Source organism: Shewanella aquimarina, from assembly GCF_023349185.1.
GTDB lineage: Bacteria > Pseudomonadota > Gammaproteobacteria > Enterobacterales > Shewanellaceae > Shewanella > Shewanella aquimarina.
Map to the genome: position 1 here is coordinate 1 of NZ_JAKIKY010000014.1, position 115,343 is coordinate 115,343.

Below are 115,343 nucleotides of genomic sequence, written 5' to 3' on the forward strand. Positions count from 1 at the left end.
TTACAGTCAGCTGAGACCACATCAATATAACGGTGGGCTGACACCCAATGAGTCAGAGCGAAGATACTGGCTTGAATACAAAACCGTGGCCAATTTTAGTTGACCACTACATACCAGAATCTGGTAGAGGCTCAAATCAAGGCGTGCTTTATTACGCTAAGGCATTAAATTCTACCTTTACGAAGATAACCCCCTAAATTTCGCCAACAAAAAAGGCGTCTCGTTAGACGCCTTTCTCATCGATAACCTAGTTACGCTATCTATTTATGCTTTTTCTGGAATGCGTTCCAGCACGGCGAGGAGCAGCTTCCAGTATTGCTCGACGGTCTCGATTAACACCATCTCGTCTGGGCTGTGTGGGAAGCGGATGGTGGGGCCAATAGAGACCATATCCATCTCTGGGTAGGGCTTCTTGAACAGGCCACACTCCAGACCCGCGTGGATAACCATGATAACCGGTTCCTTGTTGTAGATAGACTCGTAGGTGTCTTTCACAATCGCCATCACAGGAGAACTGCTGTCTGGCTTCCAGCCAGGGTAGGCGCCGCTGAATTCTACTTCGGCACCGGCCAGGTTGCTCAGGGCGGTTAGGTAGCCTTCGACCTCTTCGCGGCCCGAGTCGATCAGCGAGCGGATGAGACAGAGGATGCTTACCGATTCGGCTTCTGTGGTGATCACGCCAACGTTGAGCGAGGTCTCGGTCACGCCTTGGATCTCATCGCTCATGCGCATCACGCCGTTAGGGCAGGCGTTTAGCAGGTCGATCAGTGTCTGCTGGGTGGCTTCGCTCATCACCTGAGTGGCGGCCGGGATCTCGCTGAGGGTCAGCAGCATGTCTGGGTCGGCGATGGCCAGTTCCTGACGCACCAGATCTGTATATTCCTGGATCAGGGTTTCCAGGCGTGGCAGGTTTTCGCTTGGCAGCATGAAGCTGACGCTGGCCTCACGAGGGATGGCGTTACGCAGCGAGCCGCCGCTGAAGTTGGTCAGTTCCAGTGCCAGTTCGTCGGCGTGGTTAAACAGGAAGCGGGCCAACAGCTTGTTGGCGTTGCCGCGGCCCAGGTGAATGTTCACCCCTGAGTGACCGCCCTTAAGTCCTGAGAGTGTTAGGGTGTAGGTCGACAGGCTCGGCTCGGCCGCCTGCCACACCATAGGCACAGTGATTTGGGCATCGACGCCGCCGGCGCAGCCCATGTAGATCTCGCCTTCCTGCTCTGAATCTGTGTTGATCAGGATCTCGGCGTCCAGGTAGCCTGCTTCCAGGCCGAAGGCACCTGTCATGCCTGCTTCTTCATCTATGGTCAGCAAGACTTCCAGCGGGCCGTGTGGAATGTCGTCGCTGCCGAGAATCGCCAGCGCAGAGGCCATGCCGATGCCGTTGTCTGAGCCCAGGGTGGTGCCCTTGGCCTTAACCCACTCGCCGTCTACATAGGCTTCGATAGGATCTTTCTCAAAATCATGCACCTTGTCGGCGTTTTTCTGCGGCACCATGTCGATGTGCGCCTGCAGGGCCACGACCTTGCGGTTTTCCATGCCGGGGGTTGCCGGCTTCTTGATGATCAGGTTACCGACCTTGTCTTCGACAACGTTGAGTTGTTTGTCTTTGGCCCAGTTTTGGATGTATTGGCTTAGCGCCTGCTCATGCTTGGAAGGGTGGGGAATGGCGCAGATCTGTTCAAACCACTGCCAAAGTGCCTGAGGTTGCAATTGACTTAATGTGCTCACGGACAAACTCCTCTGTAATAAAGGTCTTTGAGGTCTAATTTGGCGATAGTCTATCATAGACTCTAGTGGTGCGGGGGCATGAAAGCGGGCGGGGATGCATCAAGTGTCATACTAAGTTGCCACCCGCCAAAAGCCGCCTTAGGGGGCGGCATCATTATTTTCATTTGGCATTGGCGCCAGATAGGAGAATAATGCCAACACTCACGGCGATTTAACCTTGCTGGACATGGCCTTAACCCAACCCTCAAACCTTGGGTAAGCGGCGTTACAGAGATGGCAGGGGTTAGTATTGTCTTTAGTGAGAGGTTGATATTCACGATAGGCAGGCAAAGATCTGCCAAAGCTCAGGGCGCTTGTATGGCTTATATAGGTGCCAATCGATTCGGCTAAGACCGAAAAACCGCTAGATGAAAAGGATGAGGCATGACCGGGGTTCAATTTATAGATGTAACAGATTCAGAAGCCATTTTTGACGATAACCAGTGGGATGCCGTGGTAGTGGTAACCCATGGCCTAGACGCCATTGCCCAGGAGGAGCTGGCCATGCTCGCCAGCCATGGCGCCCAGGTGGATGCCAGGGTAGGGCGCTCCACCACGCTGTTGTTTGCCCCCGGGCTGGCCGGTGGTCGCCTGATTGTGGCGCCGGTGGCAGATGGCGACAGCGATATTCAGGATGTGCGCGGCTATAGCGACGCCGCTCGCCAAGGCATAAAAGTGGCCTTCGATGCCGGCGCCAGACGCCCGCTGCTGATCGTCACGCCCTCGACTCAGGCGAGATATGCGCAGTCCATGGGGGTTGCCGCGCTGGGTTGTGCTCAGGCGTTATGGCAGTCGCTGGAGCGCCGCGAGGCACTGGGTGAGATGGATAACATCTCACAGATCGGCCTGCTGGTGGACGGCAAGGCCGCTGAGCTGCTAAGCGCCATTGAGGCGGGTAAACACCTGGCGCGCGATCTTTGCGGCACAGAGCCGGAGCGTATGTCGGCGCCAGCTTTTGCCCAGTACTGTGTCGATGCACTTAAGGGGCTGGACTTGACCATGTCGGTTGTCGAAGACAGAGACGTGCTGGAGCGTGACTATCCGCTGCTGAGCGCCGTGGGCCGCGCCTCTTTCGCGGTCTCAAGACATCAGCCAAGAGTGGTTAAGCTGGAATATAAGGCCGAGGGGCCTATCGAACGTAGCTACTTCTTTGCCGGTAAGGGCGTGGTGTATGACACGGGCGGGGCCGACCTTAAGGTTGGCGGTGCCATGGCGGGGATGAGCCGCGACAAGGGCGGCGCGGCCGCGGTTGCCGGCCTGATGAAGACCCTGGCCCTGCTGAAACCTAAAGGCGTTCGTGTGGTGGCTGAGCTTGGCCTGGTGCGTAACAGCATAGGCAGCGAGGCCTTCGTGACCGACGAGATCATCACCAGCCACGCCGGTGTGCGGGTACGCATCGGTAATACAGACGCCGAAGGGCGCCTGGTGCTGGCGGATCTGCTGTCGCACCTCAGACTCAAGGCGCAGGACGCGGTGGCGCCGCAGCTCTTCTCGGTAGCTACTCTGACCGGCCATGTGGTGCGCGCCTACGGCGGCTATACCGCCGTGGTCGAAAATGCCGTGGCGCGTCAGCAGCAGGTGGGTGACAGCCTGCAGACGATCAGCGAGGCCTGGGGTGAGCCGATAGAAGTATCGCGCCTGCGCCGCGACGATTATCAGAAGATTGTCGATCCTTCTGGCGCGGCAGATGTGTTGTCGTCCAACAACGCGCCTTCTTCTGTGACGGCCAGGGGTCATCAGTATCCGGCTGCCTTCCTGCTGAAAGCCTCAGGGCTTGAGGCCCATGGCCTGACGAGCGACAAGCCGCTGGCCTATACCCATGTGGATATTGCTGGGAGTGCGACCGAGGGTGATCCCCTGTATGGCACGCCTACCGCGGCGCCACTTGTTAGTTTGTGTCAGCTGATCCGTGGCTGAACCAAGCAGACCCTAGCCTAGCTGGGCGCAAAATTTGACCGGGGCAAGCATAGGCTTGCCCCTTTTTGTTGCCGGATCACAATAGGGTGAAAAGCGTGATCTCTACCCACCTCGTAATGGGGCTTTGATGTAGTAAAATTACAGTTCGAAGGTTTTTTTAAAAAAAATAGAAAAAAAGCTTGTAATAAAACTACATTTAAATATAATGGCTCTCGTTGGTTAGACACAGTGTCTTCCACCTCAAAGTCTATCCAGGATGGATAACTCTCCAAGGAACCGAGCGACAAGTTGACTGCGGCACCAGCCTGAAGATGAAGGCCTGCCAAGTTTCACTAGAGATTAATTTTTCAACTTTGTTAGGAGTTATTGACTATGTCTTATACAGGAATTCAGCACGTTTATTGGCAGAATACTTGGTTTTGTACCGATTCACTACGTGGTGGTCTGTACGCTATGACTTTCAAGGGCTAACTACCCCTAAAGTCGTTTGAACCTGGTTCACTCGACTAAAGTAGTTGCATCATCCATCAACCTTACCCCATTTGGGGATTTTTAGACTCAAGTTGTCTATTGCTCATTGAGCGGTAGGCCAGTGTAACCCGCTAGCGCGGTAACTCTTTCCTTTCGGAACACTTGAAACATGTCTCGCCTGCTCTTTGAGCAGGCTTTTTTTTTGCCTGAAATTTACCATCGACGCCTCGTCATTCGGGCGATAAATCTGGCGTAGATCACCTTTATGTCATCCTCTCGAGTCATGGCTCTAAACTGGCTCGCGTTTGCGCAATTATTGCGTATATAATCGTCGCTTGTTATCAAGTCGTTAACTTGGTTTCAACTTTTACCCTACCTAAATAAACCATAATTAAATCAAGGAACCTCGTTCCATGTTAGAAAAAGTATTTAAGTTAACCGAGCACCAGACAACGTTAAAACAAGAGGTGGTGGCCGGGCTGACCACCTTTTTAACCATGGCCTATATCATCTTCGTCAATCCCATGATGTTGGCCGATGCCGGCATGGACCATGGCGCCGTGTTTGTCGCCACCTGTCTGGCCGCCGCCGTGGGCTGCCTGGTGATGGGCATAGTGGCGAATTACCCTATCGCCCTAGCACCGGGCATGGGGCTTAACGCCTTCTTCACCTATACCGTCGTCGGCGAGATGGGCTATAGCTGGGAAACGGCCCTGGGCGCGGTATTCCTCTCGGGTATCTGCTTTCTGATATTGTCGCTGGTGAAGATCCGAGAATGGATAGTCAACAGCATTCCTATGTCCCTGCGTCTGGGGATCGCCGCCGGTATCGGCTTGTTTCTGGCGCTGATCGGTCTCAAGAGTGCTGGCATAGTGGTGGCCAGCCCAGCGACTCTGGTGACCATGGGCGATGTGACCGCCTTGCCGGCCGTGATGTCTGTGTTGGGCTTCTTCATCATTATCGCCCTGGTACACAGAGGTTATCAGTCGGCGGTGATCATCAGCATTTTGGGGATCACCGCGCTGGGCTTGCTGCTTGGCGACGTGCAGTATAACGGCATGGTCTCGACGCCGCCGTCGATTGCGCCCACCTTCATGAAGATGGATCTCGCCAACGTGCTCGAGGTCAGCATGCTTTCGGTGGTGTTTGCCTTCCTGTTTGTGGATCTGTTTGACACCTCTGGCACCCTGGTGGCCGTAGCTCAGCGCGGCGGTTTCCTCGATGATAGAGGCAGGTTGCCGCGTCTTGGCCGCGCCCTGACCGCCGACAGCAGCGCCACTATCGCGGGGGCCATGTTGGGCACCTCGACGACTACTAGCTATATCGAGAGTACCGCCGGCGTGAGCGCAGGTGGCCGCACCGGACTCACCGCCGTGGTGGTGGGGATCATGTTCCTGCTGTCGCTGTTTATCTCGCCGCTGGCGGGCATGGTGCCGGCCTACGCCACCGCGGGAACCCTCTTCTATGTCGCCATCTTGATGATGTCTGGCCTGGTGCATGTGGACTGGGAAGATCTCACCGAGGCCGCGCCTGTGGTGGTGGTCTGTATCCTGATGCCGCTGACCTTTTCGATCGCGACCGGGATCGCCATGGGCTTTATCGCCTATGCGGGGATCAAGCTGTTCAGCGGCCGCTATAAAGACCTCTCTGTCGGCGTGGTGGTGCTGGCGGCGCTATTCCTGGCTAAGTTTGTTTATGGCTAAGTCTATCTATGGTTAAGCTCATCTATGCTTAGGTTTTTGGCAGGAGCCGAATTTAGCTTAAGTTGAGTGCCAGCCAGCTTAGATTAAAGGTCATACAATGTATGGCCTTTTTTATGGGCTTTTATTGAAGGAAAGTAGACTGGCTCTAATCTTTTATCTTACCCGCTACCATTTGCCCTGGGGATTGGGTATAACTTGGGGTTCGGTTTTTTTCTGTCAATATGTCAATGAACTTAAGTGAGATAGGCTACCGCCGTGTGGTGGTAAAGTTGGGTACCAGTGTGCTCACCTCAGGCTCGCGCCAGCTGGATAAGGCGCATATGGTTGAGCTGGCCAGACAAATGGCCAAGCTGATGAAGTCGGGTGTCGAAGTGGTGCTGTGCACCTCGGGCGCCATCGCCGCTGGGCGCGAACACTTGGGTTATCCCACACTGCCGGACACGGTCGCCAATAAGCAGCTGCTTGCCGCCGTCGGCCAGAGCCAGCTGATCCTCGCCTGGTCACAGCTGTTTAGCATCTATGGGCTGCATGTGGGCCAGCTGCTGCTGACCCGCGCCGACTTGCATGACAGGGAACGTTATCTCAACGCCAGGGACTCGCTCAACGCCCTGCTGGCCAATGGCATCATTCCTATCATCAACGAGAACGATGCGGTGGCCACCAACGAGATCAAGGTGGGCGACAACGATAACCTGTCGGCAAGGGCGGCACTGCTGTGTGATGCCGACCTCTTGATCCTGCTGACGGATCAGAAGGGGCTGTTCGATGCCGACCCAAGGGCCAATCCGGATGCTAAGCTGATCAAGCAGGTGGTCAATATCGACGATAGCCTGCGTAGCCTGGCGGGCGGCGCGGTTTCCGGCCTGGGCACAGGCGGTATGGCGACTAAGCTGCAGGCGGCGGATATTGCCCGCCGCGCCGGGGTCGAGGTGGTGATCGCCTCGGGTCATCATCCTAAGGTGATCTTAGATGCCGTATGTCAGCTGCCGGTGGGGACACATTTTACCGCGCTGGAGAATCCGCTGGAGAGTCGTAAACAGTGGATCTTGGCGGGCCCGGCGACGAAAGGGCGGCTGGTGCTGGACAGCGGTGCTATCAATGCCGTGACCCTGAAGGGACGCAGCCTGTTATCTAAGGGGATCTTGTCGGTGAGCGGCGTCTTTGAACGCGGCGCCACCCTGCAGCTGGTGGACGAGCTGGGGCGGGAGCATGCCAGAGGCATGAGCCGTTACAGCGCCAAAGATCTGCAGAAGATCGCCGGTAAACATTCGGATGAAATTGAGTCGCTGCTGGGTTACGACTATGGTGATGCCATAGTGCATCGCAACGACATGGTGGTCCTGTAAGGTTTTCGGCAGAGTCAATTTGTGCAGATTAAAGATGAGTGGAACAGAAACGATGGACGATAAGCAGCAGTATTTAAACACTCTAGGTGAGCAGGCCAAGGCTGCCAGCTACGCCATGGCGAGCCTCACGGCTTCGCAGAAGCGCGACCTGCTTAGGGCGATAGCCCAGAAGCTTAGCGATAAGAGCGCATCGATTGTCGCGGCTAACCAGCAGGATGTGGCCAAGGCGCGAGAAAATGGCCTGAATGACGCCATGATAGACAGACTGCTGCTGGACGAGTCGCGACTCTCTGGGGTTATCGCCGATATCGAAAATGTGGTGGCGCTGGCCGATCCTATCGGTAGCGAGCTGGAGAGCCAGCTGCTGGACAATGGCCTGCGCCTGTCCCGCCGCCGAGTGCCGCTGGGTGTGCTCGGGGTTATCTATGAGGCACGCCCCAACGTAACCGTGGATATCGCCGTGCTGGCGCTCAAGACCGGCAATGCCGTGATATTGCGCGGTGGCAAGGAGACCCTGGCGTCTAACCTGGCCCTGAGTGAGGCCATCCGGGAGGCCATTGGCGAGCAAGGACTGCCCTGTGATGCGGTGCAGTTGATCCAAGATCCCGACCGCGCCTTAGTCTCTGGCCTGTTGAAGCTCGATAAGTATGTGGACATGATAGTGCCCCGAGGTGGTCAGAACCTGCAGCGCCTGTGCGCCGAACAGGCGACCATTCCGGTGATCCTTGGCGGCATAGGGATCTGCCATCTGTATGTCGACAGTGAGGTGGAGCAGCTAAAAGCCATCGAGGTGATTGCCAATGCCAAGGTGCAGCGCCCGACCGTGTGTAACGCCCTGGATACTGTGCTGGTTCATCAGTCTATCGCCCAAACTTTCCTGCCTAAGCTCTATGCCCACTTAAGTTCACTCGGCGTCAGTTTCTATGCTTGTGAGCAGGCCGAGGCGATAGGCAAGGATGCCGGCACTGTTACTCACAAGGCGAGCGATGAGACCTATGGCACAGAGTGGCTGTCTCTTAATCTTGGGGTTAAGGTGGTCGAGAATATCGATGAGGCGATCGCCCATATCCGTCGTTTCTCCAGTGGTCACTCCGAGGGGATCTTGAGCGATAACATACATGCCACGGCACACTTTATTAATGAGGTGGATGCGGCGGCCGTGTATGTTAACGCCAGTACCCGTTTTACTGACGGTGGCCAGTTTGGTTTGGGCGCCGAGGTAGCGGTATCGACCCAGAAGCTGCACGCCAGAGGGCCTATGGGGCTTGAGGCGCTCACCACCTATAAGTGGATCGGTGTCGGCGACTATACTGCCCGCGGTTAAGTTAAGAGCCATACATTTCGTAAAAAGGAGCCATCAGGCTCCTTTCTTATTTTTAAACCTTCTTCATTTTAAACTGCCTTTGCGCTAATGAATCGGCATCTCTATTCGGCGCCCTTATATGGAAAATATCAGGCTGGCACTTTTACTAGCCAGTCTTACCAGGCATTTTTATCTAGCTCTCTTACCAGGCTTAGCCAGTGAGCAAATTAACTAATCCCCTTGGTGAATTTCACAACTTGTTTGATAAAGTCATCAAGGTTAAAAAGTGAATCTCATTAAAACCCCTTTAACAACAGTGTTTTATCGTTTTGGCATCTTGTTTGCTTTGTCTTGAACAATCTCACAGGGAATCGGTTACGGAGCATAAGATGAAAAACAACATGGTTAAAAAGACATTGGTCGGTTTAAGTCTGGTCGTAGGTTTGATGAGTGCGGGAGCCCAGGCGGCCTCTAGCATCACGCTGAATGATGAATTTGATTATCACGGCCAGAAGGTGACTCTGGACATGGACGTGGGTCAGGCGGAGTTGATTGCCGGCGATCAAGATAAGGTGCGGGTCGAGGTGGTGGTGAAGGCCAACGATTCTAAGTGGTTTGGTTTCTGGCAGAACAGTGATGTGAGTTCGGCCAAGTTCGATATCCTCGACGATGGTGACAAGTTGATATTAAGACTGGCGGATCAGGATGATGTGAACCAGAAGTGGCGTGTCTATCTGCCCAGTAATGCGGCGTTAAAGGTCGATGCAGGTGTCGGTGAGGTATCTGTCGAAGGCCTCAGTGCCAGCATAGAGGTAGAGCTGGGTGTGGGACGCGCCGAGATCAATCATCAGGCGAATTTTGGTGAGGTGTCACTCAAGTCAGGTGTGGGCGAGGTGAGCATTCGTGAGGGCGGTCAGCGCCTGGAGGTGAATCAAAACCTGGTGAGCCAGAGCTATCATCAGCAAGGCGCGGCAAGCGATGATCACCTGTATGTCTCAGTGGGCGTGGGCGAGATAGACGTGCGCAACTAGCCACAGAAAATCGATAAGCGATAAGCGTTAAAAAAACCGACCCTAGGGTCGGTTTTTTTTATGCAACGGCGTCTATCTCGAACAGCTTATGTTAGCCGATGACTTTAGTTCTCTGGCGTCAGCGCAGGGCCGGTTTTGGTTCGTAGGCGCTTAAGCTGAGGCAATAGCTGCTGCAGCGCCAGCGCGGTGAGGATAAGTCCCAGGCCGATAAAGGTCGACGGGGTGATGGTCTCTTGTAAGATCCAGGCGATGAATCCCACCGATAGCACAGGCGTGATAAACACTAGGGTGCTCATGCTGGCCGTGCGATCCGCTTTCTTCAGCGCCACTAACCAGAGGACGAAGGTGACGCCCATCTCGAACAGGCCGACATAGATGCCCGCCCCTAGGGCCTTGAGATCCCAGCTCGGCAGCGATTGGGTCAGCAGCAGGGTGATCACGATAAAAGGCAGTCCCACCATGAAGCTCAGCAGTAGGCTCACCACTGGGTCACCCTCATCCTTAGTGTTTACAATCCAGTAGAGCGACCACAGCAAGGTGCTGGTCAGTGCCAATAGCACGCCGGTGGCACTCTCGAAGCGCACGCTGGCTACCTCACCATTAGTGGCGATGACAAAGACCCCTAGATAGGCGATAAGTGCCGCGGTGAGATCGCTCTTGCGCAGCTTCTGTTTCAATAGTGGCACCGCCAACAGGGGCAGCAATATGGCCCAGGTATAGTTGAGCGATAGCGCCTGCTGGGCGGGCAGCAGGGCATAGGCCTTAAACAACACCAGGTAATAGAGAAAAGGGTTCAGCAGTCCGGTCTGCAGGTAAAACCAGGGGCGATTGACGAATTGGCGCCTAATGAGATGCAGCTTACCCGTGGCGGCCAGGATAACGCCTAAGGCGACGATAGAGGTCGAGACGGCGACAAACACCAGCTGCAGCGGCGTGAAATGGCTCAGCGCCAGCTTAAAGGCGGTGGCAACGGTCGACCAGAGTAGGATGGCCGCTAAGGCATAGAGATAAGCTTGGTTGGATGATTTCACTGAACCTTCTCACTAAACGAGACAACTAAAAAATCCCACTAGCCAGAGGCTCAGAGGGATATCTTCTTCGATTGCATGCATTATACGCTTCTTGTTTGCGGTTCGGCAGCTTTTAAGATCAAAAAAATACTCAATTAAGTTAATTTTTATCTTTGTTGCCCTTGTATTCCCATTTGGAGGCCCAATATAGGGTGTTAAGGAAAGATATTGGCTTGGAAAATTAGGCTTGAAAACGAATTCGCCTATCCCCATATCTGAATCAGATAACAAAGTTAGCGTTAGTTAAAAGTTTTTTGGAGGACTCCATGGGTAAAATTATTGGTATCGATTTAGGTACAACTAACTCTTGTGTAGCTGTACTTGATGGCGATAAAGCACGCGTAATTGAGAACGCGGAAGGCGATCGCACTACCCCGTCGATCATCGCATATACAGGCGAAGAAGTATTAGTTGGTCAGCCTGCGAAGCGCCAAGCTGTAACAAACCCAAAGAATACCTTCTTTGCTATTAAGCGTCTTATCGGTCGTCGTTTCAAAGATGACGAAGTACAGCGTGACGTAGACATCATGCCATTTAAGATCATCGGTGCAGACAACGGTGATGCATGGGTTGAAGCGCACGATAAGAAGATGGCACCGCCACAAGTTTCTGCAGAGATTCTGAAGAAGATGAAGAAGACTGCCGAAGACTACCTGGGCGAGCCAGTAACCGAAGCGGTAATTACCGTACCGGCTTACTTTAACGATTCACAACGTCAGGCGACAAAAGACGCCGGTCGTATCGCTGGCCTTGAAGTTAAGCGTATCATCAACGAGCCTACTGCTGCGGCACTGGCTTATGGTATCGACAAGAAGCAAGGCGACAACATCGTTGCGGTATACGACTTAGGTGGTGGTACCTTCGATATCTCTATCATCGAGATCGATAGTGTCGATGGCGAGCAGACCTTCGAAGTATTGGCAACTAACGGTGACACTCACCTAGGTGGTGAAGACTTCGATAACCGTCTGATCAACTACCTGGCCGACGAGTTCAAGAAAGAGCAATCTTTAGATCTGCGTAACGACCCATTGGCGATGCAGCGTCTGAAAGAAGCTGCCGAGAAGGCGAAGATCGAGCTGTCTAGCACCACACAGACTGAAGTTAACCTGCCATACATCACGGCAGATGCGACAGGTCCTAAGCACTTAGTGGTTAAGATCACTCGCGCCAAGCTTGAGTCTCTGGTTGAAGACCTGATCCAACGTTCACTCGAGCCGCTAAAAGTGGCACTGGCTGACGCAGACCTGTCTGTATCAGACATCAACGAAGTGATTCTGGTGGGTGGTCAAACCCGTATGCCTAAGGTTCGTGAAGAAGTTTCTAGCTTCTTCGGTAAAGAGCTGCGTCAAGACGTTAACCCAGACGAAGCGGTTGCTATCGGTGCTGCGGTTCAGGCGGGTGTACTTGCGGGTGACGTGAAAGACGTTCTGCTACTAGACGTAACGCCTCTGTCTTTGGGTATTGAAACCATGGGCAGCGTGATGACCAAGCTTATCGAGAAGAACACTACTATCCCGACTAAGGCTAGCCAGATCTTCTCAACAGCCGATGACAACCAAAGCGCGGTAACCATCCACGTGCTACAGGGTGAACGTAAGCAATCTAGCGCCAACAAGTCGCTGGGTCAGTTCAACCTGGAAGGTATCGAGCCTGCTCCACGCGGCATGCCACAAATTGAAGTGGCCTTCGATATCGACGCCGATGGTATCTTGCACGTGTCAGCGACCGACAAGAAGACAGGCAAGGCACAAAACATCACCATCAAGGCCTCTTCTGGTCTGAGCGATGAAGAAGTTGAAGCTATGGTACGTGACGCCGAGGCGCACGCCGATGAAGACGCTAAGTTCGAAGAGCTAGTGACTGCACGCAACCAGGCTGACGGCATGGTTCACGCGACCAAGAAGCAGATCGAAGAAGCGGGCGATGAACTGCCAGGCGAAGACAAAGAGAAGATCGAAGCGGCGATGGCTGAAGTTGAAACTGCCACTAAGGGCAAGGACAAAGAAGCTATCGAGAAAGCGACGCAAGCCCTGATGGAAGCGTCTGCCAAGCTGATGGAGATCGCTCAGGCTAAGGCGCAAGCTGGCCAAGGCGAGCAGGCTCAGCAGTCTAACGAAGCTCCTGCTGACGATGTTGTCGATGCCGAGTTTGAAGAAGTTAAAGACGACAAAAAATAATTCAGGCCCAGCCTAAATTATTTCCAGCGGGCGTTATGGGGTAACTCTAACGCCCGTTCGTACAACTCTAGCGCAGAAAGTATGAGACTATGTCAAAGCGAGATTATTACGAAGTATTGGGCGTAGGTCGCGACGCCAGCGAGCGTGAGATTAAGAAGGCCTATAAGCGCCTCGCCATGAAATTTCACCCGGATCGCAACCCAGGTGACAAGGCGGCCGAAACCAGCTTCAAAGAGGTAAAAGAAGCCTACGAGATCCTCACCGACAGCGACAAGAAGGCGGCCTATGATCAGTTTGGTCATGCGGGTGTCGATCCTAACCGCGGCGGTGGTGGATTTGGCGGCGGTGCCGACTTCGGTGATGTATTCGGTGACGTATTTGGTGACATCTTCGGCGGTGGACGCCGTGGTGGCCAGCGCCAGGCGGCGCGTGGCTCAGATTTGCGTTACAACCTGGAACTGTCGCTCGAAGAAGCGGTACGTGGCCTGACCAAAGAGCTACGTATTCCAACCTTAGCCACCTGTGATCTGTGTGACGGTAGCGGCGCCAAGAAAGGCACTTCGCCAACCACATGTGGTACCTGTCACGGCCAGGGCCAGGTGCAGATGCGCCAAGGTTTCTTCGCGGTGCAACAAGCCTGTCCTACCTGTCATGGCCGCGGTAAGATCATCAAAGATCCTTGCAGCAAGTGTCATGGCGAAGGTCGCGTAGAGAAGAGCAAGACGCTGTCGGTGAAAATTCCTGCGGGTGTGGATACCGGCGATCGCATTCGTCTGTCGGGCGAAGGGGAAGCGGGCGAGTTTGGAGCGCCTCCAGGGGATCTCTACGTACAGGTGACGGTACGCGAGCACGCCATCTTCGTGCGTGACGGTAACAACCTCTACTGTGAAGTGCCTATCTCTTTCAGCACGGCTGCACTGGGCGGCGAGATCGAAGTCCCGACACTCGATGGCAAGGTGAACCTGAAGATCCCATCGGAAACTCAGACGGGTCGTATGTTCCGTCTGCGTGGCAAGGGCGTCAAGTCGGTGCGCAGTCATGCGGTCGGCGACCTGCTGTGTAAGGTGGTGATGGAAACGCCGGTGAACCTGAGCGATAAGCAGAAAGAGCTGCTACGTGAATTTGATAACACCCTGACGGGTTCATCAAAAAAGCACAGCCCTAAGGCCGAAGGCTTCTTCGACGGTGTGAAGAAGTTCTTTCAGGACTTGAACAGCTAAGGTGTGCTGATACACAATAAAAAACCTCGCGATGCGAGGTTTTTTTATTGCTATTTTTTACCGCTATTCTTAATAGTCTAATACCAATCACAGTAAGTATTTGATCAGAAATAGCGCAGGAAAAACGCTTGAGAACAAAGCAAAATTTTTAGATAAGTAGTTATTCTACAATTAAAAATATTAATGCAGTTATCGAGCGTTTTAACAAGCTAGAATGATCAATTATTTATTACGATTGGTATAAATGAAGTTTCATGATAGATAAGGGATAAGAGATGAAACAGTTAACCGCGGCGCTGGTAATACTATTATTAGCCGGCTGCGCCACCACACAATCGCCCACCGGGCGTAAACAGACCCTGCTGTTTTCTTCGCAGCAGATGGATCAGATGGGGGCCGAATCTTTTGCCGAGATGAAGAAACAGCAGAAGGTGAGTCAGGATAAGCAGGTCAACCAGTATGTGGCCTGTGTGGCCAACCGCATCACCTCTGTGCTGCCCGGCCGTCAGCCCAGCTGGGAGGTGGTGGTGTTTGAATCGGAGCAGGTTAACGCCTTTGCCTTGCCTGGCGGACATATAGGTGTCTATACCGGCCTATTGAAGGTGGCGAAGAATCAGGATCAGCTGGCGACGGTTATCGGCCATGAGGTGGCCCATGTGCTGGCCAACCACAGCAACGAGCAGGTATCTCGGGCGCAGATGACGGGGGTGGGGATGCAGATTGCCGGCGCCGCCATCGACGTCAGCGGCCTGAGCAACAAAGATCTCTATATGTCGGCGCTGGGGCTAGGTGCCCAGTATGGCTTTATTCTTCCCTATGGCCGCGCCCAGGAGAGCGAGGCTGATGTTATGGGCGTAGAGCTGATGGCCAGAGCCGGGTTCGACCCCAGCCAGAGTATCAGCCTGTGGCAGAACATGGCCAAGGCGGGAGGCAGTCAGGGCCCCGAGCTGTTATCGACCCATCCGTCACACGACCATCGCATCGCCGATCTGCAGCAGATGCTGCCGCAGGTGACGCCTCTGTATCGCACCGCAAGCGCCAGTGGAAAAAATCGCTGCGACTAGGGTCAATTTTTGGGTTTTTTATCACAGTTTGTGATAAAATCCGCCGCGAAATTAATTGAATAAATGAGAGTACAATCATTATGTCTGATAAGTTCACCACAATTGAACAGCACGCCAGCTATGGTGTTGGCCGCCAATTAGGCGAGCAACTCGCAGCTAACTCATTCGAAGGTATCGATATTTCAGCTGTTCAAGTTGGTCTGTCAGATGCGTTTGAAGGTAAAGAGAGCGCCGTCTCTATGCAAGATCTTCAAACTGCATTCACTGAGATTAGTCAGCGTATTCAAAAGGTTCAGGAAGAAGCTGCCGCGGCTGCATCGGCCGAAGGCGAGGCTTTCCTTGCTGAAAACCAACAGCGTGACGGTGTTGTAACCCTGGAATCAGGTCTGCAATACGAGATCATCACCGAAGGTTCAGGCGACAAGCCAAGCTATGATTCAACTGTACGTACTCACTACCATGGTACTTTCATCAGCGGTGACGTATTCGACAGTTCAGTACTGCGTGACCAGCCTGCCGAGTTCCCAGTATCTGGCGTTATCGCCGGTTGGACCGAGGCACTGCAGCTGATGCCTGTAGGTTCTAAGTGGAAGCTATATGTACCGCATCACTTGGCCTATGGCGAGCGTGGCGCCGGTGCCTCAATTCCTCCGTATTCGGCCCTAGTGTTCGAAGTGGAATTGCTCGACATTCTCTAATCGAAAAAGCCTAAGCGTTTGCTTAGGCTTTTTTTTGAAATGATTTGGCGTTAGCCTTGTGCTCAATTAACAGTAGCAAATGTGTAGGAGAGTTAGATGACAGAGCAAGTAAGAGTGGCGATAACCGGTGGCAGTGGTCGCATGGGCCGAACTCTTATTGAATCGGCAAAACTCAGCAGCAATATCTATCTAGGTGCGGCGGTTGAGCGTGCGGGTTCGACTTTGATTGGTGTCGATGCGGGCGAACTCGCCGGTGTGGGTGCCATGAATGTTGCCATCACTGATTCACTGGACAATGCCGTAGACGATTTCGATATCCTTATCGACTTTACCTCGCCCGAGGCCAGCGTGGTGCATACCGACTGGTGTTCGCGTAACGGTAAGGCGATTGTCATCGGCACAACCGGCTTCAATCATGCCCAGAAAGAGCAGATTGCGGCCTACGCTGAGAACACGCCGATTGTGATGGCGCCTAATATGTCTGTGGGCGTTAACCTGATGTGGCGCCTGCTCGAGCTGGCCGCCGAGGTGATGGGTGACTATACCGATATCGAGATCATCGAAGGTCACCACAGACACAAGAAGGATGCGCCATCGGGCACCGCACTCAAGATGGGTGAAGTGATCGCCGAGGTCTTGGGTCGCGATCTGGAAAAGTGTGCCGTCTATGGCCGTGAGGGGATCACAGAAGAGCGTAGCCGTGAAACCATAGGTTTCTCTACCATTCGCGCCGGTGATCTGGTGGGCGAGCATACCGCCATGTTTGCCGACATTGGCGAGCGCCTGGAGATCACCCACAAGGCATCGAGTCGTATGACCTTTGCCAACGGTGCCATGCGTGCCGCATTTTGGCTGGGCGATCAGGGCCCCGGGTTATACGACATGCAACAGGTCTTAGGCCTGAAGGATTAGTATTTAAAAAAAACGCCTATTTGGCGTTTTTTTTTGAAAGAAAGTACCGCTTATCTATAGACGAGTTGCACTATTACCTATAAAATAGTCGGAATTTGTCAAAATTTCGTATTTAAGCGGAAGTTGGTATTTTAAACACAAAATAAAACCTTATTATTCAATGGCTTGGCTCTTTTCGGAGGTCGCGTTGACAAAGTCTGCCTTACTCGTACTCGAAGATGGAACCGTATTCTCTGGCACTGCAATTGGTGCTGATGGACTCGCAGTTGGTGAAGTGGTATTTAACACTTCCATGACGGGTTACCAAGAGATCCTCACGGATCCTTCCTATTCTCGTCAAATTGTTACTCTAACCTACCCGCACATTGGTAACACTGGTACCAATAGTGAAGATACCGAATCTGATGCCGTACATGCTTGTGGTCTGATCATCCGTGATCTTCCGCTACTGGCGAGCAACTTCAGAAATCAGCAATCTCTCAGCGATTACCTAAAAAGCAACAATGTTGTAGGCATTGCCGATATCGACACGCGTAAACTGACACGTATCCTCAGGGAAAAAGGGGCACAAGCAGGTGCCATCTTAGTGGGTGACATGGATGAAGCTAAGGCGCTGGAGGCTGCTAAAGCCTTTCCAGGCTTGAAAGGCATGGACTTGGCCAAAGAGGTGACCACACAGCAGCAATACCAATGGCGCAGTGGTAGCTGGCGTCTGGTGGGCGGCTTGCCGAGCGACACCCCTGAGTCAGAACTGAAATACAAGGTCGTGGCCTATGACTACGGCGTTAAGCGCAACATCCTGCGTATGCTGGTTGACCGCGGCTGTGATGTGACCGTGGTACCGGCGCAAACCCCAGCCTCAGAAGTGCTGGCGATGAATCCCGATGGTATCTTCCTGTCAAACGGCCCTGGTGACCCGGAGCCATGTGACTACGCCATCGAAGCGATTCAGACTTTCCTTGAGACAGATATTCCACTCTTCGGTATCTGCCTTGGCCATCAGCTGTTGGCTCTGGCCTCAGGCGCTAAGACACTGAAGATGAAGTTTGGTCACCATGGTGCCAACCACCCGGTCAGCAACCTGGAGAAGGGCAATGTGATGATCACTAGTCAGAACCATGGTTTTGCCGCCGATGAAGCCAGCCTGCCGGCCAACGTCAAGGTGACTCACAAGTCGCTGTTCGACGGCTCGCTGCAGGGCATCCATCTGACCGACAAGCCAGCGTTTAGCTTCCAGGGTCACCCTGAGGCAAGCCCGGGTCCTCACGACGCCGCGCCGCTGTTCGATCACTTTATCGAGTTGATCGAAGAATATCGTCATAACGCTAAGTAGTCCGGGAGAAAGTTTCAGCAATGCCAAAACGTACAGACATAAAAAGTATTCTTATCCTGGGTGCTGGCCCGATTGTTATCGGTCAGGCATGTGAGTTCGATTACTCGGGTGCCCAGGCGTGTAAGGCGCTTCGTGAAGAGGGCTACCGGGTTATTCTGGTGAACTCTAACCCTGCGACCATCATGACAGACCCAGAGATGGCCGATGCTACCTATATCGAGCCGATTCATTGGGAAGTGGTACGCAACATCATCGCCAAAGAACGTCCCGATGCGATTCTGCCGACCATGGGTGGACAGACGGCGCTGAACTGTGCCCTGCGCCTCGAGGCCGAAGGGGTATTGGCCGAGTTTAACGTCGACATGATAGGTGCGACCGCCGATGCCATCGATAAGGCCGAAGACCGCAGCCGTTTCGATGCGGCGATGAAGAAGATTGGCCTCGAGTGTCCTCGTGCCGGTATCGCACGCAGCATGGAAGATGCCTACGAGGTACTCGAGCAGGTTGGTTTCCCTTGTATTATCCGTCCATCATTTACCATGGGTGGCTCGGGCGGTGGTATCGCCTACAACAAGGAGGAGTTCGAGGAGATCTGTTCTCAGGGTCTCGAGCTGTCACCGACCAACGAACTGCTGATCGATGAGTCGCTCATCGGTTGGAAAGAATATGAGATGGAAGTGGTTCGTGACCGCAACGATAACAGTATCATCGTCTGTTCTATCGAAAACTTCGATCCTATGGGCGTGCACACCGGCGACTCTATTACAGTGGCCCCGGCGCAGACCCTGACAGACAAAGAATATCAGCTGATGCGTAACGCCTCCTTGGCGGTACTGCGCGAGATCGGCGTCGAAACCGGTGGTTCAAACGTTCAGTTTGGTATCAACCCGAAAGATGGTCGTATGGTGATCATCGAGATGAACCCGCGTGTATCACGCTCATCTGCACTGGCCTCTAAGGCGACAGGTTTCCCTATCGCTAAGATTGCCGCTAAGCTTGCCGTGGGCTTTACCCTGGATGAGCTGAGCAACGACATCACTGGCGGTGCGACGCCAGCCTCATTTGAGCCTGCCATCGACTATGTGGTCACTAAGGTTCCACGCTTCAACTTCGAGAAGTTTGCCGGTTCAAATGACCGTCTGACCACTCAGATGAAGTCAGTGGGCGAGGTGATGGCTATCGGTCGTACCTTCCAGGAGTCGCTGCAGAAAGCACTGCGCGGTCTTGAGGTTGGCGTTAATGGCCTAGATCCTATCGTCGATGTAGAAGATAACGATGCCCTGTCACGTATTCGCCACGAGCTGAAAGAGCCGGGCGCCGAGCGTATCTGGTATATCGCCGATGCCTTCCGCGCCGGTCTGAGCATGGATGCCATCTTCAAGCTGACCAATATCGACCCTTGGTTCCTGGTTCAGATTGAAGAGCTGCTATCACTTGAGAACCAAGTGAAAGAAGCTGGCATGGCTAGCATGGACAAAGATTTCCTTTACAAGCTTAAGCGTAAAGGCTTCTCCGATGCGCGTCTGGCGGCCCTGATGGGGGTCAGCGAGTCAGAGATGCGTAAGCTGCGTTACCGTCACGAAGTGTACCCTGTGTACAAGCGTGTCGATACCTGCGCCGCCGAGTTCTCGACCGATACCGCCTACATGTACTCTACCTATGAGGAAGAGTGCGAGGCCAACCCATCTAACCGCGACAAGATCATGGTGCTGGGTGGTGGTCCTAACCGTATCGGCCAGGGCATCGAGTTCGATTACTGCTGTGTGCACGCGGCGCTTGCCCTGCGTGAAGACGGTTACGAGACCATCATGGTTAACTGTAACCCAGAGACAGTCTCTACCGACTACGATACCTCTGACAGACTCTATTTCGAATCTGTAACCCTGGAAGATGTGCTGGAGATCGTCCGTATCGAGCAGCCTAAAGGGGTTATCGTGCAGTACGGTGGCCAGACGCCACTGAAACTGGCTCGTGACCTGGAAGCCGCCGGCGTGCCTATTATCGGTACCAGCCCGGATGCGATCGACCGCGCCGAAGACCGTGAGCGTTTCCAGCAGGCGATTCAACGCCTGGAGATGAAGCAGCCGGAAAACGATACCGTCACCACGGTAGAAGGTGCCGTTATCGCCGCCGAGCGTATCGGTTACCCACTTGTGGTGCGTCCATCTTACGTACTGGGTGGCCGCGCGATGGAGATCGTCTACGACGAGCAAGACCTGCGCCGTTACTTCAACGAAGCGGTTAGCGTCTCTAACGCCTCGCCAGTGCTACTGGACCGCTTCCTCGATAACGCCACCGAGGTGGATATCGATGCGGTATGTGACGGCACGACCGTAGTGGTTGGCGCCATCATGGAGCATATCGAGCAGGCGGGTGTTCACTCGGGTGACTCTGGATGTTCTCTGCCTCCTTACACTCTGAGCCAGGAGATCCAGGATCAGATGCGCGAACAGGTGCGCAAGCTGGCGATGGAACTTGGTGTTGTGGGTCTGATGAACGTGCAGTTCGCTGTGCAGGACAACACCATCTACATGATCGAGGTTAACCCGCGTGCGGCCCGTACCGTACCATTCGTCTCTAAGGCGACGGGTGTCCCTCTGGCTAAGATAGCGGCGCGCGTCATGGCTGGTCAGACTCTTGAGCAGCAGGGCTTTACCAAAGAGGTGATCCCACCTTTCTACTCGGTGAAAGAAGTGGTACTGCCATTTAACAAGTTCCCGGGTGTTGACCCGCTACTTGGCCCTGAGATGCGCTCTACCGGTGAGGTCATGGGCGTGGGGGCTACCTTCGCCGAGGCGTATGCTAAGGCCGAGCTGGGGGCAACCTCTGAGGTGCCTAAGTCGGGCCGTGCGCTGCTCTCTGTACGTAACAGCGATAAGAAGCGTGTTGCCGACCTGGCCGCCAAGCTGATTGAGCTGGGCTATGAGATCGATGCCACCCACGGCACCGCAGTCGTGCTGGGCGAGGCGGGTATCAATCCTCGTCTGGTCAACAAGGTACACGAAGGTCGTCCGCACATTCTTGACCGTATCAAGAATGATGAGTACACCTATATCGTGAACACTACCGAAGGCCGCCAGGCGATCGAAGACTCGCGTCAGCTGCGTCGTGGCGCGCTGCGTTACAAGGTGAACTACACTACGACCTTGAACGCCGCCTTCGCGACCTGTATGGCACACTCTGCCGACAGCCGCACCAATGTGACTTCTGTGCAAGAACTGCATCAGCGCATTAAAGGTTAAGGGTTAACCCTTGATAAAAGGCCGCGCAAGCGGCCTTTTTTATGGGCGCTTTAGGGGGGAGAGATAACCAATGAGGCAATCAACAAGCCGGTTATATGGCGCGAGTTTGTTTGCTTCGGGCGCGCTAAGGAACACACAGTTCTGCGGGCGTACTAACAAACTCTTGGGGAACCGATAGCTTATCCCGTCATCAGGGTATAGAATAGATGGATTCCAAGCGTTCTTTATTCCTAGTCGGTGGCCCAAGTGGTCAGGCTGACTAGGTTGCTTTTGTTTTGAGGAGACGAGTGTTCCTATGAATAAGGTTCCAATGACAGTTGTTGGTGCAAATCAACTGCGTGAAGAGTTAGATTTTTTGAAGTTTGAGAAGCGTCCAAAAATTGCCGAGGCCATTGGGGTGGCGCGTGAGTTGGGCGATCTGAAAGAGAACGCCGAATACCACGCCGCCCGCGAAGAGCAGGGACTGTGCGAGGCTCGTGTACGAGATATCGAAGGTAAGCTGTCTAACGCACAGATCATCGATGTGACTAAGATGGAAAACACGGGTCGAGTGATCTTCGGTACCACTGTTACTATTTTGAACTTGGATACCGAAGAGGAATTTACCTACCGTATCGTGGGTGAAGACGAGGCCGATATCAAGGCTAACCTGCTCTCTGTTTCTTCACCAATTGCTCGCGGTTTAGTGGGTAAATCGGAAGGGGATGAAGTCTCTATTCAGACTCCAGGTGGCATGACAGATTATGAGATCACTGCGGTCGAGTATATCTAACTTGTGCTAGGGTCGGTCGACGACCGCTTCATACCAAGTATGAAAGTAGCAACAAAAAAGCCGCTATCGATAGCGGCTTTTTGTTGAGTCCAGGAGCTATTTGGCTCTTGGTACGGCAATCTTCATCTCTGGAGATTGACGGAATAGGACCAATACGTGACCGATAAGCTGAACCTTTTCAGCTTGAGTTTCGCGTACGATGGCGTCAACGACTGCATTTTTTAGCTCTCTGTCTCCAGAGGCAACTTTCACTTTGATTAATTCATGATGAGAGAGTGCATTATCAATTTCAGCCAGTACACCTTCAGTCAGGCCATTGGCACCAAGCTGCACAACAGGCTTGAGGTTATGTGCTAAGCCTTTTAGATGCTGTTTTTGTTTGGTTGTTAAGTTCATTTCTACCAACTTTATGCTGAGTTACTGTTGAAAAACCGCTATTCTACCCTCATATAGCCTTTGTGTAACTCATATTTGTTGCGGATTTTAAATGTCAGGTAAAAAACGAACGGCCAGTTCCGCCCGATGGATGCAGGAACATTTCGATGATCATTATGTTAAGTTGTCGCAGAAACGGGGATTGCGTTCGCGAGCTGCGTTTAAAATAGAAGAGATACAACAAAAGGATAAGCTGATCCGCCCTGGCATGACTGTGGTGGATCTCGGTGCAGCCCCGGGTGGCTGGTCACAGATCGCCGTGAAGCTGGCGGGAGAGACTGGCAAGGTTATCGCTTGCGATATCCTGCCTATGGATCCCATCGTCGGTGTCGATTTTCTGCAAGGCGATTTTCGTGAAGAAAAGGTGCTCGATGCCTTACTCGAACGAGTTGGCGATGCTAAAGTCGATGTTGTGTTGTCGGATATGGCACCTAATATGAGTGGCACAGGTGGTGTGGATCAGCCTCGCGCCATGTATTTGGTGGAGCTGGCACTGGATATGTGTCATCAGGTGTTGGCACCAAATGGTAGTTTTGCTGTCAAAGTCTTTCAGGGGGAGGGCTTTGATGAGTATATGAAGGCGGTGAGACAGGCATTTACCACCGTTAAAACACGTAAGCCAGACTCGTCGCGACCGCGTTCGCGTGAAGTCTATCTTGTGGCGACGGGTTACAAGTTGTAGTAACCTAACGTCAGTAACCGCAAGACTGTATGAGGTCTAGTAATTTTGAGTGATATGGCAAAAAATTTAATTCTCTGGGTTGTCATCGCCGTCGTGCTGATGTCAGTGTTTCAGGGCTACTCCCCCTCTTCATCGAACTCCATGAAGATGGATTATTCTACTTTCTTGGACGACGTACGCTCCGGGCAGATTAATACTGTCGAGGTGAAGAGCGACCAGCGCACCATCGAGGGTACCAAAAGAACCGGGGAAAAATTTATCACTATCATGCCTATGTACGATCAGGATCTGATCAACGATCTTGACCGCAAGGGTGTGACCATGAAAGGTCAGGAAGCCGAAGAATCAGGTTTCCTCACGCAGATCTTCATCTCTTGGTTCCCTATGCTGTTACTCATCGGGGTGTGGATCTTCTTCATGCGCCAGATGCAGGGCGGTGGCGGTAAAGGCGCCATGTCTTTCGGTAAGAGTAAAGCCAAGCTGATGAGCGAAGATCAGATCAAGACCACCTTCGGTGACGTTGCCGGTTGCGACGAGGCCAAGGAAGATGTCAAAGAGCTGGTCGATTACCTCAAAGAGCCGACTAAGTTCCAGAAACTGGGTGGTCGTATTCCGACTGGCGTACTGCTTGTTGGCCCTCCAGGTACAGGTAAAACTCTGCTTGCTAAGGCGATTGCCGGTGAAGCTAAGGTACCTTTCTTCACGATTTCAGGTTCTGACTTCGTCGAGATGTTTGTCGGTGTTGGTGCCTCTCGTGTGCGTGACATGTTCGAACAGGCAAAGAAGTCAGCGCCTTGTATCATCTTTATCGATGAGATCGACGCCGTTGGTCGCCAGCGTGGTGCCGGTGTCGGTGGTGGTCACGACGAGCGTGAACAGACCCTTAACCAGATGCTGGTTGAGATGGATGGCTTCGAGGGTAACGAAGGTATTATCGTTATCGCCGCGACTAACCGTCCAGACGTATTGGATGCTGCCTTGCTGCGTCCGGGTCGTTTCGACCGTCAAGTGGTGGTTGGCCTGCCAGACGTACGTGGTCGTGAGCAGATCCTTAAGGTGCATATGCGTAAGGTGCCGCTGGCCGATGACGTTAAGGCGAGCGTGATTGCCCGCGGTACGCCAGGTTTCTCTGGTGCCGATCTGGCTAACCTGGTAAACGAGGCGGCGCTGTTTGCTGCCCGTGGTAATCGCCGCGTGGTGGGCATGGAAGAGTTCGAGAGCGCCAAAGACAAGATCATGATGGGGGCCGAGCGCCGCACCATGGTGATGTCTGAAGAAGAGAAAGAGATGACCGCCTATCACGAAGCGGGTCACGCTATCGTCGGTTGTCTGGTGCCTGAGCACGACCCTGTGCATAAGGTCACCATCATTCCGCGTGGTCGTGCCTTGGGGGTAACCTTCTTCTTGCCTGAGGCCGATGCCATCAGTCAGAGTCGTCGTAAGCTCGAGAGTCAGATCTCTGTGGCCTACGGTGGACGTATCGCCGAGGAGCTGATCTACGGCAGCGAGCGCGTTTCTACCGGTGCCTCTCAGGATATCAAGTATGCGACTACCATTGCGCGCAACATGGTCACCCAGTGGGGCTTCTCGGAAAAGCTCGGCCCGGTATTGTATGCCGAAGATGAGGGCGAAGTATTCCTGGGTCGCAGCATGGCTAAGGCGCAGCATATGTCGGATGAGACGGCTGCCATTATCGATGTCGAAGTTAAACAGCTGATCGATAACAACTATGGCCGTGCCCATCAGTTCCTGACAGATAACATGGATATTCTTCATGCGATGAAAGATGCGCTGATGAAGTATGAGACTATCGATGCGACTCAGATTGACGATCTGATGGCCCGTCGTGAGGTACGTGCGCCGGCCGATTGGAACATGGATGAAAATGGTTCTAACGGCAAAGGTAATGGCGGTCGTGGCGAGGCGGTGAAGTCGCCTGAGCCGAGCGAGACCGAAGCCGAGCCTGCGAGTGAGCCAAAAGAAGGTGATGAATCACCTGTAGTTAAGTAATCATCTTTGCGATAGATTAATTGCATTGTCTAAGAAAACCCCTTAACGGGGTTTTCTTGTTTACGTCTTTAGCGTGTGATCGAGGAGCCTCTCTTGCAGCAAGGGTTTCAACTTGTCTGTGGCGATAAATGCCTGGACCTTTCTCAGCCCAGAGTGATGGGCATTCTTAATGTGACACCTGACTCCTTCTCCGATGGGGGGCGTTTCGCAAATCTTGAGCCTGCCTGTCGCCATGCAGATAGTTTGGTTAGCGAAGGCGCCAGCATCATAGATATCGGTGGCGAGTCGACTCGCCCCGGCGCGGCCGAGGTCAGCGTCCAACATGAGCTGGACAGGGTGATTCCTCTGGTGGAATATGTCAGTGCTCATCACGATGTGTGGATCTCGGTCGACACCAGCAAGCCTGAGGTGATGAGTGAGGCGGTTGCCGCCGGCGCCCATCTGATCAACGACGTGCGCGCCCTGCAGGAGCCTGGTGCCTTAGCCGTGGCCGCCAAGCTGAATGTGCCCGTCTGTCTGATGCATATGCAGGGACAGCCGAGAACCATGCAGGATGCGCCCGAGTATCAAGATATCATATCGGACATCAGCGACTTCTTTGAGAAGCGCATTCAGGCCTGTCTGGGGGCGGGGATAGTCAGAGACAACTTGCTGCTTGATCCGGGTTACGGCTTTGGAAAGACACTATCACACAACTATGAATTATTAAATCGTCAGGCTGAACTCAACACATTCGGCTTGCCGCTGCTAATCGGATTGTCGCGTAAGAGTATGATAGGTAACCTGCTTAACGTACCGACCAGCGATCGCCTGGCTGGCAGCCTGAGCGCAGCGCTATTGAGTATTCAGCAGGGCGCACATATTATTCGTGTCCATGACGTAAAACCGACCGTGGATATGATCAAGGTCATGCAGGCTTGCGCCAACTATCAGGCATTATAGGCCTAATGCGCCGCTTATTGGCGATTGCAAACGGATCAAATAGGAAAGACCCCTGGATGGGGCAGAGGTAATAACTAGTGAGAAAATTCTTCGGAACCGATGGTATTAGAGGCAAGGTGGGCGCGGGTAAGATGACCCCGGAATTGGCGCTCAAACTAGGCTGGGCGGCTGGACGTGTATTGTCCCGCGCCGGCACCAAGAAGGTGATCATAGGCAAGGACACGCGAATTTCAGGTTATCTGTTCGAATCGGCGATGGAAGCCGGCCTGTCGGCGGCAGGTTTAAATGTGATGCTGATGGGGCCAATGCCAACACCGGCTGTGGCCTACCTGACCCGTACCTTCAGGGCGGAAGCCGGTGTGGTGATCAGCGCCTCTCACAACCCTTATTATGATAACGGCATCAAGTTCTTCTCGACCGACGGAAGCAAGCTCGATGACGAGGTTGAACTCGAGATCGAGCGTGAGCTGGAAAAGCCGCTGGTGTGCGTCGAGTCTCATCTGCTGGGTAAGGTATCGCGCATCGACGATGCTGCCGGTCGTTATATTGAATACTGTAAGGGCAATTTCCCCGCCGAACACACCCTCAACGGGCTCAAGATAGTGGTGGACTGCGCCCACGGGGCAACCTATCACATCGCGCCGAGTGTGTTTCGCGAGCTAGGCGCCGAGGTGATCACCATAGGCGACAAGCCTGATGGCATCAATATCAACCATGAGGTGGGTGCCACCTCTATGGGTAAGATCCGTGAGACCGTCATTGCCGAGCAGGCAGATCTCGGTATCGCACTGGATGGTGACGGTGATCGCATCATGATGGTGAATCGTCACGGTAAGGTGATCGACGGTGATGAGATCCTCTATATCCTGGCCTGTGACGCGCAAGATCGCGGCGTATTAAAGGGCGGTGTTGTTGGTACCCTGATGTCGAACTTAGGGTTAGACCTGGCACTTAAGGCTCGTGATATCCCGTTCGCCCGCTCGAAAGTGGGTGACCGCTATGTGATGGAGCTGCTGAAAGAGAAAGATTGGCGCATCGGCGGCGAGAACTCCGGACATATTCTGAATTTGGATCACGGCACCACGGGGGATGGTATCGTCGCCGGTATTCTGGTGCTGGCGGCCATGTGTCGTAAGCAGGCGACCCTGGAGGAGCTGACCGAAAGCATTAAGATGTTGCCACAGGTATTGGTTAACGTGCGATTCGAAGGCAGCCATAATCCGTTAGAGGCCGACAGCGTGTTAAGCGCCCAGGCGGAAGTGGAAGCCAAGCTTGGCGAACGTGGCCGCGTGTTGCTGCGTAAATCGGGTACCGAGCCGCTGATCCGTGTCATGGTTGAGGGCGATGTGGCCAGCGATGTAAAAGCGCATGCTAACTATATTGCCGAGGCCATCAAGGCGCTGGTTTAAGGCCGCTGCACAGGATTTAGCCTTGCCAGGTTAAATCCTGTGCTATTTATCCCGCTCGAGGATAAAAAGTAATCGCTTCGACACTTTATCGCAAAAATTCGAGATTTAGGTATTGTAACTTAACAAGTGGTTCGCTATTATTCAGCCCGCTTTCAGAAGGAGACAGTGATGGCACTAAGACGCCCAATGGTCGCTGGTAACTGGAAAATGAACGGTACTGCGCAGTTAGCGCAAGAGTTGTTTACCAAGTTTGCTACCAAGCTTCAAAATGATTCTGCGGAAGTGGTCTTGTGTCCACCGAGTATTTTTCTTGAAAGTGTTCGTCAGCAACTCGATGCTAACAAAGAAGCCCTGAATGGCTGCTTGGTTAGAATGGGTGCCCAAAACCTGAGTCAACACGACTTTGGCGCTTATACAGGCGAAGTATCTGGGCAGATGCTGAAAGATTCTGGATGTCGCTATGTGATTATCGGTCACTCCGAACGCCGTAGAATGTATGGCGAGACAAGCGACATCGTGGCGGAAAAATTTGCCGCCGCACAGAAACATGGTTTGACCCCTATCTTATGTGTAGGTGAGTCGGGTCCGGCACGTGAAGCAAGACGCACCTTCGAGGTGATTGCAGAAGAGCTGGATGTGGTCATCGAGAAGAATGGCACCATGGCTTTTGATAATGCGATTATCGCCTATGAGCCACTTTGGGCAGTAGGGACAGGTAAGAGCGCTACGCCAGAGCAGGCGCAGGAAGTACACGCGTTTATTCGCAAGCGTCTCTCTGAAGTGTCTCCGTATATCGGAGAGAATATCAGGATTTTGTACGGTGGTAGCGTAACGCCGAGTAATGCAGCAGATCTATTTGCTCAGCCTGATGTAGATGGTGGACTGATAGGCGGTGCTAGCTTAAACTCTACCGAGTTTTTAAGTTTATGTTCGATAGCGATGAGCGCATAATATGTACGAAGTTCTAATGGTTATTTACTTGTTGGTTGCGTTAGGCCTGATTGGTTTAATCCTTATCCAGCAAGGTAAGGGAGCTGACATGGGGGCCTCTTTTGGCGCCGGTGCATCAGCAACTCTGTTCGGTTCTTCTGGTTCGGGTAACTTTCTGACTCGTTCCACTGCGATACTGGCGATTGCCTTCTTTGCCCTGAGTCTGACGATTGGCAACTTAAGTGCAAACCATGCCAAGAGCGAAGAATCTTGGAAAGATTTAGGTGCCGATGCCGCCGCAGTAACTGAACAAGTAACTGACGCTGCAAAAGACGCACAAAAGTCAGAAGATAAGATTCCTGACTAATAGCTCGAAAGAGCAAGGCGCAGTTTGAATTTGACCCTGGTTTGATTTAAACGGCGTGACTGGAAAAGATGAGTCTCCTCAATACTCATAAAAAGTCTTAGCCAGTCGAAGTAACGATCACATGCGGATGTGGTGGAATTGGTAGACACGCCATCTTGAGGGGGTGGTGAGCCTAGCTCGTGAGGGTTCAAGTCCCTCCATCCGCACCAAATTTAGATTGAGCCTAGCTTAATCTGAATCGATAAAGTGGCAGAGGTTTCTGCCTTTATCATTGCAAATATTGTTCTCAATCAATATAATTGCAGCAGTTGACGCGGGGTGGAGCAGTTTGGTAGCTCGTCGGGCTCATAACCCGAAGGTCGTCGGTTCAAATCCGGCCCCCGCAACCAGCTTCCCAGTGATGAAGCAAGGCTTCATTTCTGTTACAGGTTCTGAATGATATGACCTCGTGATTACGGGGTTTTTTGTTATCTGGACTTTTGAAATATCGTCATTTGATGATGTCGTACTGGGGCTTTATGCCCTTTTTTGTTTTTCGGGGGGTAACCTTGGCAACTCTAGAAAGTAAGCTGGAACAGATGCTTATCGCACCAGTTGAAGCATTGGGCCATAGTCTGTGGGGATTGGAATATGTACAGGCAGGCAAGCATTCTGTGCTGCGTGTATATATAGATAATGAAAACGGCATTTTTATCGATGATTGTGCCGATGTCAGTCGCCAGATCAGTGCCGTGCTCGATGTCGAGGACCCGATTTCGACCGAATATACGCTAGAAGTTTCCTCACCGGGTGTCGATAGACCATTATTTACTGCAGAGCAGTATGCACAATACCTAGGTGAAACCGTAAAGGTACAACTGACTATGCCTGTCGCTGGTAGTCGTAATTTAAAAGGGACCGTCGCGGGCGTTGAGGGGCAGATGCTGACCCTTACCGTAGATGGCAACGAACTGATTATTGCCTTGGATAATATCCGTAAGGGCAACTTAATCGCTAAGTTTTGATGGATTCGAGCTGAACGAGGCAAGAGAATGAACAAAGAGATTCTGCTAGTCGCTGAGGCGGTTTCAAATGAGAAGGCCGTGCCACGCGAAAAGATTTTTGAAGCGTTGGAGATTGCGTTAGCGACGGCTACCAAGAAAAAATATGAAGGCGATATCGAAGTTCGTGTCGCTATCGACCGTAAGACAGGCGAATACGAAACCTTCCGTCGTTGGATGGTGGTTGAGGATGACGGTCAGGCGCTGGAAAATCCTTTCCGCGAGATCACCCTGGAAGCGGCTCGTTACGAAAACCCAGAGATTCAAGTGGGTGAGTATATCGAAGATGAGATCGAGTCAGTCGTCTTCGACCGTATTACCACTCAAACCGCTAAGCAGGTAATCGTACAGAAGGTACGTGAAGCCGAGCGTGCACAGATCGTCGACCAGTTCTTGGAGAAAGAAGGAGAGCTGATCACTGGTGTGGTGAAGAAGAGCAACCGCGAGAGCGTAGTCGTCGACTTGGGTAACAATGCCGACGCCGTGCTGTTCAAAGAAGATCTTATCTCACGTGAAAGCTTCCGTCCTGGTGACCGTGTTCGTGCGCTGCTATACGCCGTACGTCCAGAAGCCCGCGGTGCGCAGCTGTTCCTGACCCGTACTAAGCCAGACATGCTCATCGAGCTGTTCCGTGTGGAAGTACCGGAGATTGCCGACGAGATGATTGAGATCATGGGCGCGGCCCGTGATCCAGGTTCTCGCGCTAAGATTGCGGTCAAGTCTAATGACCGTCGCATCGATCCTATCGGTGCTTGTGTGGGCATGCGCGGCGCGCGTGTTCAGGCCGTGTCTAATGAGTTAGGCGGTGAGCGTGTTGATATCGTGCTTTGGGATGATAACCCAGCGCAATTTGTGATCAACGCCATGGCGCCGGCCGATGTGGCTTCTATCATAGTCGACGAAGATAACCATTCTATGGATATCGCCGTTGAAGCCGACTCATTGGCACAAGCTATTGGCCGTAACGGTCAAAACGTGCGTTTGGCGACTCAGTTATCGGGCTGGGAACTAAACGTGATGACAGTGGAAGATATGCAGGCTAAGCATCAGGCTGAAAGCGCCAAGATCGTTAATCTGTTTGTGACGTCACTGGATGTCGATGAAGATTTTGCTCAAGTACTGGCAGATGAAGGTTTTACCTCACTTGAAGAAGTTGCCTATGTGCCTGAGTCAGAACTGCTAGAAATCGACGGCTTCGACGAGGAGATCGTTGAGGCACTCAGAGAACGCGCCAAGGCGGCGATCTCTACACGGGCTTTGGCATCCGAGGAAGCACTTGACGGTGCTGAGCCAAGCGAAGATTTACTTGCCCTAGAAGGTTTAGAGCGTCACTTGGCGTATGTGTTGGCAAGTAAAGGCGTGATTACGCTTGAAGATTTAGCCGAACAAGGCATTGATGATTTGATCGAGATTGAAGAATTAACAGAAGAAAAAGCTGGTGAGCTCATCATGGCGGCCCGCAACATCTGTTGGTTTGGCGAAGAAGCTTAAGTCGATCAACAGAGGGGAGTTTACAGATGGCAGATACCACAGTAGCAAAACTGGCCGAGGAAGTAGGGAAGAGTGCTGATCGATTAGTTGAGCAGTTTTCTGAGGCCGGCATTAAGAAGAGTAAAACAGATACTGTTTCAGAAGAAGAAAAGCAGAAGTTGCTTGAGTTTTTGAAGAAGCAACACGGCGGCGATGCCGCGCCAACCAAGATGACACTGCAACGCAAGTCTATCTCGACGCTGAGTGTGTCGGGAAGCGGTGGACAGTCGAAAGACATCAAGGTTGAAGTACGTAAGAAGCGTACTTTCGTTAAGCGTGACCCGGCGGCAGAAGCCGAGGCGGAAGCTAAGGCCAAGGCAGAAGCCGAAGCTAAAGCTGCGGCAGAAGCAGAAGCCAAGGCTAAGGCCGAAGCAGAAGCTAAGGCAAAGGCCGAGGCAGAAGCCAAGGCTAAGGCGAAGGCGAAAGCCGACGCAGAAGCTAAGGCCAAGAAGGTTGCTGAGAGCAAGCCTGCTGTTGAAGAGACAGCCGAAGAAAAAGCTGCTCGTGCCGAAGAGGCCCGTCTGTTGGCGGCTAAAGAGGCTGCTGCTAAGGCTAAGGCCGACGAAGAAGCTAAGGCTGCGGCCGAAGAAGCACGTCGTCTTGCCGAAGAGAACGAGAAGCGTTGGGCAGAAGAAGAGCGTCTGCGTAAAGAATCTGAAAACAGCGCCGATCACCATGTGACCACATCGACTGAAGCGCGCGCCGCCGAAGATACCGCCGATAGAGACGCCGAGCGACGTGGTCGCCGTGCGCGTAAGCCTGCCGGTGGCAAGAAAGAAGCTGCGAATAAGAAGCGCGGCGGAAGAGATGCCCGCGGTGGTCGTAACAACCGCAATCAGCGCAACGCGCCAGAGTCGATGGATCATGGCTTCAACAAGCCTGCTGCCGCCGTTACCCGTGACGTGACCATTGGCGAAACCGTAACGGTTGCCGAGCTGGCACAGAAGATGGCGGTTAAGGCGACCGAGATCATCAAGCAGATGATGAAGATGGGCTCTATGGTTACCATCAACCAGGTACTTGATCAGGAAACTGCTCAGCTGGTTGCCGAGGAGATGGGCCACAAGGTGGTACTGACTCGCGAAAACGAGCTAGAGCATCAAGTGCTTGCTGACCGTGACGGTAACGTTAAGGTTGAGCCTCGTGCACCGGTTGTGACCATCATGGGTCACGTTGACCATGGTAAGACATCGCTACTTGACTATATTCGTCGCGCTAAAGTGGCTTCTGGCGAAGCGGGTGGTATTACCCAGCATATCGGTGCATACCATGTCGAAACCGGCAATGGCATGATCACCTTCTTAGATACCCCAGGTCACGCCGCGTTTACCGCTATGCGTGCTCGTGGTGCTAAGGCGACCGATATCGTTGTGCTAGTGGTTGCGGCCGATGACGGCGTGATGCCACAGACCATCGAGGCTATCCAGCACGCGAAGGCGGGCGGTGTACCGCTTATCGTTGCGGTGAACAAGATAGATAAGCCTGAGGCCGATCCTGATCGCGTTAAGTCTGAGCTTTCTCAGCACGGCGTTATGTCAGAAGATTGGGGCGGCAGCAACATGTTCGTCCACGTATCGGCTAAGTCTGGTGAAGGTATCGACGAGCTGCTGGAAGGCATCTTGCTTGAGGCCGAGGTACTGGAACTTAAGGCGGTACGCGAAGGTATGGCGGCCGGTGTCGTGGTCGAGTCTAAGCTAGATAAGGGCCGTGGTCCTGTTGCGACCATTCTGGTACAAGAAGGTACTCTGAAACAGGGCGATATCGTTCTGTGTGGTCTAGAGTACGGTAAAGTCCGTGCGATGAAGGATGAGAATGGTAAGTCGATCACCGAAGCCGGTCCATCGATTCCAGTTGAGATCTTAGGTCTTTCTGGTGTGCCATCAGCAGGTGACGAAGCGACTGTTGTTCGTGATGAGCGTAAGGCGCGCGAAGTGGCACTCTACCGTCAAGGTAAGTTCCGTGACGTTAAGCTGGCACGTCAGCAGAAGTCTAAGCTTGAGAACATGTTCGCTAACATGACCGAAGGCGAAGTCCAAGAGCTGAACATCGTACTGAAGGCAGACGTACAAGGCTCGCTGGAAGCGATCTCTGACTCGCTCAACAAGCTGTCTACCGACGAAGTTAAGGTGAACATCATCGCTAGCGGTGTAGGTGGATTAACCGAGACAGATGCGACCCTGGCGGCTGCGTCAAACGCTATCATGGTTGGTTTCAACGTTCGCGCCGATGCTCAGGCCCGTAAGACGATTGAAAGCGAAAGCGTTGACCTGCGCTACTACAGCGTTATCTATCATCTGATCGATGAAGTTAAGGCTGCTATGGGCGGCATGTTGGCACCAGAATTCAAGCAAGAGATCATTGGTCTTGCCGAGGTGCGTGACGTGTTCAAGTCACCTAAGATTGGTGCTATCGCTGGTTGTATGGTTACCGAGGGTACCATCAAGCGTAGCGCGCCTATCCGCGTACTGCGTGACAACGTGGTGATCTTCGAAGGTGAGCTGGAATCTCTGCGCCGCTTTAAGGATGACGTTAACGAAGTTCGTAACGGTATGGAGTGTGGTATCGGCGTGAAGAACTATAATGACGTCAAAGTTGGCGATCAGATTGAGGTCTTCGAAACGGTCGAAATCGCTCGAACCTTATAATACCAATTACAGTAAGTTAGTGATTAGGAGTAGCGTAAGAAAAACGTTTGAGAGCTAGGCAGGATTTTTCGATAAGTAGTTCGTCTACAATCAAAAATGCTAGCGCAGTTATCGAACGTTTTAACAAGCTAGGATGATCAGCTATTTACTACGATTGGTATCAGTATCCAAGGGGCGGCGTAAGCCGCCCTTTTTGTTCAGGCATGACCCGAGGCAAGGTGTTACCGACATAGCGTTGGTTGCAGCTTTACCAAACCGGTCACCTGTTTTTGAGATGGCAAAATATTATGGCAAGAGAATTTAGTCGTACTCGTCGCATCGCCCAGCAGCTACAGCAAGAGCTGGCTCAGGTGTTGCAACGTGACATCAAAGATCCGCGTATCGGTATGGTGACGGTTAACGACGTCGATGTATCTCGCGATCTTAACTACGCCAAGGTCTATGTCACCTTCTTCGAGGAAGACAAGGCGGTGGTAGAAGAGAAGCTGGCGGCACTAGAGGCGGCAGCGGGTTATGTACGCTCACTGGTAGCGGGTCGCATGAAGCTAAGGGTTATGCCTGAGATTCGCTTCATCTACGACGCCTCACTGATCGAAGGTATGCGTATGTCTAACCTGGTGAGTCAAGTGATCACCAAGGATAAGGCCAAGGCGCGCGAACACGGTCGTGAAGACGAAGAGCAAGACAGCACCGAGCAGGATGATAACTAATGGCGCGTAAACCTAGAGGTCGCTTGGTCGACGGCATAGTGCTGCTGGACAAAGACACGGGAATGAGCTCCAACTTCGCCTTGCAGAGAGTCAAGCGAATCTATAACGCCGCCAAGGCGGGCCATACCGGCGCGCTGGATCCCTTAGCAACCGGCATGCTGCCGATCTGCCTGGGAGAGGCCACCAAGTTTTCTCAGCATCTGCTCGATGCCGACAAGCGTTACCTGGTGACCGCAAAGCTAGGTGTACGCACCGATACCAGTGATTCAGACGGTGAAGTGGTGCAGACGCGTCCGATTAACTTTACCGAGCAGCAGCTCGAAGAGGCACTGGAGCATTTTCGTGGCGAGACCATGCAGGTGCCCTCTATGTACTCGGCGCTCAAGTATCAGGGCCAGCCCCTATACAAGTACGCCAGAGAAGGCAAAGAGGTGCCTCGTGAGGCGCGCCCTATCAAGGTCTTCGAGCTCAATTTTATCAAGCTCGAGGGTGATGAGCTGACCCTGGACATCCACTGCTCTAAGGGCACCTATATTCGCACCATCACAGACGATCTTGGTGAGATGCTGGGATGCGGCGCCCATGTCATCATGCTGCGCCGCACAGGCGTCGCCGGTTATCCTTACGATAAGATGGTGACCCTGGAACAGCTCGAGGCATTACTCACCCAGGCACAGGCCGAGGAGCGCCCTCCCAAGGAGCTGTTGGATCCTTTGTTGTTGCCTATGGACACAGCGGTAAGCGGCCTTAAGGAGATCAATGTCTCCGATGAGCTGGCCCACTATCTGATGAACGGTAATCCGGTTCAGGTGGCGAATCTGCCGGTCGATGAGCTGGTACGCATCACGCTCGGTGAGGCGAAACAATTTGTCGGCATCGGCCAGATGAACGACGATGGGCTGTTGGCGCCTAAGCGCCTGGTGGTATTGCACGACGAGCAGGCCTGAGGCTTGCTTAATGGTGCTAAAATCGGTACTATAGCGCGCTCTCTTTGGCTGAGTTAGTGATCGGCTGAAGTTTCTATCTATTTTTGGAGAAAAAAATGTCACTAAGTAAAGAAGTAAAAGCACAAATCCTGGCTGATTTCGGCCGTGGTGAAAATGATTCAGGTTCTACTGAAGTTCAGGTTGCCCTGCTAACTGCACAGATCAACCACCTACAAGGTCACTTCAAAGAGCACATCCATGATCATCACTCACGTCGTGGTTTGCTTCGCATGGTTAACTCTCGTCGTAAGCTTCTAGCTTACCTGAAGCGCACTGAAAACGAGCGCTATCAAGAGCTTATCAAGAAGTTAGGTCTACGTCGCTAATCTATCGATTAGTACTGTAGTGAAAAAAGGAGGCTTGGCCTCCTTTTTTATGCCTGATTTTCGGAAATGGCTGTTGCTAATGGCATTGGCTAATCGCTTTGGTGACATTAAAGCGGCGATTAAATCTGGCTGATGCTAGCGTTGTTGGGGGCGATATAGCGTTCCTCAAACTCGCTAATATCCAGCGGCTGACTGTAATAGAAGCCCTGACCTATCTGGCAGTCCATCTGCTTGAGCCAGTTCAGCTGCTGCTCATTCTCAATGCCTTCAGCCACGATATGCAGGTTTAACTGTTTGCCGAGCATCAAGATAGTAGAGGCGATGGCGCTCTCATTGGGGAGATCCGTCACGAAGCAGCGGTCGATCTTCATGGTGGTGATCGGCAGGTGACGCAGGTAAGAGAGCGAGGAGTAGCCGGTGCCGAAGTCGTCCACCGCGATACCAAATCCGGCGCCCTTGAGCTGCTCCAGTTTATGGATGGCGAGCTCGATATCATTCATCAGCGAGGTCTCGGTGATCTCTATCTCAAGCAGGTTAGGATCTATCTGGTAGCGCAGTGCCAGTTGCTTGATATCCGGCACCAGGCTGGCATCGGCAAACTGCTGTGAAGCGACGTTGACCGCGATGGGGATGGCGTAGTTATAGCGCTTACGCCAATGCTTCAGGGTGCGGCAGGCCTCTTCGATAACCCAGCGCCCGAGCGGGATGATGATACCTGTCTCCTCGGCTACGGGGATGAAAGACATAGGGCTGATGAGCCGGCCATCTTTCTTCCAGCGTATCAGCGCCTCACAAGCGATCACCTTACCCGTCTTAATATTAAACTTAGGCTGAAAGTGCAGCAGGAATTCGTTGTTCTTCAATGCGTCATGCAGGGAGGCTTCGGTTCTGAGGCGCACGGCGGCACGCTCAGTCATCTGCTGCTTGAAGAAGGCCCATTGATTCGAGCCTGCGGCCTTGGCGCTGTACATGGCGATGTCTGCATGGCGGATCAGATCTTCGGCGCTCAGGCCATCATCGGGATAGATAGAGATCCCCACCGACGCCGCTGGATGTATGGTGTGTTCGTTAAGCTGCAGCGGCACGTTGAGCTGCATGAGGAGCTTGTCGACAAAATCCGCCGCTTGATCCGGCGTTCTGGCATCTTCGGCCAGGATGACAAACTCGTCGCCGCCCAGGCGGGCCACAGTGCCGCGATCGCCGACGACACGCTCAAGCACCCTGGCGATACGGGCGAGGAATTGATCCCCTAGCGCATGCCCCAGGGAGTCGTTGACGTTCTTGAAACGGTCGAGATCGATAAACAGCATGGTAAATTGATGCTTATGCACCCTAGCGCGTTGAATCGATACCGCTATGGTTTCCAGCAGCAGGGTGCGGTTGGGCAGGCCGGTGAGGGGATCGCGGGTGGCCATGCGGCGCAGTTTGCTCTGGGTCTGACCAAATTGAATTAAGATTTGATTAAATTTTGATGTCACCAGGCCCAGTTCGTCGTCCTGATGGGCAGGAGACATGGGCAGCAGATTCTCGTCCGGTAGCTCTGGATCTATCTTATCTATCGCCTCGCTGATCTGGGCGATAGGTTTGGTCAGGAAGCGGTGGAAGATGATGGACAGCGCCATGGTGACCAGGAGCGCCCGGGCCAGGGTGGCCAGGAAGCTGAAACGTAACTGGGAAAACAGGGAGTCGGTCAGCTCCTGGGTGTTATAGAAGATGGTCAGGGTGCCGATGATCTGTTGTTTCTCCGTACCCTCGAAGAAGGAGGGACGGTAGAGGGTGCGGCTGATCTGTTTCAGGTCGCCAAACAGTTTTTCACTGAGCTTACGCACCAGTGGGTTATCGGTGAAGGGATTGTTCATGGAGACAAACATACTGCCGTCATCGAGTTCGATCACCGCCTCGCCCACATGCTCGACCTTAAGCACCCCTTCCAGGGTCTGGGTGGCCAGGTTGTCGTCCAAGGCCCAGACGGCATTGGCGGCGGGCTGCTCGATAGAGTTGAGGAGCTCTTCCTGGGCGACCATGAGCTGTTGGCGGGCCGAGACCCCGACCAGGGCGACCTCGACAATAAAGATGGCAACGGCAAAAAATAACGCTGAAAAAACGACCAGAGTCGTTTGTTTCCATGTTAAGGATTTAAACCGAGCGCTCATTTGCCACCCCTTGTTACCAGTGACCAATCACATTCTAAATTTCAGAAAAAGCAGCGATAGACAGAAATTTATCTTTATCTAACCACTTTAGAGAAAAGATTCAGCTTTGTCATCTACATGTGCTCTTTATCTATTGATTAGACTTGCAGTATACTTAGCCGCGAAATTAAGGTTATTAAATTAAGGAAAGGTTCACGTGAATCCAATCGTAAAGAGTTTTGAATATGGTCAGCACACAGTCACGCTAGAGACTGGGGTTATTGCACGTCAAGCAGACGCAGCTGTTTTGGCAAGTATGGGCGATACAACGGTATTGGTTACTGTTGTAGGCAAGAAAGCTGAAGAGCCAGGTCGTGACTTTTTCCCGTTAACCGTTAATTACCAGGAAAAAACTTACGCTGCGGGTAAAATCCCTGGTGGATTCTTCAAGCGCGAAGGCCGTCCATCTGAAGGCGAGACCCTCACTGCGCGTCTGATTGACCGTCCTATTCGTCCTCTATTCCCTAATGGTTTTAAGAACGAAGTTCAGGTGATCATCACTGTGGTTTCTGTTGACCCAGAAATCAGCCCTGAAGTGATCTCTATGATAGGTACTTCGGCGGCACTGTCTATTTCAGGCATCCCATTCAACGGTCCACTGGGTTCTGCTCGCGTGGGTTATGTCGATGGCGAATACATCCTCAACCCAACGGTTTCTCAGCTTGCAGACAGCCAGCTAGAACTTTCTGTGGCCGGTACTGAAAATGCAGTACTTATGGTTGAGTCTGAAGCCGATGCGCTGCCAGAAGAAGTGATGCTTGGCGCCGTGGTTTATGGTCACGAGCAACAGCAAGTTGTTATCCAGGCGATCAAAGAGCTAAAAGCAGAAGTTAACAAGCCTGAATGGGACTGGACCGCACCAGTACAAAATGAAGAGCTGGTTGCCAAGATCAAAGAATTGGCTGAAGCGGGTCTAACCGAAGCTTACCAAATTCAAGTTAAGCAAGATCGTTACGCTCAAGTGGGTGTAGTGAAGACTGCCGCCATCGAAGCATTGCTGGCAGAAAACCCAGATGCAGATGTACGTGAAATCGAAGGTCTACTAGGTAGTCTGGAGAAGAAGGTGGTTCGTAGCCGTATCATCGCAGGCAACCCACGTATCGACGGTCGTGAACCAGATATGATCCGTGCCCTGAACGTCATGGCGGGCGTATTGCCACGTACTCACGGTAGCGCACTGTTCACCCGTGGTGAGACTCAGGCGCTGGTTACCTGTACCCTAGGTACCGAGCGTGACGCACAGAAGATCGATAGCATCATGGGTGAGCAGACCAGCCGCTTTATGCTGCACTACAACTTCCCTCCATACTCTGTGGGTGAAACCGGTATGGTTGGTTCGCCTAAGCGTCGTGAAATTGGTCACGGTAAGCTGGCATGGCGTGGTATCAACGCGGTTATGCCGTCAGCGGAAGAGTTCCCATACAGCATCCGTGTGGTATCTGAGATCACCGAATCCAACGGTTCAAGCTCTATGGCGTCAGTTTGTGGTACTTCACTGGCACTGATGGACGCAGGTGTACCGATCAAGACTTCGGTTGCTGGTATCGCCATGGGTCTAGTGAAAGAAGGCGACGACTTCGTCGTACTGTCTGACATTCTGGGTGACGAAGACCACCTGGGTGACATGGACTTCAAAGTGGCCGGTACCCGTGACGGTGTGACTGCGCTGCAGATGGATATCAAGATCGAAGGTATCACCAAAGAGATCATGCAGATCGCGCTGCAACAAGCCTATGGCGCTCGTGTACATATCTTGAACGTGATGGATCAGGCTATTTCTGGCCACCGTGCCGATATTTCTGATCACGCTCCACGTATCACTACTCTTAAGATCAACCCTGAGAAGATCCGTGACGTGATTGGTAAAGGTGGCGCGACTATCCGTGCATTGACCGAAGAGACTGGTACCACCATCGAGCTGGAAGATGACGGTACCGTGAAGATTGCTTCTGCCAACGGCGATGCGACCAAGGAAGCTATCCGTCGTATCCAGGAGATCACTGCCGAGGTTGAAGTGGGTAGTGTCTACAACGGTAAGGTTGTTCGTATCGTCGATTTTGGCGCCTTCGTGACTATTCTACCGGGTAAAGACGGTCTGGTGCATATCTCGCAAATTGCCGAGGAGCGCGTTGCCAACGTCTCTGACTACCTGGAAGTGGGTCAGGAAGTGAAGGTTAAGGTGATGGAAGTCGATCGCCAAGGCCGTGTACGTCTGTCGATGAAAGAAGCTCAGCCAAAAGAAGAAGCGGCAAGCGAATAATCGATAGCGCAAGCGAGTGAAATTTGAAAGGAGACCATTAGGTCTCCTTTTTTATTGGTTTTTTCTCATAGAAGATAGCCGTCACAATTTGGTATTGCTATGATTGAGGCAATTGCAGCGCTGAAAAGGTTAAATGGATGACTCATAAATTACGCTCGGTCTCTTTGGCAGTGATGACCGGCCTAAGTTTGTTACTGACAGGATGTGTATCGACTCAATCGGCGGCGACGGCAGAGCAGGGTAAGCTGATGGTGGCCCCTGTGATGCCTGACTATAAGCTCGAGGTTACCTTAGCCAGATTGAACGATATCCTAGCCTCGGCCGAACTGACTCCTGAGCAGCGTGCGCGTTTTCATTATGACCGTGGGGTGATCTACGACAGTGTCGGACTACGCATCCTGAGTCGCATCGACTTTCACCAGTCGTTGAAGTTGCAGCCTAATCTGGCCGATGCCTATAACTTTATCGGCATCTATTACACCCAGGAAGGGGAATTTGAGAGTGCCTATGAGGCCTTCGATGCCGTACTCGAGCTCTCCCCCGATTATGACTATGCCTATCTCAATCGTGGCATCGCCCTCTATTATGGTCAGCGAGACGAGCTGGCCGTGGCCGACATGCAGTCTTTCTATCGGGCCAACGAGCAGGACGGTTACCGTGCCCTTTGGCTCTATATCACAGAGTCGAAACTGGGCGCCGAGCAGGCTAAGCAGCATTTAGCCGAGAACAGAGCTAAGCTGGACGACTCGCAGTGGTCCACCACATTAGTGGATTTCTATCTTGGTAAGGTGAGTCGTGAGCAGGTCTTTGAGGTGGCTAAGCAGGGGCTGAGTCATCCCAATGAGTATGCCGAGCGCCTATGTGAGGCCTATTTCTATATCGCTAAGATCGCAAAGAGGCAGGGCAACTACAGCGATGCCGCCAATTACTTCCGCCTGGCCTTGGCGACCAACATCTATGATTTCGTCGAGCATAGATATGCCAGGGTCGAACTGGCAAAGATAAACGAACTGATTGCTCAGCCTTAATGCAGAACGTAAGTTATATTATCGTTTGTTGAGGCTCGCCCTATTGGCGGGCCTTTTCGTTTTTATCTGTCGGCGCCACACAAGCGCCCAGTTCCGGGTCGCCAAACTAGCCATAGGATAAGCTTGGCGCTATAATTGCCCGCTTTTAACACTCCATCAAATCGCAGGTAATCATGTCAGGCTATACAGTTGAAGTCGACAAGCGTCGTACTTTCGCCATCATCTCGCACCCGGATGCGGGTAAAACCACCATCACCGAGAAGGTCTTGTTATTCGGACAGGCGCTGCAGAAGGCGGGCACGGTAAAGGGTAAGAAGTCGGGACAGCATGCCAAGTCTGACTGGATGGAGATGGAAAAGGATCGTGGTATCTCGATTACCACCTCTGTGATGCAATTCCCTTACCGCGAGGCCTTGGTGAACCTGCTGGATACTCCGGGCCACGAAGACTTCTCGGAAGATACCTATCGTACGCTGACCGCGGTTGACTCTTGCCTCATGGTGATCGACTCGGCAAAGGGTGTTGAGCAACGCACCATCAAGTTGATGGAAGTCACCCGTCTGCGTGATACGCCGATCGTGACCTTCATGAACAAACTTGACCGTGACATTCGTGATCCTATCGAGTTGATGGACGAGGTAGAGAACGTATTGAACATTGCCTGTGCGCCAATTACCTGGCCTATCGGCGCCGGTAAAGAGTTCAAGGGTGTCTATCATCTGCTCCGCGATGAGGTGATCCTCTATCAGAACGGTATGGGGCACACCATCCAAGACTCGCGCATCATCAAGGGCCTGGATAATCCCGAGCTGGATGAGGCGATTGGTAGCTATGCACAGGATCTGCGTGACGAGATGGAGCTGGTGCTGGGCGCCTCCCATGAATTCGACCTGGATGCCTTCCTCAAGGGCGAGCTGACCCCTGTGTTCTTTGGGACCGCACTGGGTAACTTTGGTGTTGACCATATTCTCGATGGCATCGTCGAGTGGGCGCCGCGTCCCCAGGCCCGTGAATCGGATCTGCGTAATGTCGAGCCCGATGAGCCTAAGTTCAGTGGGTTCGTGTTTAAGATCCAGGCGAACATGGATCCTAAGCACAGGGACCGTGTCGCCTTCATGCGTATCTGCTCCGGTCGTTATGAGCAAGGCATGAAGATGCACCATGTGCGTATTGGTAAAGATGTGAATGTCAGCGACGCTCTAACTTTCATGGCCGGCGATCGTAACCGCGCCGAGGCGGCTTATCCTGGTGATATTATCGGCCTGCATAACCATGGCACCATACGCATCGGCGATACCTTTACCCAAGGTGAGAAGCTTCGCTTTACCGGTGTACCAAACTTCGCACCTGAGATGTTCCGCCGTATCAGGCTCAAGGATCCGCTGAAGCAGAAACAGCTGCTCAAAGGTCTGGTACAGCTGTCTGAAGAAGGTGCGGTGCAGGTGTTCCGTCCGCTGGACTCCAACGACCTGATCGTGGGCGCCGTGGGTGTGCTGCAGTTTGAAGTGGTTGTGCAGCGTCTTAAGAGCGAATATAAGGTCGAGGCTATCTACGAGGCGATCAGCGTGGCGACGGCGCGCTGGGTCTACTGCGAAGATGCCAAGAAGCTTGAAGAGTTTAAGCGAAAGTGCAGCAACAATTTGGCGCTAGATGGCGGCGACAACCTCACCTATGTGGCGCCGACCATGGTGAACCTCAATTTGTCGATAGAACGTTATCCCGACATAGAGTTCGCCAAGACCCGCGAGAACTAAAAAATTGAAAAAGCAGCCTAGGCTGCTTTTTTTGTGCACATTTTTTGAGCCCTTCAGTATAGTGAAACTAAGCGATTGAACTAGGCGCTATTGAAGTTGGGGGCCATTGAAGTGGGGCCTGAGAAGTCAAAAACCATAGAATTAAGGAGCCAAGATGATAGTGAAATGGTGGCGCGCCTATATCGCCTGGTGTGATCGTATGGGGCTAACGCCGGAGAATCAGCGCTGCTGCGCGCCCAAAATAAGTGATCCCGAATTAAATGAGCCTAAATTGAGTGAGTCGGCATTAACCGCTCACCAGGCAGAGAAACCTCAGCAAGCACCACATGATGCCAAGGCGAGAGTTGAAGATGCGCGCCGGTGATTCCCAGGATAGCAAGGCATTCGATAGCAGGCTTGCGGTTATCGACAGTCATGTGCATCTGGATTTTGACGAATTCGATGCTGAGCGTGAGCAGTTAGTCGCCAGGCTCAGGGCCAATGGCCTTAAAGATGCGGTGATCCCAGGCGTCAGCGCCAGTCAATGGCCTAAGCTTCAGGCGATTGCGGCGCGCCATGGCTTTCATTATGGACTCGGGGTTCATCCCTGGTATTGCACTGAAGATTGGCAGCAAGATATTGAAAACTTGTCTAAACTTCTTGAGGAGCGAGGCGACGACCCCAAGCTGGTTGCCATCGGCGAGTGTGGGTTAGATGCCTTACATAAAGCTTCCTGGGAGGCTCAGCTTCCCTGTTTCGAGGCGCAACTGCAGTTGGCCCAGCAACACGAATTGCCGGTGATTCTGCATAGCGTCAAGGCCCACAACGAGGTGCTGGCGTTACTCAAACGCTACCCTTTGGCAAGAGGAGGTGTGATACATGGCTTTTATGGCTCGATGCAGTTGGCTCAGCACTATGTGGATGCGGGGTGTTACCTAGGAATAGGTCATCTGTTGCTGGAGGAAAAGGCGAAAAAATTGCAAGAAACGCTTGTCAAGTTACCGTTAGAACATCTGGTGATCGAGACTGATTTGGCCCTGGTTTACCAGCTGAAAAAGTCGCAATTTGCCGATAAAACCGGCGGATCTGGCTTAATTTTGCATTTGCTAATTGAGAAAATCGCAAATTTGCAAAAAAAATCTAACGTTCTGGTATCAGAACAAGTGTTTCGAAATACGCTGCAACTCTTTGACCTCTAGTTTATTTTTGAAAAAACAGATGTAAATCGCACCAAGTTTTTTTTGTAACGCCTTGAAATAAAACTTCAAAAACTTGATCAAAACGACGATTTTAACCATCCGGTCGGGTATAATCTGTCGGTGAAAAAGGTTGGTTAACAACATAATTAAAAAGTATTAACAATAGGGTGATGGTTAATGGATATTTTAATGAGTTTAGTAGGGGTGGTCGTCCTACTCGCGATAGGTTTTTTGCTTTCTAACAACAAAAAAGCTATCAACATGCGTACCGTATTTGGTGCACTTGCGATTCAGGCATTCTTTGCTGGTTTCGTACTGTACGTACCTATCGGTAAAGACATTCTAAAAAGTGTTTCAGATGGCGTATCTAGCGTTATCGGTTACGCACAAAACGGTATTGGCTTCCTGTTCGGCGATCTGGCTAACTTCAAAGTGGGCTTCATCTTCGCTATCAACGTACTGCCTGTTATCGTCTTCTTCTCATCGCTGATCGCGGTACTTTACTACCTGGGCATCATGCAGTGGATCATCCGTATCATCGGTGGTGGTCTGCAGAAAGCTCTGGGTACTAGCCGTACTGAGTCTATGTCAGCGACTGCTAACATCTTCGTTGGTCAAACTGAAGCGCCACTGGTTGTTCGTCCATTCATCGCGACTATGACTCAATCTGAGCTGTTCGCTATCATGGTGGGTGGTCTAGCCTCTATCGCTGGTTCAGTATTGGCTGGTTACGCGCAGATGGGTGTACCTATCGAGTACCTAGTTGCTGCATCATTCATGGCTGCACCTGGTGGTCTATTGATGGCTAAGCTAATGCATCCTGAAACAGAGAAAACTGTTAACGAAATGGATGAGCTGCCAGAAGATCCAGACAAGCCAGCTAACGTACTTGACGCTGCGGCTGCCGGTGCTTCATCTGGTATGCACCTAGCTCTGAACGTTGGTGCGATGCTGCTAGCCTTCGTTGGTCTGATTGCGATGATCAACGGTATTATCGGTGGCGTAACTGGTCTGTTCGGTGCTGAAGGTATCACGCTTGAGCTGATCCTTGGTTACATCTTCATGCCTCTAGCATTCCTAATCGGTGTGCCTTGGAACGAAGCGCTTATCGCAGGTTCTTTCATCGGTCAGAAGATCGTTGTTAACGAATTCGTTGCTTACCTGAACTTTGCTCCATACCTGAAAGACGTTGCTGACGGTGGTCTGCTAGTTGAAGCGACTAACGCTGTAATGTCCGACAGAACTAAGGCAATCATTTCATTCGCTCTGTGTGGTTTCGCTAACCTGTCTTCTATCGCGATTCTACTGGGTGGTCTAGGTGCTATGGCTCCTACCCGTCGTCACGACCTAGCTAAGCTTGGTATCCGTGCGGTAGTAGCTGGTTCTCTAGCTAACCTAATGAGTGCAACGCTAGCGGGTCTGTTCCTAGCGTTATAAGTCTCAGGAAATTCCTTGGGGGGATGCCCCTGAACGACGACTCTGCCCAGCAGGGCAGAGTCAGCGTTAACTCAACCATTTTTCAACGTATTAGTAACAAGATGGCTATGTATCACTGCTGTTGATGGGTAGCTGTGTGTAAACAAACTTCGGCCTGTTCGGCGATTAGACGCCAATATCAGTGATAAATCAGAAGTTTGTTTTAGTGTTAGAATATTGTGTTCGCATTTTTACATTAATTATATTGTGATTTAATACAATTTGAGTAAAATGCGGCGCCAACAAAGAAAGAAACGCTGACTCGTAAAGAGCAGTAAAACCATAAAATAATGGGGTTGATGATGAAAAACGTTAAAACTTTAGCTTTAGCCGCTACTACCGTAGCAGCAATGTCTACCGGCGCTTTTGCAGCAGATCGTTCAGATCTATACGCTACCGACTACAAGTGGATGCAGTTCAACGCTATGTACTCTGTAGACGAGCTACCAAGTGCTGGCGAGAGCGGACACAACTACCTAGAGATGGAATTCGGTGGCCGTAAGGGTATCGTTGATCTATACGGTTATGTTGATGTGTTCAACCTGGGCAACGAAAGCTCTGGCGACAAAGCTTCTGGCTCTGGCTCTAGCAAAATGTTCATGAAGTTTAACCCACGCTTCTCTCTAGATGCGATCACAGGTAAAGACCTGTCTTTCGGCCCAGTTCAAGAAGTTTACTTCTCAACTCTGTTCAACTGGGGTGGCGGAGCTATCGGTGAAGACGTAAACGCTACTTTCTGGGGTATCGGTGCTGACGTAAACGTGCCTTGGTTAGGTAAGACCGGCATGAACCTGTACGCTCACTATGACCTGAATAAGAAAGAGTGGAACGGTTACCAGTTCTCTGCTAACTGGTTCAAGCCTTTCTACTTCTTCGAGAACAAGAGCTTCCTATCTTTCCAAGGTTATGTTGATTGGCAGTTCGGTGGTGACGAAGATATGGGTAACGAGTTCGTTCCTATGTCTGACAACGGTGGTGCAGCCTTCTTCGGTCTGTACTGGCACTCTGACAAGTATGCACTTGGCTATGGTCTGAAAGGCTACAAAGACGTTTACCTGCTAAAAGATGGCGCTGGTATCGTTGGCCTAGAAACCACTGGTTGGGGTCACTACTTCACCGCGACTTACAAGTTCTAAATTTAGAATTTGTAGGTTTAGGAGCCGCTATCTGGCGGCTCCTAATCTCTCGCTCAGGTTTGTCATCATTGTTTGACCTAAGTGAGTAATCTTTATCTAAGCATGGACTATATTAATAGAGCTTGTTTACATAAAGGTTAGTAGTTTTACGCGCTAAAAAGGATTTTTCGCGGAAAGGCTGGAACACTACTCTACAAAGTATAATTACTTAGTTCCCCCTTCCCGGTCTTCAAGGATTCAAGTCGTGACCCTTGTGTCAGGATCGCCGCTGGTTTCACCAGGGCATTGAATACCTGAATTAGTAAACTTGTTGTGTCGTACCGATAAAACAAATTTACGGCAACGCCTGAAGGCCCGGCCATAAATATAATCAAAAGATGCCAACTCTAGGTGCTGTCATACGTCAATTTCTTATTTCTGAATTAATAATTTACGTTTCGGAGAGCTAATATGAGTGATTTAAAAAAAGCAGCACAGCAAGCCATTGAGTTGATGGATCTGACGACCCTGAACGATGACGATACCGATCAAAAAGTGATTGAGTTATGTCATAAGGCTAAGACTCCTGCAGGTAACACAGCTGCAATCTGTATCTATCCTCGTTTTATTCCTATCGCTCGTAAGACCCTGAATGAGATGGGTTGTGAAGAGATCAAAATTGCTACAGTCACTAACTTCCCCCATGGTAACGATGACATCGCGATCGCCGTGCTAGAGACGCGTGCCGCCGTTGCCTATGGTGCCGATGAGGTTGACGTAGTATTCCCATACCGTGCCCTGATGGCCGGTAACGAAACCGTAGGTTATGAGCTGGTTAAAGCCTGTAAAGAAGCCTGTGGTGACGATGTATTGCTGAAGGTGATCATCGAGTCTGGCGTACTGCAAGACCCTGCGCTTATCCGTAAGGCCTCTGAGTTGTCTATCGACGCCGGTGCTGATTTTATCAAGACCTCTACCGGTAAAGTGGAAGTTAACGCCACCTTAGAAGCCGCCGAGATCATGATGACAGTTATCGCCGAGAAGAACCCTAAGGTTGGTTTTAAGCCAGCCGGTGGTGTGCGTGATGCAGCGGCCGCAGAAGAGTTCTTAGGTGTCGCCGAGCGTCTGCTAGGCAAAGGCTGGGCTACTCCACGTACCTTCCGTTTCGGTGCGTCTAGCCTGCTAAACAACCTGTTACATACCCTGGGACTGGCCGAAGCGCCTAAGGGTCCTCAAGGTTACTAAGCGACGCGGTTAGCTTTATTAGTTAAGTGTGATCTAAATCTATTTGATAACGCCAAAACTTGTATATATTGTTCGTAATTAAATTACGGTTTTGGCGTTAAACAAGAGAATTTGTCACTCGAATACGAATTTTTGTGACAAATTTGGAGGCAGTACCATGTTTCTAGCACAAGAGATTATTCGTAAAAAACGTAATGGCGAAGTGTTGTCGACTCAAGAGATCCAGTTTTTCGTTCAAGGGATCACTAACAACACAGTTTCTGAAGGCCAAATCGCTGCACTGGGTATGGCGGTCTATTTTAAAGACATGAACATGGATGAACGTATTGCGCTGACGACAGCCATGCGTGACTCTGGTACCGTTCTTAACTGGAAAAACCTTGGCTTAGATGGCCCTATCATAGACAAGCACAGCACGGGCGGTGTGGGCGATGTGATCAGCCTGATGCTTGGCCCCATGGCAGCCGCCTGTGGCGGATATGTGCCCATGATTTCCGGCCGTGGCCTTGGCCATACCGGCGGAACCCTGGATAAGTTTGATGCGATTCCAGGGTACCAGACGGAGCCCGACAGCGACCTGTTCAGAAAAGTTGTTAAAGAAGCCGGTGTCGCCATCATAGGTCAAACAGGTGACCTAGTCCCCGCCGATAAGCGCTTCTATTCAATTCGCGATAATACCGCAACCGTTGAATCCATCTCTCTCATCACAGCTTCTATTCTTTCTAAGAAACTCGCCGCCGGTCTCGATGCATTAGCCATGGATGTTAAGGTGGGTAGCGGCGCCTTTATGCCGACCTATGAAGCCTCTGAAGAGCTGGCTCGCAGTATCACAGCCGTGGCAAATGGTGCCGGCACAAAGACAACTGCGCTGCTGACCGACATGAACCAGGTGCTGGCCTCATGTGCGGGTAACGCGGTGGAAGTGAAGGAAGCGGTTGATTTCCTCACGGGTGCATACCGTAACCCACGTCTGTATGAAGTGACCATGGGTCTGTGTGCCGAGATGCTACAGTTAGGCGGCTTGGCCGCTAACGAAGCCGAGGCGCGTGACAAGCTCAATCGTGTGCTGGATAACGGTAAGGCTGCCGATATCTTTGGCCGCATGATTTCTGGCCTAGGTGGCCCTGCAGACTTTATCGAAAACTATGCTAAGTATCTGCCACAGTCGCAGATCATTCGTCCTGTCTACGCCGACCGTAGTGGTTTTGCAACCTCTATGGATACCCGTGAGCTTGGTCTTGCGGTGGTGACCCTAGGCGGTGGACGTCGTAAGCCAGGTGATGCCCTAGACTACAGTGTGGGCTTGACCCAAGTCTGTGCACTGGGCGATGAGATCACCTCAGATAAGCCGATTGCCATGGTACATGCGCAATCTGAAAGCGCCTTCGAAGAAGCGGCGGCAGCCGTGAAGAAAGCGATTCACATTGGCGATGAAGCGCCAGAGAAAACACCAGAGATCTATCGTTACATTCGTCAGTCAGATCTCTAGGAGAGTAAAAGATGAAAAGAACTGTCATTATGATGCTCGACTCCTTCGGGGTCGGTGCAGCAAAAGATGCTGAAGCCTTTGGCGACACAGGTTCAAACACCTTCGGTCATATTGCTAAGGCGTGTGCCGAAGGCAAGGCAAACGAAGGTCGCGAAGGTCCGCTTAAGCTACCTAACCTGGCCAAACTCGGCCTGGCAATGGCCGCTAAAGAGAGCACAGGCAGCTTTGCTGAAGGCTTCGGTGACGATGTCGAAGTGATCGGTGCCTACGGTCATGCCGATGAGCTCAGCTCGGGTAAAGACACCCCGAGTGGTCACTGGGAAATGGCGGGCGTGCCCGTACTGTACGAGTGGGGTTACTTTAGCGACCTGCAAAACTCTTTCCCTAAAGAGCTGACAGATAAGATCCTCGAGCGCGCTGGTTTGTCTGGCTTCCTGGGTAACTGCCATGCCTCAGGCACGGCGATTCTCGAAGAGCTGGGTGAAGAGCATATGCGTTCTGGTCTGCCTATCTTCTATACCTCGGCCGATTCTGTATTCCAGATCGCCTGTCACGAAGAGACATTTGGTCTGGATAACCTCTACACCTTGTGTCAGATCGCCCGTGAAGAGCTTGAGCCTTACAACATCGGCCGCGTTATCGCCCGTCCATTCGTTGGCACAGGCCCGAGCGATTTCGCCCGTACCGGTAACCGCAAAGACTACGCGGTCGAGCCACCATCAAAGACAGTGCTGGACAAGCTGAAAGAAGCCGGCGGTGAAGTGGTGAGTGTGGGTAAGATTGCCGACATCTATGCTCACTGCGGTATCACCAAGAAGGTGAAGGCCACAGGTTTGGAAGCCCTGTTCGATGCTACGCTTGAGCAAGTGAAACAGGCTGGCGACCGCACCATAGTCTTCACTAACTTCGTCGATTTCGACTCTCACTATGGCCATCGCCGTGACATTGCTGGTTATGCCCGTGCACTGGAGTATTTCGACAGCCGCTTGCCAGAGATGTTGGCACTGCTGGAGGAAGACGATCTTCTGCTGCTGACCGCAGACCATGGTTGTGACCCAACCTGGCAGGGTACAGACCATACCCGTGAGCGCGTGCCCGTATTGGCCTATGGCGCAGGTTTGGCGCCTGGTTCACTGGGTCGTCGCAATAGCTTCGCCGATATCGGCCAGAGCATTGCCAGCTACTTCGGCCTTGAGCCTATGGAGTACGGCGAGTCATTCGTCGCCTAGGCAAATAAGGATGACTTAAGGTCATCCTGCTACAATATTATGATTTGGTGGCTTAAATTGGGCCACCGCTACTAGAAAAAGACTTAAGTCTAAAAATAGGGGTTATATAGATGGCTACACCACACATTAATGCTGTTGACGGTGCATTCGCTGATACAGTGCTTTTCCCAGGCGATCCACTGCGTGCTAAGTACATTGCTGAAACTTTCCTAGAGAATGTTGAGCAGGTCACTGACGTACGTAACATGCTAGGCTTCACAGGTACTTACAAAGGCGTTCGTATCTCTGTAATGGGTTCTGGTATGGGTATCCCTTCTTGCTCTATCTATGCGACTGAGCTGATCAAAGACTACGGCGTGAAAAACCTGATCCGCGTAGGTACTTGTGGTGCGATCAGCACAGACGTTAAAGTACGTGACGTGATCATCGGTATGGGTGCTTGCACCGATTCACAAGTTAACCGTCTACGTTTCAAGGGCCAAGACTTCGCTGCTATCTGTGACTACGGTCTGCTGAGCGCGGTAGTTAAGGCTGCCGAAGAGAAGGGCACTAAGTACCGCGTAGGTAACGTGTTCTCTGCCGACCTGTTCTACACGCCAGATCCAGAAATGTTCGACGTGATGGAAAAGATGGACGTGCTAGGCGTCGAGATGGAAGCTGCCGGTCTATACGGCGTTGCTAAAGAGTTCGGTGCTAAGGCGCTATGTGTGGTAACAGTATCTGACCATATCCGTACCGGTGAAAAGACCTCTTCTGACGAGCGTCAAACCACCTTCAACGAAATGATCGAAATGACACTGGAAGCGGCAATTACTCTGTAATTATCACGCTAGTGTTGAATAAAAACGGGCCAATCGGCCCGTTTTTTTATATCTGTGGTCAACTTGTCTAATGACGCCTTTACCCCGCTGGAGTTTGCTCAGGCTCGCCTGCTGCTTCTCTTTTATTGGTTTTCGGGCATTCGTTTACCTGGCATTTGCTTCGCCGTCATCTTTTTCGCCGTTTTGAGATGCGCCTTTTTTGGCGTGGTCGGTATCATCGGCTGTGTCTGAGGAGCGCTCGGCATCATCGTATTCCTGTTCCTTATCTGTGCCTAGGGTGGCGGCTATCTTCTTACCGAGTCTGCTCTTGGTCTGGCGACGCTCGAAGTCGGCCCGTTTAAAGGAGAGGGCACGGGAGAGCAGCATGCCGATGAGCCCGGCGATGATCAACATCATCTGCTGTTGCTCCATGTTGAGCTGGTGCGCCTCCTTGATCTCGTTGAAGAAGCGCTGCGGCACTAACCTGACCTCGATATAGCCAAGGTTTTTATCATCCTGGAGCACGGCCTCGACATAGGGGGGGTAAGGTGCCAGTAGAGCCCTTAGCTCTTCCGATTCAGGCTCGAGCGGCTCGTCGGTGACGCTCTGGGCGAAGGCTAGGCGTTGCCCCTTCTCGCTGAAGATGGTGGCTGACACCACCTTGGGGTCCAGTACCAATGCACTGGTGAGCCACTGCAGTTGCTCATCATTTTGCAGCTGCAAGGCCGGCGCGGCGCCATAGGCGGTCTGTTGCACCAATAAACGAGCCATCTTTTGGGTTTGGGACTTTAGAAGCTGTTGACCTTGTAGTAGGCTAGTTTCCCATAATTGGAACAAGCCCACCATGAGGGCGACAGCGACACTGATCTGCAGCAGTCGTGTCAGCCTTTGGGTCTTTTTGAGTCCTTTAAGAAAAAACACTTTGTACCTGAAGATGATAAGGGTTTTATTAATCATAATGGATTATCTTCTAACCCGATACCCGGAGACGCACGACTAATGGCAAATCAGCAACAAAATCCTCTGTTTTCATGGCTCTATGATGAGGTTAGCGCGAGTATCACCCTGAATGGCTGTCTCTTTTCACGCCATGAGGAAGCAAGCGCCCCCAACGCTGATTTACGCCTGCGTCTGGTCTATCAGGATGCTCAGTGCCAGGGCGACATCGCCGAGCAGCTTTTGTCCTGTGCGCAGCCGATGAGTCTTGCGGTGATCACGCGCCAAAACGATCTAGCCTGTATTGAGCTCTGTCTCGATAAACAGGCAGGGCAGAAGCTGGCCGACGCCCTGGCGGCGAGGGACGATATTGAGCTCTTGTATATTGGTGGCCAGCAGCCAAGGCTGGACCAACCGGGACTGCTGGTAATGGACATGGACTCGACGGCGATTCAGATTGAGTGTATCGACGAGTTGGCGGCCATGGCCGGGGTTGGCGAGGCGGTGGCCGAGGTTACCGAGCGCGCCATGCAGGGCGAGCTGGATTTCGAGCAGAGTCTGCGCCAGCGAGTGGCCAAGCTGGCGGGCGCCGATGCCGGCATCATAGATACCCTGTGCGGCCAACTGCCGCTAATGCCGGGTCTCGAGGTGATGGTGGCAGAGCTGCAGGCCCATGGTTGGCGTTTGGTGCTGGCGTCGGGGGGCTTCACACCCTTTGTGGGCCATCTAAAGCAGCAACTTAGCTTAGATGCGGCCTATGCCAACGAACTTGTGATCGTCGAGGGCAAGCTAAAAGGCGAGGTGATAGGCACAGTGGTGGATGCTCAGTTTAAGGCCGATACCGTGCTACGCAGCGCCGAGACCTGGCAGATTCCTGTCGGCCAACGCTTAGCCATAGGCGATGGCGCCAACGATATCCCCATGGTGCAGGCGGCCGATTTTGGCATCGCCTACCATGCCAAGCCTAAGTTGCAGGCGGCTGCCGATGCGGCGATTGCCAAGCTGGATCTGCGGGTGCTGCCCTTTATGTTAGTTAACCTGGCTTAGAGAGATTTTTGTTTCCAGCCAAGGATGAATCGATAGGCTCGCATGATGCGGGCCTTTTATTTGGGCTATTTATGAAGAGACCCCAATAAGGCTCGCGTTTAAAATCAATCTTTTATCTTTGATCTACAAGTCATTATCTTTAAACGCATGTTTAAGACAGTTTTGCGCTTGTTTTTTGCTTTTTTGTACTTGAGTTACCCCTTTAAAGTCAGTACCTTAAATCAAATTTTATTCGGATATCTTCTGTGTCGGCTCCGATCCAAGAATCACGTTTTATTCCCTATCATCAGGGGCAACTACACCTGCGTCTGCTTAAGCGGCCCGATGCCGACATGAGCAGGCCGCCTATTTTGATGCTCCACGGCGCCATGTCTAACGGCCGGGTCTTCTATAGCGACAAAGGCAGGGGACTGGGTTGTTACCTGGCCGAGGCGGGGTTTGTGGTCTACGTGCTCGACACCCTGGGACGGGGGCTGAGTACCCCTAAACTGAGCACTGGCGCCAGTCATGGGCAGGGCGAGGTGATCCGCGAGCAGCTTCCGCTGGTGCAGCACTATATCCTGTCGCAACATCCGCAGGCACATAGGGTGCACTGGTGTGCCCACTCCTGGGGAGGCGTGCTGATGGCCAGCGCCATCGCGCGTTTCGAATTCTTTCAGACCAGTGTCGCCTCGCTGTTGACCTTCGGCAGCAAGCGGGCGATCAAGGTACGTTCATTCAAGAAGTGGCTGATGGTGGATCTGGTCTGGAACAGGCTGGCTCCTGCGATTGCTGCCGGCCATGGGTACCTGGCCGCCGATCGCTGGCGCATGGGAATGGACAATGAGAGTAAGGCCTCTCTGTCCCAGAGTATCGACTGGGTCAGAGGAGACTGGATAGATCACGACGACGGGTTTGATTATGCGAAGGCGGCTAGTGATTTGGGGGTGAAACAGGGCTGGCCTAAGGCCTGGTTTATCGCCGGCAAGGGGGACCAAGTGCTGGGCAATCCTGCCGACGTGCAGCGCATGATAAAGGAGTGTCATCTTAAGCAGGTGACCTATAGCCTGCTCAGTAAGGCGAACGGCAACCTGCATGACTATGGCCACGCCGAGATGCTCACCCATAAAGATGCCATACGGGACCATTTTCCCCAGGTGCTGAGCTGGTACCGCGCGCTCTAACGCTCTAGTGCTGGTTAAGCGCCTAGATTTTCATTGTGTAACTGCGGATAGCGCAGCATTACTTCGTCGGTAATATCCAGCAGTTCACCCACGCCTATGATGTGCCACATCAAGTGTTCCAGCTTCTTGGCCTTGTGCTGGGCGTGTAGGCCAATATATTCCAGCTCGCGCCTGATGTAGTTGATATCCGGCTTGCCGGCGGCGCCGCGGTAGATGCGAAGCGCCATGAAGCGGCCCAGATTTTGACTCTGTCTGATGAAGTGCAGCTGGGCTTGTTCATCGCCTATCTCCTTAGGCGGCAAGCACTTTATCTTGATCCGTCCCTGAGACTGACGGGAGATCTGCACATAGGTCTCGAAAAACTCTAATCCATGTTGCGGCTTCATCTGGCGGATTGGCGTGATGAAGTCCTCTTTGAGGCGTCCCTTGTCCAGCAGGGCGCTGAGGTCGTATTTCAGTGTCTCCTGAGTCGTCGCGGCAAATAGGTCGGCGATGGCGTTGGAGTGCTTGCTCACGCCCAATACGCTCAGCTTGGCCGATTTTGCCGTCTTCTCGATGAAGTAGGGCACAGAGGCCAACTCCCTCATCAGCAGGTTTTTCAGCCCGTCTGAGAGCTCCTTCATGTCGCTATTGGCCTCGGTCAGCTTCTTGAGCTTGTCACGGTTAGCCTCGATGAGACGGCTGAGGAAGGCGACGCCGACATGGGGCGTATGACCAACCATTGCGGCCAGGTGTATGGTGACGCCATTCTTGCGGGTGCGGATCAGCCTATAGGGCAGCTGCGCCAGACGTGTCTTACCCGCCAGATGTTGCAGCTTGGGAAAGGCGACCATGACAGGAGCCGTGGTATCAAAGTCGGCTGCTTCATCTAGGGTGACCTGCAGGCCCTTGCCCGAGATATCTAAGGTAAAGCCATGGTGGCTCTGCTTGCCCTGGCTGACGGTGACTAGCGTCTTGAAGGAGAAGCGCGCCTCGTTGCGCCGCTCGGTAAATTGCAGCGACAGCAGCTTGATCTGATCTTCCAGCAGCTTCTCCTGTCCGAAACGCTTCAGCTCGTTGGCCTGATGGCCTTTGGCATCCCAGGCCTCATACTGAGGCAGAATATCTTCGTTGGTGAGATCCATAAGCTGCAGCACATGGGTGAAGCACTTGAGCTGGGCCTCTGTCAGCGAGGCGTAATAGCTCGAATCACCGGGCAAGACGCTGGATTTATAGGAGATCTCAGGGTCTATCTCATGACAGGCCAGCTTGAAGATGCGCCAACTGGCCTTGGTCGCGCCAAAGCGCAGGAAGAGGCCAAGCAGATCGCTCTGTTTTAGCTCGGCGAGACTGGCAGAATAGAAGAAGATCGCCCCTTGGGCCTGAAAGGTAAAGCAGAAAAACAGGTTGTGGTCAGGGTCTTGTGGCGCATTAAATAGTGCCTGTAGCCGCTCGTGGGTCAACATGCCGCCGAGCTGACTGACCGACTTCTCATCGACAAAATATTGCTGTAGCTTCTGGTTGTCGCGGCTCAGCAACTTATGGGTCACACGGGACTGACCATCAATCTGCTCTACATATAGGGGCAGATGAGGCAGATGGGGCAGATAGTGGCGCTCGAAGCCGAGCCCCGTGGCGGTCACCAGTATGTCGTTGATATCCACCTTGTAGCGAAACTTATAGCCCTGGATCAGGTTGGCCAACATATCGGCAAGGGCATCGCTGCCACCCGTGCGTTTCAGGCGCATCCAACAGTATTCATGGTTGCTCTCAACGTCGACCACCTGATACTCGACCCCTTTCTGCAGATCATCGAAATAGTACTCGGCGCTCAGCTCCAGCAGTTTGACGATGAGCGGCTGCTCTGGGTTGAGGCCATGGTCGACAGGTAAGCGAATACGGGCGCCGCCGACCGAGAGATCGACTGTGATCCCCTTTATCTCGCTGCGACCCGGCTGCAACACGCCGATGCGGATCGCATAGTTCATCCGCTCTTCGGCGCGATTAAAATAGCTGCCTAAGATGGCACCGCTGGCCACATAGGGAGTGAGGGCGCTATCGCCCTGAGCTTCGCCATCACGCGTGCGTTGTCGCCGCAGTTTATGTCCCTCGATGACCTGCTCATACACCCCTAGCGTGTATTGCCCCTGATACAGGGCCAGTGCCTGCATAAAGTTCTCTTTAGCCGGGGCGTCGATAAAGTGGGTCTGGGCGCCGCTGTTAAAGGGCGCGCAGGGCAGTTCGGACCTGTCCCTGAGATCGATCACCCGGGTACAGGGAGAGGAGAGACGATTGAGTTCCATCTTGAGCAGAAAACGAGTCGAATTGGACTCGCTGGCGGTTAGATGATCAAACAGTTCCTGGAAATTGGTTTCCATCAGGAGGGGTTTTAGCTGTTCGATCAATGCCTTATGTTGCTCTAGACTCATGGATTATATCTTTTCGACTCAAAGTGGATGGCGCGGCTTATCTTATTGTGTCGGCGGCTTAGGTAAAAACTTGATAGCCTTTTGTTTATTCAACACAATTTGCCCTCTCAGTGAGAGACAAATTCCTAGGAGCAGTGTAAGGCATTTTGGCTTCCTTGTGGGAATCATTTTCCTCCTCTGGGGTATGGGCGATAGGGGGAAGTAGACTACAGCCGCTTAAGATACTCATGTAGAATGCCCCCATGGAAGCGTGCGGCCCTTAGATTTTTGAGCCGAGATGGCAGATGTAGATGACGGGCGCGGCGAGATTAATGAGAAGACAAAACAGTTAAGCTATGGCGAAGAATAAAACAGCATATGTGTGCAGCGAATGTGGTCAGGACTTTCCCCGCTGGCAGGGACAGTGTAACGCCTGCGGCGAGTGGAACACCATCTCAGAGGTGAGGCTGGCGCCGACCAAGTCGAGCGCTGGCGCCGTGGCTGGCTATGCAGGTGCCGTCGGTGGAGGCTCGAAGAAACTCAGCGAAGTGGAGGAGTTCGAGGCCAAGAAACTGCTTACCGGCATTGGTGAGCTGGATCGCGTGTTATGTGGCGGTCTCACCACAGGTTCGGTCAACATCATATCGGGGGATCCTGGTGCGGGTAAGACGACCATATTGTCGGATCTGGTGTCACGCATGTCGCAGCTGATGCCCTCGCTCTACTGTACCGCCGAGGAGTCGCTGTCACAGTTTAAGAACCGCGTAAACCGCCTCAGGCTCGATTGTAATGAGGAAAACCTCTACCTGATGGCCGAGACCAATGTGGAGGCGATTATCGCCGAGCTTGAGGCCAAACAGGTCAAGTTTGCGGTGATCGACTCGATTCAGGCGGTGGTGACAGATTTGGCCAACGGCAGCCCAGGCTCGCCGTCTCAGGTCAAGGGCAGTGCCCAGGCGCTGACCCAATACTGTAAGCAGAACAATGTCACCATGTTCCTGGTGGCCCATGTGAACAAGAATAACGAGACCGCGGGGCCGCAGACGCTGATCCATATCGTCGACTGCCTGACCCACCTGGAATGTAACGACGGACAGGTACGCACCCTGAGGGCCAACAAGAACCGTTTCGGCGACGTGGATACCGTCGGTATCTTCAGGATGACAGAGCGGGGCATGATAAGTGTCGATAACCCCAGCGAGATCTTCCTCTCGGGTTCCAGCACTGAATCGCCCGGTGCGGCCATCACCTGTATCCGCAAGGGCAATCGCAACCTGCTGCTGGAGATCCAATGTTTAACGACTGAGGCGGAGGGGGAGTTTCCCCAGCGGGTCTGTGTCGGGCTCAACATGAACCGTATCAAGATGTTAACTGGGGTTTTGCGCAAGCACACCCGTACCAAGATCTACCACGATACCTATTTCAACCTGGTGGGCGGGCTTAAGATAGACGAGTCTGAGACCTGTATCGACCTGGCCCTAGTCACCGCACTGCTGAGCAGCCTTAACGAGTTTGTGGTACCGCGCACCACCTGCATCATGGGGGAGCTGAGCCTCAACGGCGACGTGCGCCCCATCGACAGCGGCGTGCCCAGGGTGAAAGAGGCTGTGCAGCACGGCTTTACCGAGATCTTTATTCCCTATCGCAACTATCATAAATCGATGGAAGGTCTGGGCGCCAAGATCAATCCGATTAAGACGATTCACGAGCTGCTAGAGCTGATTAGCTAGCACACATTTAATGAGGGTAGAGATGCAGCTTAAAATACGTAGCGAAGCACCGGGCGATATTGCTGAAATTTACGCGCTGACTGAGGCGGCCTTTCTCGATGCGCCTCACACAGAGCATACCGAGCAGCATATCGTGAATGCCTTGCGTGAAGCCGGTGCGCTGGCGATATCCTTGGTAGCCGAATATGAGGGGCGCTTGGTGGGGCATCTGGCGCTATCAAAGGTGACCATCTCGGAGAACAGCCTTAACTGGTATGGACTCGGCCCCATCTCGGTGTTGCCCGAGATGCAGGGAAAAGGGATTGGCAGCCAGTTGATGCGAGCCGGTATCGAAGCGCTAAAAAAGGCGCAGGCCAACGGGTGCGTCCTGCTGGGTGAGCCTAATTTTTACCAGCGCTTTGGCTTTGCGCCTGTTGCGGGACTGGTGTTGCCGGGCGTTCCCGAGGAGTATTTTCTTGCTCTTAAGCTTACCGGTAAGGCGCCACAGGGAGAGGTGAGCTATCACCCTGCCTTTTTGGCGAAAGGAGAATAGCCGCAAGGCCCTAGCCAGGACTTTACGCTTGGGGTTAATCTTCTTTGTTTGGCTTCCCCCCTGTCGTTGCCAAAGGGGTGATACAGCGCAGAGACTAAAAAGGGGACGCTATGTCCCCTGTTATTGATATCGACCGCAAAGTCGCTAGACGATGGATTTACCCTTGGTCATGGACCTCGATAAACATCTTGAGTTCGCGGTCAAGCAGGGACGCATCGCCTATGTTGAGTTCGAGCATGCGCCTCAGGTGGCTGATGCTGTCGATATCGATATGCAGGCATTCGAGTCCAAGCTGGCCATCTTTTTGGTGGATGACCTGGGTCTCCATGGTGACCTCTACGTCAGAGCCCTCTAGGGTGAAGCTCAGGAGTATCGGTTCCTGGCTTGGTGTGAAGGCTGGGGGCAGCTCGACCAGGGCACCATTTAGGCTAAGATCATGGAGCGTGGTCGACCATACCTTATCGTCTTGGGTGAGCGTCGCATTGACATCGAAGAAGATGCGCGAAAATTGCCGCCTTTCATCCATAAGCTGTCTTAGCCTCTAATGTGAGCGTGATGTTAATAAGGTAAGCATAAGCTAACATGACCCAAGTGTAAAAATCTTGATTTATATTTAGCTTTAGTGACTTGAGGCAAATTCTCTTTGCCTGGGGCGATGAATCTGGTAGGCGACGCTGCTGGTGATTTTTTAGGGGCTATGGCGGCTAAAAATCGCGCCAGATCCCATAATTGAGATAAAGCTTATATGCAATTATGAAAAATTGTGAATAATAGCCTTAACCTTTATTTAACGTGTTTGGGAGCTGGGTCATGGCCCTAACTTCATTACAACCTTGTGTGCTTGTGGTCGACGATGAGGCGGTGATCCGTGCTCGTCTGAAGGGCTATTTCGAGAAAGAGGGTTATCGGGTGCTCGAGGCCGCCGATGGTGAAGATATGTGGCAGCAATTCAGCCAGCAACATGTCGATCTCGTGATGCTGGATATCAACCTGCCCGGTGTCGATGGCCTTAGTCTGACGCGAGAACTGCGCAGTCGTAGCGACGTGGGGATCATCCTAGTGACGGGACGTGACGAGGCGATCGATAAGATCATCGGCCTGGAGATGGGCGCGGACGATTATGTGACGAAGCCCTTTGAGCTGCGCGAACTCCTGGTGCGGGTCAAGAATCTACTCTGGCGCATCTCTCTGGTGAAGAAGGCGCAGCAGCAGACCATCGCCGAGCTCGAACGCGGCGACGATCTCATCGAATTTGAAGATTACTGCCTGGCGCTTAACAGTCGTAAGCTTTCCCTGGGCGATGAGGTGATCAAGCTGACCAAGGCCGAATTTGAACTGCTGAGCGCCTTCGTGCTGCATCCTCAGCAGGTGCTAAGCCGTGAGCGTCTGATGCAGCTCACCAGCCATCGCAATCAGGATGTGAATGACAGAACCATAGACGTGATCATTCGCCGTTTGCGCAACAAGCTAAATGCCGAGCTCTTCGTGACCGTCCACGGTGAGGGTTATCTGTTTGCCGCTAAGGTTGAAGATTAGCCCCGGGCACCTCGACCCGGTAGATGGGGTAAAAATCCGCCGGTGCCAGGCTGTCAGTCAGCTGTTTCACCTGGCTATTTTGAGGCGTGAGTCCCTTTATCCTGGGGCCGATATCACCAAAGGGGGCGGCGCCCTCGAGTTCTCGCACCACCACATCTATCGCCAGCTTACCCTGTAATACCACCTGATCGTCACTGCTGAATGATACCCTGTGGCGATACAGGCCACGCAGGGTGGCAGGGGAGAGGTAGCTGCTCACCAGCGCAACGTCTTGAGCTGTCTCCTGTTGCGCCAGGGCGCCGATGGCGGCCTCGATGGCCACGGCGCTGCCGAGAATATAGTCGGGGGTGTGATCTTTGAGCAGGTGATGCAGCTGATCCCGATAGAGGGCGCGATTGTTGTCGGCATGGCGATTGGAGGAGATAGTTACCCTACTGCCCTTGAGTGCTGCCATGATCCCTTGTTCCACCCAGGTGCTGCCTCCCAGCTTCTCTGGGCCGAGCAGCAGTGCTAGCTTAGCGGGCTTATTTTTGGTGGTGCGGCGAATATAGTCGCCGGCATGCCATCCCATCTGATACCAGTTGACGCCAATGCGTGTGTTTACCAGCGGGCTGTCGAGTCGGTTTACCAAGGCCAGCATGGGCTTGCTGATCTGCCCCTGATAGTGCTTGAGCAGCTCGGGGTCCACTGTACCCAGCAAGATGGCGTCGAAATTGCCGGCCATGCAGCGCTCGAGCTGCTCGAGTTGTTTGGCCTTACCATAGTAACTGCCGGCCTCAAACAGCTCCAGGGCTACGCCCAATTGCCTAGCCTGGGTGACCAGGCCATAGTCTATGCCTATCCAATAGGCATCTTTGAGGTGAGGAACCAGGGCGCAGAGTCGCCAGGGCTGTTTGGTCATGTTCAGGGGCTGATAGGTGAGCGTCTCGACCTGCTGAAGCTTGGCGTTATAGGGGCTGCGCTGCTGAAGTGACCAAGTATCTGCGGCGTAGGCGTGTGCCGATATTGCCAAACAGGCAGAGATCGCTAGGCCATTGAGGCAAAGATAAAAGGCGCTGAAAAAGGGAGATTTATTATGCTTCACCACGGGGCACTCAGTATAATGTAACCAGACGCATGTTATTGATTCATTGTAACAGTTAAACGGGAGCCATGTGGGCGCTTTATCACTCTCAGGAAAAAGTTTAGTCGGCCGATTGATGCTGGCTTTCAGCCTACTGGCCCTGCTCTTACTTCTGCTGGTGAGCCTGGGCAGCATTTCCCTCTATTGGGTGAAGATTGCCGACCAATATCTCTATGAAGAGGCGCTGCCCGCCTCTGAAGCCGCGCGCCAATTGATGCAGTCGGCCAATGTGCTGCAGGACAATGCCCAAGCGCTGGAGCGAGTCGAGGAGGAGGCGGAGCGCGCCTTTATCGGCCGCAAGCTATCCATCGAGAGCGGCAACCTGCTCGGCGCCATCGCTCGTCTCAAGTCGCTGAATCTGCAAGGCGATAGTCACCTGGGGCCCAGGGCGGCGGAGATCATCCATGATCTCACTCAACTCGGGCATCAGGTGGGAGAGCGTCTGGCGCTCGCCAAGCAGTTGAGGGGGGATGGCGAGGCCCTAGTGGACGCCTCCGGGCAGGCAATCGAGCTGCTGGAGGCGGAACTGGCCGTAGTCGATTCGGCCGTGCTGGCCAAGCTGAGTCTGGCCTACCCCGAGGTTGCCGGTGCGACACAGAGTGGCTATCTGCTCGATACCATCATAGAGAAAGACCTCGATATACAGGCGCGTCTCAATCGCGCCCTGGCCCTCATTCATCATCTGGCGCTGGTGGGTCAGCTACTGCAGTCGCCCGAGCAACATCTGGGCCTCACTAAGGTGCTGGTCAGCATGTCGCGGGTGGTGACTCAGCAGCCCGGCGGCGAATATCGATTGCAGCCGAGTGAGGCCCAGGGGGGCGCTCCAGGTAATGATGCCGTTAACGCGTCAACCAGGGAGCAGAGCCGCGATCTGCTAACCACTCAGCCCGATCTGATGCCGCTCGAGCTGCTCAAGGGGGTGGTGCGCGATCCCGTGCGGGCGGCCGAGCTGGCCCATGAGTTAGATATCTTGCGCGGTGTCGGCGATAAGCTCATGCTGCAGCGCCGCTATGCCAAGGTGCTCGCCTCCCAGACGGCTCAACTACAGCGGCTGAGCGATAAGCTGGGCCAGCTCAATACCCTGGTGGACTCGGCCATGAAGGCTCAGCAAACCCAGGCGGAGCAGGCGAGAGGCGATTTTTTACGTCAGCTCTTCTGGGCCAAGGCCGGGCTCTGGGGCACAGGCCTTGTGATGCTGGTGCTGATCCTGCTGGTGGTCTACCGGGTGATCTACAAGGGGATCGCGCTGAGGCTGCATGAGGCGACCGATGCCCTGGCACGCCTTAGCAAGGGCGATACTCAGGTGGCGCTCGATCCCCATGGTGATGACGAGCTGACCGCCATGGCCTCGGCCATCGATGCCTTTAAACAGAAGACAGATCATAATCAGCGTCTGCAGTCGGCGCTGCAGGAGACGGCCGATGAGCTATCGGCCCACAAGGCGTCGCTGGAGACCACGGTACAGAAGCGAACCCAGGAACTGGCCCAGGCCAATCGCCGCCTCGATGCCGAGGTTAAGGGCCATGCTCAGGCGAGACAGTTGGCCGAGTCGGCGGACAAGGCCAAGTCCCTCTTTTTGGCTACCATGAGCCATGAGATCCGCACTCCCCTCAACGGCCTGCTCGGCACCTTGACCCTGCTGGCCGAGTCACCCCTGCCGACGGCGCAGAAACAGATGCTCGCCCTGTCGCAGTACAGCGGCGCGCTGCTGCAGACGGTACTGAACGATATTCTCGATTTCTCCCGTCTGGAGCAGGGTAAGCTGACTAACGAGCTGCGCCCTGTGGCCATTAACGAGCTGCTTGATGAGGTGGTGGCCATCATGCTTGCCGGTGCGGGCAACGCCGGTCTGTCGCTGCGCCTCGAGCGAGACCAGCTGCCCGAGTGGGTAAGCCTGGATGGCCCCAAGCTGCGTCAGGTGTTATTTAATCTGTTGGGCAACGCCATCAAGTTTACCCCGGCAGGGGAGATCCGTCTCAGGGTACACCGCCAGGGGGAGCGCATCCATTTCGCGGTGAGCGATACCGGCCTAGGGATCCCCGAGGAGGTTATGCCGCGCCTGTTTACCGCCTATAGCGCCCAGCCCAACCAGGGGCGTAGCCGGGGCACCGGTCTGGGGCTAGCCATCAGCAAGGAGCTGGTCACCCTGATGGGGGCGAGCGATGAGGGGCTCTGGGTAGAGACTGAGGTGAACAAGGGCAGTACCTTCGGATTTAGCCTGCCGTTGATCGCCTGTGAGGCGCCTGCGCAGAGCACGACAGATATCGTCCCTCAGGTCGCGCCTAAGAGGGTGCTGGTGGTGGAGGATAATCAGGTCAATGCCATGGTGGCTCAGGGCTTCCTAGCTCATCTTGGTCATGAGGGGATATTGGTACCGAGTTGCGCCGAGGCGATGACGGTTTTCGAGGATAAAGAAGCGGGTTTTGATGCCGTGATGCTGGATATTCAGCTTACCGACGGTTCAGGTATAGAGCTACTGAGCCGATTGCGTGCTAAGGCTGCCCCCGGTGTGCCCTTTGCCGCCTTTACCGCTCAGCTACAGCCTCAGGATCTTGAGCGTTATCGCGAGGTAGGCTTCGATGAGATCCTGGCCAAGCCATTGAACATGCAGGCCTTGATGCGCTGGTTGGGGCGGGCCTCGCAATCATCAAGCCCGCTATCTACAGCAACCAAAGCCACAGAAGTAATAGAAACAACAGAAGCCACCGAAGTCGCTAACGTCACGGCACAAATCACTGAGGATGAAACGCCTAAGGCGTCGAAGGATGAGCATCCTCTGCTGGATAGCAATCAGTTCCAGGCGGATCTCGACTGCCTCGGCAAGGCGGCGATGACCGAGATGCTTAGCCTCTACCTAAGCTCCAGCGAGGCGCAGCTGACGCAACTTGAGGCATTAGTGGACGCTGTGGGAACAGACAGCAAGAATGAGACCAGTAGCAAGCTACTGCACGGCCTCAAGGGCAGCAGCGCCAACATGGGCATGCTCAGCATGACACGGCGCTGCCAACAACTGGAACATCAGGCGCTGCAGGCATCTGACATTGCGGCGCTTAAACAGCTTTGGCATGAGTCGGTAGCCGCCTTCGAGACGCGGCTAGCCCAGGCGGTTTAACCTGCTCTGCACTGCCCCGCCGGGCGGGAAAATCTACTAGAGCTCTGGGGGAAATCTGCTACACTGCGCGCCTAATAGCGAGTCTAAGACCAAACCAATAGCAAACTATTTGCAACCATTAGCAACGATAGTCAACCTAAGCGGGATCCTCACCATGTTATTTTCTCAATTGTCTCTGCCGGCTCCCCTGCAACAGGCGCTAGAAGCGCTGGCGTTTCGCGAGGCGACTCAGATCCAGGCTGAGGCGATTCCCTTGGTGCTCGGCGGCGGGGATCTTATGGCATCGGCTCAGACGGGCACTGGCAAGACGGCGGCCTTCGCCTTGCCTATCTTGGCGCACCTACTTGAACAAGAAGGTGAGGGGGCGTCCCCGGTTTCGCCAAAGGCGTTGGTGCTGGTGCCCACCCGTGAGCTGGCTGTGCAGGTGCATCAGGGGATAGTGGATCTCGCGCGCTTCACCTCGCTGTCGGCGGGACTGGTTTATGGTGGTGTCAGCATAGACGCTCAGTGTCAGCAGCTCGCCAAGGGGGGAGAGCTGATAGTGGCTACTCCTGGCCGCCTGCTGGATCTGCACAGACGCGGCGCGGTTAAGCTGGATGCGATAGCGCATCTGGTGTTTGATGAGGCCGACCGCATGTTGGACATGGGCTTTGCCGATGAGATAGCCCAGCTGATGGCCCTCTTGCCGAGCGAGCGTCAGACCCTGCTGTTTTCCGCCACCCTAGATGACAAGGTACTCGAACTGAGTCATCGCTGGCTTAGGCAACCTAAACGCGTTGCGGTCAATGCGCAAAACAGTGCCAGCAAGGACGTCGAGCAGCGAGTCTATGCGGTGGACAGCGAGCGTAAGTTTGCCCTCTTGTCGCACCTGATCAACAAGGGCGATTGGCAGCGGGTGTTGGTGTTTAGTCGCAAGAAGGTCGCCGCCGATAAGCTGGCTGCGCGCCTGAGTGAGCAAGGCATAGCGGCCAAGGCGTTTCATGGGGATCTGGGCCAGGGCGCCCGCGAGCAGGTGCTCGGTGATTTCCGCAAGGGAGGCGTCAAGGTGCTGGTGGCCACAGATGTAGCGGCGCGGGGGATAGATATCGAGTCTCTCGACTATGTGGTCAACTATGAGCTGCCCTATGTGGCGCAGGACTATGTGCATCGTATCGGCCGTACCGGCCGGGCGGGTAAACAGGGGGTTGCAGTCACCCTCTATTGCGAGGAGGATGCCCTGCTGCTGGAGGAGATTGAGGCGCTGCTGGATAAGCGTCTGCCTCAGCAATGGTTACCCGGTTTCGAGCCGGATCTTACCAAGGCGGATCCCAATCCCCGTCGTCATGGCAAGGCAGCGCAGAAACGCCGCGCCAAGCGGCGCGGCCAGGATAGCAGACGCTAGCTGCTAGCCGTTAACGTTAATATCAGGGTTAGGCCGAGAGCCCCTCACAGTCCTGGCGTACCCAGGTTTGGGTAAGCCTGGCGAGGGCCTGATAGAAGCGGCCGCTGTCTCTGTCACTCACCCGCATGGCAAACTCGGGTAACCAGGCATCCAGGTACTGGGCGATAAAGGCCTGTTGGTCTTTATCGCCCAGGCGAGTGGCCTGCTGGGCGACATAGGCCAAGATCACCGCAATATGATCGGCGGGCTCGGGAAAGTCGCTCTGCACCTGTAGCTGACTCTGCATAAGCAGCGCCATCATTTCCTGATGCTGGTCGCCGAAGAGCAAAGGCTGCTCCTCGTCTTCCTTAGGCGTCAGATAGAGGCTGGCATAGGGATTGGCGCTCTGCTTGCCGCCCACCAGAAACAGGCCGCAATAGTCGGCGGCAAGGTTGAGCAGGGCGGGCTCATCATTGAGGCCTGCCAGTACCTCCTGCAGGGTGTTAACCTCAGGTGCCAGCTCGGGAGCGGTGGCGAGCAGGTCAAAGAAGGCCTGCGCCTCGCTGCTTTGCAGGCAGGTCAGGCGCTGATGATCTATCTCTTTGGCAAACAGATCCGACAGCAGGCGGTAGACCCTGGCTCGCGCCTGGTTTTGCGCTGTTTGGTTAATCGATGTTTGGTTCATCTTGTTTCTCCTTTGACCCGGCCCTATTAGCGGCCGATCTCTATGGGACCGCTAAAGGCGCTGACTTCAGGCACCTTGCCGCTGAACTTCTCAAACTCCACCAGACAAGTGTAGGCGGCGCAGGCCTGTGCCAGCTTAGAGCTGCCGATATCCTGGGTCAGGGTGTTGGGGTCGCCATAACTACACAGGGCGCCTATCTCGTTGCCGCCTTGCTTGCTGCCATCCTTGCCGACCGGGCCATACCAGGCGCCTTCGTGGATACGGATCACCCCCTGAGGGAAGCGGTTCGATACCCGGGCGCCCGCCAGTAGCTGACCCCTGTCGTTGAAGACGCGCACCAGATCGCCATCTTTGATGCCGCGAGCCTTGGCATCCAGCGGATTGAGGTAGACAGGTTCACGCCCCTGAACCGTATAGGTTTCACGGTATTGCTCCGATTCACACATCTGCGAGTGTAGACGTTGATCCGGGTGGCATGACTGCATCCAGATGGGGTACTTGTCTGAGCCAGGGCCGCCGTGGCTGCGCTCGCTCTTCTCCATCCAGGTGGGGTGGCCAGGACAATCGTCGTAGTTAAACTGGGCGATCTTACGGCTAAAGATCTCGATAAGGCCCGACGGTGTGCCCAGCGGGTTGATCTCGGGATCCTCTCTAAAATCGCTGTGACGTGTCCAGGGCTGGCCTTCGCCGAAGTGCACATAACCTTGCTGCCAGAAGGTGTCGAAGTCAGGCATCTCGAACTTACCGGCGTTGGCGGCCTTACATTCGTCGTAGAGCTTTCTCAGCCAATCCATCTCGGTCAGGCCGCGGGTATATTGCTTCTCTTTACCCATGAGCGCCGCGAAGCGGGTGAAGATCTCAAAGTCCGACAGGCTCTCGTACAGAGGTTCGACCATCTTCTGCATCGCCAGGACGCCGCGGTTGGCATAGCTGCCGTACACGTCGATGTCGTTGCGCTCGAAGGTGGTACAGGCCGGTAGTACTATGTCAGAGAATCGACAGGTAGCCGTCCAGTTCACGTCTATGGTGACCACACATTCCAGCTTGTGGAAGGCGCGCTTCATCTTGTTTCTGTCCTGATGGTGGTTCCAGGGGTTGTTGCCCGAGAACACCATCATCTTGATGTCCGGGTAGGTGACCTTGTTACCGTTGGCATCTATCGTCTTGCCCGGCTCCAAGATGGCGTCGATCCAGCGCGCGACAGGGATAGTGCTGCTGGCGCCCTTGAAGTCACTGCTGTCAAATAGTGGCTTCTGACCCTCATCCAGGTTACGCGGGAAGGCGCCAGGCGCCGCCGCACCCGACGAAGGTACGCCTATGCTGGAGTAGTGGTGGCCGTAGCTGATACCGCCGCCGGGCAGGCCGATTTGGCCTATCATGGTGGCCAGTACCGCCGCCATCCAGTATGGCTGCTCGCCGTGTTGCTGGCGCTGAATACACCAGCCCATCATGAGTTGCGTGCGGCCCTTAGTCATCACCTTGGCCAGATCTTTGATGATCTCGACGCTCACCCCGGTGATCTTGCTGGCCCACTCAGGCGTCTTGGCAATGCCATCTTTCTCACCCATGAGGTATGGCAGGAACTCATCGAAGCCCAGGCTGTAGCCGTCGATGAAGGCCTTGTCGTGTAGCTCTTGAGTCACCATCTCGTGTGCGATACCCAGCATCAGGGCCACGTCTGTCTGTGGGTTGATGTAGAGCTGCTCACAGCCAAGGTACTTCTGGGTCTTGGTGACCACGGGATCTATGCTGATCACCCTGATCTTACCCTGGGCCACCTTCTCCTTGAGCTGCGCCAGATAGGCGTACGACTCGTGGGTCTCGGCGTTCCAGCCCACCTGCAGGTTCTTATAGGGGTCGTTCGACCAGAGGATGATGGTGTTGCTGTGCTCGAGGATCAGCGGCCAGGAGGTGCCCTGGGCGTAGACCTCGGTCGAGCCGAGCACGTAGGGCAGAATCGTCTGACCGGCGCCGGTGGAGTAGTCGCCGACCTTCTTGACGAAGTTACCGTGCATTCCTACCGCGCGCTGCATGTGGCTGGTGGAGGAGTGCAGCTGACCCGTGGCGCGCCAGCCGGTCTGACCCGCGTGTAGTCCGGATGGACCATATTTGGTCTGGACCTCATCTAATGAGTCCTTAAACAGCGACAGTGCCTTGTCCCAGGTGACACGCACGAAACGATAGTCGCCGCGCTCCTGGGTATTGCTCTTGTGCCCCTTGAGCAGGAAGTCGAGGCGCACCATAGGGTAGCGCACCCGCGACGGGTTATAGACCAGGCCCTTTACCCCGTTAATCATGTCGGTTGGGTATTTATCCAGGTCGAAAGGAATTACCTTGTCGATGACGCCATTCTTGCGGGTCATCTTAAAGGCGCCGAAATGGGAGCCGGTAGTTTTCCACACCTCATCGGTTCTGGTGCTTGCCAGGGCGTTGAGCGGTGCCAACAGCGACGAGCCGCTTAGGGTGACATAGGAGCTGGCGGCGAGGCCTTTTAGAAAATCTCTTCTGTTCATGATGCTATCCTGTTAGTGCGCTGACTTGTCGAAAGTGGATGAATGTTCTTGCAGGTACTTCTGCACCAATGCCTGGGTGTCCTGGTCCATGTTGACGAAGGCGATCATTCCCTGAAACATGCCAGGCCAGGTGTTGGCGTCGAAATGCGCCTCGTCGGGCTGGGTGTGACACACGCTGCAGCTACTGGAATAGGTGTCGCGGGCGTAGTCCCATAGTGGCTGCAGGTCTTTCACCAGATAGTCGCCATCCACCCAGATCTTGGCCTCGACGCGCTGCCAGGTCAGGCCGGTGAGCGGGTCTTGCTGCTCTTCGAACACTTCCATCACGCCTGGCTCTAAGGCGGCATCTTTTGAGAGCTGCGCCGAGAGGATGTTCATGCCGAAATCGAAGTAGATCACTCGGCCTGCGCCTATCTTCTTGCGCCAGCCGTCGATGCCAACCTTGGCACGTTGGCCCTTGAGCTCAAGCACCTTTACCTTAGTGGCAATGTTGAGGGTGCCTGCCTCGACGTCGGTCTTCTCATTGAAAAACAGTGGCTTGGTCAGGGCGCTGAAGTAGTTCTCACCGATAACCAGGCTGCTCTCGCCTGACCCCACCTGGGCGATAAGCTCAGGGGCGCGTGAGGTACCCATGTCGGGCAGCTTGTGGGCGATACCCTTGTGGCAGTCGATACAGCTCTGATCCAGCTCGGCGGCGCGTTTCATCTGTTTCTGGGCCAGCTTCGACATCTCGTCCCACTTCATCGAGTCATAGTTGTGGCAGTTCTTACAGGCGAGTGAGTTGTCGCGATCGAAACGTTTCCATTCGCGGCTCGCCATCTCCAGACGCTTGGCCTCGAACTTCTCTTCTGTGTTGACTGTCTGTAGCAGCCAACCCCACATGTCGTGAGAGGCCTCTATCTTGCGGCCAATCTTGCGGCTCCAGTTGTGGGGCACGTGGCAGTCTGGGCAGGTGGCGCGCACGCCTGAGTGATTAGACCAATGCACAGTCTCTTGCAGCTCCTTGTAGGGCGTGCTTTCCATGCTGTGACAGCTGATGCAGAAGGCTTCGGTATTGGTCGCCTCGAGGGCAGTGTTAAAGCCGCCCCAAAAGATGATGCCCATCAGGAAGGCTGACAGGCTGATGGCGCCCAGGGTAAGGGTCTTGGCGGGTTTGTTGAGGGTACGCCAAAGGGTGATAAACCACTTCATAGCAACATCCTTTCTCGAGTTTAGTAATGGGTTAATGGGCGACGACGCCGCCGAAGGCCTGGATCATCCAGATGATGAAGCCATAGGCGCTGATGCCTGTGATGGTCAGGATCGGGAAGAGCAGCAATATGATGAAGCCAAGGGCTTTGAGCTCTCTGGACTTATCCTGATCTCGCGTTTCGTTTATTGGGTGTGATGGCATGACAGACTCTCTTAGTTGATCTTTGTCTATGCATGCATGGTAGAGAAGGGATGTGAATAGGGGTGATGCCTGGCATGAACCAAGAGTGACAAGTTATGAAAAAATATGAATGAAATGAGGTTGGATGAATTGCTTGGGTTCTCACCAGTATTAACTAGTTGATAATAAACAAGATAACTTAATGCCTTAGGTGGCGGAGATAGATTGAACTAGGACCTTGGATTCGAAAAAGGGGGCACTGGCGAAACTTGTACAAAAGTTTGGCGAATTGTTAGCTTGCTCTGGTTTATGCCACTCTCTTTGCTGTAGAATGCGCCGCCAACAAAGGCTGTGTTATGGGTAAGTGTTTGCTTACCTTAAAAGGTCGGTATCTCCTGGGGTACCGATTTGCAGGTCACGTTAGGGTACACCAATAAGTACTCAGTGGATCTCTCACCCACAGACATATGTCGTGGGGCTCTAACTTGCCACAGCCTTCCAAATTAAGAGATCAAAAAAGGTAACTACTATGAAGTCTGAACAGACTCTCGCTGCACCCGCTGTACCTGCAAGCTCCCTGCTTGACCGTTATTTTTCCATCACCGCTCGTGGTAGTACGCTGCGCCAAGAGGTGATAGCCGGCCTTACCACCTTCCTCGCCATGGTCTATTCGGTGATCGTGGTGCCTAACATGTTGGGCGCCGCCGGTTTCGACCCTGGCGCCGTCTTCGTGGCCACCTGTCTGATTGCCTCCTTTGGCTCGCTCTTGATGGGGCTCTGGGCCAACCTGCCGATGGCGATTGGTTGTGCCATCTCGCTCACCGCCTTTACCGCCTTTAGCATGGTATTGGGCCAAGGCATCTCGATTCCTGTGACCCTGGGGGCTATCTTCCTCATGGGCGTGGTCTTCACCTTGGTGAGTGTCACCGGCGTGCGTCAGTGGGTACTGACCAACCTGCCTAAGGGGATCGCCCACGGTACAGGTATAGGTATCGGCCTGTTTCTGCTGCTGATCGCCACCAACAGTGTGCACCTGATTGTCGCCAACGACACGGGCTTGCCGGTGAAGCTTGGCGATATCCATAGCCTGCCTGTGCTGGCGACCGTTATCGGCCTGGCGGCCACCATAGGCCTGGAGCGCCGCGGCGTACCTGGTGGTATCTTGCTGGTGATCATCGCGCTTTCCGTGTTTGGCCTGGCGTTCGACCCGAGCGTGACCTATCAGGGCTTATTTGCCCTGCCGGATTTGATGTCTGACAAGTCGCTCATCGGTCAGCTGGATATCATGGGCGCGCTTAATCCTGTGGTGCTGCCTATCGTGCTGGCCTTGGTGATGACGGCGATTTTCGATGCCACGGGCACCATACGTGCGGTAGCCGGTCAGGCGGAACTGCTGGATGAGAAAGACAATATCGTCGGCGGCGGTAAGGCGCTGACCTCAGATTCGGTGAGCAGCATCTTCGCAGGCACAGTCGGCGGCGCGCCGGCGGCCGTGTATATCGAGTCGGCGGCGGGTACCGCGGCCGGTGGTAAGACGGGCCTGACTGCCACCATCGTCGGTGTCCTGTTCCTGTTGATGGTGTTCCTTGCGCCGCTAAGCTATCTGGTACCGGCCTATGCTACCGCGCCTGCGCTCATGTATGTGGGCCTCTTGATGCTGAGCAATGTGACTAAGCTGAACTTCGACGACAAGGTCGATGCCATGGCGGGCCTAACTTGCGCCGTGTTTATCATCCTCAGCTGTAATATCGTTACCGGTATCATGTTGGGCTTCGTCACCCTAGTGATTGGTCGTCTGGCCAGCGGTGAGTGGCGAGCACTGAAACCCGGTGTGTTAGCCATCACTATCGGTCTGGTGGTCTTCTACATGGGCGGCTGGGCGATTTAATACCAATCGTAATAAATAATTAATCATTCTAGCTTGTTAAAACGCTCGATAACTGTATTAGTATTTTTAATTGTAGAATAACTACTTATCTAAAAATCCTACTTTGTTCTCAAGCGTTTTTCCTGCGCTATTTCTGATCATATATCTACTGTGGTTGGTATAACGCTGCAATTGGCGAGCGGGTCGTTCAGCTGAGCGCGACTATGATAGCGACTGCGACGGCACCTCAGGCCGTAACTCAGACTGTAATACTGAAAATACAAACCCAGGCTTTTTAGCCTGGGTTTGTCGTTTCTGCTGCCGGCAGCATTTGGTTAACGCATTTGGTTAAGGCAAAAGCGGGTTAGGCCTGTTCTGGTTCTGGCTCATCCTGACTGAAGGCGCGTAGCAGATCTTTCCAGGTGATGATGCCCACTATCTTGTTCAAGGCCATCACAGGCAGACAGCCTATGTCGTGTGCCAGCATGAGTTGGCTGGCGGTCTTGATGTCGGCCTCGGGGGCTATGGTGATGGGATCACGGCTCATTACCTGATGGGCGCGGCGGTGCAGGGTGTCGCTGTCGCGCTCGGTTTCGCCTATGCTGCCGATGTGTGGGCTGAGGGTGCGCAGATAGTCGCGCTCGGATAACACTCCCTGCAAGCTGTCGTTTTCGACCACCAGCAGGTGATGAAAGGGGGCGCTGTCAAAGATCTCTTTGACTATGGTGAGCCTGTCATCCATATCTATGGTGACGACTCTGGTACTCATGATCTCCGATACCCGAATTTCCATGGCGACTCCTGAGACTTAGGGGAATACTGAGTTTTGTATGTTTCTCAGTAACTTTGGTGAATTATCACCTGTTTCCAGTTATAACAGATAAATGAATGTTCAACAAATGACCATCTAAATTTCACATAAATGTCATGGGCTTGCCTTTTAATGGCTGGGTTTATCTTCGCATCAGGGCAAAAAGATGAAATCCATGCCACTGGCTTATCGGGCCGAACCTCTTTACTCAGATTCCACTGTATCGGCGCTTAGTCATTCTGAGCCGAGCCAAACTAATTCGAGTCATGCTAGTTTAAATAAGGCTAATTTAAACCAGGCTGATCTGAGTCAGCATAAGGCGGTGCGTTACTGTCGTGAGCTGATGCGCCGCCCCTCCATTACCCCAGAAGATGCCGGGTGTCAGCGATGGCTAGGGGCAAAGCTTGAGGCCATGGGGTTTGTGGTTAGCCACTATCAGGATCACGGGGTAAGCAATCTGCTGGCATCCTTGGACGAGCGTCCGGCGCAGCTGGCTCTTGCCGGCCACACGGATGTGGTGCCGCCTGGCGATCTGAGTCGCTGGCAGACGCCGCCGTTTGCCGCCACCTTGGTGGGCGAAACCTTGATAGGTCGCGGCGCGGTCGATATGAAATCTGGGCTGGCGGTGATGCTGGCGGCGGTTGAGGATCATATCGCTTGTCATGGCCTGCCCAAGGCCAATTGGCAGTTTATCGTCACCAGCGACGAAGAGGGCGAGGCCGAGTTTGGTACCCGCGCCCTGGTAGAGCGCCTGGCGGCCGCGCAGCGTCTACCTAAATACTGTGTGGTGGCCGAGCCGACCGCCGATAAACAGGCGGGGGATGTGATTAAGATTGGCCGTCGCGGCGCCATCTCAGCCCGGCTGCAACTCAAAGGGAAACAGGGCCATGTGGCCTATCCTAAGAATGCCGTCAACGCCCTGCATATGGCGGCGCGGGTGATGCAGGCATTGGAGGCCCTTAGCTGGGATGAGGGCAGCGATGACTTTCCCGGCACCAGTTTACAGGTGACCCATGTGGATTCGGGCAGCTTTACCGACAATATCGTGCCGGGTAGCTGTGAGATCTGTTTTAATATCCGCTACAGCTATCGTTACAGCGAGGCGGGGATTATCGAGCGGATCCAAAGCTGTCTCGATGCATTGGCTTTAGGCAAGGATGCCATTAACTTGCGCTGGGAGCGCGGCTGTACCCCCTATCATACCCAGGAAAATGGCCAGCAGAGCCTGATCGCCCAGGTGGAGGCGGCGATCTTCGAGGTGACCGCCAGCTTTCCCCGCCTTTCCACCTCGGGCGGCACCTCGGATGGACGCTTCCTATCATCACCCCAGACTCAGGTGATCGAACTTGGGCTACCTAACCACAGCATACATCAGGTTAACGAGCGGGTGGAGCTGGCGCAGATAGTGCGCCTGTATCAGATCTATCGCGCCCTGCTGACGCGCTTTCATCGCTAATCACTAAGCGCTAAGCAATCTTGCTAGGCCATTTAGCTCGCCACTTAAAGCACTTAAATTAAGTCGGAAAAAAAAGACGCCGCTGGGCGTCTTTTTACTTTATTCAATCTGTACCAGCTATTGGGCTAGTTTAACTGGCTACTTCAATTGGCTATCCTCGCCGCCGGTGTTGAGCTCGGGCAGGTGGCAGTCGATGTAGCGGGCACGCTTCTTCGCCTTGAGCTTGTGGGTGTCCACCAGGACTAGGCCGTCGATGCAGTCGCCAAATTCGGCGTCTATGCCAAAGTCGAGGAAGCTGACCCCTAAACCGTCGCACAGCTCGCCATATTGCTTATATAGGGCGGGAACCGCTGCGCCCATGCTGGCGAGCGCCTGCTTGAGCTGCTTAAATTCTGCCTGATAGTCCTCGCCGGGGAACAGGGCTTCGAGCCGCTCGTGCTGCTCCGGGGTGAAGCTGTAGCGGCTGTTGGCGTGTGCCAGCTCCTGAACCGGGCAGAAGTGGGTCTGATAGAAGTAGACCAACATCGCCTTGGCCTGCTCCGGCAGGGCGTCGCTGATGGAGACGGGACCGAACAGGTAGCGATATTGTGGGTGTTTGGCGAGGAAGGCGCCTATGCCGAACCAGAGATAGTCCAGGCTGCGCTTGCCCCAATACTTGGGTTGCACGAAGCTGCGCCCCAGCTCCAGCCCCTGCTCGAAATAGGGAGCGAACTCGTCGCGATACTGAAACAGCGACTGGCTGTAGAGGCCCTTGTGCTCATCCTGGTAGAGGCTCTTGGCACTGGCGAAACGGTAGGCGCCGACGATCTCCAGCGCCTTGTGATCCCAGAGCACCAGATGCAGGTAGTCGGCGTCGTACTTGTCTGTGTCGCGGCGCTTGCCGCTGCCTTCACCCACGGCGCGAAAGGCGATCTCCCTCAGCCTGCCTATCTCACGCATGATGGGATTGCTTTGCTTGTGGCGGTAGAGATAGATGAGTTTCTCGTCGTGAGTCCGGCCCAGCAGCTCGCACTGGGATAGCGCCTCGATCAGATCGCTGCGCGACTCGGGATGGGCGATGGCGTTCTGGGTCTTAAACAGGGGGCTGCGGTTCTTGCCGATGCGGTAGAGATGATTCTTCAGCAGCTTCACCTGGGTCTTGAGCGGGAAGTCGCTGCTGGCCACCACCTCTTTGGGGATCAGCTGACCTATGCGCAGTGGCATGGTGCGCTTGGCCTGCTTAAACATCTCCTTGACCAACAGCAGGCTGGCCAGGGGCTTGTAGATCATCGAGGCGCCGTAGAAGGTGGCCGAGTTTTTGGCGTCGGCAAACATGGGCAGTAGCGGCGCCTGACAGGCCTTGGCGATCTTCAAAAAGCCGCTGTGCCAGTGCAGATCCCGTACGCCGTTGGGGCGCAGGCGTGACACCTCGCCAGAGGGGAAGATCAGTACGGCGCCTTCGCTCTTGAGGTGCTGGTGGATCTTCTCAAGGTGCTGTTTGGGAGTGCCGCCTGTCATGTTGCGTACGGGCAGCAGGATGGAGTGCAGCGGCTCAAGGGCCATCAGCAGCTCGTTGGCCACCACCTTGATATCCGGGCGCACCTTGCTGATAAGCTTGATCATCGCCAGGGCATCGAGGGAGCCTATGGGATGATTGGCGTAGATCACCACTCGTCCCTCGCTGGGGATATTCTCGACCTCGGTGCTGGGCACGCTATAGGTGAAGTTGAAGCTGGCCAGTACCTGTTCGATAAAGTCTACCCCCTCAAGGTAATCGAACTCCTGAGTGATGGCATGGCACTCTTTTTCCATCAGGAAATAGCGCAGCAGCGCCTTGGTGGGGGTCGCCAGCCAGGGGCTCTGATTGAGCTTGGGCAGGTTGTTGGCAACCACATCGTCTACGGTAAAAATCATCTTTTGCATGGGATCTGCTCGCTGTGTAGGGGGGGGGGCCGTTATGGAGACACCCTATCCATAGCGTCAGAGTAAGAGGGGAGTTTGACTAGTAGATGAACAAATTATTGCAGCCAGATGACGCCTACTGCACTATGAGGCTGTCGGGTAGACGTATGATGAAGGTGCTGCCTTGCCCCTCCTGAGAGTCTATGCTGATCTCTCCCTTCAACACCTGAGTGACTATGTTAGAGACGATATTCATCCCCAGGCCGCTGCCGCCTTTGCCGCGTTTAGTGGTGAAGAAGGGCTGGAACACTTGGGCCTGGATATCCTCCGGCATGCCGCAGCCATCGTCTTGGTAGGTGATGCAGATGCCGTCATCTGTGCGTGTCACCTCCAGGCTCAGCTGGCCCGACCTGCCATCTGGGTAGGCGTGGATCACCGAGTTGTTAAACAGGTTGCTGACGATCTGGTAGAAGGCCCCCGGGGTACTCCTGATGATCAGCTTCTCGGGACAGTGATAGCTGTATTCATGGGGGGTACGTGACAGCATGGGGTTGAGGGAGATGAAGATCTCCTCCAGGTAGGCGTGTAGGTCGAACTCGCGCACATCCTCGTGGGACTGATCCACAGAGACCTGTTTGAAGCTGGCGATCAGCTTAGCTGCGCGTTCCAGGTTAGCCAGAACCAGGCGGCAGCACTCGGCCACCTCGGTTTGGTACTCTTCGAAATCCTCTTCGGTGATCTCGCCTCGGCGATAGAGCTGGTCGAAGTGTTTGACGCTCTCCTGCAGGTGGGAGGCGGCGGTGACACTGATGCCGATGGGGGTGTTGACCTCGTGGGTGATACTGGCCACTAGACCGCCCAGTGCTGCCATCTTCTCTTTGTCCATCAGCTCGCCCTGGGTATGTTCCAGCTCATCCAGGGTGTGTTTTAGCTCGTCGTTACGCTGTTGCAGCTCCAGGGTGCGTTCGGCTACGCGCTGCTCCAGGCGCTGATTGAGCTCGCGTAGGGCATGCTCTGTCTCTTTTTGCTGCTGAATGTTCTTGATAGTCCCTGCGATCCGCACCGCCTTGCCCATCTCGTCACGCTCCACCACCTGGCCGCGATTGAGTACCCAGAGCCACTCGCCGTCGGGCGCCAGGCCGCGATAGGTGAGGGAGAATTTATCTATCTGATCGTTAATGCACTCCTTGGCGACCCGAGACACCTTGGGGATGTCGTCCGGATGGACGCAGCTGGCGATGGTCTTCTTAAGCTCCTCTTCCTGCTCCGGATACTTGAGGAAGGTATTGGTGCGGGTCGCGTTGCCGTGAACAATGTTCCAGTCCCAGAACTCGTCGCCGCTGCCCCACAGCGCCAGCTGCAGACGCTGTTCGCTCTCGGCCACCTCATGCAGCAGCGCCGCCTGCTGTTGATACTGAGACCATTTGCGATAAAAGATCAGGCTCACCAGCATCAGTGTCAGGGTGAAATAGAAGGTGTAGGCGAAGGGCGATTGCCAGGGGGCCGGTTCCAGCATGATCTGCAGGCGCCTGATGGGGCTGTATTGCTGATTTATATCCTTGGCGCGGATCTCAAACAGATAGTTGCCGGGATTGAGCCCGGTAAAGTAGGCGACCTGCTCTGGCGAGCCGGCGATCCAGGTGTCGTTGAGCCCAAGCAGACGGTACTGGTAGCTGAGCCGGGTGGCGTTGTGCAGATCTGGGCTGTGATAATGCAGCGAGAAGATGTCGGCGGTATGGGAGAGGGTCAAGGCCGGTGGCAGCCTCGGGGTGCCCTTGTCCATATCCGGCAGCCCCTGAGACTGACCCAAGACAAAGAGATCTGTGATCACTGGCAGGGTTGGCGGCTGACGCCTGGGGAGCTGTGACGGGTTAAAGTGGTTGAAGCCGTTGACGCCACCCAGGTAGAGGCTGTTATCGCTGCCCAGTGCCGCCGCACCGAAGTTAAACTCGTTGTCCTGTATGCCATCGAGGTCAGTGTAGTTGGTGATCTTTAGGCTGCCCGGGTCTAGGTGGGTCAGCCCCTTGGTGGTGCCAAGCCACAGGTGGCGGCGCTGGTCGGCGAACAGCAGATAGATGGTATCGTCGATCAGGCCATCTGCCGTGGTAAGCAGTCGGCTGCTGAAATCCCGGGTGTTGAAATGCAGTAACCCCTCGTTGCTGGCAATCCACAGGCTGTGGTTGTCACCAGGGATAATGGAGAACAGGTGCTTGGGCAAGGCATTGGGGGTATGCGTGGAAAAGTGGGTGATCTCGCCATCGACCGCAAGCCTGAGCAGGCCGTCGCTGGAGGAGGTGAGCCAATAGTTGCCGTCGCTGTCCTGCAGCATATCTGTGACCGTCTTGATAGGGAGCTGCACACTAATAAAGCCTGTTGCTATGCCGGCATATCTGGCGACGCCGCCATCTCTACTGGTGATCCAGGGTGTCCCCTTATGGTCGAAATAGAGTGAATACAGCTGATTGCTGGGCAGGCTGTTTGGGCTCTTGGCATCGGTTAGATAGTGAATATAGCTCTGCTTGTCGGCGGTATAGATGAAGAGGCCGTCGCCCCGGGTGCCTATCCACAGCTGGCCGCTGGCATCCTCCTTGATGAAACTGACGAAGGCCCGACCCAGCCTAGGGTTTTGCACATGGAAGGGGGCAAAGCCTGCCAGTTCGCCCCTAGTGTTTTTTAGCCCCCGATAGACCCCGCTGGCTGTGCCGACCCAGAGGGTACCCTGGCTGTCCTCCAGCAGACTACGAATGTCCACATTAAGCAGGTTGTTGTCGATGAAGCTAAAGCCATGCACGTGGCCGAAATATTGGGCGTCGAGAAAGGTTTTGCTCAGGCCGCCGCCCTTGCTGCCGATCCACAGCTGCTGTTCGTTGTCTATCCATAAGGATGTGATGACTGGGCTGTTGATGCTGTAGCGGTTCTCGGCGGATGCGTTGAGCCTGTGGAGCTCACCACTGCTTGGCTCATATCTGGCTAAGCCCTGGGCGCGAAAACCAATCCAGAGGCTGCCGAACTTGTCTCGCTTGAGGGCGGAAATGGAGAAGGCGGCGCTGGCGGGCACGGAGTCGATAGCCATGGCCTGGTCGTTGGTGATATCCAGCAGGAACAGACCGCGGGTCTGGGTGCCTACCCAGAGGGTGTTACTCTTACCCGCCTCGATGGCGGAGACGCCGCGAAGCTCGGCCTGGGCATATTGGGTCAGACTAACCTTGTCTTCCGTTTGTTTAAGGCTGGCGAGGCCGTTGAGGGTGCCAATCCAGAGCTTCTCCTGTCTATCGCGATACAGGGTGTTGATACGCCCGCCGGGCAGGCCCGGGGTATTGCTGCTGTCTAGGGTGGCCAGCAGCTTGTTGCTGGCGGGGGAGTAGTAGAGCAGGCGGTTGTCGGCGGTGGCGAGCCAGAGGTTGCCCTCGGCGTCTTCGTCCAGGTCGACGATATCGTCGGGTAGCGGACTGTTACTGGCGTTGAAGGGCTCGAAGCGTCCACTGTCGGCGTGATAGCGGTTGATCCCTTCGTTACGGGTGATAAGCCATAGGGTATTGCGGCTGAAATGCAGTTTCTTGATAAATTTGGCCGAGGGGCCTTGTTCATCATCTCGGGTGTCGAAGATCTTGAAACGCTTACCATCGTAGCGGTTGAGCCCGGCCTGGGTGGCGACCCATAGGTGGCCATCCTTGTCGTTGACGATATCTGTGACCGTGTTCATCGACAGCCCCTCCTTGGCGCCGAATGAATCGAATTGCGGCTGATAGCTGAAGGCCTGGCTGTGCTGGCTCACCAGAAGCAAGAATAAGAGGATGAAAGCTCTCATCTAGGTGCGCCAACTCGTGTATTTGCAAGTCATAACTTGGCCCTTGTGATCTAGGGGGCTGTTTGGCACTCAGTTTTTGGGGAATTGGGAGAGATAAATATCCGCATGGCCCCTGACAAAACGAGCACTTCTTGAGTGTTTAAGTTTAGAAGTCTTTGGGGAAATAGCGAGTTGAATGAATAAGATAATGTGCCAATTTGGCCATAAGAAAGGGCAGCCTGAGCTGCCCTTTTGCGTCTAACGTCTCTGCCCTAGAAGATGAGGTGGGCGACACCAGCGATCACCGGCAGGGTGACCAGGGTTCTGAGGATAAAGATGACAAACAGCTCGACGATATTGACCGGGATCTTGCTGCCGATCAGCAGGGCACCCACTTCACTCATGTAGATCAGCTGGGTCACCGACATGGCGGCGATGATGAAGCGGGTCATGTCTGACTCGATGGAGCTGGCCAGGATAGAGGGAATGAACATGTCAGCAAAGCCCACCACTATGGTCTTAGAGGCCTCGACGGCTTCCGGCACCTGCAGTAGTTCCAACAGTGGGATAAAGGGCATGCCCAGATAGTTAAAGATAGGCGTGTATTCGGCGATCATCAGCGCCACAGTACCTATGGCCATCACCACGGGAATCACGCCGAAAATCATATCGATAACATTCTTCAGACCATCTTTGACCGTGTGACCCACACCGTCGGCCTTGGCCGCCTTAGCCAGTGCCAGCTCTAAACCCCAGGCGAATACGCCGCGGCCGTGGGGGATCACTTCATCGTCAGGGTGACGCGGCGTCTCATCTATGTAGTGGTCTTTCTTCCAAGAGAGTGGCGGCAGTTTTGGTACGACAATCGCTGCCACGACACCGGCCAGACAGACGGTGAGATAGAAGGGCACGAACAGGTGTTCCAGTTTGACCTGGGAGATCACCACCAGTGAGAAGGTAATAGAGACCGCCGAGAAGGTGGTGCCTATCACCGCCGCCTCTCTCTGGGTATAGAATCGGGATTCATACTGTTTGCTGGTCATCAGAATACCGACGCTGCCATCACCCAGCCAGGAGGCCATACAGTCGATGGCGCTGCGTCCGGGCAGGTTGAACACGGGGCGCATCACCTTGGTCAGCAGGGTGCCGAAAAGCTCCAGCAGGCCGAAGTTGAGCAGCAGTGGTAGCAACATGCCGGCAAAGATAAACACGCAAAATAGCACGGGCAGCAGGTCGTTGAGTACGAGTGCACCTGTATTACCCGAGTGAATCGCCTCAGGCCCAGTGCCGGTAAAGGTCAGCACGATAAAGATGGCGCCCAGGACACGCACCAGAGTCCACATGGGGCTGACATCGAGCAAGGCACCAAAGAAGGGATAGCGCTTGAGTATCGCAGGTTTTGCCAGCTTACTAATCAGCGTCGCGATAGCGGTGAGCACCACAATGGCGGTGACGATGGCGACAATGCTATCGCCCAATAGGTTTTGCAGCCCCTTAGATACGATGGCGATGGGGATCGTGATGGCATCTTGATAGCTAATGGGGGTCATGAAGAGTAACAGTCCGATAATGGAGGGGACTAGAAACGTCAGCACTGTTTTTATGTTATGGGTTTGTTTTTCAGCCACTTTATTTAGCCTTTATTCTTAGCTTCCCAAGCATGGGTCGCCATCTACTCAAAGATCCGTTAATCAATACACTCTGAATATCCATTCATGAGATAAGCGGGGAAGGTTACCCCCTAAGTCCAGTGATGTAAAACGATTATAATGCTTGGTGAACCGTTTCACCGTCGCAGCATAGTTATTAGCACTTTATGACTATTTATATTGTACCTAAATTGCCAAGCGCTAGGCTAGGTAAATATTGGTTAAACCCCTTTGAAAACAAGGTTGTGTAATTGTTGCTGGGCTGTTGCGTGGTGGCGGGCTGTTGGGGCAGGGAGGTCTCATAACTGGGATGGTGCGCTATTATTCTCAAGGTATGATTTCTGCCGAGATTTTATGCAGTTCGTGTCAGAAATATGCGCTAGACCTCTGCAAAAATTTCTGATTCCATATATGGTTAACCGATGAGTGTGTTAAATGATAAAGGACCTATGACTTCAAAAGAGCAGAAACTGTCTAAATTAGCATTTAGGTTTGGCTTGCTTGGACTCTTAGGACATCTTATCGGCCTGCTGGCGGCTAGCTTAGGATTTAGCGATTACAGCGGCCAGGGCTTTAGCTTCTTTAATTTTTCCCTGAGTGAGCTGGGTCAGTATGGTCACTCCGAGCTTGCCGTTGTGTTTAACGGTGGTCTCTTCTTTGGCAGCCTGAGCCTGGTGTTGTTTGCCCTGTTTGCCCTGCAAAACAGCGACGGCCCCTGGGTGCTGACAAGTTTCTCTGTGTTGGTGGCCTCGCTTCTGGCGCTGGCCTGTGTCGGCCTGTTTCCGGTTAACGTCTACCACTTGCATATCTTAGGCATAGAATATTTCTTCTACTTCGCGGCGATGAGCGTGGCGGCCTATCTTATCTATCTGCTAAGACGCAGAGGCAGACCCAAGCGATTTGCACTGCGGGGCAGCCTGTTGCTCTCTGGCCTGACGCTGGGGTTGCTCTTGGTGTTTATCCTGATGGCCCATACGGATGATGGCATGGTGGCTAACGGGACCTGGTTTTATCATGATCTCGTGATGGTCGAGCCAAGACCCGAGATCCGTTTTCCGGTGATCATGGAGTGGGCGGCCCTGTTTAGCTTTATGGGGTGGTTGCTCTCGCTGGTGTGGACCCAGCGAGAGATGCGTCGACTCGATTAACCTTACGCGAGTGGGTTAAGCCGAGCTTTCATTTCCTTAATCTGGCCTAATCCTGATTAGGCTCTATCTTTCATTTAACTTTGAGTCAGACCCGGCAGCTGGTGCCAGTAGCCGTTACACTGCCTGTCGTGGCTGGCCGATTTGGCCGGGAGTGCATCGGCCAAGTCGATGGATGCCAGTGACGAGGGGGATATGCGGAAATAGTCGACCCCCAGCGCCTGCATCTGAGTCTGCTGGTCGCACAGATCCATATAGTTCGCCGACTGTGTCTGAATACCGTTGAGACGTAGTAGCGGCTGATCTTCCTGAGTCTGCACCAATAGGCCCTCGGAGTTTTCGATACAGATGGTCTGACACTTATCCTTGGTCAGCCCCTTATGACGGGCGGTAAAGCAGCGGGCCGAGTGGGCCAGCGGCATGTAGCCGTGACCGAACACCTCGACTTCGACCTGGCGCGGGGCGAGATCGTCGAGCACCTGGGTGAGCCAGGCCTTGGACAGTTCCAGCGGCATCACGAAACGCTGCATGCCCCAGCTGGCAAACTTCTTCAGGGTCGCGGCGTTATAGCTGTTGACGCTGGGGCCACAGACGAAGGGGATCCCTTGTTCCTTGGCCAGGTAGATGGCGCCCACATCGTTGGCTTCGATGGCGAATTCGCCATTCTCCACCTGCTTCTTAAGCTCGGTAAATTCCGATTGTGCCTCGATGAGTGTCAGGGTCGAGAGCACCACCTCCTTGCCAGCCGCCTTTAGCATGTGTGCCAGGTCGAGATAGTCACTAAACTTGAGCTCCCGGCGGCGACTGCATACTGTCTCGCCCAGGTAGACTAGTGGCACGCTGCTCTGGGCCGCTGTTTCATAAAACTCGATCACCTTCTCTTTGGGCCAGCAATATTGAATTGGTCCTAATGAGGTTTTCATCTTGTTATCCTTTTGTCTTTTTGCTCGCGGCTTTTGTCCGCAATTATTGCCAGGTGCGCTCATAGGCGCCGAGTGTGGTGACCTGTCCTTCGGAGACCTTGGCCAGGGCCTGGTCCCACTGAGCTTGAGTGGTGTAGGCCTGAGGGTCGTTCAGGTAGGTGTCTATCGCCTGACGCCACACCCGAGTGACCTGCTCCACATAGGCCGGGCTGCGCTGACGCCCCTCGATCTTGAGAGACACCACACGGGCCTTGTCGAGCTCAGGTAACAGGCTGAGCGTATTGAGGCTGGTGGGGGACTCCAGCAGGTGCGAGGCTTCCTGGCTGTCGCTGGTGGTGTAGCGTCCCTTGCAGACCACGGGATAGCCCATCTGCTCATCCTTACCGGACTGGTCGATCAACACATCATTGAGCCGGGTCTGTTGGCTGTCGCCCACATCCTGCCAGCGTACGTGTTTCGCCGGTGAGCAGGAGCCGCCCGTGTTGGGGGATTGGCCCGTCACATAGGAGGAGAGGTGGCAGCGCCCCTCGGCCATGATGCACAGGCTGCCGAAGGCGAACACCTCCAGATCTACCGGGGTCACCTTGGCAAGGTCTCTGACCTGCTTCATCGACAGTACTCGTGGCAGTACCACGCGGTCGATATTGAACTCCTGCTTATAGAGGCTAAGGGCGCCCAGGTTGGTGGCACTAGCCTGCACCGACAGATGCAAGGGCAGGTGGGGATAGCGGCTGTGGGCATAGTCCAGCAGGGAGAGATCGGCCATGATCAAGGCATCGACGCCCGTGTCGGCCGCCAGATCGATCGCCTGGTACCAGCGCTGTTCCTCGCCCGGTTTAGGGAAGGTGTTGATGGTGAGAAAAATCTTCTTACCGGCCCTTTGGGTCAACCTGGCCGCCTCGGCCAATTTTTCCGGTGTAAAGTTAAGCCCGGCAAAGGAGCGGGCATTGGTATCGTTTTTTAGCCCAAGGTAGACGGCGTCGGCACCGGCGTTTAAGGCGACCTTGAGGGAGGCGAGGTTACCCGCCGGACAAAGAAGTTCCATGTGCTGTTCTCCCTTAAAAAGTGTGCAGTGTAAAAGGGATTGGCTGAACAATTCTTGATGTAAAACAGGTTTGTGATCATAAAATCTGGTTAAAATTGATTTCCTTATCACTCTCGACAGCAGTTGTCGGGAACCTGACTAAACATTGATCGAGGTCACGATTTCGGTCCGCAAATTTGGTAGGAGAACGTCAGTCATGCAGCGAAGTGTGTTGGCAAATATGGCCAAACATCTATTGCAATATGGCCCTAAGGTCATAGCTAAGCCTTTAAACTTAGTGCCTTTTTCGATTAAGGCTCAGCTTCTTGAGCGCATCTTAAATCTGCTGATGTCGGCGCAGGTCAAAGATGGTGAACTGGATTTCTTGCAGGGGCGCTGGGTGAAGATCTCTGTGACCGATCTTGAGTTAAGCTTCGAGGTGAGCTTCGATGAGCGTCTCATCGTTCGCGAAAGTGGCGAGGCGGAGGTGAGCTTCAGCGCCTGTAGCCAGGCGCTACTGCTGATCGCCGCCGCGAAGGAAGACCCTGACACCCTGTTTTTCCAGCGCCGTCTGGCCATCGAAGGGGATACCGAGCTGGGTCTCGAGGTTAAGAACCTGCTGCTCAGTATAGAATTCGATTCTATGCCGCTGATTATGCGCCAGAGCATTACTCAGGCGGCGAGCATGCTGACCCAGTTGCAGCGTCAGGCCGACATGTCTTGGGCTTGATAGCCTTCTGATGGCGAGTGGCAATAAAAAAGCGAAGCCTGAGCTTCGCTTTTTTATTTGTTTATATTTGACCATCTGATGATAGCTACCTGTGCTTGGCCAGTTAGTCGATCGGCTTGCCGGTGATCAGGTGATACTTGACCAGGAGTTCATCCTGGGATTCCACATGGGCTGGGTCCGGGTCGATACAGTCGATGGGGCAGACGGAGACGCAGGTTGGCTTGTCGTAGTGGCCGACGCATTCGGTGCACAGGTTAGGATCTATCTCATAGATCTCTTCCCCCATGGTGATCGCCTGGTTGGGACACTCAGGTTCACACATGTCACAGTTGATACAGCTGTCGTCGATCAGTAATGCCATCTATTTGTAATACCTTGTTTCTAAACTAAATAACAATCAAATACCCATGGTTGTGATTGTTGTCGATACTCTATTCTAGGCCGAAAAAGGGCCTTTGCTTTATTCTGATTTTCTCGTGCCAGTTATATAAGACGGTCGCACAAATAGTCACACGAGTAGTCACACAAACAGCTACTCAGATTCGGCCGAGTTTGTCGTGGTGCTACTCGTCCAAATGAGGCGGAGTGCGCGCTTATTTACCGCAGAAAATCCATTAAGGCCCATTGTATCACAGGGCTCGGCTATCTGATGACAAATTAGCTTTGGTTAGGTGTGCGTCGATTTGCTTTTATTTTTACTTTAGTTTGCAGATCACACATATCTGCTTGCGTGACAGGGCAATAGATACAGGTCCTAGGGCCTGTTTATCTTTCGCGTTCATTTTTGCAGCACTCTGTATTGATTTTATACAAGGCAGAGCGATTGTAATCTAGTGCACTACATCAATGAGCGATAACGCAGTAGAAAAATGATACAGACGCTGCCCGCAGGGTTCGTCTTGAGCACGTTCAACTCTTTGTTACTCGGCTTTTATATAGAATAACTATACTCCAAGCCTCCTGCCGCGATTTGAACGCGCTCAATTAGAACAAAATTTGTTCTCAAAAGGTCAACAGGCCCTAGCGTTTTTGATTGTGCAAGGCCTTGTTCCTGTAACTCCCTGGCGTAATACCTATCACCTTCTTAAATTCTCGAATGAAGTGGGCCTGGTCGTAGAAGCCAGCGTGATAGCCTATGTCTGTGAGTGATTTGTTGGTGTCTTGCCTGAGCAAGTCTTTGGCGAAGCCGGTGCGCTGTAAGATGCTGAAGTATTTGGGCGATAAGCCTAGGTTTTGCTGAAACAAGCGTTCGAGTTGTCGTTGACTTATGTCTATCTCAGTCAGTAATTTGTGCAGCTCTCCCTGGCCTTTCTGCTTGGTTATCCAGTTTAATGCGTATCGCATGCTGGGCTCGTTTTTTTCGGCCAATGGCGTTTTGCCAGCCAGATATTGCATCAGCCTGGTTTCCAGAAGGGTGATACGCTCCTGTAGTGTCGGCTGTATGGCCAGGCGCTCAACCAATTCATCGCTAAGCAGCGTCAGGGATAGCTCCTCTGGTGTCAGATTTTGCCCCAGCATCTCAGAAAGAGGCGAGCTTAAAAACGCGCGTCCTGTGCCGGGCCAGAAGCGGATCCCCAATGCGTCCACCTGGCCAAACAACTCCAATTTTGTACTTTGCCTCGTAGGGCCTGTGACCAGACACGACGACCTATGGGGCACGCCGTCAAGGTGGATGGGCGCACCAAAATTGAAGATGATGCCACTGCCGCCCTCTGGATGCATAAATTCCGTCGATGAGTACTCAGATCCCGCCGCTCTATATATTTGCCAATAGCACTTGATATATGGCTGCAGCGCGACGCTGGGTTGAAGGCGCTGAAAGCCAAGGTGTGGCAAGGGGGGCATGTTAATCTGCTCCATTAACCTCTCTGTCCAGTCTATCTATGTCCGAATGGCGGTAAAACCTCGTCGTTCTCTTTCGAATCTTAATCAAATGTCGAAATTTTACAATTCGCATTTCTAAACTTTACATAAGATTCCTATCGCCGTGTTACCCGTCATTTCGTTGCCCTGCCAACGCCAGACGATGCAGTTATTAGCTGGCATGGCCAATAGGCTCACGGCCTTTATTTGTTCATTACCTAACTATGGGAATACAGCATGACACATCTAACCCTTAAACGATCCAAGTTGCTGATTAAGAGTTTTTCTGCCTTGTTTCTGTCCACAGTGTTTGCGGGGCAGGCCTTAGCAGAAGATGATTTTGCCGCAGAAGGGGAGAGAAGGGCTAAGCTCGCCGGCAGTGAACTGCTTGGCACGCCGGCGCCGCAGCGAGAGCTGACGACACTGGCCGGAGAAACGCTCAATCTGGGCGAGCTTTATGGTAACAAACCGGTTTATATCAAGTTCTGGGCAACCTGGTGCGTACCATGTCGCCAGCAAATGCCCGGATTTGAGGAGATTTATCAGCAGTTTGGCGACAAGCTACAGGTGATTTCCGTCAATACAGGGATCAGCGACGACATCAATTCTGTCAGTGCCTTTATAAAGAAGGAGGGGCTGACCATGCCGGTAACCATAGACGACGGCAGCTTGGCTCGGGCCTTTAAGTTGAGGGTGACCCCACAGCACTTCTTGATCGATAAGAGTGGCCGTATCGCATACGTGGGGCATCAGGATGACGAAGCCTTTCATCAGGCATTGGAAGAGGTTGCCAGCGGCAGTGTTGCCGACGCGGCGCCGCTTAGCGGCGTTGTGGCAGAGAGGGCCTCGGGCTACCAACTCGGCGATAAGCTGGCCTCTTTGGCATTGAGATCGATTGATGATACCTATCACCCGCTGCCGTCTGCCGATCAACAGGGTAAAGCGACGGGGTTGGTGTTCTTCTCTCCATGGTGTGAGTGGTACCTGGTCGACTCAGAGCCGGAAACGGCCAAATCGTGTCAGTTGGTGCGGGAAATGGTTGAGCAGTCAGCCTCTAACAGCAAAGCCCAGTGGCTGCATGTTTCCACTAACCTCTGGGCATCCCAGGCCGAGCTGGCTCAATACCAGACCAACTACCACACGCGTTTGCCAATCGTCTATGACGAGGAGGGCACTCTTTTCGGACGATTTGGCGTGACTCAGTTGCCAACCATAGTCTATATCGATGAGTCGGGCAGGATAACTGAAAAGGTCAGTGCCAAAGCAGCTGATTTTACCGATCGCCTCAAATCCTTGTTCAACGAACAATAAACGGTTTGGAGTGCAAAGCATACGATGAGAACAACCTCGTTATGGATGAAAATGATTGCCAGCTGCCTGCTTATGGTGTGCTTTGCAATATCGGTACAGGCTAGTGAAGAAGATAGCCAAAAGATGGCGGCGTCGCTTTTACTCGAATCCCGCTCGCCTGCGGCTGGCACTGAGACCAGCTTGGCAATACGTATGTCGCCGCAAGCGGGCTGGCATGGTTACTGGTTAAATCCGGGGGACGCCGGATTCCCCATGCAACTAGAGTGGCACCTGCCTGAAGGGGTGACTGTAGGCGAGCTGCAATACCCGGCGCCGGAGCCGATGGTGTTAAGCGACCTGATGAACTACATCTATCATGGTGACTATGCTCTCTTGGCACAGCTTAAGCTTGCTGACGATCTGCCCGAGGGCATTCCCATTAGCCTTGCCGTGGATATTCGCTATCTGGTGTGCAGTCCCAAGCTCTGCATTCCCGAGCAGCAAAGCTTGCAAGCTCAGTTTAACGTGGGGGAGTCAGGCGCTCCCAAGGCTGCCCAGGAGCGCTTCGATACCTGGCGCAGGCAAATCCTTAAGCCCTTGGAGGCCAGTGCAGCGTTTTCCGTTAACGACGGGCAATTTGTGTTGTCGCTGCCACTACCCGAATCCGTCGAGCTGGCGGAGGATATTCGCCTCTACCCGGAAATTAACGGGGTGATATCTAACACGGCGCCACAAAGCTTTGTTCGACGCGGGGAACGCCTCTTCATGACAACCGTAGCGGCCGAGGGGAGCGCCAGTCACTTTCACGGCGTGATAGCCCTCAATGAGTCGATGGCTGTCAGGGTGAATGCCATCCTGCAGGCAGAGGGGCTCGTTTTTCCGACTCAGGTCAGCTTGCCACCCAAGGAGGACGATAATCTGATTGTCGTTTCTACGGTGGCCGTGCTCGGGGCGATATTGGGCGGGCTTTTACTCAATCTGATGCCCTGCGTATTTCCGATCCTCAGTTTGAAGGTATTAAGCCTCGCCAACCTAGGGGATGAACGTGTGGCAAGGTCCGGTGCGCTGGCCTACACCCTGGGAGCCGTGTTGGTGTGTCTGCTTCTCGGCGGCCTCATTCTGATGCTGCGCCAATTCGGTCTTCAGGTGGGGTGGGCGTTTCAGTTGCAGCGCCCGGAAATTATCGTGGCGCTTATCCTATTGATGATGGCCATAGCGCTTAATCTCGCCGGTTTGTTTGAACTCGGCACCCTGAGTTCGGGCGGCAAGTTGCAACATAAGCAAGGGCCGGTGGGAGATTTTTGGACCGGCGTGCTGGCCGCATTTGTGGCGACACCCTGCACCGGCCCCTTCATGGCCACCGCCTTGGGGGCCGCCCTGGTACTGCCGACGGGTGTCGGACTCATGGTGTTTGCCGGACTGGGGTTAGGGATGGCCTTGCCCTTTTTGCTGGTGGGCTTTATACCTGCGCTGCGTCGACGCATGCCTAGACCCGGCGCCTGGATGTTGACGGCAAAACGCTTCTTCGCCGTGCCCATGTTTTTGACTGCCCTAGGGCTGGTCTGGGTATTGATGCAGCAGTCTGACAATCAATACGTGCTTCTTGCGCTGCTGCTGGTCTTGCTGCTGAGTCTGGGATTATGGCTCACCGGACTATTCCAACAGGCGGGGCGCCAAAGGCAGTGGTGGCCTCTGGTGTTGGTGTTGATCATCGCGGGCGGGAGCCTGATGACTGTATCTCCCGGCATGAGCGCCAAGGCGGCTAACTCGGAGACAGCGGCTAAGGCGATAGAGGCGGATACCGAGACCTCAGGGGTTATGGCGTTCGATGAACAGCTTCTCTCGGCCCTGGTCAAAAAGCAGGATGTCTTCGTCTATTTCAGTGCCGACTGGTGCTTAACCTGCAAGGTGAATGAGAAGACGGCCATAGAGCGGCAGGCGACCCAGGCCGCTTTCGCCCGCAGCAACACGGCGGTGATGTTAGGCGACTGGACAGGTGGTGAGCCTGAGATCACCCGTTTTCTGGCAAAACATCAACGCTCGGGTGTGCCCTTATATCTCTGGTATCAAAAGGGAAATCTTGAGCCAAGTGTGCTACCACAAGTATTAACCTCTTCGCTCTTGATTGAGCAAGCCACGGGAGCTGGGTGACTTGTCGCAGTGGCAGGCAGGGGGCTTGGCAATGAGCTAGAGGCTTTAGATGGTTTTTCGTGAGTAAAAAAATAGCCCGAGATTCTCGGGCTATTTATTAGGTGTGTTTACGCTAGCTGGCACTTATGGGTGCGGCTGACGTGTGCTCTGCTCACCGGTGAGGTTACGCATTAAAATGGCGCGCTCAACTTCAACCTCGGCCGGTACCGGCAGATAAACGAAGTGCCCCGAACCTAGCCCCGCCTCGACGCTCTCGCCTTTGCGGTTTTCCAGGTGTTCTATGGTCAGGTTGATGTTGCCCTGAGGGGTCATCAGCTCGACGCTGTCACCGACGGAGAACTTGTTCTTCACGTCGATCTCGGCCATACCCTTAGCGTTACGCTTACCGGTAAATTCGCCGACAAACTGCTGGGTATCGCTGATGGAGTAGCCGTAATCATAGTTCTGGTATTCGTCGTGTACGTGACGACGCAGGAAGCCCTCGGTGTAACCGCGATGCGCCAGCCCTTCGAGTTGGTACATGAGCGCCGGATTAAATTCGCGGCCGGCCGCGGCATCTTCGATCGCCTGGCGGTAGAGCTGAGCGGTACGGGCCACATAGTAGAAGGACTTGGTACGGCCTTCGATCTTCAGTGAGTCTACGCCCATCTTGGTCAGACGTTCCACGTGCTGGATGGCGCGCAGATCCTTGGAGTTCATGATGTAGGTACCATGCTCATCTTCAAACGCCGGCATATATTCGCCTGGACGTCCCGCCTCTTGCAGCAGGACGATTTCGTTGCTTGGCGCACCTTCACCCAGGGTTGGGTTGTGCATCTGCACATCAGGGTTAACCGCCACTATGTCGCCGGTTTCTGTCTGCACCGCCTCATGGGCGTCGTACTTCCAGCGGCAGGCGTTGGTGCAGGTACCCTGGTTAGGGTCGCGCTTGTTGATATAACCCGATAGCAGGCAGCGACCCGAGTAGGCCATGCACAGGGCGCCGTGAACGAAGACCTCGAGTTCGATGTCTGGACAGCGCTGGCGTATCTCTTCTATCTCATCCAGCGACAGTTCGCGGGAGAGGATCACGCGCTTGATTCCCTGCTGTTGCCAGAACTTGACCGAGGCCCAGTTGATGGCGTTGGCCTGGACAGACAGATGCACCGTCTGATCCGGGAAGGCCTCGCGTACCATCATGATAAGACCCGGGTCTGACATGATCAGCGCGTCGGGCTGCATGGCCACCACAGGCTCCATATCCTTGATATAGGTCTTGAGCTTAGTGTTGTGGGGGGCGATGTTGCTCACCACATAGAGTTTCTTGCCCAGGCTGTGGGCCTCTTGGATACCCGTTGCGAGGTTTTCCATCTTGAAATCGTTGTTTCTGACACGCAGGCTATATCTCGGTTGGCCCGCGTAGACCGCATCGGCGCCATATGCGAAGGCATAACGCATATTTTTTAGGGTCCCGGCAGGAGACAGCAGCTCAGGTTTAAACATCATTTCTCTCAATTAACAGGTATCGAACAAACTTGGGGCGGGCATTTTACTCAATGGGACAAGGCTTATGCAAATTAGAAGTTGTTTATTTTATCGACAGCGCGCCATAGCCTAAGGTAAAACAGGAGATGAAGGATAAAATTAAGCCAATTAATAACCAATAATCTGAAACTTAGCTAAAATTACACAAATTCTTAACTAGATGGACGATTTTTACCATCACGGTTAGCAAGAGTGCTGATATACTCTCTGGCAATATCAATATGGGCATAGGTTTATTAAGGAGTTTGCATGTCTAGCGAGCATCAACTACTGGTGGGGTTACTTAAAAAGTTAAAGGCAGATGCGCTGATCTTGCCAACTTTGCCCGAGGTAGCAATGCGCGTTCAGGAGGTGGTTTCCCGCCCCGACTCCAGCCCTAAGCAGGTGGCCGAAATTATCGGTCAGGATGCTGCCATCTCGGCCCGTATGATCAAGGTGGCCAACAGTGCCATGTATAGCCGTGGTATCAAGGCGGAAAACATCAATGCCGCGGTGACCCGTATCGGCCTGACACAGATCAAGGCGATCGCGACCTCTGTGGCCATGGAGCAGCTGTTCATCTCTACCAATGAGATGGTCTGGGAGGTGATGGACGAGGTGTGGCGTGCCTCTATCGAGGTGACCTCGGCGGCCTGCGCCCTGCTACTCAAGTATTCCAAGACCCACAAGGCTTGTGGGCTCAACTACGATACCCTGACCCTGGCGAGCCTGGTACATAATATCGGTGCCTTGCCGGTATTGACTGAGGCCGAGGCCAATCCTCATCTGTTTACCAGCATAGAGCAACTCAGGGCGCTGGTGAGAAAGATGCAAGGGCCACTCGGACGCGCGGTGCTGAAGAGCTGGGACTTCTCTCCCGAGGTGATGGAAGTGGTCGAGCGCTGGGCGGATCTTCCCTATCTGCCAGAGCAGGTGACCTACCTGGACTTCGTGCGTGCGGCGGCCTTCTATACGGGCGAACTGCGTGCCGGTCATGAGCTGGAAGAACGCCTGGATGTGTTCGTTAAGCGTGGTCTACCCGTGAGCCCAGAATATCTGGGATCGGATGAGTTTCTCGACAACTACCATTCGATTAAATTAAGTTATGAATAGATAAGGCCCGGTCGGCAGCGTCTGCCGATCCGTCTTGTCGTTTCTTTATCTATCAAAACATTAGGGATAGTGTGACGGCAACTGAGCTGATTTGGTTAATTGTTTATCTGATAGCAATCGGCATCGCTGGTATCATCTACTGGTACTGGCATAGGCGCACTGAGCTCAAGTTTCTTAAACGTCTGGTGACTCAGCTGAGCCAGCAACATAAGGTGCGTCAGCCCCTCAATATTGCCACCATTCCCTACCGTTTTATTCCGCTTTATGTGCAGCTGCAACACCTGCTGAAACAGCTGCCGCCGCCCAAGGGCCGCGACAAGCTGACCGGACTGCTCAATCGCGTCGGCCTAAAGGCCAAGCTGACCCGTAAGATGCCCCTCACTCAGGGGATGTTTGTGCTTATCGATATCCACCGCTTTCGCTATGTGAATGATCTCTTTGGTTTCTCCCTGGGAGACAAGTTGCTGCAGGCCCTGGCCGAGCGGCTGGAGCGGCGCATCGGCGACAAGGATATCTTGGCGCGGATGAATGAAGATGAGTTTCTGATCTATTTCCATACCCCCATGAGCGAAGCCGAGCTTGTCGTCTTTCAGCAGGGGCTGGCGCAGCCCATCAGCATCAAGGGCACAGTGATCAATTTACAGCTGCAACTTGGCTATCTCGACTTGTCCATGCACCACGCCGACGTCAGCCAGATGCTGCGCCGTCTGGACTTGGCATTGGTGCGGGCCAAGTCTGCCAGTAACTATATTGCCGCCTATCAGGAGGGAGACGATCGCAGTCAGCACAGGCAGTTGACCATAGTCAGTTGTTTTCCCAAGGCGCTGGAGCAGAACGAGCTCTATCTGGTGTTTCAGCCCAAATATAATCTGGCCACGGGAGATTGTACCCATGCCGAGGCCCTGATCCGCTGGGACAGCTCAGTGCTTGGCCCCATCTCTCCGGGCGAGTTTATCCCGCTGCTGGAATACGCTGGGATGATCAGCATGCTCAGTCAGTGGGTGATCGATCAGGTGTTGTTGCAACAGGTGCGCTGGCAGGAGAGTGATATTCGCCTGCAGCTGGCGATTAACCTGGCGATTGATGATCTGAGCGAAAAGCAATTGAGCGAGCGGATAATTAGCCGTCTAAAACAGCATGGGCTCAGCGCCCAGGTGCTGTCGATCGAGATCACCGAGAGCCAGCTGATGACAGACATGGTGCGCACAGTGGCCGTGCTCAATCGCCTCAAGCGCGCCGGGGTCAAGGTGGCCATAGATGACTTTGGTACCGGCCACTCTTCGCTGGCCTATCTCAAGCATCTGCCGGTGGACGAAGTTAAGATAGACAGGGCCTTTCTCACCGGAATTGAGTCCGATCCTCGGGCGCAGCATATCGTTCGCAGCGCCGTCGAGCTGGCCAAGGGGCTGGACTTTTCGGTGACCGTCGAGGGCGTCGAGCAGATGCCTGTGTTTGAGCTATTACAAGAGATGGGGGTCGATAAGGTGCAAGGGGATATCTATGCCAAGCCGATGCGAGCGCCAGAGCTTGAGATGCACTGGCGTAAGTTGAATCGACCGCTGGGCTAAGGTGGTTAAAAAGGCTTAGGTTTTAATAAAGGCCCTTGGATTTACTAAAGCGCTAGATTTGATACAGGCTTAGATTTCAGAGATTGACGGTCTGGCTGAAGTGGCGACTGAGCTCCTCGATGAGGGGCGGCGTCATGGGGCAGAGCTGCCTCGCCTTATTCATACAGACCATTTCGATATGGGCGGTGACCGCCGGCTTGACGCCATTGGGTCGCCAGATCTCCTGCTGCCAGACGGTGCGATACTTGCTCTCGAAGTAGAAGCGGGTACGTACATCCACTACATCGGCAAACTCCACCCCTTCATGGCAGAGCATGTCGCTGCGATAGACGGCGAAGCCCAGGCCGTGTTGCTGCCAAAGCCCCGCCAATCGTTCCGCACCGATCACATGTTCGCGGGCACGCTCGAAGTATTTCAAAAAGTTGGGATGGTACACCACGCCGGAGAAGTCGGTATCTTCGTAGTAGATCTGCACCGGAAAGTGAAAGGTTGGGCTGAACTTATCGTCTGGCTTCATCTGGAGTCTGGGTTAAATAACGCTATATAAGAGAGGCGCCAGCATAGCATACTCTGGGGCTGGTGCGGCACTTCTTGCTTGTGGGCGATTAGCTGGCGATCTACTTGCTGGCGATCGCCTGTAGGCTGTTCATGATGGACTGATAGCTGCCGTCTTGCTTGAGGGCCTTGAGGCCCTGATCCAGTTTGTCGGCAAATAGCTGAGCGTTGGGGCGCTGCTTGGAGAAGGCCACGTAGAGATCGCCTGTATGGTTGTGTACGCTGCGACTAATCACCTTGGCGACCCCCATCTGACCAAGATATTGATTGGCCACCTCGTCGTACATGATGGCGGCATCGATGCGGTTGAGCAGTAAGAGGTTAATCAGCTGATTGTGGTTATCTACCTCTACCAGCCTGATCTGCTTAAGCTGCGACAGCTCGTCGCCATATTCATAGCCCTTGATGATGCCGACCAGCAGCCCTTGGGGCAGGTGCCATTTGTCTTCTGCCTGTAGCGGATGGGCGTTATTTTGGTAGAAGGAGGCTGAGGTGGTAAACAGTGGCTCCTTGCCGAAGACAAAGGCCTCCTGGGTTTTACGCTCCTTATGCAAATTGAAGACGCCATCGACTATGCCCTGTTTGGTCATCACGACACCGCGGGCATAGGAGACAACCAGACTATCGACGTCGACATTGCTCCTAGCAAAGGCCTGTTTGACCAGGCGATGGGATAACCCCTTGCCATAGGGATCGGCAAAAGGGGCCCAGTTATCTTCGGCGGCCAGCTTGACCTTTAGCGGCGTCGACGTGCCATCGATAGAGGCCATATCCAGCTCTTGGCTGGTGGCGGTGAGACTAAAAAGCGCCAGCATGAATATCAGGCCAGAGATGAGGTAATTGATTTGCCGAGATAAGATGGGGTGCAACATCAGATTCCTTGCAGCGGTCGCGTCCTTATTTTGCTCATAATAAGGGGTTTTCGAGGGAGATCAACCGCATTACTGCGGCAATCGGCGGGAATTTTGTAGCATGCTGGCTACATCTGCACGCTCCCTAGGCGATTTGGACTGCAAGATGGGGGTTAGACGGTGATTTGTATTGTAGGGCAAAGGCTTAGGGAGAAGGTCGAGAGGCTTTCAAAATCATTGGCTTATTATGATTTAGTGGGTATTTTTTTCGAGGCTTCTGCTACACTCTGAATGATGTTATCAGGTTGATAATAAAAAACTTAGCCCCGAGAAAATTAAAACTTGTATGAATCAAGATACGTTATTTTCGCTCTCTCAAAATGCCGCGCTCTTGTTGATTATGGTATTTATCTATGACGCGATACCGCGTCAGCAGCGTCGTGAGCATTTTCTGTTGTGGCGTCTCATCATCGGGATGGTCATCGGCAGTGTGACCGTGCTGACCATGATGACCTCTTGGGAATATCAGCCTGGGGTATTTATCGACACCCGCTCTGTGGTGTTGGCCATCAGTGGCCTCTTCTTTGGCGGCCTTCCCACCTTCGTCGCCGCATCTGTAGCCTGTGCCTATCGCATGTTTCAGGGGGGAGAGGGGATGTTGGTGGGGGTGACAGTGATTGTGGTGTCGGCCCTGTTTGGTAGCCTGTGGCGTTACTATCGAAAGACCACCATCGCCGATCTCAATTTTCTCGAGCTATATCTGTTTGGTTTCCTGCTGCACTTCTCGACCCTGTCGCTGCTGTTTATTCTTCCCTTCTCCATGTTTGTCGATCTCCTGTTGCAGATCGCCGCGCCTGTGATGCTGATCTTCCCCATAGTGACCGCCTTGCTGGGGATGTTATTGGCTAGACGCCTGGAGGTTGAGAGAGATGCCAAGATCCAGCTGCAGGACGATTTTATTTTTCGTTCCCAATTCAATGTCGGCAACATGGGGATCGCCATCACCTCGGTGGATCAGCATTGGGTCAAGGTCAATCCCCGCCTGTGCAAGATGCTCAAATACTCTGAGACCGAGCTGCTTAACCGTACCTGGAGCGAGCTGACCTATTTTGAAGATCTTAAGGCGGACATGGCCGAGTTTCAGCGCATGCTGAAGGGGGAGATTGATGCCTATGAGATGGACAAGCGCTTCGTCGCCAAGGATGGTGAGATAGTCTACACCCATCTCACGGTGGCCTGTCGCCGTAACCATAACGTGGTGGACATGGTGATTGCCGGGCTTATCGATATCACAGAGCACAAGCGGGCGGAGATGGCGATGCGCACCAGCCAGGAGCGTTTGACGCTGGTGCTGGAGAGTAGCGATCTCGGCATGTGGGACTGGGATATCAAGAGTAATGAGACTAGGCGTAACCCCTGGTGCGCCAAGGTGCTGGGGTGCGATCTCGATAAGCTTAACAGCGACAGCCGCATCTGGGTCGATGCCATCCATCCCCAGGACAGGATGGCGGTGCTTAATTCCATCGACCGTCACCTCAAGGGGGAGACCCAGAAGCATTACATCGAATACCGGCTGATAAGCCTCAGCGGCGAAGAGCACTGGATGTTGGATACGGGTAAGGTGGTGAGTCGCGACCGCAATGGCCTGCCGACCCGTATGTGCGGCGTTCACTCGGACATTACCGAGCAGAAGAAGGTACAGGAATCGCTGGAGCTGGCGGCATCCGTGTATAACAACTCCAGTGAAGCCATGAGCGTGCAGGATCATAAGGGCAATATCATTACCATCAATGCCGCCTTTACCGCGATCACAGGTTATAACGAGGCGGAGGCGCTGGCCAAGAATATCCGGATCTTGCAAAGCTCCCGCACCCCGAGGAGCCAGTACGATGAGATGAACCGCTCTATTCGCGACACCGGCTACTGGCAGGGAGAGCTGTGGATTAAGAGCAAGAACGGCGAAGAGTATATGGTCTGGTTGACCATCAACACCATCTTCGATCAACACGGTGGTGTGTATCGCCGGGTGGCACTGTTTTCTGATATTACCGAGAAGAAAGAGGCGGAACATATCATCTGGAAACAGGCCAACTACGATCCCCTGACCGGCCTGCCAAACCGGCGCATGTTGCTGGAATACCTCAATACTGAGATATTGCGTATCGACCGTAATCGAAGCCATTTTGCGCTGATGTTTCTCGATCTGGATTTCTTCAAGGAGGTCAACGACACCCTGGGCCACGACATGGGCGATCTGCTTTTGCAGGAGACGGCCAAACGCCTCAAGGGCTGTATCCGTGAGTCGGATGTGGTGGCGCGCCTGGGGGGCGATGAGTTTACCGTGGTGCTCTCGGGTATCGATTCACCCAGCGGCGTCGAGCGAGTGGCCCAGAGTATACTCGAGCGCATCGCCGAGCCTTATAGCCTGGAGGATGAGACCGCCTACATCAGCGCCAGCATAGGCATTACTATCTACCCAGATGATGCCACCAGTATCGAGGGGCTGCTCAAGCACGCGGATCAGGCCATGTACGCCGCCAAGGAGCAGGGACGCAACCGTTTCCATTACTTTACCCCTTCGATGCAGGAATATGCCCGTTATCGTATGGCGCTGATCAAAGATCTCCGCAATGCCATCAATCGTAAAGAGTTTGAGCTCTTCTACCAACCTATCGTCGATATGGAGAAACAGCAGGTCTATAAGGCGGAGGCCCTGATCCGCTGGGTGCACCCCCAACGTGGTCTGGTCTCGCCGGGCGAGTTTATTCCCGTGGCGGAAGAGACTGGGCTGATCAACGACATAGGTAACTGGGTATTTGAGAAGGCCGCTCAGCAGAGCGCCCGCTGGCGAACCCAGTATGGGGTCGAGATCCAGATAAGCATCAACAAGTCGCCGATTCAGTTTAGGGACGAGGGAGACAGCTTCAGCGACTGGCTGGCACTGCTGCGGCATCTCGAGCTCTCCAGCAATGCCATCTGTGTCGAGATCACCGAAGGCCTGCTGCTGGACGCCTCGATGGGAGTGACCGACAAGTTGCTCTCCTATCGCGATGCCGGTATTCAGGTGTCTCTGGATGACTTTGGTACCGGCTATTCATCGCTGGCTTACCTGAAGAAGTTCGACATAGATTATCTCAAAATCGATCAGTCATTTACCCGTAACCTCGAGTCCGATAGCGATGGCGTGGCCCTGTGTGAGGCGATCATCGTCATGGCCCACAAGTTAGGGATCAAGGTGATAGCCGAAGGGGTGGAGACCCAGTTCCAGCACGATATTCTGGCCAAAGCGGGGTGTGATTTTGCCCAGGGCTATCTCTACTCCAAGCCGGTCTCGCTGCCGGAGTTTGAGCGCCGCTATGTTAATCCGCCGGCGCACTAACCCTTGATGTGAAGATAGCGTTACCTTTATGGGGCGCTTTTTGCTAGACTCCGCGCTCACTTTTTGTCAGCTTGCAGGTTGCCCATGAATTTCGATGCCCTCCCGTTAGATCCTTTACTGGCCCAGGCGGCCGAGGCCTGCGGCTACACCAGCCTGACACAGGTTCAGGCCAAGGTGATCCCCTGCGCCCTTGGCGGGCAGGATCTGATGGCCTGCGCCCAGACGGGAACCGGTAAGACGGCGGCCTTTAGCTTCGTGTTGTTGCAGCGCCTGCTGAATCAACCCAGACGGCTTGGACAGCTCAGCGCCCTTGTGTTGACTCCAACACGGGAGCTGGCGATACAGGTGGCTGAGAGCATAGTTCGCTATAGCCAATTCACCGAGCTCACCACCCTGGCCGTCTATGGTGGCGCCAACATCAATCCCCAGCGTAAGGCCTTGGCGAAAGGGGTCGATATCCTGGTGGCCACACCGGGGCGGTTATTCGACCTATTGGGGCAACATGGACTGAGCCTGGAGACGGTGGAACAGCTCATTGTCGATGAGGCGGATCGCATGCTCGATATGGGCTTCGTGAGAGATATCGAGCGAACCAAACGACTGCTCTGTGACACTCACTCGACCATGCTGTTCTCGGCTACCTTTACGCCGGAGGTGAAGGCGCTGGCCACTAAGATGCTGAATGAGCCTGAGTGGTTTAATGTGGCTAGCACGAGTGGTGGCCCGCAGATTGAGCAGAAGGTCTATCCTCTAGATGGGCGGCGCAAGGCAGAGCTGCTGGCGGAGCTTATCGGTCGCAATAATTGGCAGCAGGTGTTGGTTTTTGTCAACACCAAGGAGAGCGCCGAGCGGCTGCATCGCGAGTTGAAACTCGATGGCATTAAGAACGCCGTATTTCATGGCGATAAGACCCAGGGCGCGCGCAATAGGGCGCTGGAGCAGTTTAAGACGGGCGAGCTGCGGGTTCTGGTGGCGACAGATGTCGCCGCCCGTGGCCTGGATATCACCGCCTTGCCCCTAGTGATCAATCTGGAACTGCCGGACGAGCCCCAGGACTATGTGCATCGTATCGGCCGTACCGGCCGCGCCGGTCTCAGCGGGGTCAGCATCTCTTTCGTCGCCAAGCAAGATGAGGCCGCATTGGCAGAGGTCGAGGCCCTCATTGGCAAGACCTTGCCCCGCGAGGTGCAGCCCGGATATGAACTGGGGGCGCCGCTACCGGCCAGATATCGCGAGCTTGACGCCGGCGTGCAGCCTAAGGCCAATCAGTTTAAGAAAGGCAAGGGGAAGAAGTTTGGCGGCCAGGATAACAGAAGGGGACAGAGTCGCTCTAAGGCGTCCCAGCGCAAGGCTGGTAGTGACAAGGCGAGACGCCCATCAAGTGATAAGGGCTTCAGGGGCAAGCGCTAGCAGGTTAAGCTAGGGCTGCTGAAAAGGATTGCAATCTCAGGTCTGCACTCTACACTGGGGGCGATTTTTCAGTGCGGAGCCGCCAATGATCCTAAAGCCTATTCCTACCCATGTCGTTACCGGTTTTCTCGGTGTGGGCAAAACCAGTTTCATCCAGTATCTGCTCGCCCATAAGCCAGTGGGGGAAATCTGGGCCGTGCTGGTCAATGAGTTTGGCGAGATAGGCATAGATGGCGAGCTGCTCAGGGGCGAGGGCGGTGATGTGGCCATCAAGGAGGTGGCGGGTGGATGTCTCTGCTGCGCCGCCGGGGTGCCCACTCAGGTGGCGGTCAATCAACTGATTGCCAAGGCCAAGCCGGATCGTCTGTTTATCGAGCCCACAGGCTTGGGCCATCCTAAGGCGATCGTTGAGACCTTGAGTCAGGGACATTTTCAGCAGGTGCTGTCGATGCGTGCCAGCCTCTGCCTGGTAGACCCGAGAAAACTCAACGACCCGCGGTATCTTGAGAGTGAACTGTTTACCCAGCAGCTTCACATCGCCGACCTTATCCTGGCCAATAAGATGGATCTGGCTAGCGACGATGACGTTAAGCGGCTAGAGGCTTACCTGACGCAGCAAGCAATCAAAGCCGAGGTCATGCCTGTGCAGGTGTCAAAGCTGCTCTTGGAAAATGATGCCGCCTTATATCAATCTCTTAATCTGCACTATTTTGAGCGGCCCACTGCCTGGCGTGCCCAGATTCCAGCAAGGCAAACATTAGGATCTACTTTGACTGGCGCGCTGCAACGACCCACTTTGCCCTTCGACGAGGCGCCAGAGGCACAAACTCTGCAATTTGACGAGCAGGGGATCTACCGTGCCAGTAATCAACATGAAGGGCGATATACCCTGGGCTGGGTGTTCGACTATCGCTACGAGTTTGATTTTGAGGCGCTGCTAGCCTGGGTAAAACAACAGGGTTATTTACGCCTCAAGGCGGTGATGATCACAGATGAAGGGATTGCCGCCTTAAACTTTGTCGATGGACAGCTTAGCGTGCAAGAGCTGGACGATAGCCTGGATTCGCGTCTGGAGATAATTGCATCTGAATCCCTGTCACAGACTGAGGTTGAGATGGCGCTGCTCAGTCTATCTAAACGCCTGTCTATCTAAACGCCTGGCTATCTGATATCTTCGCTCTCCAATAGTCGTTTCTGTGTCGATTCAATACCATGTCTGAGAGTCATGTCGTCTCCGGGAGTGATGCGCACTCCGATCTAGCCACAGCCCCCATTCCTAAATTGGTGTGGCGCTACGCCATTCCCACCATACTCTCTATGGTGGTGACCGGCGTCTATGTGGCCATCGACGGTATGTTTGTCGGCCACTATCTTGGTGAGGTGGGGCTGGCGGGCATGATGCTGGCTTATCCCGTGGGGGCGATCCTCTACGCCGTCGGCGCCTTGATCGGTATGGGCGCCGCATCATTGGTGTCGATAAACCTGGGGCTTAAAGATGTCGCCCGGGCGCGGCACTTGCTGGGTAACGCCTTCACCCTCTGCCTGCTGGCGGGCACCGGACTGGCCCTGCTGGGCACCCATTGGAGCCAGACCATACTCATCTGGCTCGGGGCCGAAGGGGAGGTGCTGGCCAGCGCCGAGCAGTATCTGTTTTGGTATTTTGCCCTGGGGGTCTTTCCCGTATTGGCCATCGCCTTTACCGCCTTGCTGCGTAACGATGGCCGCCCCGGCTTCGTCACCCTGGTGCTTATTCTCTCAGGCTGTTTGAACGTGTTATTGGATTGGCTGCTGATCGTGGTCTTTCCCTATGGCCTAGCGGGCGCCGCCATCGCCACCATGATCTGTCAGGCCTTCACCGCGCTTGCCTGCCTGCAGCATTTCTTCACCAAGCGCACGCGATTGGGGATCGACTGGCAGCAGATGCGCCTGAATCTGGACCATTGCAGCAACATCCTCAGGGTCGGCGTGCCAAGCTTCTTGATGAACCTCTACCTCTCCATCGTCCTGACCCTGCATAACATGGCGTTTCTCTGGGTCGGTGGCCCCATTCATGTGGCGGCCTACGGGGTGGTGAGCTACGCCGAGGCGCTGTTTTACCTGATCTTCGAGGGGATAGCTTTCGGCACCCAGCCCCTGTTTAGTTTCAATACCGGGGCGAAGCGGTTCGACCGGGTGTTCGAGACCCTGAGGCTGGTGATCATCATGACTCTGGTGACCGCGCTGGCGGGTGTCGCCTTCATCTACTGGGCGCCTGAATATCTGGTCTACATCTTTGCCGGTGACAATCCCGAGCTGACACCGGTGGCGACAGAGGGGATGCGTCTCTACTTCTGGGGACTGCCGTTTGAGGGGCTGATTCTGGTCGGGGCAGCCTTCTTCCAGGCCATTAATCGCTCCAGGGAGGCCTCGATATTGACAGGTAGCAAGCTGGTGTTGATTGCCATGGTGCTCTATCTATTTGCCTGGCTCTTCGGCGTCACGGGTGTGTGGATCTCCCTCGCCAGCTGCTCCTTACTCCTGACTGTCTGGATGATTTACGCTTTAACTAGGCTTTCCAAGGATTTAAACTAGGTTTTCCAAGGGATTAAGTTAAGCAAGTAATTTAAGTTGGCGTAGATTCCTGTTACCCTAGAGGGGATTTTAGTTGGCCAGCCACGAGTCGATACACAGGGTGTGCCAAGGCGGGCGTATCCTAACGTGTTAGGCAAGGCTATTTCTGGCAGCTAATTTTTCTAAGCCATTCTCCCTAAGAGAAGGCCTCAGTATCACAAATAAGGATATTTGTTCACTATGAAGAAGTCATTATCAGGTCTTGCCCTGATGTTGTGCGCGCAGTTTGCCGCGCCTCTTTGTGTCGCTTCCCCCTTTAGCGAAAGCTACGCCGCCTATCAGCAGGCGCTGGTGGGACAAGACAAAGCTCAGGTGGCGCTTACCGCCGCCAAAGCCTATGAATTGGGCCAGGGCTATTTCGAGTCCGACAGTATCGATCTGATTAATCTCGAGCTTAATCTGGCCACCGCGCTACAGGAAAATGGCGATACCCAGGCCGCGCACAAGCATTTCGATAATGTCATCCAGGTCTACCGAAAACACTTCGGCCGCGATGCTATCGAGCTTGTCGATCCGTTAATTGGCGCCGCCCAGACCATGGAGGCGTCAAGAGAGAAGGTGGATCTGTTTAAGCAGGCGATCTCCATCGCACAGGATGCCGACAAACCTTTGCTGCTGGCCGAGGTGAAGATGTTGACCTTCCATGGTTTAGCCTCGACCCGCTTTTATACCCGGGATATACGTGACGAGGCGCTGGAAGCCTATGAGATCTATCGTCATGAGATGCCGGCCGATGCGATGGCAAGGCTCAAGGCCACCTATTATGTGGGCATGATCAAGGCGGCAGAGAAGAAGTACGATAGGGCCATCCCCCTGCTGGAAGAGGTGATCAAGCAATTCTCTGTGCTCGACTTTAGCCACCCCTACAAACTGGCCGCCCATGCCCGTCTGGTGGAGATTTTTGAGGCCGAAGGCGAGAGTGATAAGTCGACCCAGCATTGTGTGGCGATTGGCAGCATGAAGCCCTGGTCCGATGAACAGGAGCAGTCCCCCCTCTATCGGGAAGCGCCAAAGTATCCTATCTCCTATGCCAGAGATCGCCGGGAGGGCTGGACCCAGATGTCCTTTACCGTGGATGAACAGGGATTCGTGCGGGATCCTGTGGTGTTGGCCTCGGAGGGGGGGCAGCAGTTTACCCGCGAGTCGCTAAAGGCCATTAAGCGCTGGCGCTACGCGCCTAAATTTGTCGACGGCAAGCCTGTACCGGCTGAGGTCAGTGTGCAGCTGGACTATAGAGTTAAATAACAAAAAGCCCGCGAATATGCGGGCTTTTTAATGAAACATTGACCTTATACCAATCGTAATAAACAATTGATCATTCTAGCTTGTTAAAACGCTCGATAACTGTATTAGTATTTTTAATTGTAGAATAACTACTTATCTAAAAATCCTGCTTTGTTCTCAAGCGTTTTTCCTGCGCTATTTCTGATCACATATTTACTGTGATTGGTATTAAAACAGTTTACTGCCCCAGCCTAGTTTATTTCTCAACACGTGGAAGTAGTTGTAGCCCTTGGGGTGGATCAGTCTGAGTCGCTCCTTGCTGCGTCTCACTATGATCTCATCTCCCGGCAAGACGGGTAGGGTGACGTGACCATCACAGCTGACCTCTAGTGCATCGCCGTTGTCTGGCGACACGACCAGCTTGATGATGCTGCAGGCGTCTACCACGATAGGGCGGCAGGAGAGGGTATGGGGAAACATGGGCACCAGGATCAAGGCTTCCAGATTTGGCGTCAGGATGGCCCCCCCGGCCGACAGCGAGTAGGCGGTCGACCCTGTTGGGGTGGAGACTATCATGCCGTCGGCGCGTTGGCTGTACATGAACTTGTCATCGATATAGACCTCAAACTCGATCATGTGGGCAATCTTGCCCGGGTGGAGTACCGCCTCGTTGACCGCGGTATTGCTCGACTTCATCTCGCCGTGTCTGTGGACCTCTGATTCCAGCAGAAACCTGTGCTCCGTCTCATACTCGCCCTGGAGTACCTTGCCCAGGGCCTCTTCGAAGGTGTCTGGCGGCAGGTCGGTGAGAAAGCCTAGGTTACCCCGGTTAACGCCTATCACCCCAACATCGAAGCGGGCTAGCACGCGTGCGGCGCCCAGCATATTACCGTCACCCCCTACGACTATGGCCAGATCGCAATGTTCGCCAATCTGCAGCAGATCCACCGATTTCACCTGTGGCCCTATCTCGCCGGCAACGCGCTCTTCGACATAAACCTCATAGGACTGCATGGTCAACCAGTGGTGCAGACGTTTTAGGGTCTTATGGGTCCCAGAGTGATGGGGTTTGCCGATTAAGCCGATTGTGTGAAACGCTTTGGTCATATTTCTGTTTGATCCATGCCTTAGGGGCTGTTGAACTTTCCTGTTTGTTTTTGCAGCAATTTGTAGGCCATTTATCCCAGGCAGAGCCCGTGTCATGTAGTTATTCTACATAAACGGGCGATAACGCAGTAGAAATGGCCTACAAAAGCTGCCCGAAGGGTTCATCTAAACAGCCCTTGAGCCGTGTTGCGTACTATTACATAGAATAAGTATGCGACACAGCGCGGGCCTTGAGTAAAAAGCGTTTAGATAGAACAAAAATCAAATCTGAAAGATAAACAGACCCTAGGGCTTGAAACCTCAAATTTGATCCCCATAATATGCCCAGAGCATGCAGAAACAAAGCATTTTTAGCTGGAGTAACAATGAGCAAAGAGTCAAACAAAGCCCAAGAACCACAGATTGAAGAAACCGAAGCTGTAGAAGTTGAAACCGAGGTGGTTGAAGATGCAGCCAGTTTGATGGACGAACTTACCCAAGCTAATTTCCGTGTTGAAGAGCTGGAGCAAGCCCTGGCCGCTGCCGAGGCTAAGGTGGAAGAGCAGAAAGATTCTGTTGTTCGTGCTGCCGCCGAGGTAGAGAACGTGCGTCGCCGTGCGGCGCTCGATGTCGAGAAGGCCCACAAGTTTGCCCTGGAAAAGTTTGCCAACGAGCTGCTACCCGTTATCGACAACATGGAACGTGCCCTGCAAGGCACCAGCAGTGAAGATGAAGCCACCAAGGCGATCTACGAAGGGGTTGAGTTGACACTGAAGAGCTTCACCAGCGCGGTTGAAAAGTTTGGTCTGACGCAGGTCGATCCTCAGGGGAAAGCATTTAACCCGGATCATCACCAGGCGATCGGTATGCAGCCTAGCGAAGAGTTCCCGGCCAATACCGTGATGATGGTGATGCAAAAAGGTTATATGCTCAACGAGCGTCTGTTGCGTCCAGCCATGGTGATGGTGTCTCAGGGCGGCGCCAGCGTCGATACTCAGGCGTAAGCTAGTCAACGTACGCTAGTTAACGCAAGTTAGTTAACGTAAGCCAGCCCATTGGCGGTATAAAAAAGGCCTCAATATGAGGCCTTTTTTGTTCTTAGCTGTTTACGTTTAGTCCGCCAGATAGGCGCGGATTTGCGCCTCGATGCCTGGGCCATCCAGTTGTAGCTCGGCCAGGATCTCGCCGCACTCACCGTGCTTGATAAACTCATCGGGCAGGCCGATGTTGAGCACAGGCATAGGCAGCTTAAGTTGCTGTAGCAGTTCGAGTACGCCTGAGCCGGCGCCGCCCATGATGGCGTTCTCTTCTACCGTCACCAGCAGATCATGGCTGGCGGCCAGTTGTTTCACCAGCTCCACATCCAGTGGCTTAACGAAGCGCATGTCGGCCAGGGTGGCTTCGAGCGCCTCGGCTGCCTGACTCGCCGACGCCAGCGTGGTACCGAAGTTAAGGATGGCAATCTTCTTGCCTTCACGCTTGATCAGGCCCTTGCCTATCTCATAGGCGGTCATGGTCTCGACCTGAGGCTCGCCGGTGGCGCTGCCACGTGGGTAACGGATCGCCGTCGGTCCCTCGTTGTAGCAGTAACCTGTGTAGAGCATCTGGCGACATTCATTCTCATCCGACGGCGCCATGATCACCATGTTAGGAATGGCGCGCATATAGCTGAGATCGAAGGCGCCCTGGTGGGTCGGGCCGTCTGGACCGACGATGCCGCCACGGTCGATGGCGAAGATCACCGGCAGTTTCTGTAGCGCGACGTCGTGGATCAGCTGATCATAGCCGCGCTGCAGGAAGGTAGAGTAGATCGCCAGCACCGGCTTATAGCCCTCACAGGCAAAGCCTGCCGCGAGTGTCACCGCATGCTGCTCGGCGATGGCCGCATCGAAATACTGTTTCGGGAAGCGCTGTGAGAACTCCACCATGCCTGAACCTTCACGCATGGCAGGGGTGATTCCAAGCACCTTCTCATCCTTCTGAGCCATGTCGCACAGCCAGCGACCAAACACCTGAGAAAAGGTGGGGTTAGCCGGTTTCGCGGCGGGCTTAGCAAAGGTCGACGGATCGAACTTAGGCACGGCGTGCCAGCCGATGGGGTCTTTCTCCGCCGGCTCGTAGCCACGTCCCTTCTTGGTCATGATGTGCAATATCTGCGGCCCTGAGAGGTTACGCATGTTGCGCAGGGTCTCGACCAGTGCATCCACATCGTGGCCGTCGATAGGGCCGATATAGTTAAAGCCCAGCTCCTCAAACATGGTGCCGGGGACGACCATGCCTTTAAGATGCTCCTCGGTGCGCTTGGCCATCTCTTTGATGACAGGCATCCCCTTGAGCACCTTCTTGCTGTTTTCGCGGATCGTAGTGTAGAGACGACCGGACATCAGCTGCGCCAGGTGATTGTTCAGCGCGCCGACGTTCTCGGAGATCGACATCTCGTTGTCATTAAGCACCACCAACATGTCGTTATGCAGATCGCCGGCGTGATTCATGGCTTCAAATACCATGCCGCCTGTCATGGCGCCATCGCCGATAACGGCCACCACCTTGCGTCCCGCCTGTTCCTTCTCGGCGGCCACGGCCATGGCCAGCGCCGCACTGACTGAGGTGCCAGAGTGGCCGACGCTGAAGGTGTCATATTCGCTCTCTTCCCGCCAAGGGAAGGGGTGAATGCCGCCTTTTTGGCGTATGGTCGGCATCTTGTCCCGACGACCCGTGAGGATCTTATGGGGATAGGCCTGGTGGCCCACGTCCCAGATCAGGCGATCGAATGGGGTGTTGTAGACATAGTGCAGGGCAACCGTCAGCTCGACCGTGCCAAGGCCAGAAGCGAAGTGGCCACTGGAGATGCCTACCGACTGTAGGAGATAACTTCTGAGTTCGTCAGCAAGTTTTGGTAGCACCCCCTGGGGAAGCTGTCTTAATTCATCTGGGGTGTCGGCCTGTGCCAGCACAGGGTATTTCGTAATATCCAAACTCATAGCGAGATTCTTTGGCTCTTTATTATACTCTTCGCTCTATGATGAAACGGGCGAATTCGGCAATTAACTGGCTATTGTATGGTAATTTAGCCAGCGCTGATAGGGCGTCTTCGATCAAACTTTTCGCGGTCGCTTGGGCCCCGGATAAACCGAGTAGTTTCGGATAGGTACTCTTGTTCGATTCACAGTCAGAGCCCTGGGGCTTACCCAGCTCTTCGGTGCTGGCGATAATGTCCAGCACGTCGTCTTGTACCTGGAAGGCGAGGCCGATGGCTTCAGCAAAGGTTATCAGATGGCTTGCCTGCTCATCTGTGACCTCGGCAGCAATGATAGGTAATTCCACTGCGCAGCGGATCAAGGCGCCCGTCTTTAATCTGTGTAACTGCTTTAGGGTCTCGAGATCTATCTGTTTGTCGGTGGCGTTAAGGTCCATCGCCTGACCACCGCACATGCCGCCGTAACCAGATGCCTTAGCAAGGGCACGTACCATGGCCAGTTGTTGATTGGCGCTTAGCTCGCTGCCTTCCTGACTGATGATCTCGAAGGCCAAGGTCTGCAACGCATCGCCGGCCAGTATGGCGGTGGCCTCATCGAAGGCGATATGTACGGTTGGCTGGCCGCGGCGCAGCGCATCGTCGTCCATGGCCGGTAGGTCGTCATGGATCAGCGAGTAGGCATGGATACACTCGATGGCAGCGGCGCAGGCATCTAGCCTTTCAAGGGGCACACCCAGCATCTCACCGACGGCATAGACCAGAAACGGGCGAATACGCTTGCCGCCAATCAGGGTGCCGTGTGTCATGGCGGCCTTGAGTTGTGGCTCGGTATCGTCTTGTGCATTGATAAAATGGCGCAGCTGGCCGTCGACGCGCTGCTGGTATCGCGTTATCGCTTCATTTAGCAATTATTCGCCCTCTGGCAGATAGGGTTGCAAGCTGGGTTGATCTTGTTCCTGGGTCAAGATAGAGACTTTCTGTTGGGCCTGTTCGAGTTTGCCTTGGCTGTTTCTGACCAGATTGATGCCGCGCTCAAATTGTTTGAGGGCGTCATCCAGAGAGACATCGCCCTGTTCCAGGCTAGTGACGATGTTTTCTAATTCTGTGAGTGACTCTTCGAAGGTCAGGTTTTCAGGTTTTTTGGCCACGGTGATTTTCCCAAGAATTTAGCGACAGACAAAGTATCTCAGTCAACCCTAGGGGTCAAATTACGCTGTCGTATATTTGTGCAATAGCACGCTTTAAGGAGGTTTTTTTATAAAAAATTGAATTTGTAGCTAAACTTGCGTGTAAGCTGTCCGATAATTGAATTAGAACAATACTCAATTTTGTCAGATATTATATCGTAAACTCCTGCCCGCGGTTAGGCGAAATACCGTCTAATTGACGACTTTTGTGTCGTCGCGCTGGGGCGAGGAGATGCCTTTCATTGCAAGAATGAGTAGAGTAGAGACCTGTCTCGAGATGATTATGGTGTTGACTGAGAGCTTGATCCCTAGGTCAAGGTATTAGCAACGGCCGATACTGTATATGAGGAAGAGTTGTGGATTTAGCGACCCTGATAGGCCTGATTGGTGCATTTGGTTTTATTATCGGAGCTATGGTCAGCAGTGGTGGTATCGCCATCTTTGTTGATGTGCCCTCTGTGCTTATCGTAATGATAGGCTCTCTGTTTGTGGTGATGATGAAGTTTAACCTCAAGCAGTTCCTCGGTGCGGTCAAGATCGCCGCCAAAGCCTTCATGTTCAAGATAGATAAGCCCGACGAGTTGATCGAGCAATCGGTCACCATGGCCGATGCGGCGCGTAAGGGGGGCTTTCTGGCGCTGGAAGAGGCGGAGATCAGCAACAGCTTCATGCAGAAAGCGGTCGATATGTTGGTGGACGGCCATGACGGCGATGTGGTGCGCGAAGCCCTTGAGAAAGATATCGCCCTCACCGAAGAGCGCCACAAGACCGGCATCAGCATCTTCAAGGCGCTGGGTGATGTGGCACCCGCCATGGGGATGATAGGTACCCTGATTGGTCTGGTGGCCATGCTGTCCAACATGGACGACCCTAAATCTATCGGCCCGGCGATGGCGGTAGCCTTGTTAACCACTCTCTATGGCGCCATTATCGCCAACATGATCGCCTTGCCGATCGCCGATAAACTCTCTCTACGCATGGGGGAAGAGATGCTCAACCGCAACCTGATCATGGATGCGGTGCTCGCCATTCAAGACGGACAGAACCCTAGGGTCATCGAGGGTTTCTTGAAGAATTATCTCTCGGAGAAACTGCGGAATATAGACACGACGGACGGGGAATAGCCAGATGGCTAAGAAGGTCAAATGCGATTGTCCGCCCGCCGGGGCGCCTATGTGGTTGGCAACCTTTGCCGACCTCATGTCGCTATTGATGTGTTTCTTCGTTCTGCTGCTGGCCTTCTCCGAGATGGACGTGATGAAGTTCAAGCAGATCGCCGGTTCGATGAAGTATGCCTTCGGTGTACAAAATAAGGTTGAAGTCAAAGATATCCCCAAGGGCACCTCGGTGATCGCGCTGGAGTTTCGCCCGGGTAAACCCGAACCTACGCCCATTGAGATCATCAATCAGCAGACTAATGAGATGACCGAGCCCACCATTGAGGTGCAGGCCGGTGATGATGACAGCGCCGGCGGCGTGCAGCAGCAGCGGGGTGAGCAGCGCGGCGGCGAGGCGTCATCTACCGCGCAGGAAGAGGCGGATGCCGAGGCTCAGGCCAAGCAGGAGAAACAGGATGCGGCGTCACAAGATCAGATCAACGATCAGGTGAAGAAGATGGCTCAGGAGCTCAACAAGGAGATCATCGACGGCGCGATTGAGATCGAGTCTCTGGGGCAGCAGATCATCATTCGCATCCGTGAAAAGGGCGCCTTCTCATCCGGTTCTGGCTTCCTACAGCCCAGGTTTAAGCCGGTGATCCGCCGTGTAGGGGAGCTATTAAAGGATGTGCCGGGGATCATTACCGTCTCGGGTCATACGGATGATATGAATATCAGTAACGAGCTCTACAGCTCGAACTGGGATCTCTCCAGCAAACGCGCCGTGGCCGTGGCCCATGAGCTGGTGCGTGTGCCAGGATTTGATCAGCAGCGCATGAAGGTGGTTGGCATGGCCAATACCGCCCCCCTGGTCGCCAATGATTCCGCCGCCAACCGGGCCCGTAACCGCAGGGTTGAGATCGCCATCGAGCAGGGTAAGGCCAAGGAGTCTGATGAGATCTTGGTCGGCCAATAGCCGCATTTAATGGCTAGGCTTCATCCATCAATAGAAAGTCCACTTAGGTGGACTTTTTTGCTTTAAGCGGTGCAGGCGTGTGACCTGTGCTATGGGGATAATCTTAATTTGGACAAATTATGCTCATCTTTGGGCTTGGTGGCATAAAATCCTTGCCGAGTCGCTGATTTATGGGCATTTGTGCACCGGCCTTGGTATAATGGCTAAATTGCTGTTTAAAATTATTCCCGCGGAACGCCCATGAAATTTATCGTAAAACTCTTTCCTGAAATCATGATGAAAAGCAAACCGGTAAGAATGCGTTTTACCAAGATGCTTGAAACCAATATCCGAAACGTGCTGCGCAAGGTCGATGAAGAGGCCAGGGTACAGCGCCAGTGGGATAAGATCATGGTCAGGGTGCCAGAAGACAAGCCAGAGATGATTGAGCGTTATGCCGAGCGTCTCGCCTGTATTCCGGGTATCGCTCATGTGCTGCAGGTGCGTGAGAGTACCTTCGAGTCGGTGGACGATATCTACCAGCAGACGCTGGCACTCTACAAAGAGGAACTGGCCGGTAAGACTTTCTGTGTTCGGGTTAAGCGTAGCGGTAAGCATGAGTTTAACTCAATCGAGGTGGAGCGTTACGTGGGCGGTGGACTCAACCAGTTTACCGAGGCGGCCGGTGTCAGGCTGAAGAACCCCGACATGACGGTCAACCTGGAGATAGATAACGAACATCTCTATCTGGTGGAGAAGCGCATCGACGGCTTGGGCGGTTTCCCTATGGCGACTCAGGAAGATGTGCTGTCGCTGATCTCTGGTGGCTTCGACTCTGGCGTCTCCAGCTTCCAGTTTATCAAGCGCGGCTCTCGTACCCATTACTGTTTCTTTAACCTAGGCGGCGATCAGCACGAGATAGGCGTTAAACAGGTTGCCTATCATCTGTGGCAGAAATACGGCGAGTCGCACAAGGTGAAATTTATCTCAGTGCCGTTCGACCCGGTGGTGCAGGAGATCCTTGAGAAGATAGATAACGGCCAGATGGGCGTTATCCTCAAGCGCATGATGATGCGTGCCGCCAGCCGTATCGCCGAGAAGATGGGCATTCAGGCGCTGGTGACGGGTGAGGCTATGGGGCAGGTGTCCAGCCAGACTCTGACTAACCTGAATGTGATCGACCGCAGCACCGATATGCTGATTCTGCGTCCGCTGATCGTGATGGATAAGCAAGATATCATTAACATGAGCCGCGAGATCGGCACCGAAGACTTCGCCAAGTCGATCCCTGAATATTGCGGCGTGATCTCGCAGAAGCCGACGGTGAAGGCGGTGATGGGTAAGATCCTCGCCGAGGAGGAGAAGTTCTCCGAAGACTTGATCGACCGCGTGGTCGAGGCGGCCGAGGTGATCGATATTCGCGACATCGCCGTCAGCATGGATACCAAGATCACCGAGACTGAGACGGTCGATGCGGTCACGGGTGGTGAGGTTGTGGTGGACATCCGCTCGCCGGAAGAGGAAGAGCAGAGCCCACTTAGCCTCAACGGTATCGAGGTGAAGTGTATTCCTTTCTTCAAGTTGGCCACCCAGTTTGCCGATCTCGATAAAGAGAAGACCTATCTGCTCTACTGCGACAGAGGCGTCATGAGCAAGCTACAGGCGCTTTATCTGCAGGAGCAGGGCTATCACAACGTGAAGGTCTATCGTCCCACATAAGCGCCTCGAAGCGGCTTTCTCGAAAAGAGAGACAAGGATTTAGATAAAGGCTGCCATGAGGCGGCCTTTTTTATTGGCCGCTTTATCCAGAGCAGGCTTCACGGATATTTTGGCCTTAAGGAGATAAAACCTTGGATTTGCATGGGTTCTCGCGTAACTTATTTGATAAATTTATCTATAGTCGACTGCCAAGCAGACTGTCTGCGTCAGGTGGTGAGCAGGCTGGCGAGTT

Annotated in this window: 87 protein-coding genes and 2 tRNA genes; 62 read left to right on the forward strand and 27 right to left on the reverse strand. The window is 53.8% G+C overall.

The window, feature by feature from the left end; genetic code table 11:
* Positions 1-264 precede the first annotated feature (264 nt).
* Positions 265-1,725 (reverse strand): aminoacyl-histidine dipeptidase, encoded by a 1,461-nt coding sequence (locus L2731_RS16095; RefSeq protein ID WP_249254500.1) that lies wholly within the window; start codon positions 1,723-1,725, stop codon positions 265-267.
* A 423-nt stretch (positions 1,726-2,148) separates the two neighbouring features.
* Here L2731_RS16095 and L2731_RS16100 point away from each other — a divergent pair, with 423 nt between their 5' ends.
* From L2731_RS16100 to L2731_RS16120, 5 genes are all read left to right on the forward strand, one after another.
* Positions 2,149-3,681, forward strand: a complete 1,533-nt coding sequence (locus L2731_RS16100; protein WP_249254501.1) for a M17 family metallopeptidase — start codon at positions 2,149-2,151, stop codon at positions 3,679-3,681.
* An 884-nt stretch (positions 3,682-4,565) separates the two neighbouring features.
* The gene (locus L2731_RS16105; protein WP_249254502.1) at positions 4,566-5,855 is read left to right on the forward strand and encodes an NCS2 family permease; all 1,290 of its coding nucleotides are present in this window, start codon (positions 4,566-4,568) and stop codon (positions 5,853-5,855) included.
* Between the two features lie 227 nt (positions 5,856-6,082).
* Positions 6,083-7,201 carry a glutamate 5-kinase gene (gene proB, locus L2731_RS16110; protein ID WP_249254503.1) on the forward strand — a complete coding sequence of 373 codons (1,119 nt, stop codon included), beginning with the start codon at positions 6,083-6,085 and terminating at the stop codon, positions 7,199-7,201.
* 34 nt (positions 7,202-7,235) lie between these two features.
* Complete coding sequence (locus L2731_RS16115) at positions 7,236-8,525, forward strand: glutamate-5-semialdehyde dehydrogenase (RefSeq protein WP_249254504.1); 1,290 nt, start codon at positions 7,236-7,238, stop codon at positions 8,523-8,525.
* 368 nt (positions 8,526-8,893) lie between these two features.
* On the forward strand, positions 8,894-9,535 hold the full coding sequence (locus L2731_RS16120) for a hypothetical protein (protein ID WP_249254505.1): 642 nt from the start codon (positions 8,894-8,896) through the stop codon (positions 9,533-9,535).
* 104 nt (positions 9,536-9,639) lie between these two features.
* Here L2731_RS16120 and L2731_RS16125 read toward each other — a convergent pair whose 3' ends face one another.
* Positions 9,640-10,566: a DMT family transporter gene (locus L2731_RS16125; protein WP_239851857.1), complete on the reverse strand. Its 927-nt coding sequence runs from the start codon at positions 10,564-10,566 to the stop codon at positions 9,640-9,642.
* Positions 10,567-10,871: 305 nt separating this feature from the next.
* On the opposite strand from L2731_RS16125, the gene dnaK reads away from it, so the two are divergent.
* From dnaK to greA, 8 genes are all read left to right on the forward strand, one after another.
* Positions 10,872-12,785: a molecular chaperone DnaK gene (dnaK, locus tag L2731_RS16130; RefSeq protein ID WP_041509091.1), complete on the forward strand. Its 1,914-nt coding sequence runs from the start codon at positions 10,872-10,874 to the stop codon at positions 12,783-12,785.
* A gap of 89 nt (positions 12,786-12,874) precedes the next feature.
* Positions 12,875-14,005 (forward strand): molecular chaperone DnaJ, encoded by a 1,131-nt coding sequence (gene dnaJ / locus L2731_RS16135; protein ID WP_239851856.1) that lies wholly within the window; start codon positions 12,875-12,877, stop codon positions 14,003-14,005.
* Positions 14,006-14,280: 275 nt separating this feature from the next.
* Positions 14,281-15,069 (forward strand): M48 family metallopeptidase, encoded by a 789-nt coding sequence (locus L2731_RS16140; RefSeq protein ID WP_249254506.1) that lies wholly within the window; start codon positions 14,281-14,283, stop codon positions 15,067-15,069.
* Positions 15,070-15,149: 80 nt separating this feature from the next.
* Positions 15,150-15,767: a BamJ family beta-barrel-assembly machinery protein gene (gene bamJ / locus L2731_RS16145; RefSeq protein ID WP_041509094.1), complete on the forward strand. Its 618-nt coding sequence runs from the start codon at positions 15,150-15,152 to the stop codon at positions 15,765-15,767.
* Between the two features lie 96 nt (positions 15,768-15,863).
* Positions 15,864-16,679, forward strand: a complete 816-nt coding sequence (gene dapB, locus L2731_RS16150) for a 4-hydroxy-tetrahydrodipicolinate reductase (protein ID WP_011866637.1) — start codon at positions 15,864-15,866, stop codon at positions 16,677-16,679.
* Between the two features lie 160 nt (positions 16,680-16,839).
* Positions 16,840-18,012 (forward strand): glutamine-hydrolyzing carbamoyl-phosphate synthase small subunit, encoded by a 1,173-nt coding sequence (gene carA / locus L2731_RS16155; RefSeq protein ID WP_249254507.1) that lies wholly within the window; start codon positions 16,840-16,842, stop codon positions 18,010-18,012.
* A gap of 20 nt (positions 18,013-18,032) precedes the next feature.
* Positions 18,033-21,254 carry a carbamoyl-phosphate synthase large subunit gene (gene carB / locus L2731_RS16160; RefSeq protein ID WP_041509095.1) on the forward strand — a complete coding sequence of 1,074 codons (3,222 nt, stop codon included), beginning with the start codon at positions 18,033-18,035 and terminating at the stop codon, positions 21,252-21,254.
* A 295-nt stretch (positions 21,255-21,549) separates the two neighbouring features.
* Complete coding sequence (gene greA, locus L2731_RS16165) at positions 21,550-22,026, forward strand: transcription elongation factor GreA (protein ID WP_239851849.1); 477 nt, start codon at positions 21,550-21,552, stop codon at positions 22,024-22,026.
* A 96-nt stretch (positions 22,027-22,122) separates the two neighbouring features.
* Here the strand turns inward: greA and yhbY are convergent, their stop codons facing one another.
* Positions 22,123-22,422, reverse strand: a complete 300-nt coding sequence (gene yhbY, locus L2731_RS16170) for a ribosome assembly RNA-binding protein YhbY (protein ID WP_033537396.1) — start codon at positions 22,420-22,422, stop codon at positions 22,123-22,125.
* Positions 22,423-22,513: 91 nt separating this feature from the next.
* Between yhbY and rlmE the strand changes: the two genes are divergently transcribed.
* The 14 genes from rlmE (at position 22,514) to rpsO (ending at position 36,038) form a co-directional block, all read left to right on the forward strand.
* The gene (gene rlmE / locus L2731_RS16175) at positions 22,514-23,143 is read left to right on the forward strand and encodes a 23S rRNA (uridine(2552)-2'-O)-methyltransferase RlmE (RefSeq protein ID WP_041509097.1); all 630 of its coding nucleotides are present in this window, start codon (positions 22,514-22,516) and stop codon (positions 23,141-23,143) included.
* Between the two features lie 45 nt (positions 23,144-23,188).
* Positions 23,189-25,153 carry an ATP-dependent zinc metalloprotease FtsH gene (gene ftsH, locus L2731_RS16180; RefSeq protein WP_275659125.1) on the forward strand — a complete coding sequence of 655 codons (1,965 nt, stop codon included), beginning with the start codon at positions 23,189-23,191 and terminating at the stop codon, positions 25,151-25,153.
* A 156-nt stretch (positions 25,154-25,309) separates the two neighbouring features.
* Positions 25,310-26,095, forward strand: coding sequence for a dihydropteroate synthase (folP, locus tag L2731_RS16185; RefSeq protein WP_249254554.1), 786 nt, complete (start codon positions 25,310-25,312; stop codon positions 26,093-26,095).
* 77 nt (positions 26,096-26,172) lie between these two features.
* On the forward strand, positions 26,173-27,504 hold the full coding sequence (glmM, locus tag L2731_RS16190) for a phosphoglucosamine mutase (RefSeq protein WP_041509100.1): 1,332 nt from the start codon (positions 26,173-26,175) through the stop codon (positions 27,502-27,504).
* Between the two features lie 168 nt (positions 27,505-27,672).
* Positions 27,673-28,455 (forward strand): triose-phosphate isomerase, encoded by a 783-nt coding sequence (gene tpiA / locus L2731_RS16195; protein ID WP_011866628.1) that lies wholly within the window; start codon positions 27,673-27,675, stop codon positions 28,453-28,455.
* Between the two features lies 1 nt (position 28,456).
* Positions 28,457-28,801: a preprotein translocase subunit SecG gene (secG, locus tag L2731_RS16200; RefSeq protein WP_041509101.1), complete on the forward strand. Its 345-nt coding sequence runs from the start codon at positions 28,457-28,459 to the stop codon at positions 28,799-28,801.
* A 123-nt stretch (positions 28,802-28,924) separates the two neighbouring features.
* Positions 28,925-29,010 (forward strand) — tRNA-Leu (locus tag L2731_RS16205).
* Positions 29,011-29,113: 103 nt separating this feature from the next.
* A tRNA-Met gene (locus L2731_RS16210) sits at positions 29,114-29,190 on the forward strand.
* A 159-nt stretch (positions 29,191-29,349) separates the two neighbouring features.
* The gene (rimP, locus tag L2731_RS16215) at positions 29,350-29,805 is read left to right on the forward strand and encodes a ribosome maturation factor RimP (RefSeq protein ID WP_239851845.1); all 456 of its coding nucleotides are present in this window, start codon (positions 29,350-29,352) and stop codon (positions 29,803-29,805) included.
* Positions 29,806-29,832: 27 nt separating this feature from the next.
* Positions 29,833-31,332, forward strand: a complete 1,500-nt coding sequence (nusA, locus tag L2731_RS16220) for a transcription termination factor NusA (protein WP_239851843.1) — start codon at positions 29,833-29,835, stop codon at positions 31,330-31,332.
* A gap of 26 nt (positions 31,333-31,358) precedes the next feature.
* A complete protein-coding gene (infB, locus tag L2731_RS16225) occupies positions 31,359-34,016 on the forward strand; it encodes a translation initiation factor IF-2 (RefSeq protein ID WP_249254508.1) in 2,658 nt (885 codons plus the stop codon).
* Positions 34,017-34,303: 287 nt separating this feature from the next.
* The gene (gene rbfA / locus L2731_RS16230; RefSeq protein ID WP_041509104.1) at positions 34,304-34,726 is read left to right on the forward strand and encodes a 30S ribosome-binding factor RbfA; all 423 of its coding nucleotides are present in this window, start codon (positions 34,304-34,306) and stop codon (positions 34,724-34,726) included.
* Complete coding sequence (gene truB, locus L2731_RS16235; RefSeq protein ID WP_249254509.1) at positions 34,726-35,673, forward strand: tRNA pseudouridine(55) synthase TruB; 948 nt, start codon at positions 34,726-34,728, stop codon at positions 35,671-35,673. The genes rbfA and truB overlap by 1 nt, the downstream gene beginning before the upstream one ends.
* A gap of 95 nt (positions 35,674-35,768) precedes the next feature.
* On the forward strand, positions 35,769-36,038 hold the full coding sequence (rpsO, locus tag L2731_RS16240) for a 30S ribosomal protein S15 (protein ID WP_033537407.1): 270 nt from the start codon (positions 35,769-35,771) through the stop codon (positions 36,036-36,038).
* 119 nt (positions 36,039-36,157) lie between these two features.
* Here the strand turns inward: rpsO and L2731_RS16245 are convergent, their stop codons facing one another.
* Complete coding sequence (locus tag L2731_RS16245) at positions 36,158-38,191, reverse strand: putative bifunctional diguanylate cyclase/phosphodiesterase (protein ID WP_041509106.1); 2,034 nt, start codon at positions 38,189-38,191, stop codon at positions 36,158-36,160.
* Between the two features lie 196 nt (positions 38,192-38,387).
* Here L2731_RS16245 and pnp point away from each other — a divergent pair, with 196 nt between their 5' ends.
* The 11 genes from pnp to deoD all read left to right on the forward strand — a co-directional run bounded on the left by pnp (position 38,388) and on the right by deoD (position 51,825).
* On the forward strand, positions 38,388-40,490 hold the full coding sequence (gene pnp / locus L2731_RS16250; protein WP_239851837.1) for a polyribonucleotide nucleotidyltransferase: 2,103 nt from the start codon (positions 38,388-38,390) through the stop codon (positions 40,488-40,490).
* 137 nt (positions 40,491-40,627) lie between these two features.
* Positions 40,628-41,518: a lipoprotein NlpI gene (nlpI, locus tag L2731_RS16255; protein ID WP_249254510.1), complete on the forward strand. Its 891-nt coding sequence runs from the start codon at positions 40,628-40,630 to the stop codon at positions 41,516-41,518.
* A gap of 173 nt (positions 41,519-41,691) precedes the next feature.
* Positions 41,692-43,272 carry a peptide chain release factor 3 gene (prfC, locus tag L2731_RS16260; protein ID WP_041509109.1) on the forward strand — a complete coding sequence of 527 codons (1,581 nt, stop codon included), beginning with the start codon at positions 41,692-41,694 and terminating at the stop codon, positions 43,270-43,272.
* A gap of 154 nt (positions 43,273-43,426) precedes the next feature.
* Positions 43,427-43,636, forward strand: a complete 210-nt coding sequence (locus L2731_RS16265; protein WP_144203805.1) for a DUF5363 family protein — start codon at positions 43,427-43,429, stop codon at positions 43,634-43,636.
* The gene (locus L2731_RS16270) at positions 43,623-44,450 is read left to right on the forward strand and encodes a TatD family hydrolase (RefSeq protein WP_249254511.1); all 828 of its coding nucleotides are present in this window, start codon (positions 43,623-43,625) and stop codon (positions 44,448-44,450) included. Before L2731_RS16265 ends, L2731_RS16270 begins: the two co-directional genes overlap by 14 nt.
* Before the next feature lie 177 nt (positions 44,451-44,627).
* Positions 44,628-45,887 (forward strand): NupC/NupG family nucleoside CNT transporter, encoded by a 1,260-nt coding sequence (locus L2731_RS16275; protein WP_220060173.1) that lies wholly within the window; start codon positions 44,628-44,630, stop codon positions 45,885-45,887.
* Between the two features lie 341 nt (positions 45,888-46,228).
* Positions 46,229-47,062 carry a nucleoside-specific channel-forming Tsx family protein gene (locus tag L2731_RS16280; RefSeq protein WP_249254512.1) on the forward strand — a complete coding sequence of 278 codons (834 nt, stop codon included), beginning with the start codon at positions 46,229-46,231 and terminating at the stop codon, positions 47,060-47,062.
* A 450-nt stretch (positions 47,063-47,512) separates the two neighbouring features.
* Positions 47,513-48,286, forward strand: a complete 774-nt coding sequence (gene deoC / locus L2731_RS16285) for a deoxyribose-phosphate aldolase (RefSeq protein WP_239851830.1) — start codon at positions 47,513-47,515, stop codon at positions 48,284-48,286.
* Between the two features lie 157 nt (positions 48,287-48,443).
* Positions 48,444-49,775, forward strand: a complete 1,332-nt coding sequence (gene deoA / locus L2731_RS16290; RefSeq protein WP_239851828.1) for a thymidine phosphorylase — start codon at positions 48,444-48,446, stop codon at positions 49,773-49,775.
* 11 nt (positions 49,776-49,786) lie between these two features.
* Positions 49,787-51,004: a phosphopentomutase gene (locus tag L2731_RS16295; protein WP_249254513.1), complete on the forward strand. Its 1,218-nt coding sequence runs from the start codon at positions 49,787-49,789 to the stop codon at positions 51,002-51,004.
* A 110-nt stretch (positions 51,005-51,114) separates the two neighbouring features.
* Positions 51,115-51,825 carry a purine-nucleoside phosphorylase gene (gene deoD / locus L2731_RS16300; RefSeq protein ID WP_041509114.1) on the forward strand — a complete coding sequence of 237 codons (711 nt, stop codon included), beginning with the start codon at positions 51,115-51,117 and terminating at the stop codon, positions 51,823-51,825.
* A gap of 144 nt (positions 51,826-51,969) precedes the next feature.
* On the opposite strand, the gene L2731_RS16305 is transcribed toward deoD, so the two are convergent.
* The gene (locus tag L2731_RS16305) at positions 51,970-52,761 is read right to left on the reverse strand and encodes a YtjB family periplasmic protein (RefSeq protein ID WP_249254514.1); all 792 of its coding nucleotides are present in this window, start codon (positions 52,759-52,761) and stop codon (positions 51,970-51,972) included.
* A gap of 42 nt (positions 52,762-52,803) precedes the next feature.
* Between L2731_RS16305 and serB the strand changes: the two genes are divergently transcribed.
* Both serB and L2731_RS16315 read left to right on the forward strand, forming a co-directional pair.
* Positions 52,804-53,787 (forward strand): phosphoserine phosphatase SerB, encoded by a 984-nt coding sequence (gene serB / locus L2731_RS16310; protein WP_249254515.1) that lies wholly within the window; start codon positions 52,804-52,806, stop codon positions 53,785-53,787.
* Positions 53,788-54,023: 236 nt separating this feature from the next.
* Entirely contained in the window at positions 54,024-54,950 is a 927-nt protein-coding gene (locus L2731_RS16315; protein ID WP_249254555.1) for an alpha/beta fold hydrolase, read from the forward strand.
* A gap of 14 nt (positions 54,951-54,964) precedes the next feature.
* Here the strand turns inward: L2731_RS16315 and L2731_RS16320 are convergent, their stop codons facing one another.
* Positions 54,965-57,358 carry a PilZ domain-containing protein gene (locus L2731_RS16320; protein ID WP_249254516.1) on the reverse strand — a complete coding sequence of 798 codons (2,394 nt, stop codon included), beginning with the start codon at positions 57,356-57,358 and terminating at the stop codon, positions 54,965-54,967.
* A 335-nt stretch (positions 57,359-57,693) separates the two neighbouring features.
* On the opposite strand from L2731_RS16320, the gene radA reads away from it, so the two are divergent.
* Complete coding sequence (gene radA / locus L2731_RS16325) at positions 57,694-59,067, forward strand: DNA repair protein RadA (protein WP_239851816.1); 1,374 nt, start codon at positions 57,694-57,696, stop codon at positions 59,065-59,067.
* Between the two features lie 22 nt (positions 59,068-59,089).
* The gene (locus L2731_RS16330) at positions 59,090-59,599 is read left to right on the forward strand and encodes a GNAT family N-acetyltransferase (protein ID WP_239851815.1); all 510 of its coding nucleotides are present in this window, start codon (positions 59,090-59,092) and stop codon (positions 59,597-59,599) included.
* A gap of 157 nt (positions 59,600-59,756) precedes the next feature.
* Here the strand turns inward: L2731_RS16330 and L2731_RS16335 are convergent, their stop codons facing one another.
* Positions 59,757-60,125 (reverse strand): PilZ domain-containing protein, encoded by a 369-nt coding sequence (locus L2731_RS16335; protein WP_239851814.1) that lies wholly within the window; start codon positions 60,123-60,125, stop codon positions 59,757-59,759.
* Positions 60,126-60,409: 284 nt separating this feature from the next.
* On the opposite strand from L2731_RS16335, the gene torR reads away from it, so the two are divergent.
* Positions 60,410-61,135 carry a two-component system response regulator TorR gene (gene torR / locus L2731_RS16340; protein WP_239851813.1) on the forward strand — a complete coding sequence of 242 codons (726 nt, stop codon included), beginning with the start codon at positions 60,410-60,412 and terminating at the stop codon, positions 61,133-61,135.
* Here torR and torT read toward each other — a convergent pair.
* A complete protein-coding gene (gene torT, locus L2731_RS16345; protein WP_415837057.1) occupies positions 61,119-62,222 on the reverse strand; it encodes a TMAO reductase system periplasmic protein TorT in 1,104 nt (367 codons plus the stop codon). The genes torR and torT overlap by 17 nt on opposite strands.
* 112 nt (positions 62,223-62,334) lie before the next feature.
* On the opposite strand from torT, the gene torS reads away from it, so the two are divergent.
* Together torS and L2731_RS16355 are read left to right on the forward strand one after the other, a co-directional pair.
* Positions 62,335-65,370 (forward strand): TMAO reductase system sensor histidine kinase/response regulator TorS, encoded by a 3,036-nt coding sequence (gene torS / locus L2731_RS16350; protein ID WP_249254517.1) that lies wholly within the window; start codon positions 62,335-62,337, stop codon positions 65,368-65,370.
* 154 nt (positions 65,371-65,524) lie between these two features.
* Positions 65,525-66,751, forward strand: a complete 1,227-nt coding sequence (locus L2731_RS16355; protein WP_249254518.1) for a DEAD/DEAH box helicase — start codon at positions 65,525-65,527, stop codon at positions 66,749-66,751.
* A 28-nt stretch (positions 66,752-66,779) separates the two neighbouring features.
* On the opposite strand, the gene torD is transcribed toward L2731_RS16355, so the two are convergent.
* The 4 genes from torD to torE are packed head-to-tail and all read right to left on the reverse strand — an operon-like array spanning position 66,780 to position 71,321.
* Complete coding sequence (gene torD, locus L2731_RS16360) at positions 66,780-67,415, reverse strand: molecular chaperone TorD (protein ID WP_249254519.1); 636 nt, start codon at positions 67,413-67,415, stop codon at positions 66,780-66,782.
* A gap of 26 nt (positions 67,416-67,441) precedes the next feature.
* Entirely contained in the window at positions 67,442-69,928 is a 2,487-nt protein-coding gene (gene torA, locus L2731_RS16365) for a trimethylamine-N-oxide reductase TorA (protein ID WP_249254520.1), read from the reverse strand.
* A gap of 12 nt (positions 69,929-69,940) precedes the next feature.
* Positions 69,941-71,119: a pentaheme c-type cytochrome TorC gene (gene torC / locus L2731_RS16370; RefSeq protein ID WP_239851800.1), complete on the reverse strand. Its 1,179-nt coding sequence runs from the start codon at positions 71,117-71,119 to the stop codon at positions 69,941-69,943.
* 31 nt (positions 71,120-71,150) lie between these two features.
* Entirely contained in the window at positions 71,151-71,321 is a 171-nt protein-coding gene (gene torE / locus L2731_RS16375; protein ID WP_239851799.1) for a trimethylamine N-oxide reductase system protein TorE, read from the reverse strand.
* A 508-nt stretch (positions 71,322-71,829) separates the two neighbouring features.
* On the opposite strand from torE, the gene L2731_RS16380 reads away from it, so the two are divergent.
* Positions 71,830-73,188 carry an NCS2 family permease gene (locus tag L2731_RS16380; protein WP_249254521.1) on the forward strand — a complete coding sequence of 453 codons (1,359 nt, stop codon included), beginning with the start codon at positions 71,830-71,832 and terminating at the stop codon, positions 73,186-73,188.
* 343 nt (positions 73,189-73,531) lie between these two features.
* Here L2731_RS16380 and L2731_RS16385 read toward each other — a convergent pair whose 3' ends face one another.
* Positions 73,532-73,960 (reverse strand): CBS domain-containing protein, encoded by a 429-nt coding sequence (locus L2731_RS16385; protein ID WP_249254522.1) that lies wholly within the window; start codon positions 73,958-73,960, stop codon positions 73,532-73,534.
* A gap of 184 nt (positions 73,961-74,144) precedes the next feature.
* Here L2731_RS16385 and dapE point away from each other — a divergent pair, with 184 nt between their 5' ends.
* Positions 74,145-75,434 carry a succinyl-diaminopimelate desuccinylase gene (gene dapE, locus L2731_RS16390; RefSeq protein ID WP_249254523.1) on the forward strand — a complete coding sequence of 430 codons (1,290 nt, stop codon included), beginning with the start codon at positions 74,145-74,147 and terminating at the stop codon, positions 75,432-75,434.
* 138 nt (positions 75,435-75,572) lie between these two features.
* Here dapE and olsF read toward each other — a convergent pair whose 3' ends face one another.
* The 3 genes from olsF to L2731_RS16405 all read right to left on the reverse strand — a co-directional run bounded on the left by olsF (position 75,573) and on the right by L2731_RS16405 (position 82,730).
* Complete coding sequence (gene olsF, locus L2731_RS16395; protein ID WP_462939101.1) at positions 75,573-77,327, reverse strand: bifunctional ornithine lipid synthase OlsF; 1,755 nt, start codon at positions 77,325-77,327, stop codon at positions 75,573-75,575.
* A gap of 124 nt (positions 77,328-77,451) precedes the next feature.
* Positions 77,452-81,123: a two-component regulator propeller domain-containing protein gene (locus L2731_RS16400; protein ID WP_249254525.1), complete on the reverse strand. Its 3,672-nt coding sequence runs from the start codon at positions 81,121-81,123 to the stop codon at positions 77,452-77,454.
* A gap of 251 nt (positions 81,124-81,374) precedes the next feature.
* Complete coding sequence (locus tag L2731_RS16405) at positions 81,375-82,730, reverse strand: YjiH family protein (protein WP_249254526.1); 1,356 nt, start codon at positions 82,728-82,730, stop codon at positions 81,375-81,377.
* Between the two features lie 518 nt (positions 82,731-83,248).
* Here L2731_RS16405 and L2731_RS16410 point away from each other — a divergent pair.
* Positions 83,249-83,899, forward strand: coding sequence for a hypothetical protein (locus L2731_RS16410; RefSeq protein WP_249254527.1), 651 nt, complete (start codon positions 83,249-83,251; stop codon positions 83,897-83,899).
* A 74-nt stretch (positions 83,900-83,973) separates the two neighbouring features.
* Here the strand turns inward: L2731_RS16410 and L2731_RS16415 are convergent, their stop codons facing one another.
* Both L2731_RS16415 and ubiU read right to left on the reverse strand, forming a co-directional pair.
* A complete protein-coding gene (locus L2731_RS16415; protein ID WP_249254528.1) occupies positions 83,974-84,819 on the reverse strand; it encodes a U32 family peptidase in 846 nt (281 codons plus the stop codon).
* 43 nt (positions 84,820-84,862) lie between these two features.
* The gene (ubiU, locus tag L2731_RS16420; RefSeq protein ID WP_249254529.1) at positions 84,863-85,864 is read right to left on the reverse strand and encodes a ubiquinone anaerobic biosynthesis protein UbiU; all 1,002 of its coding nucleotides are present in this window, start codon (positions 85,862-85,864) and stop codon (positions 84,863-84,865) included.
* 196 nt (positions 85,865-86,060) lie between these two features.
* On the opposite strand from ubiU, the gene ubiT reads away from it, so the two are divergent.
* Positions 86,061-86,573: a ubiquinone anaerobic biosynthesis accessory factor UbiT gene (gene ubiT / locus L2731_RS16425; protein WP_239851765.1), complete on the forward strand. Its 513-nt coding sequence runs from the start codon at positions 86,061-86,063 to the stop codon at positions 86,571-86,573.
* Between the two features lie 103 nt (positions 86,574-86,676).
* On the opposite strand, the gene L2731_RS16430 is transcribed toward ubiT, so the two are convergent.
* Together L2731_RS16430 and L2731_RS16435 are read right to left on the reverse strand one after the other, a co-directional pair.
* Positions 86,677-86,934 carry a YfhL family 4Fe-4S dicluster ferredoxin gene (locus L2731_RS16430; protein ID WP_011866582.1) on the reverse strand — a complete coding sequence of 86 codons (258 nt, stop codon included), beginning with the start codon at positions 86,932-86,934 and terminating at the stop codon, positions 86,677-86,679.
* A 659-nt stretch (positions 86,935-87,593) separates the two neighbouring features.
* The gene (locus tag L2731_RS16435; protein ID WP_249254530.1) at positions 87,594-88,433 is read right to left on the reverse strand and encodes an AraC family transcriptional regulator; all 840 of its coding nucleotides are present in this window, start codon (positions 88,431-88,433) and stop codon (positions 87,594-87,596) included.
* Positions 88,434-88,673: 240 nt separating this feature from the next.
* Here L2731_RS16435 and L2731_RS16440 point away from each other — a divergent pair, with 240 nt between their 5' ends.
* Positions 88,674-89,747: a redoxin domain-containing protein gene (locus tag L2731_RS16440; RefSeq protein ID WP_249254531.1), complete on the forward strand. Its 1,074-nt coding sequence runs from the start codon at positions 88,674-88,676 to the stop codon at positions 89,745-89,747.
* A 51-nt stretch (positions 89,748-89,798) separates the two neighbouring features.
* Positions 89,799-91,877 (forward strand): protein-disulfide reductase DsbD family protein, encoded by a 2,079-nt coding sequence (locus L2731_RS16445; RefSeq protein ID WP_249254532.1) that lies wholly within the window; start codon positions 89,799-89,801, stop codon positions 91,875-91,877.
* 123 nt (positions 91,878-92,000) lie between these two features.
* Here the strand turns inward: L2731_RS16445 and trhP are convergent, their stop codons facing one another.
* Positions 92,001-93,359, reverse strand: a complete 1,359-nt coding sequence (trhP, locus tag L2731_RS16450; RefSeq protein WP_239851751.1) for a prephenate-dependent tRNA uridine(34) hydroxylase TrhP — start codon at positions 93,357-93,359, stop codon at positions 92,001-92,003.
* Positions 93,360-93,650: 291 nt separating this feature from the next.
* Between trhP and L2731_RS16455 the strand changes: the two genes are divergently transcribed.
* Both L2731_RS16455 and L2731_RS16460 read left to right on the forward strand, forming a co-directional pair.
* On the forward strand, positions 93,651-94,493 hold the full coding sequence (locus tag L2731_RS16455; RefSeq protein ID WP_041509138.1) for an HDOD domain-containing protein: 843 nt from the start codon (positions 93,651-93,653) through the stop codon (positions 94,491-94,493).
* A 71-nt stretch (positions 94,494-94,564) separates the two neighbouring features.
* Positions 94,565-96,061: a putative bifunctional diguanylate cyclase/phosphodiesterase gene (locus L2731_RS16460; RefSeq protein ID WP_249254533.1), complete on the forward strand. Its 1,497-nt coding sequence runs from the start codon at positions 94,565-94,567 to the stop codon at positions 96,059-96,061.
* Positions 96,062-96,137: 76 nt separating this feature from the next.
* Here L2731_RS16460 and L2731_RS16465 read toward each other — a convergent pair whose 3' ends face one another.
* Together L2731_RS16465 and L2731_RS16470 are read right to left on the reverse strand one after the other, a co-directional pair.
* A complete protein-coding gene (locus L2731_RS16465) occupies positions 96,138-96,578 on the reverse strand; it encodes a thioesterase family protein (protein ID WP_249254534.1) in 441 nt (146 codons plus the stop codon).
* A gap of 100 nt (positions 96,579-96,678) precedes the next feature.
* Positions 96,679-97,488: a substrate-binding periplasmic protein gene (locus L2731_RS16470; protein WP_249254535.1), complete on the reverse strand. Its 810-nt coding sequence runs from the start codon at positions 97,486-97,488 to the stop codon at positions 96,679-96,681.
* A gap of 325 nt (positions 97,489-97,813) precedes the next feature.
* Between L2731_RS16470 and L2731_RS16475 the strand changes: the two genes are divergently transcribed.
* The 5 genes from L2731_RS16475 (at position 97,814) to L2731_RS16495 (ending at position 106,111) form a co-directional block, all read left to right on the forward strand.
* Positions 97,814-100,846, forward strand: coding sequence for an EAL domain-containing protein (locus tag L2731_RS16475; protein WP_239851745.1), 3,033 nt, complete (start codon positions 97,814-97,816; stop codon positions 100,844-100,846).
* Between the two features lie 84 nt (positions 100,847-100,930).
* Positions 100,931-102,256, forward strand: coding sequence for a DEAD/DEAH box helicase (locus tag L2731_RS16480; RefSeq protein ID WP_249254536.1), 1,326 nt, complete (start codon positions 100,931-100,933; stop codon positions 102,254-102,256).
* Positions 102,257-102,341: 85 nt separating this feature from the next.
* Positions 102,342-103,409 (forward strand): CobW family GTP-binding protein, encoded by a 1,068-nt coding sequence (locus tag L2731_RS16485; RefSeq protein WP_249254537.1) that lies wholly within the window; start codon positions 102,342-102,344, stop codon positions 103,407-103,409.
* Between the two features lie 59 nt (positions 103,410-103,468).
* On the forward strand, positions 103,469-104,827 hold the full coding sequence (locus tag L2731_RS16490; protein ID WP_249254538.1) for an MATE family efflux transporter: 1,359 nt from the start codon (positions 103,469-103,471) through the stop codon (positions 104,825-104,827).
* A 219-nt stretch (positions 104,828-105,046) separates the two neighbouring features.
* The gene (locus L2731_RS16495; RefSeq protein WP_239851740.1) at positions 105,047-106,111 is read left to right on the forward strand and encodes a TonB family protein; all 1,065 of its coding nucleotides are present in this window, start codon (positions 105,047-105,049) and stop codon (positions 106,109-106,111) included.
* A 207-nt stretch (positions 106,112-106,318) separates the two neighbouring features.
* Here L2731_RS16495 and nadK read toward each other — a convergent pair whose 3' ends face one another.
* The gene (nadK, locus tag L2731_RS16500; protein ID WP_041509146.1) at positions 106,319-107,197 is read right to left on the reverse strand and encodes an NAD(+) kinase; all 879 of its coding nucleotides are present in this window, start codon (positions 107,195-107,197) and stop codon (positions 106,319-106,321) included.
* Positions 107,198-107,562: 365 nt separating this feature from the next.
* On the opposite strand from nadK, the gene grpE reads away from it, so the two are divergent.
* Positions 107,563-108,180, forward strand: a complete 618-nt coding sequence (grpE, locus tag L2731_RS16505) for a nucleotide exchange factor GrpE (RefSeq protein ID WP_249254539.1) — start codon at positions 107,563-107,565, stop codon at positions 108,178-108,180.
* A gap of 108 nt (positions 108,181-108,288) precedes the next feature.
* Here the strand turns inward: grpE and dxs are convergent, their stop codons facing one another.
* The 3 genes from dxs to xseB are packed head-to-tail and all read right to left on the reverse strand — an operon-like array spanning position 108,289 to position 111,301.
* Positions 108,289-110,157 carry a 1-deoxy-D-xylulose-5-phosphate synthase gene (gene dxs / locus L2731_RS16510; RefSeq protein WP_249254540.1) on the reverse strand — a complete coding sequence of 623 codons (1,869 nt, stop codon included), beginning with the start codon at positions 110,155-110,157 and terminating at the stop codon, positions 108,289-108,291.
* A 22-nt stretch (positions 110,158-110,179) separates the two neighbouring features.
* The gene (ispA, locus tag L2731_RS16515) at positions 110,180-111,061 is read right to left on the reverse strand and encodes a (2E,6E)-farnesyl diphosphate synthase (RefSeq protein ID WP_249254541.1); all 882 of its coding nucleotides are present in this window, start codon (positions 111,059-111,061) and stop codon (positions 110,180-110,182) included.
* Positions 111,062-111,301, reverse strand: coding sequence for an exodeoxyribonuclease VII small subunit (gene xseB / locus L2731_RS16520; protein ID WP_011866566.1), 240 nt, complete (start codon positions 111,299-111,301; stop codon positions 111,062-111,064). It abuts the gene before it with no gap.
* A gap of 395 nt (positions 111,302-111,696) precedes the next feature.
* Between xseB and pomA the strand changes: the two genes are divergently transcribed.
* From pomA to thiI, 3 genes are all read left to right on the forward strand, one after another.
* Positions 111,697-112,464, forward strand: a complete 768-nt coding sequence (gene pomA / locus L2731_RS16525) for a flagellar motor protein PomA (RefSeq protein WP_041509150.1) — start codon at positions 111,697-111,699, stop codon at positions 112,462-112,464.
* Positions 112,465-112,468: 4 nt separating this feature from the next.
* The gene (locus tag L2731_RS16530) at positions 112,469-113,413 is read left to right on the forward strand and encodes a flagellar motor protein MotB (RefSeq protein ID WP_041509151.1); all 945 of its coding nucleotides are present in this window, start codon (positions 112,469-112,471) and stop codon (positions 113,411-113,413) included.
* A gap of 240 nt (positions 113,414-113,653) precedes the next feature.
* The gene (gene thiI / locus L2731_RS16535) at positions 113,654-115,111 is read left to right on the forward strand and encodes a tRNA uracil 4-sulfurtransferase ThiI (protein ID WP_249254542.1); all 1,458 of its coding nucleotides are present in this window, start codon (positions 113,654-113,656) and stop codon (positions 115,109-115,111) included.
* The last annotated feature ends 232 nt before the right edge of the window (positions 115,112-115,343 follow it).

Bases quoted from the DNA above. Each gene is read 5' to 3' on its own strand.
- torD (WP_249254519.1), bottom strand. From the start codon at position 67,415: ATGAACCAAACATCGATTAACCAAACAGCGCAAAACCAGGCGCGAGCC.
- bamJ (WP_041509094.1), top strand. From the start codon at position 15,150: ATGTCTGATAAGTTCACCACAATTGAACAGCACGCCAGCTATGGTGTT.
- L2731_RS16495 (WP_239851740.1), top strand. From the start codon at position 105,047: ATGAAGAAGTCATTATCAGGTCTTGCCCTGATGTTGTGCGCGCAGTTT.
- L2731_RS16245 (WP_041509106.1), bottom strand. From the start codon at position 38,191: ATGAGCGCTCGGTTTAAATCCTTAACATGGAAACAAACGACTCTGGTC.
- tpiA (WP_011866628.1), top strand. From the start codon at position 27,673: ATGGCACTAAGACGCCCAATGGTCGCTGGTAACTGGAAAATGAACGGT.
- nlpI (WP_249254510.1), top strand. From the start codon at position 40,628: ATGACTCATAAATTACGCTCGGTCTCTTTGGCAGTGATGACCGGCCTA.
- L2731_RS16320 (WP_249254516.1), bottom strand. From the start codon at position 57,358: ATGAGTCTAGAGCAACATAAGGCATTGATCGAACAGCTAAAACCCCTC.
- L2731_RS16100 (WP_249254501.1), top strand. From the start codon at position 2,149: ATGACCGGGGTTCAATTTATAGATGTAACAGATTCAGAAGCCATTTTT.
- truB (WP_249254509.1), top strand. From the start codon at position 34,726: ATGGCGCGTAAACCTAGAGGTCGCTTGGTCGACGGCATAGTGCTGCTG.
- yhbY (WP_033537396.1), bottom strand. From the start codon at position 22,422: ATGAACTTAACAACCAAACAAAAACAGCATCTAAAAGGCTTAGCACAT.
- L2731_RS16265 (WP_144203805.1), top strand. From the start codon at position 43,427: ATGATAGTGAAATGGTGGCGCGCCTATATCGCCTGGTGTGATCGTATG.
- L2731_RS16380 (WP_249254521.1), top strand. From the start codon at position 71,830: ATGAAGTCTGAACAGACTCTCGCTGCACCCGCTGTACCTGCAAGCTCC.
- dnaJ (WP_239851856.1), top strand. From the start codon at position 12,875: ATGTCAAAGCGAGATTATTACGAAGTATTGGGCGTAGGTCGCGACGCC.
- L2731_RS16335 (WP_239851814.1), bottom strand. From the start codon at position 60,125: ATGGATGAAAGGCGGCAATTTTCGCGCATCTTCTTCGATGTCAATGCG.
- L2731_RS16440 (WP_249254531.1), top strand. From the start codon at position 88,674: ATGACACATCTAACCCTTAAACGATCCAAGTTGCTGATTAAGAGTTTT.
- L2731_RS16475 (WP_239851745.1), top strand. From the start codon at position 97,814: ATGAATCAAGATACGTTATTTTCGCTCTCTCAAAATGCCGCGCTCTTG.
- torR (WP_239851813.1), top strand. From the start codon at position 60,410: ATGGCCCTAACTTCATTACAACCTTGTGTGCTTGTGGTCGACGATGAG.
- ubiT (WP_239851765.1), top strand. From the start codon at position 86,061: ATGCAGCGAAGTGTGTTGGCAAATATGGCCAAACATCTATTGCAATAT.
- olsF (WP_462939101.1), bottom strand. From the start codon at position 77,327: ATGATTTTTACCGTAGACGATGTGGTTGCCAACAACCTGCCCAAGCTC.
- torE (WP_239851799.1), bottom strand. From the start codon at position 71,321: ATGCCATCACACCCAATAAACGAAACGCGAGATCAGGATAAGTCCAGA.
- rbfA (WP_041509104.1), top strand. From the start codon at position 34,304: ATGGCAAGAGAATTTAGTCGTACTCGTCGCATCGCCCAGCAGCTACAG.
- L2731_RS16430 (WP_011866582.1), bottom strand. From the start codon at position 86,934: ATGGCATTACTGATCGACGACAGCTGTATCAACTGTGACATGTGTGAA.
- torC (WP_239851800.1), bottom strand. From the start codon at position 71,119: ATGAAGTGGTTTATCACCCTTTGGCGTACCCTCAACAAACCCGCCAAG.
- L2731_RS16355 (WP_249254518.1), top strand. From the start codon at position 65,525: ATGTTATTTTCTCAATTGTCTCTGCCGGCTCCCCTGCAACAGGCGCTA.
- prfC (WP_041509109.1), top strand. From the start codon at position 41,692: ATGTCAGGCTATACAGTTGAAGTCGACAAGCGTCGTACTTTCGCCATC.
- L2731_RS16445 (WP_249254532.1), top strand. From the start codon at position 89,799: ATGATTGCCAGCTGCCTGCTTATGGTGTGCTTTGCAATATCGGTACAG.
- nadK (WP_041509146.1), bottom strand. From the start codon at position 107,197: ATGACCAAAGCGTTTCACACAATCGGCTTAATCGGCAAACCCCATCAC.
- dapE (WP_249254523.1), top strand. From the start codon at position 74,145: ATGAAATCCATGCCACTGGCTTATCGGGCCGAACCTCTTTACTCAGAT.
- ubiU (WP_249254529.1), bottom strand. From the start codon at position 85,864: ATGGAACTTCTTTGTCCGGCGGGTAACCTCGCCTCCCTCAAGGTCGCC.
- L2731_RS16415 (WP_249254528.1), bottom strand. From the start codon at position 84,819: ATGAAAACCTCATTAGGACCAATTCAATATTGCTGGCCCAAAGAGAAG.
- carA (WP_249254507.1), top strand. From the start codon at position 16,840: ATGGCTTGGCTCTTTTCGGAGGTCGCGTTGACAAAGTCTGCCTTACTC.
- dnaK (WP_041509091.1), top strand. From the start codon at position 10,872: ATGGGTAAAATTATTGGTATCGATTTAGGTACAACTAACTCTTGTGTA.
- deoC (WP_239851830.1), top strand. From the start codon at position 47,513: ATGAGTGATTTAAAAAAAGCAGCACAGCAAGCCATTGAGTTGATGGAT.
- infB (WP_249254508.1), top strand. From the start codon at position 31,359: ATGGCAGATACCACAGTAGCAAAACTGGCCGAGGAAGTAGGGAAGAGT.
- L2731_RS16115 (WP_249254504.1), top strand. From the start codon at position 7,236: ATGAGTGGAACAGAAACGATGGACGATAAGCAGCAGTATTTAAACACT.
- torA (WP_249254520.1), bottom strand. From the start codon at position 69,928: ATGAACAGAAGAGATTTTCTAAAAGGCCTCGCCGCCAGCTCCTATGTC.
- L2731_RS16455 (WP_041509138.1), top strand. From the start codon at position 93,651: ATGTCTAGCGAGCATCAACTACTGGTGGGGTTACTTAAAAAGTTAAAG.
- L2731_RS16435 (WP_249254530.1), bottom strand. From the start codon at position 88,433: ATGGAGCAGATTAACATGCCCCCCTTGCCACACCTTGGCTTTCAGCGC.
- L2731_RS16305 (WP_249254514.1), bottom strand. From the start codon at position 52,761: ATGATTAATAAAACCCTTATCATCTTCAGGTACAAAGTGTTTTTTCTT.
- L2731_RS16270 (WP_249254511.1), top strand. From the start codon at position 43,623: ATGCGCGCCGGTGATTCCCAGGATAGCAAGGCATTCGATAGCAGGCTT.
- folP (WP_249254554.1), top strand. From the start codon at position 25,310: ATGGGCATTCTTAATGTGACACCTGACTCCTTCTCCGATGGGGGGCGT.
- L2731_RS16295 (WP_249254513.1), top strand. From the start codon at position 49,787: ATGAAAAGAACTGTCATTATGATGCTCGACTCCTTCGGGGTCGGTGCA.
- L2731_RS16490 (WP_249254538.1), top strand. From the start codon at position 103,469: ATGTCTGAGAGTCATGTCGTCTCCGGGAGTGATGCGCACTCCGATCTA.
- grpE (WP_249254539.1), top strand. From the start codon at position 107,563: ATGAGCAAAGAGTCAAACAAAGCCCAAGAACCACAGATTGAAGAAACC.
- torS (WP_249254517.1), top strand. From the start codon at position 62,335: ATGCTGGCTTTCAGCCTACTGGCCCTGCTCTTACTTCTGCTGGTGAGC.
- L2731_RS16385 (WP_249254522.1), bottom strand. From the start codon at position 73,960: ATGGAAATTCGGGTATCGGAGATCATGAGTACCAGAGTCGTCACCATA.
- dapB (WP_011866637.1), top strand. From the start codon at position 15,864: ATGACAGAGCAAGTAAGAGTGGCGATAACCGGTGGCAGTGGTCGCATG.
- L2731_RS16105 (WP_249254502.1), top strand. From the start codon at position 4,566: ATGTTAGAAAAAGTATTTAAGTTAACCGAGCACCAGACAACGTTAAAA.
- L2731_RS16140 (WP_249254506.1), top strand. From the start codon at position 14,281: ATGAAACAGTTAACCGCGGCGCTGGTAATACTATTATTAGCCGGCTGC.
- thiI (WP_249254542.1), top strand. From the start codon at position 113,654: ATGAAATTTATCGTAAAACTCTTTCCTGAAATCATGATGAAAAGCAAA.
- L2731_RS16470 (WP_249254535.1), bottom strand. From the start codon at position 97,488: ATGTTGCACCCCATCTTATCTCGGCAAATCAATTACCTCATCTCTGGC.
- proB (WP_249254503.1), top strand. From the start codon at position 6,083: ATGAACTTAAGTGAGATAGGCTACCGCCGTGTGGTGGTAAAGTTGGGT.
- radA (WP_239851816.1), top strand. From the start codon at position 57,694: ATGGCGAAGAATAAAACAGCATATGTGTGCAGCGAATGTGGTCAGGAC.
- L2731_RS16400 (WP_249254525.1), bottom strand. From the start codon at position 81,123: ATGAGAGCTTTCATCCTCTTATTCTTGCTTCTGGTGAGCCAGCACAGC.
- L2731_RS16465 (WP_249254534.1), bottom strand. From the start codon at position 96,578: ATGAAGCCAGACGATAAGTTCAGCCCAACCTTTCACTTTCCGGTGCAG.
- L2731_RS16280 (WP_249254512.1), top strand. From the start codon at position 46,229: ATGAAAAACGTTAAAACTTTAGCTTTAGCCGCTACTACCGTAGCAGCA.
- rpsO (WP_033537407.1), top strand. From the start codon at position 35,769: ATGTCACTAAGTAAAGAAGTAAAAGCACAAATCCTGGCTGATTTCGGC.
- L2731_RS16480 (WP_249254536.1), top strand. From the start codon at position 100,931: ATGAATTTCGATGCCCTCCCGTTAGATCCTTTACTGGCCCAGGCGGCC.
- nusA (WP_239851843.1), top strand. From the start codon at position 29,833: ATGAACAAAGAGATTCTGCTAGTCGCTGAGGCGGTTTCAAATGAGAAG.
- dxs (WP_249254540.1), bottom strand. From the start codon at position 110,157: ATGAGTTTGGATATTACGAAATACCCTGTGCTGGCACAGGCCGACACC.
- serB (WP_249254515.1), top strand. From the start codon at position 52,804: ATGGCAAATCAGCAACAAAATCCTCTGTTTTCATGGCTCTATGATGAG.
- L2731_RS16530 (WP_041509151.1), top strand. From the start codon at position 112,469: ATGGCTAAGAAGGTCAAATGCGATTGTCCGCCCGCCGGGGCGCCTATG.
- secG (WP_041509101.1), top strand. From the start codon at position 28,457: ATGTACGAAGTTCTAATGGTTATTTACTTGTTGGTTGCGTTAGGCCTG.
- L2731_RS16275 (WP_220060173.1), top strand. From the start codon at position 44,628: ATGGATATTTTAATGAGTTTAGTAGGGGTGGTCGTCCTACTCGCGATA.
- trhP (WP_239851751.1), bottom strand. From the start codon at position 93,359: ATGTTTAAACCTGAGCTGCTGTCTCCTGCCGGGACCCTAAAAAATATG.
- carB (WP_041509095.1), top strand. From the start codon at position 18,033: ATGCCAAAACGTACAGACATAAAAAGTATTCTTATCCTGGGTGCTGGC.
- L2731_RS16330 (WP_239851815.1), top strand. From the start codon at position 59,090: ATGCAGCTTAAAATACGTAGCGAAGCACCGGGCGATATTGCTGAAATT.
- deoD (WP_041509114.1), top strand. From the start codon at position 51,115: ATGGCTACACCACACATTAATGCTGTTGACGGTGCATTCGCTGATACA.
- L2731_RS16120 (WP_249254505.1), top strand. From the start codon at position 8,894: ATGAAAAACAACATGGTTAAAAAGACATTGGTCGGTTTAAGTCTGGTC.
- rlmE (WP_041509097.1), top strand. From the start codon at position 22,514: ATGTCAGGTAAAAAACGAACGGCCAGTTCCGCCCGATGGATGCAGGAA.
- L2731_RS16485 (WP_249254537.1), top strand. From the start codon at position 102,342: ATGATCCTAAAGCCTATTCCTACCCATGTCGTTACCGGTTTTCTCGGT.
- greA (WP_239851849.1), top strand. From the start codon at position 21,550: ATGAATAAGGTTCCAATGACAGTTGTTGGTGCAAATCAACTGCGTGAA.
- deoA (WP_239851828.1), top strand. From the start codon at position 48,444: ATGTTTCTAGCACAAGAGATTATTCGTAAAAAACGTAATGGCGAAGTG.